Annotated in this window: 107 protein-coding genes, 3 tRNA genes, 3 pseudogenes and 1 other annotated feature (1 of these 114 running past the window's edge); of the genes and pseudogenes, 66 read left to right on the plus strand and 47 right to left on the minus strand. The window is 52.7% G+C overall.

Features of this window, described 5'->3' with window-relative positions; genetic code table 11:
- The first annotated feature begins 12 nt into the window (after positions 1-12).
- The 4 genes from FDW96_RS01250 (at position 13) to FDW96_RS01265 (ending at position 4,432) form a co-directional block, all read left to right on the plus strand.
- Complete coding sequence (locus FDW96_RS01250; protein ID WP_137365110.1) at positions 13-1,488, plus strand: fructuronate reductase; 1,476 nt, start codon at positions 13-15, stop codon at positions 1,486-1,488.
- 133 nt (positions 1,489-1,621) lie between these two features.
- Complete coding sequence (gene uxuR, locus FDW96_RS01255; RefSeq protein WP_061382826.1) at positions 1,622-2,395, plus strand: Uxu operon transcriptional regulator; 774 nt, start codon at positions 1,622-1,624, stop codon at positions 2,393-2,395.
- 637 nt (positions 2,396-3,032) lie between these two features.
- Positions 3,033-3,236: a hypothetical protein gene (locus FDW96_RS01260; RefSeq protein WP_042312608.1), complete on the plus strand. Its 204-nt coding sequence runs from the start codon at positions 3,033-3,035 to the stop codon at positions 3,234-3,236.
- Between the two features lie 188 nt (positions 3,237-3,424).
- The gene (locus FDW96_RS01265; protein ID WP_061382827.1) at positions 3,425-4,432 is read left to right on the plus strand and encodes a porin; all 1,008 of its coding nucleotides are present in this window, start codon (positions 3,425-3,427) and stop codon (positions 4,430-4,432) included.
- 243 nt (positions 4,433-4,675) lie between these two features.
- Here the strand turns inward: FDW96_RS01265 and FDW96_RS01270 are convergent.
- The 3 genes and pseudogenes from FDW96_RS01270 to FDW96_RS01280 form a co-directional block, all read right to left on the minus strand.
- Positions 4,676-4,864, minus strand: a pseudogene (locus FDW96_RS01270) (MFS transporter); the annotation flags it as partial.
- Entirely contained in the window at positions 4,860-6,140 is a 1,281-nt protein-coding gene (locus tag FDW96_RS01275; protein WP_212732843.1) for a DUF445 domain-containing protein, read from the minus strand. The pseudogene FDW96_RS01270 and the gene FDW96_RS01275, both read right to left, overlap by 5 nt.
- A gap of 75 nt (positions 6,141-6,215) precedes the next feature.
- Entirely contained in the window at positions 6,216-7,142 is a 927-nt protein-coding gene (locus tag FDW96_RS01280) for a LysR family transcriptional regulator (RefSeq protein ID WP_061382829.1), read from the minus strand.
- 219 nt (positions 7,143-7,361) lie between these two features.
- Between FDW96_RS01280 and FDW96_RS01285 the strand changes: the two genes are divergently transcribed.
- From FDW96_RS01285 to FDW96_RS01295, 3 genes are all read left to right on the plus strand, one after another.
- Positions 7,362-8,594 carry a dicarboxylate/amino acid:cation symporter gene (locus FDW96_RS01285; RefSeq protein WP_042312598.1) on the plus strand — a complete coding sequence of 411 codons (1,233 nt, stop codon included), beginning with the start codon at positions 7,362-7,364 and terminating at the stop codon, positions 8,592-8,594.
- A 31-nt stretch (positions 8,595-8,625) separates the two neighbouring features.
- Positions 8,626-9,816 (plus strand): cystathionine beta-lyase, encoded by a 1,191-nt coding sequence (metC, locus tag FDW96_RS01290; RefSeq protein WP_137365112.1) that lies wholly within the window; start codon positions 8,626-8,628, stop codon positions 9,814-9,816.
- A 238-nt stretch (positions 9,817-10,054) separates the two neighbouring features.
- Complete coding sequence (locus FDW96_RS01295) at positions 10,055-10,615, plus strand: DUF1440 domain-containing protein (RefSeq protein ID WP_079934429.1); 561 nt, start codon at positions 10,055-10,057, stop codon at positions 10,613-10,615.
- A gap of 84 nt (positions 10,616-10,699) precedes the next feature.
- On the opposite strand, the gene mdtM is transcribed toward FDW96_RS01295, so the two are convergent.
- The 3 genes from mdtM to FDW96_RS01310 form a co-directional block, all read right to left on the minus strand.
- Positions 10,700-11,941: a multidrug efflux MFS transporter MdtM gene (gene mdtM, locus FDW96_RS01300; protein WP_061382832.1), complete on the minus strand. Its 1,242-nt coding sequence runs from the start codon at positions 11,939-11,941 to the stop codon at positions 10,700-10,702.
- 325 nt (positions 11,942-12,266) lie between these two features.
- Complete coding sequence (locus FDW96_RS01305; protein ID WP_042312589.1) at positions 12,267-12,917, minus strand: LysE family translocator; 651 nt, start codon at positions 12,915-12,917, stop codon at positions 12,267-12,269.
- 48 nt (positions 12,918-12,965) lie between these two features.
- Positions 12,966-13,781 carry an AraC family transcriptional regulator gene (locus FDW96_RS01310; RefSeq protein WP_137365113.1) on the minus strand — a complete coding sequence of 272 codons (816 nt, stop codon included), beginning with the start codon at positions 13,779-13,781 and terminating at the stop codon, positions 12,966-12,968.
- 230 nt (positions 13,782-14,011) lie between these two features.
- On the opposite strand from FDW96_RS01310, the pseudogene FDW96_RS01315 reads away from it, so the two are divergent.
- Positions 14,012-14,962: pseudogene (locus FDW96_RS01315) on the plus strand (Rpn family recombination-promoting nuclease/putative transposase).
- A gap of 51 nt (positions 14,963-15,013) precedes the next feature.
- Here the strand turns inward: FDW96_RS01315 and FDW96_RS01320 are convergent.
- On the minus strand, positions 15,014-16,426 hold the full coding sequence (locus tag FDW96_RS01320; protein WP_137365114.1) for a PLP-dependent aminotransferase family protein: 1,413 nt from the start codon (positions 16,424-16,426) through the stop codon (positions 15,014-15,016).
- Between the two features lie 176 nt (positions 16,427-16,602).
- Between FDW96_RS01320 and FDW96_RS01325 the strand changes: the two genes are divergently transcribed.
- From FDW96_RS01325 to FDW96_RS01340, 4 genes are all read left to right on the plus strand, one after another.
- Positions 16,603-16,767 carry a DUF1127 domain-containing protein gene (locus tag FDW96_RS01325; RefSeq protein WP_064507040.1) on the plus strand — a complete coding sequence of 55 codons (165 nt, stop codon included), beginning with the start codon at positions 16,603-16,605 and terminating at the stop codon, positions 16,765-16,767.
- A 149-nt stretch (positions 16,768-16,916) separates the two neighbouring features.
- Entirely contained in the window at positions 16,917-17,381 is a 465-nt protein-coding gene (locus FDW96_RS01330; RefSeq protein WP_042312582.1) for a MarR family winged helix-turn-helix transcriptional regulator, read from the plus strand.
- Between the two features lie 6 nt (positions 17,382-17,387).
- On the plus strand, positions 17,388-18,455 hold the full coding sequence (locus tag FDW96_RS01335; protein WP_079225565.1) for an HlyD family secretion protein: 1,068 nt from the start codon (positions 17,388-17,390) through the stop codon (positions 18,453-18,455).
- The gene (locus FDW96_RS01340) at positions 18,445-19,509 is read left to right on the plus strand and encodes a DUF2955 domain-containing protein (RefSeq protein ID WP_137365115.1); all 1,065 of its coding nucleotides are present in this window, start codon (positions 18,445-18,447) and stop codon (positions 19,507-19,509) included. Before FDW96_RS01335 ends, FDW96_RS01340 begins: the two co-directional genes overlap by 11 nt.
- 51 nt (positions 19,510-19,560) lie before the next feature.
- Here FDW96_RS01340 and yjiA read toward each other — a convergent pair whose 3' ends face one another.
- The 3 genes from yjiA to btsT are packed head-to-tail and all read right to left on the minus strand — an operon-like array spanning position 19,561 to position 22,925.
- Positions 19,561-20,517: a GTPase gene (yjiA, locus tag FDW96_RS01345; protein WP_137365116.1), complete on the minus strand. Its 957-nt coding sequence runs from the start codon at positions 20,515-20,517 to the stop codon at positions 19,561-19,563.
- Positions 20,518-20,529: 12 nt separating this feature from the next.
- Entirely contained in the window at positions 20,530-20,724 is a 195-nt protein-coding gene (locus FDW96_RS01350) for a YbdD/YjiX family protein (RefSeq protein WP_003830038.1), read from the minus strand.
- 50 nt (positions 20,725-20,774) lie between these two features.
- Positions 20,775-22,925, minus strand: a complete 2,151-nt coding sequence (gene btsT / locus FDW96_RS01355; protein ID WP_003830033.1) for a pyruvate/proton symporter BtsT — start codon at positions 22,923-22,925, stop codon at positions 20,775-20,777.
- Between the two features lie 365 nt (positions 22,926-23,290).
- Here btsT and tsr point away from each other — a divergent pair, with 365 nt between their 5' ends.
- Positions 23,291-24,952, plus strand: a complete 1,662-nt coding sequence (gene tsr / locus FDW96_RS01360; RefSeq protein WP_042312566.1) for a methyl-accepting chemotaxis protein — start codon at positions 23,291-23,293, stop codon at positions 24,950-24,952.
- An 87-nt stretch (positions 24,953-25,039) separates the two neighbouring features.
- Here the strand turns inward: tsr and FDW96_RS01365 are convergent, their stop codons facing one another.
- The 3 genes from FDW96_RS01365 to FDW96_RS01375 form a co-directional block, all read right to left on the minus strand.
- The gene (locus tag FDW96_RS01365; RefSeq protein ID WP_042312563.1) at positions 25,040-25,555 is read right to left on the minus strand and encodes a GNAT family N-acetyltransferase; all 516 of its coding nucleotides are present in this window, start codon (positions 25,553-25,555) and stop codon (positions 25,040-25,042) included.
- A gap of 52 nt (positions 25,556-25,607) precedes the next feature.
- Positions 25,608-26,969 carry an MFS transporter gene (locus FDW96_RS01370; RefSeq protein ID WP_042312560.1) on the minus strand — a complete coding sequence of 454 codons (1,362 nt, stop codon included), beginning with the start codon at positions 26,967-26,969 and terminating at the stop codon, positions 25,608-25,610.
- A 214-nt stretch (positions 26,970-27,183) separates the two neighbouring features.
- Positions 27,184-28,098 carry a GntR family transcriptional regulator gene (locus FDW96_RS01375; protein WP_042312558.1) on the minus strand — a complete coding sequence of 305 codons (915 nt, stop codon included), beginning with the start codon at positions 28,096-28,098 and terminating at the stop codon, positions 27,184-27,186.
- Between the two features lie 136 nt (positions 28,099-28,234).
- On the opposite strand from FDW96_RS01375, the gene FDW96_RS01380 reads away from it, so the two are divergent.
- A complete protein-coding gene (locus FDW96_RS01380) occupies positions 28,235-29,257 on the plus strand; it encodes a zinc-binding alcohol dehydrogenase family protein (protein ID WP_137350426.1) in 1,023 nt (340 codons plus the stop codon).
- Between the two features lie 13 nt (positions 29,258-29,270).
- A complete protein-coding gene (locus FDW96_RS01385; protein ID WP_137365117.1) occupies positions 29,271-30,716 on the plus strand; it encodes a tagaturonate reductase in 1,446 nt (481 codons plus the stop codon).
- 43 nt (positions 30,717-30,759) lie between these two features.
- Here the strand turns inward: FDW96_RS01385 and opgB are convergent, their stop codons facing one another.
- The 6 genes from opgB to FDW96_RS01415 form a co-directional block, all read right to left on the minus strand.
- Positions 30,760-33,051, minus strand: coding sequence for a phosphatidylglycerol--membrane-oligosaccharide glycerophosphotransferase (opgB, locus tag FDW96_RS01390; protein WP_137365118.1), 2,292 nt, complete (start codon positions 33,049-33,051; stop codon positions 30,760-30,762).
- Between the two features lie 230 nt (positions 33,052-33,281).
- Entirely contained in the window at positions 33,282-33,773 is a 492-nt protein-coding gene (locus FDW96_RS01395) for a DUF2501 domain-containing protein (protein ID WP_042312547.1), read from the minus strand.
- Between the two features lie 71 nt (positions 33,774-33,844).
- Entirely contained in the window at positions 33,845-34,582 is a 738-nt protein-coding gene (gene dnaC / locus FDW96_RS01400; RefSeq protein WP_038636979.1) for a DNA replication protein DnaC, read from the minus strand.
- Between the two features lie 2 nt (positions 34,583-34,584).
- Positions 34,585-35,124, minus strand: coding sequence for a primosomal protein DnaT (dnaT, locus tag FDW96_RS01405; protein ID WP_006686572.1), 540 nt, complete (start codon positions 35,122-35,124; stop codon positions 34,585-34,587).
- 110 nt (positions 35,125-35,234) lie between these two features.
- The gene (locus FDW96_RS01410; protein WP_038636981.1) at positions 35,235-35,708 is read right to left on the minus strand and encodes a threonine/serine exporter; all 474 of its coding nucleotides are present in this window, start codon (positions 35,706-35,708) and stop codon (positions 35,235-35,237) included.
- Positions 35,699-36,475 (minus strand): threonine/serine exporter ThrE family protein, encoded by a 777-nt coding sequence (locus FDW96_RS01415; protein ID WP_079225555.1) that lies wholly within the window; start codon positions 36,473-36,475, stop codon positions 35,699-35,701. The genes FDW96_RS01410 and FDW96_RS01415 overlap by 10 nt, the downstream gene beginning before the upstream one ends.
- 451 nt (positions 36,476-36,926) lie before the next feature.
- Between FDW96_RS01415 and FDW96_RS01420 the strand changes: the two genes are divergently transcribed.
- A complete protein-coding gene (locus FDW96_RS01420; protein ID WP_137365119.1) occupies positions 36,927-37,652 on the plus strand; it encodes a response regulator transcription factor in 726 nt (241 codons plus the stop codon).
- Positions 37,613-38,290: a DNA-binding transcriptional activator BglJ gene (gene bglJ / locus FDW96_RS01425; RefSeq protein ID WP_042312540.1), complete on the plus strand. Its 678-nt coding sequence runs from the start codon at positions 37,613-37,615 to the stop codon at positions 38,288-38,290. The genes FDW96_RS01420 and bglJ overlap by 40 nt, the downstream gene beginning before the upstream one ends.
- A gap of 57 nt (positions 38,291-38,347) precedes the next feature.
- On the opposite strand, the gene FDW96_RS01430 is transcribed toward bglJ, so the two are convergent.
- Positions 38,348-38,806 carry a YbaK/EbsC family protein gene (locus tag FDW96_RS01430; protein ID WP_038636987.1) on the minus strand — a complete coding sequence of 153 codons (459 nt, stop codon included), beginning with the start codon at positions 38,804-38,806 and terminating at the stop codon, positions 38,348-38,350.
- Positions 38,807-39,171: 365 nt separating this feature from the next.
- Here FDW96_RS01430 and FDW96_RS01435 point away from each other — a divergent pair, with 365 nt between their 5' ends.
- On the plus strand, positions 39,172-40,515 hold the full coding sequence (locus tag FDW96_RS01435; RefSeq protein ID WP_137365120.1) for a PTS sugar transporter subunit IIC: 1,344 nt from the start codon (positions 39,172-39,174) through the stop codon (positions 40,513-40,515).
- A 29-nt stretch (positions 40,516-40,544) separates the two neighbouring features.
- Here the strand turns inward: FDW96_RS01435 and fhuF are convergent, their stop codons facing one another.
- Both fhuF and FDW96_RS01445 read right to left on the minus strand, forming a co-directional pair.
- Entirely contained in the window at positions 40,545-41,333 is a 789-nt protein-coding gene (gene fhuF / locus FDW96_RS01440) for a siderophore-iron reductase FhuF (protein ID WP_042312536.1), read from the minus strand.
- Between the two features lie 108 nt (positions 41,334-41,441).
- Positions 41,442-42,518 (minus strand): GGDEF domain-containing protein, encoded by a 1,077-nt coding sequence (locus tag FDW96_RS01445; protein WP_042312533.1) that lies wholly within the window; start codon positions 42,516-42,518, stop codon positions 41,442-41,444.
- A 252-nt stretch (positions 42,519-42,770) separates the two neighbouring features.
- On the opposite strand from FDW96_RS01445, the gene FDW96_RS01450 reads away from it, so the two are divergent.
- Complete coding sequence (locus FDW96_RS01450; protein WP_072277010.1) at positions 42,771-43,007, plus strand: DUF1435 domain-containing protein; 237 nt, start codon at positions 42,771-42,773, stop codon at positions 43,005-43,007.
- A gap of 38 nt (positions 43,008-43,045) precedes the next feature.
- On the opposite strand, the gene FDW96_RS01455 is transcribed toward FDW96_RS01450, so the two are convergent.
- The 4 genes from FDW96_RS01455 to rsmC all read right to left on the minus strand — a co-directional run bounded on the left by FDW96_RS01455 (position 43,046) and on the right by rsmC (position 44,536).
- Positions 43,046-43,131 (minus strand) — tRNA-Leu (locus FDW96_RS01455).
- 32 nt (positions 43,132-43,163) lie between these two features.
- Positions 43,164-43,250: transfer RNA gene (locus FDW96_RS01460), tRNA-Leu, on the minus strand.
- 28 nt (positions 43,251-43,278) lie between these two features.
- Positions 43,279-43,365 (minus strand) — tRNA-Leu (locus tag FDW96_RS01465).
- A gap of 139 nt (positions 43,366-43,504) precedes the next feature.
- Positions 43,505-44,536 carry a 16S rRNA (guanine(1207)-N(2))-methyltransferase RsmC gene (gene rsmC, locus FDW96_RS01470; protein WP_042312527.1) on the minus strand — a complete coding sequence of 344 codons (1,032 nt, stop codon included), beginning with the start codon at positions 44,534-44,536 and terminating at the stop codon, positions 43,505-43,507.
- A gap of 103 nt (positions 44,537-44,639) precedes the next feature.
- Between rsmC and holD the strand changes: the two genes are divergently transcribed.
- The 8 genes from holD (at position 44,640) to FDW96_RS01510 (ending at position 51,026) form a co-directional block, all read left to right on the plus strand.
- Positions 44,640-45,053 (plus strand): DNA polymerase III subunit psi, encoded by a 414-nt coding sequence (gene holD / locus FDW96_RS01475; protein WP_038636992.1) that lies wholly within the window; start codon positions 44,640-44,642, stop codon positions 45,051-45,053.
- Positions 45,022-45,468 (plus strand): ribosomal protein S18-alanine N-acetyltransferase, encoded by a 447-nt coding sequence (gene rimI / locus FDW96_RS01480; protein ID WP_038636994.1) that lies wholly within the window; start codon positions 45,022-45,024, stop codon positions 45,466-45,468. Before holD ends, rimI begins: the two co-directional genes overlap by 32 nt.
- Positions 45,469-45,482: 14 nt before the next feature.
- The gene (gene yjjG, locus FDW96_RS01485) at positions 45,483-46,163 is read left to right on the plus strand and encodes a pyrimidine 5'-nucleotidase (RefSeq protein WP_042312525.1); all 681 of its coding nucleotides are present in this window, start codon (positions 45,483-45,485) and stop codon (positions 46,161-46,163) included.
- A gap of 92 nt (positions 46,164-46,255) precedes the next feature.
- Positions 46,256-47,845, plus strand: a complete 1,590-nt coding sequence (prfC, locus tag FDW96_RS01490) for a peptide chain release factor 3 (RefSeq protein WP_006686587.1) — start codon at positions 46,256-46,258, stop codon at positions 47,843-47,845.
- A 306-nt stretch (positions 47,846-48,151) separates the two neighbouring features.
- Positions 48,152-48,769: a molecular chaperone OsmY gene (gene osmY, locus FDW96_RS01495; protein WP_038636996.1), complete on the plus strand. Its 618-nt coding sequence runs from the start codon at positions 48,152-48,154 to the stop codon at positions 48,767-48,769.
- A 127-nt stretch (positions 48,770-48,896) separates the two neighbouring features.
- Positions 48,897-49,058, plus strand: a complete 162-nt coding sequence (locus FDW96_RS01500; RefSeq protein WP_003019081.1) for a DUF1328 domain-containing protein — start codon at positions 48,897-48,899, stop codon at positions 49,056-49,058.
- Positions 49,059-49,179: 121 nt separating this feature from the next.
- Positions 49,180-50,253: a patatin family protein gene (locus tag FDW96_RS01505; RefSeq protein WP_137361768.1), complete on the plus strand. Its 1,074-nt coding sequence runs from the start codon at positions 49,180-49,182 to the stop codon at positions 50,251-50,253.
- Positions 50,250-51,026 (plus strand): metal-dependent hydrolase, encoded by a 777-nt coding sequence (locus tag FDW96_RS01510; RefSeq protein WP_061382869.1) that lies wholly within the window; start codon positions 50,250-50,252, stop codon positions 51,024-51,026. The genes FDW96_RS01505 and FDW96_RS01510 overlap by 4 nt, the downstream gene beginning before the upstream one ends.
- A gap of 32 nt (positions 51,027-51,058) precedes the next feature.
- Here FDW96_RS01510 and FDW96_RS01515 read toward each other — a convergent pair whose 3' ends face one another.
- Both FDW96_RS01515 and FDW96_RS01520 read right to left on the minus strand, forming a co-directional pair.
- Complete coding sequence (locus FDW96_RS01515) at positions 51,059-51,922, minus strand: YjjW family glycine radical enzyme activase (protein ID WP_137365121.1); 864 nt, start codon at positions 51,920-51,922, stop codon at positions 51,059-51,061.
- Positions 51,894-53,444, minus strand: coding sequence for a YjjI family glycine radical enzyme (locus FDW96_RS01520; RefSeq protein WP_137365122.1), 1,551 nt, complete (start codon positions 53,442-53,444; stop codon positions 51,894-51,896). Before FDW96_RS01520 ends, FDW96_RS01515 begins: the two co-directional genes overlap by 29 nt.
- A gap of 261 nt (positions 53,445-53,705) precedes the next feature.
- Between FDW96_RS01520 and deoC the strand changes: the two genes are divergently transcribed.
- From deoC to deoD, 4 genes are all read left to right on the plus strand, one after another.
- Positions 53,706-54,485, plus strand: coding sequence for a deoxyribose-phosphate aldolase (gene deoC / locus FDW96_RS01525; RefSeq protein ID WP_042312514.1), 780 nt, complete (start codon positions 53,706-53,708; stop codon positions 54,483-54,485).
- Between the two features lie 107 nt (positions 54,486-54,592).
- Positions 54,593-55,915: a thymidine phosphorylase gene (deoA, locus tag FDW96_RS01530; RefSeq protein WP_137365123.1), complete on the plus strand. Its 1,323-nt coding sequence runs from the start codon at positions 54,593-54,595 to the stop codon at positions 55,913-55,915.
- A 51-nt stretch (positions 55,916-55,966) separates the two neighbouring features.
- Complete coding sequence (gene deoB / locus FDW96_RS01535) at positions 55,967-57,190, plus strand: phosphopentomutase (RefSeq protein ID WP_042312511.1); 1,224 nt, start codon at positions 55,967-55,969, stop codon at positions 57,188-57,190.
- Between the two features lie 206 nt (positions 57,191-57,396).
- Positions 57,397-58,116, plus strand: coding sequence for a purine-nucleoside phosphorylase (gene deoD / locus FDW96_RS01540; RefSeq protein WP_000224864.1), 720 nt, complete (start codon positions 57,397-57,399; stop codon positions 58,114-58,116).
- An 87-nt stretch (positions 58,117-58,203) separates the two neighbouring features.
- Here deoD and lplA read toward each other — a convergent pair whose 3' ends face one another.
- Together lplA and FDW96_RS01550 are read right to left on the minus strand one after the other, a co-directional pair.
- On the minus strand, positions 58,204-59,220 hold the full coding sequence (gene lplA, locus FDW96_RS01545; protein WP_042312508.1) for a lipoate--protein ligase LplA: 1,017 nt from the start codon (positions 59,218-59,220) through the stop codon (positions 58,204-58,206).
- A gap of 15 nt (positions 59,221-59,235) precedes the next feature.
- Entirely contained in the window at positions 59,236-59,871 is a 636-nt protein-coding gene (locus FDW96_RS01550; RefSeq protein WP_038637011.1) for a YtjB family periplasmic protein, read from the minus strand.
- A 116-nt stretch (positions 59,872-59,987) separates the two neighbouring features.
- On the opposite strand from FDW96_RS01550, the gene serB reads away from it, so the two are divergent.
- The 3 genes from serB to nadR all read left to right on the plus strand — a co-directional run bounded on the left by serB (position 59,988) and on the right by nadR (position 63,772).
- Positions 59,988-60,956: a phosphoserine phosphatase gene (serB, locus tag FDW96_RS01555; protein WP_038637014.1), complete on the plus strand. Its 969-nt coding sequence runs from the start codon at positions 59,988-59,990 to the stop codon at positions 60,954-60,956.
- Between the two features lie 60 nt (positions 60,957-61,016).
- Positions 61,017-62,399, plus strand: coding sequence for a DNA repair protein RadA (gene radA, locus FDW96_RS01560; protein ID WP_137365124.1), 1,383 nt, complete (start codon positions 61,017-61,019; stop codon positions 62,397-62,399).
- A 140-nt stretch (positions 62,400-62,539) separates the two neighbouring features.
- Positions 62,540-63,772, plus strand: coding sequence for a multifunctional transcriptional regulator/nicotinamide-nucleotide adenylyltransferase/ribosylnicotinamide kinase NadR (gene nadR, locus FDW96_RS01565; protein ID WP_042312507.1), 1,233 nt, complete (start codon positions 62,540-62,542; stop codon positions 63,770-63,772).
- Positions 63,773-63,854: 82 nt separating this feature from the next.
- Here the strand turns inward: nadR and ettA are convergent, their stop codons facing one another.
- Entirely contained in the window at positions 63,855-65,522 is a 1,668-nt protein-coding gene (gene ettA / locus FDW96_RS01570) for an energy-dependent translational throttle protein EttA (RefSeq protein WP_042312506.1), read from the minus strand.
- Positions 65,523-65,729: 207 nt separating this feature from the next.
- Between ettA and sltY the strand changes: the two genes are divergently transcribed.
- A complete protein-coding gene (gene sltY / locus FDW96_RS01575; protein ID WP_137365125.1) occupies positions 65,730-67,667 on the plus strand; it encodes a murein transglycosylase in 1,938 nt (645 codons plus the stop codon).
- A gap of 89 nt (positions 67,668-67,756) precedes the next feature.
- Positions 67,757-68,083 carry a trp operon repressor gene (trpR, locus tag FDW96_RS01580; protein ID WP_032934222.1) on the plus strand — a complete coding sequence of 109 codons (327 nt, stop codon included), beginning with the start codon at positions 67,757-67,759 and terminating at the stop codon, positions 68,081-68,083.
- A 57-nt stretch (positions 68,084-68,140) separates the two neighbouring features.
- Here trpR and yjjX read toward each other — a convergent pair whose 3' ends face one another.
- Positions 68,141-68,656, minus strand: a complete 516-nt coding sequence (gene yjjX / locus FDW96_RS01585; protein ID WP_042312503.1) for an inosine/xanthosine triphosphatase — start codon at positions 68,654-68,656, stop codon at positions 68,141-68,143.
- Positions 68,657-68,709: 53 nt separating this feature from the next.
- On the opposite strand from yjjX, the gene gpmB reads away from it, so the two are divergent.
- Positions 68,710-69,357 carry a 2,3-diphosphoglycerate-dependent phosphoglycerate mutase GpmB gene (gpmB, locus tag FDW96_RS01590; RefSeq protein WP_006686609.1) on the plus strand — a complete coding sequence of 216 codons (648 nt, stop codon included), beginning with the start codon at positions 68,710-68,712 and terminating at the stop codon, positions 69,355-69,357.
- Here gpmB and robA read toward each other — a convergent pair.
- Positions 69,354-70,223, minus strand: a complete 870-nt coding sequence (robA, locus tag FDW96_RS01595) for an MDR efflux pump AcrAB transcriptional activator RobA (protein ID WP_061382877.1) — start codon at positions 70,221-70,223, stop codon at positions 69,354-69,356. The genes gpmB and robA overlap by 4 nt on opposite strands.
- Positions 70,224-70,434: 211 nt before the next feature.
- On the opposite strand from robA, the gene creA reads away from it, so the two are divergent.
- From creA to creD, 4 genes are read left to right on the plus strand one after another with little or no spacing between them, the layout of a single operon-like run.
- On the plus strand, positions 70,435-70,908 hold the full coding sequence (gene creA / locus FDW96_RS01600) for a protein CreA (protein ID WP_038637033.1): 474 nt from the start codon (positions 70,435-70,437) through the stop codon (positions 70,906-70,908).
- A 12-nt stretch (positions 70,909-70,920) separates the two neighbouring features.
- Positions 70,921-71,610, plus strand: a complete 690-nt coding sequence (gene creB / locus FDW96_RS01605) for a two-component system response regulator CreB (RefSeq protein WP_042312498.1) — start codon at positions 70,921-70,923, stop codon at positions 71,608-71,610.
- Positions 71,610-73,034 carry a two-component system sensor histidine kinase CreC gene (gene creC, locus FDW96_RS01610; protein WP_079225545.1) on the plus strand — a complete coding sequence of 475 codons (1,425 nt, stop codon included), beginning with the start codon at positions 71,610-71,612 and terminating at the stop codon, positions 73,032-73,034. The genes creB and creC overlap by 1 nt, the downstream gene beginning before the upstream one ends.
- 57 nt (positions 73,035-73,091) lie before the next feature.
- Positions 73,092-74,453, plus strand: coding sequence for a cell envelope integrity protein CreD (creD, locus tag FDW96_RS01615; RefSeq protein ID WP_137365126.1), 1,362 nt, complete (start codon positions 73,092-73,094; stop codon positions 74,451-74,453).
- A gap of 60 nt (positions 74,454-74,513) precedes the next feature.
- On the opposite strand, the gene arcA is transcribed toward creD, so the two are convergent.
- Positions 74,514-75,230 (minus strand): two-component system response regulator ArcA, encoded by a 717-nt coding sequence (gene arcA / locus FDW96_RS01620; protein ID WP_001194359.1) that lies wholly within the window; start codon positions 75,228-75,230, stop codon positions 74,514-74,516.
- A 95-nt stretch (positions 75,231-75,325) separates the two neighbouring features.
- Here arcA and yjjY point away from each other — a divergent pair, with 95 nt between their 5' ends.
- The 6 genes from yjjY (at position 75,326) to thrC (ending at position 81,591) form a co-directional block, all read left to right on the plus strand.
- Positions 75,326-75,466, plus strand: coding sequence for a protein YjjY (yjjY, locus tag FDW96_RS01625; RefSeq protein WP_042998021.1), 141 nt, complete (start codon positions 75,326-75,328; stop codon positions 75,464-75,466).
- Positions 75,467-75,864: 398 nt separating this feature from the next.
- Positions 75,865-76,551 (plus strand): tRNA/rRNA methyltransferase, encoded by a 687-nt coding sequence (locus tag FDW96_RS01630; RefSeq protein ID WP_042312489.1) that lies wholly within the window; start codon positions 75,865-75,867, stop codon positions 76,549-76,551.
- Positions 76,552-76,757: 206 nt separating this feature from the next.
- Positions 76,758-76,884, plus strand: a sequence feature (Thr leader region).
- Positions 76,763-76,828, plus strand: a complete 66-nt coding sequence (gene thrL / locus FDW96_RS01635; RefSeq protein ID WP_032337689.1) for a thr operon leader peptide — start codon at positions 76,763-76,765, stop codon at positions 76,826-76,828. Its footprint overlaps the feature before it by 66 nt.
- A gap of 23 nt (positions 76,885-76,907) precedes the next feature.
- Entirely contained in the window at positions 76,908-79,370 is a 2,463-nt protein-coding gene (gene thrA / locus FDW96_RS01640; protein WP_137365127.1) for a bifunctional aspartate kinase/homoserine dehydrogenase I, read from the plus strand.
- Between the two features lies 1 nt (position 79,371).
- The gene (gene thrB, locus FDW96_RS01645) at positions 79,372-80,301 is read left to right on the plus strand and encodes a homoserine kinase (RefSeq protein WP_038637046.1); all 930 of its coding nucleotides are present in this window, start codon (positions 79,372-79,374) and stop codon (positions 80,299-80,301) included.
- A gap of 3 nt (positions 80,302-80,304) precedes the next feature.
- Positions 80,305-81,591 (plus strand): threonine synthase, encoded by a 1,287-nt coding sequence (thrC, locus tag FDW96_RS01650; RefSeq protein WP_042312482.1) that lies wholly within the window; start codon positions 80,305-80,307, stop codon positions 81,589-81,591.
- 84 nt (positions 81,592-81,675) lie between these two features.
- Here thrC and yaaA read toward each other — a convergent pair whose 3' ends face one another.
- Both yaaA and FDW96_RS01660 read right to left on the minus strand, forming a co-directional pair.
- Positions 81,676-82,449, minus strand: a complete 774-nt coding sequence (gene yaaA / locus FDW96_RS01655; RefSeq protein WP_042312480.1) for a peroxide stress protein YaaA — start codon at positions 82,447-82,449, stop codon at positions 81,676-81,678.
- Positions 82,450-82,526: 77 nt separating this feature from the next.
- Positions 82,527-83,957, minus strand: coding sequence for a sodium:alanine symporter family protein (locus FDW96_RS01660; protein WP_061382884.1), 1,431 nt, complete (start codon positions 83,955-83,957; stop codon positions 82,527-82,529).
- Between the two features lie 274 nt (positions 83,958-84,231).
- Here FDW96_RS01660 and tal point away from each other — a divergent pair, with 274 nt between their 5' ends.
- From tal to FDW96_RS01675, 3 genes are all read left to right on the plus strand, one after another.
- Positions 84,232-85,185, plus strand: coding sequence for a transaldolase (gene tal / locus FDW96_RS01665; protein ID WP_005124064.1), 954 nt, complete (start codon positions 84,232-84,234; stop codon positions 85,183-85,185).
- Positions 85,186-85,295: 110 nt separating this feature from the next.
- Positions 85,296-85,883: a molybdopterin adenylyltransferase gene (gene mog / locus FDW96_RS01670; RefSeq protein ID WP_038637056.1), complete on the plus strand. Its 588-nt coding sequence runs from the start codon at positions 85,296-85,298 to the stop codon at positions 85,881-85,883.
- A 124-nt stretch (positions 85,884-86,007) separates the two neighbouring features.
- Complete coding sequence (locus FDW96_RS01675) at positions 86,008-87,315, plus strand: MFS transporter (RefSeq protein WP_137365128.1); 1,308 nt, start codon at positions 86,008-86,010, stop codon at positions 87,313-87,315.
- Positions 87,316-87,349: 34 nt separating this feature from the next.
- On the opposite strand, the gene satP is transcribed toward FDW96_RS01675, so the two are convergent.
- The 3 genes from satP to FDW96_RS01690 all read right to left on the minus strand — a co-directional run bounded on the left by satP (position 87,350) and on the right by FDW96_RS01690 (position 89,215).
- Positions 87,350-87,916: an acetate uptake transporter gene (satP, locus tag FDW96_RS01680; protein WP_042312473.1), complete on the minus strand. Its 567-nt coding sequence runs from the start codon at positions 87,914-87,916 to the stop codon at positions 87,350-87,352.
- A 148-nt stretch (positions 87,917-88,064) separates the two neighbouring features.
- Positions 88,065-88,778, minus strand: a complete 714-nt coding sequence (gene msyB / locus FDW96_RS01685; RefSeq protein WP_042312471.1) for an acidic protein MsyB — start codon at positions 88,776-88,778, stop codon at positions 88,065-88,067.
- Between the two features lie 32 nt (positions 88,779-88,810).
- Positions 88,811-89,215, minus strand: a complete 405-nt coding sequence (locus FDW96_RS01690; RefSeq protein WP_137365129.1) for a DUF2541 family protein — start codon at positions 89,213-89,215, stop codon at positions 88,811-88,813.
- Between the two features lie 384 nt (positions 89,216-89,599).
- Between FDW96_RS01690 and dnaK the strand changes: the two genes are divergently transcribed.
- The 4 genes from dnaK (at position 89,600) to nhaR (ending at position 95,049) form a co-directional block, all read left to right on the plus strand.
- A complete protein-coding gene (dnaK, locus tag FDW96_RS01695) occupies positions 89,600-91,522 on the plus strand; it encodes a molecular chaperone DnaK (RefSeq protein WP_042312465.1) in 1,923 nt (640 codons plus the stop codon).
- 85 nt (positions 91,523-91,607) lie between these two features.
- Positions 91,608-92,741, plus strand: a complete 1,134-nt coding sequence (gene dnaJ / locus FDW96_RS01700) for a molecular chaperone DnaJ (RefSeq protein ID WP_003018956.1) — start codon at positions 91,608-91,610, stop codon at positions 92,739-92,741.
- A gap of 209 nt (positions 92,742-92,950) precedes the next feature.
- The gene (gene nhaA / locus FDW96_RS01705; protein ID WP_042312462.1) at positions 92,951-94,117 is read left to right on the plus strand and encodes a Na+/H+ antiporter NhaA; all 1,167 of its coding nucleotides are present in this window, start codon (positions 92,951-92,953) and stop codon (positions 94,115-94,117) included.
- Positions 94,118-94,155: 38 nt separating this feature from the next.
- Positions 94,156-95,049 (plus strand): transcriptional activator NhaR, encoded by an 894-nt coding sequence (nhaR, locus tag FDW96_RS01710; RefSeq protein ID WP_137365130.1) that lies wholly within the window; start codon positions 94,156-94,158, stop codon positions 95,047-95,049.
- 54 nt (positions 95,050-95,103) lie between these two features.
- Here the strand turns inward: nhaR and FDW96_RS01715 are convergent, their stop codons facing one another.
- From FDW96_RS01715 to rpsT, 3 genes are all read right to left on the minus strand, one after another.
- Entirely contained in the window at positions 95,104-97,143 is a 2,040-nt protein-coding gene (locus FDW96_RS01715; RefSeq protein WP_137365131.1) for a TIM-barrel domain-containing protein, read from the minus strand.
- Between the two features lie 39 nt (positions 97,144-97,182).
- The gene (locus FDW96_RS01720; RefSeq protein WP_137365132.1) at positions 97,183-98,556 is read right to left on the minus strand and encodes an MFS transporter; all 1,374 of its coding nucleotides are present in this window, start codon (positions 98,554-98,556) and stop codon (positions 97,183-97,185) included.
- Between the two features lie 449 nt (positions 98,557-99,005).
- Positions 99,006-99,269, minus strand: coding sequence for a 30S ribosomal protein S20 (rpsT, locus tag FDW96_RS01725; protein ID WP_038637070.1), 264 nt, complete (start codon positions 99,267-99,269; stop codon positions 99,006-99,008).
- A gap of 105 nt (positions 99,270-99,374) precedes the next feature.
- Here rpsT and FDW96_RS25365 point away from each other — a divergent pair.
- The 9 genes and pseudogenes from FDW96_RS25365 (at position 99,375) to FDW96_RS01770 (ending at position 107,822) form a co-directional block, all read left to right on the plus strand.
- A pseudogene (locus tag FDW96_RS25365) lies at positions 99,375-99,590 on the plus strand (DUF2575 domain-containing protein).
- A 7-nt stretch (positions 99,591-99,597) separates the two neighbouring features.
- Complete coding sequence (gene ribF, locus FDW96_RS01735) at positions 99,598-100,536, plus strand: bifunctional riboflavin kinase/FAD synthetase (protein ID WP_038637072.1); 939 nt, start codon at positions 99,598-99,600, stop codon at positions 100,534-100,536.
- A 37-nt stretch (positions 100,537-100,573) separates the two neighbouring features.
- Positions 100,574-103,390, plus strand: a complete 2,817-nt coding sequence (gene ileS / locus FDW96_RS01740) for an isoleucine--tRNA ligase (RefSeq protein ID WP_042312449.1) — start codon at positions 100,574-100,576, stop codon at positions 103,388-103,390.
- Entirely contained in the window at positions 103,390-103,887 is a 498-nt protein-coding gene (lspA, locus tag FDW96_RS01745) for a signal peptidase II (protein ID WP_003018932.1), read from the plus strand. Before ileS ends, lspA begins: the two co-directional genes overlap by 1 nt.
- 117 nt (positions 103,888-104,004) lie before the next feature.
- Positions 104,005-104,454 (plus strand): FKBP-type peptidyl-prolyl cis-trans isomerase, encoded by a 450-nt coding sequence (gene fkpB / locus FDW96_RS01750; protein ID WP_137365133.1) that lies wholly within the window; start codon positions 104,005-104,007, stop codon positions 104,452-104,454.
- A 1-nt stretch (position 104,455) separates the two neighbouring features.
- A complete protein-coding gene (ispH, locus tag FDW96_RS01755; protein ID WP_032948486.1) occupies positions 104,456-105,406 on the plus strand; it encodes a 4-hydroxy-3-methylbut-2-enyl diphosphate reductase in 951 nt (316 codons plus the stop codon).
- 65 nt (positions 105,407-105,471) lie between these two features.
- Positions 105,472-106,386 (plus strand): ribonucleoside hydrolase RihC, encoded by a 915-nt coding sequence (gene rihC / locus FDW96_RS01760; RefSeq protein WP_137365134.1) that lies wholly within the window; start codon positions 105,472-105,474, stop codon positions 106,384-106,386.
- Positions 106,387-106,483: 97 nt separating this feature from the next.
- The gene (locus tag FDW96_RS01765; RefSeq protein WP_042312440.1) at positions 106,484-107,047 is read left to right on the plus strand and encodes a glucose-6-phosphate isomerase family protein; all 564 of its coding nucleotides are present in this window, start codon (positions 106,484-106,486) and stop codon (positions 107,045-107,047) included.
- Positions 107,040-107,822: a glucose-6-phosphate isomerase family protein gene (locus FDW96_RS01770; RefSeq protein ID WP_061382893.1), complete on the plus strand. Its 783-nt coding sequence runs from the start codon at positions 107,040-107,042 to the stop codon at positions 107,820-107,822. Before FDW96_RS01765 ends, FDW96_RS01770 begins: the two co-directional genes overlap by 8 nt.
- 111 nt (positions 107,823-107,933) lie before the next feature.
- On the opposite strand, the gene FDW96_RS01775 is transcribed toward FDW96_RS01770, so the two are convergent.
- The 5 genes from FDW96_RS01775 to FDW96_RS01795 are packed head-to-tail and all read right to left on the minus strand — an operon-like array spanning position 107,934 to position 112,244.
- Positions 107,934-108,752, minus strand: coding sequence for a PTS system mannose/fructose/sorbose family transporter subunit IID (locus FDW96_RS01775; protein WP_016151643.1), 819 nt, complete (start codon positions 108,750-108,752; stop codon positions 107,934-107,936).
- The gene (locus FDW96_RS01780) at positions 108,752-109,549 is read right to left on the minus strand and encodes a PTS sugar transporter subunit IIC (protein ID WP_137365135.1); all 798 of its coding nucleotides are present in this window, start codon (positions 109,547-109,549) and stop codon (positions 108,752-108,754) included. Before FDW96_RS01780 ends, FDW96_RS01775 begins: the two co-directional genes overlap by 1 nt.
- 10 nt (positions 109,550-109,559) lie before the next feature.
- Positions 109,560-110,054 (minus strand): PTS sugar transporter subunit IIB, encoded by a 495-nt coding sequence (locus tag FDW96_RS01785; protein ID WP_042312435.1) that lies wholly within the window; start codon positions 110,052-110,054, stop codon positions 109,560-109,562.
- A gap of 11 nt (positions 110,055-110,065) precedes the next feature.
- A complete protein-coding gene (locus tag FDW96_RS01790) occupies positions 110,066-110,494 on the minus strand; it encodes a PTS sugar transporter subunit IIA (protein WP_061382896.1) in 429 nt (142 codons plus the stop codon).
- Between the two features lie 4 nt (positions 110,495-110,498).
- A complete protein-coding gene (locus tag FDW96_RS01795) occupies positions 110,499-112,244 on the minus strand; it encodes a class I mannose-6-phosphate isomerase (RefSeq protein ID WP_137365136.1) in 1,746 nt (581 codons plus the stop codon).
- A gap of 189 nt (positions 112,245-112,433) precedes the next feature.
- On the opposite strand from FDW96_RS01795, the gene FDW96_RS01800 reads away from it, so the two are divergent.
- The 3 genes from FDW96_RS01800 to carA form a co-directional block, all read left to right on the plus strand.
- Entirely contained in the window at positions 112,434-113,441 is a 1,008-nt protein-coding gene (locus FDW96_RS01800; RefSeq protein ID WP_137365137.1) for a LacI family DNA-binding transcriptional regulator, read from the plus strand.
- Positions 113,442-113,574: 133 nt separating this feature from the next.
- Entirely contained in the window at positions 113,575-114,396 is an 822-nt protein-coding gene (gene dapB, locus FDW96_RS01805; RefSeq protein ID WP_137365138.1) for a 4-hydroxy-tetrahydrodipicolinate reductase, read from the plus strand.
- A 455-nt stretch (positions 114,397-114,851) separates the two neighbouring features.
- Positions 114,852-115,036, plus strand: partial view of a glutamine-hydrolyzing carbamoyl-phosphate synthase small subunit gene (gene carA / locus FDW96_RS01810; protein ID WP_137365139.1) — the 5' end (the start) only. It continues 964 nt past the right edge of the window; only the first 185 of its 1,149 coding nucleotides appear in the window; the start codon lies at positions 114,852-114,854; its stop codon lies off the right edge, out of view.

Raw genomic sequence — 115,036 nt, forward strand, 5'->3', positions numbered from 1 at the left:
CTGGAGTTCACGATGACAACGACAATTGCCAATAGCAACCTGCCGGTTGCGCGCCCCGTATGGGACAGTTCTCGCCTGCAATCCCGTATTGTTCACCTCGGATGCGGTGCTTTTCACCGCGCGCATCAGGCGCTGTACACCCACCATCTGCTGGAAACCACCGACAGCGACTGGGGTATCTGTGAAGTTAACCTGATGCCGGGTAACGACTGCGTACTGATTGAAAATCTGCGCAAGCAGCAACTGCTGTATACCGTGGCGGAAAAGGGTGCGGACAACACCGTGCTGAAAGTGATTGGCTCGATGAAAGAAGCGCTGCACCCGGATCTTGACGGTTGCGACGGTATTTTACAGGCCATGGCGCGCCCGCAGACGGCGATTGTCTCGCTGACGGTCACGGAAAAAGGGTACTGCACCGACGCTGCCAGCGGCCAGTTAGATCTCAATAACCCACTGATTAAGCACGATCTGGCGAACCCAACCGCGCCGAAATCGGCGATTGGGTACATCGTACAGGCGTTGCATCTGCGTCGTGAGCAGGGGCTGGCGGCCTTTACCGTGATGTCCTGCGATAACGTGCGTGAAAATGGTCATGTGGCGAAAGTCGCGGTGCTGGGCCTGGCGCAGGCGCGCGACCCGCAGTTAGCGGAGTGGATTGCAGCTAACGCCACCTTCCCATGCACCATGGTAGACCGCATTGTTCCGGCAGCGACGCCAGAAACGTTGCAGGAAATTGCCGACCAGTTGGGCGTTTACGATCCGTGTGCTATTGCCTGTGAGCCGTTCCGTCAGTGGGTGATTGAAGACAATTTCGTCAACGGTCGTCCGGACTGGGATAAAGTCGGCGCGCAATTCGTTGCCGATGTGGTGCCGTTTGAAATGATGAAATTGCGCATGCTTAACGGTAGCCACTCTTTCCTCGCGTATCTGGGCTATCTTGGCGGGTATGAAACTATCGCCGATACCATGACGAATCCCGCGTATCGCAAAGCGGCGTTTGCACTGATGATGCAGGAACAGGCGCCGACGCTGGCGATGCCGGAAGGCACCGATCTCAACGCCTACGCGACGCTGCTGATCGAACGTTTTAGCAACCCGTCTCTGCGCCACCGCACCTGGCAGATTGCGATGGATGGCAGCCAGAAACTGCCGCAGCGCCTGCTGGATCCGGTACGTATGCATTTGCAAAACGGCAGCGACTGGCGTCACCTGGCGCTTGGCGTCGCGGGCTGGATGCGTTATACCCACGGCGTGGATGAGCAGGGGCAGGCCATTGATGTTGTTGACCCAATGCTGGCTGAATTCCAGCGTATTAACCAACAATACCAGGGGGCTGAACGCGTGACGGCGCTGCTGGGGCTGAGCGGTATTTTTGGCCATGATTTAGCGGAAAACGCCGACTTTGTTGAGACGGTTGTCGCCATCTATCAACAACTGTGCGAGCTGGGCGCGCGTGAGTGTGTTGCCGCGCTAAGCGCTGACGCTTAATTCCCCGAACTATGACGGGTCAATCAAAATACTGATTTGGTTGACCCGTTTTCTGTTTTTGACTTGCCGCAAATGCTATAGTTCGATACCTATTCACCGTATCTGATTACACGCTTCTGACGGACATAACACGATGAAATCGAACACTTCTCAACAAAGACCCTACCAGGAAGTGGGTGCCATGATCCGCGATCTGATTGTCCAGACGCCGTACCAGCCCGGTGAGCGTTTGCCGCCGGAGCGTGAAATTGCTGAGATGCTCAATGTCACTCGCACGGTGGTACGCGAAGCATTAATCATGCTGGAAATTAAAGGACTGGTGGACGTACGTCGCGGTGCCGGAATCTACGTGCTCGACAGTGCGGATGCGCAGAGTATCGACAGTACCGATGCAAATCACTGCAACGATGCCGGTCCGTTTGAACTGCTGCAGGCACGCCAGTTGCTGGAAAGCAACATCGCTGAATTTGCCGCGCTGCAGGCCACTCGCGAAGATATCGTGAAAATGCGTCAGGCGTTGCAACTGGAAGAGCGTGAGCTGGCCTCCAGCGAACCGAATGGATCCGAAAGCGGTGACATGCAGTTTCATCTGGCGATTGCTGAAGCCACGCATAACAGCATGCTGGTGGAGCTATTTCGCCAGTCATGGCAGTGGCGTGAGAACAACCCGATGTGGATCCAGCTTCATAGCCACCTCGATGATACTCATTACCGTAAAGAGTGGATGGTCGACCACAAGCAGATCCTGGCGGCGTTAATTAAAAAGGACGCCCGCGCGGCCAAGCTGGCAATGTGGCAGCATCTGGAAAACGTCAAACAACGGCTGTTGGAATTTTCAAATGTCGATGATATCGACTTTGATGGCTATCTGTTCGAGTCCTGGCCGCTGGATAAAGTTAACGCCTGATTTTCTTTCTTCAGCCACACGGGCAGCTTCGATCCGTGTGGTACTTTCCCTCGTGATTATTCCCATTTTATCGTGCTGAATTGGACATAAAAAATTTTGTCTGACACCTCAGCCGAGATTTTTTCGTCGTCTTTCCACGACGTAAATTGATTTATATCAATTAAAAATAACTTAATTTTGCATGCGAAAAAATGGGTTATTTACCTTATTTTTACCTTTTCGTGCGTATTTTTAGACAAAACAGGTCAGCATTAAGTGAGAATCAAAGTGATTCCGGTAGTGGTTTGGATAGAACCGCTTTGCATAACAGTACATAAAAACAAGCAGTTCGCATAAAAGTAGACATTAATAACGGTATGTAACTTATTGGCTGTAATGATGTTTTGATTAAGTGCAATTGTTCTTGTCAATGCTTTAAGCGTTTTTAATCAAATGAATAAAAATGAATATATGTAAAGTTAAAATTACACATTATTCTATAAACAAGTTATCTTTCACTTGAAATATCGTTCCATTTTTCTGCTTTTTATTAACAGTTTTATTACGATTGTGAATGTTTTTTACCGTTGACATGTTTTTACACTGACTGCATATTTCATCGCCATAAGCGTCTTATTGCGTTCAGGAGATGATGACGATGCCTTCTCGAGATTATCCAGATATCCGAAAAGCCAGGGGTACCCGATCTAAAGATATGGTTCTTTTAAGTGCCCGTGTTGATAATTCTCTGTGGGAATATGTCCGAACGCTGGCATTTGAAACGCGAAAAAGTAAACAAGACATTATCGCTGAGGCGTTAATGCTACATCGCTCTATTAACCAGGGCGAGAATCAAGAGTAAACCTGGCTGACCTTATTCCGGATTTTGAATGAAATCTGAGTAGTGAATTATTTATTGCCACTTCATTATTGCCTTTATTGGTGTGTTATTGATTTCTCCCCTTGGTATTCAGGGGGCTTTTTTATGAGGACTTTCTGCCTTCATAACAAAGTTGATAGCAAAATTCACAATTAAAAGTGAGTAAAAATATGAAAAAGTCAGCAGTGGTATTAGCAGTGATGGCATTAGGCATCACTACCGCTCATGCAGCGGAAATTTATAATAAAGATGGCAACAAACTTGATTTGTACGGCAAAGTGAAAGCGGTCCACTCCTGGACTGACGGCACCGATGCTGACGGCACCTACGCACGTCTGGGTTTTCGCGGTGAGACTCAAATCAACGATCAACTGACTGGCTATGGTCAGTTTGAAAGTCAGTTTGATGCCGCTAAAGCAGAAGGTTCTCAGAATGGTGTTAATACACGTCTGGCGTTTGCTGGTCTGGATTATGGCCATGACGTTAGCTTTGACTACGGTCGTAACTACGGTATCGCTTACGACGTGGGAGCTTACACTGACACTCTTTCAGAGTTCGGCGGTGACTCCTATGAAAATACTGACCGCTTCCTTACTACACGCACTTCTGGCGTTGCAACACTCCGCACCAAAAATCTGTTTGGTGCCGTTGATGGCCTGAGCCTGGGCGCGCAATATCAGGGTCAGGATGATACCGATAAGGATCCGACGAAACAGCACGGCAATGGCTACGGCTTCTCCCTGGGCTACGACAATATCGCCGATTCCGGCGTGTCTGCGATTGCGGCCTACACCACCAGTTCCGTGACTGCTCAGCAGAAACAGAATGGTTGGGATGGCGAAAACGCAGAATTCTGGGGCGCTGGCCTGAAGTATGATGCTAACGCCATCTATGTAGCGACGATGTACGGTGAGTCCCACAACCTGATTCAGGATGCGGACAAAGCTAAGCACTTTGAAGCGATGGCTGCGTATGTGTTTGATTTTGGTCTGCGTCCGAATGTGGCCTACGTCCATACGCGTGACAACAACAATAATGACCTGACCGAATATGTGGCGCTGGGTACGGACTACTACTTCAACAAAAATATGGTTGCTGATGTAGGTTATAAAATTAACCTGCTTGATGGTGCTGACGGTGACAACCAGGTTGTTGCGGGTCTGACCTATCAGTTCTAATTTGTTGTGATAATATGTAAAAGGCGTCTTTTGTAAGACGCCTTTTTTACATCTACCTGCTTTTAAAGGAGCAAGTTAAACCGATCAGGATTAGTAACCCGCGTGATTTTTTTAAACCAGGATATATGTGTTATCTGAAGACGGTGGTGATGTTGAGTCAAAATGTCCATTTTTACGCATTTTAAAGTGCGTTTATAAATTAACGGTTGTGAATTGTAATTTTCCTGGCGGGTATTTTGTTCGTTATTTAGGTTTACCGAAACGCTGTTTATATAATTGCGTGAAGCTAATAATCATAGCAATAAACAACGCAACGGCACCACACAGCGTGGCGTTAATTATGGCCTGAGCACCGCTTCCCAGCAGATTAATATTGCGCGGCACGCTAAGTTGACGGGCGAGCGGCATCACCAGCGAGGTGGTCCCTTTAAAGATTCGCCAGCGTCAGCAGGGAAGGAATTTGCGACAGGAGATATAACAGCAAGCCAATAGAACCGCCGACCAGCGTGCCGTTGACGCGAATAAACTGCAAATCTTTGCCAATGTTTAGCTCAATTTGCTGTGACATATCGCATGCATCCCAGCTTTTCACTGTGTCGCTAATGTGGCGCGTCAGGAAGGTGGCGAACTCTGGCGCAATCTTATGCGCGGCCTGCTCCAGATGCCCATTCAATGAAGCGCGCAGGGCGCTGTCGGCAACCAGCGTTTCGCCGAACCACTGCCCGGCATTAGCAATGCGCTGCTTCACGCGAGAATCCTCGGCGTTGATGTCGGTTTTCAGCCACTGACGCAGGTCTGCCCACAGCTCGCCGAGATAACGGTTGAAGGCTTCGTCTTCTTTCAGATAGCTTTTGAGGCTTTCCGCTCGCACGGCCATTTCCGGATCGTGTTTGAGCTTATCGATGAGCTTAAACGTCGCGCGATCGAAGGCGTGGCGGATCTGATGGGCGCGATCGTGGCTGATGTCATCCAGCAAGGAGTTTACGGCGTCAGAAACCAGCTCGGCGCTGTGCTCGCCCAGCCATTCGGTCGGCAGGATCTTCGCTTTCAGCGGATGTTCGGTCTCCAGCCAGTGCACGATCTGCCGGGCGATAAACGCTCGCGAGCTGTCGCGTTGTAACAGAGAGATCAGTTGGGCGATCAGCGTGTCGAGCAGCACCTGATGGCGATTGTTTTTGGTCATGCTTTCCAGCATCAATGCGCTGGTTTCTGAGAGATCAACCTTATCGATGGCCTTGTGCACCGCCCGCTTGATCAGCCGCTGAATGCGCGCGTCGTCGGTCAGTTCGAGAAAACCGCTCATAATTTGCAGCAGGTGCTGGCCAATACGCCGGGCATTTTCCGGCTGGCTGAACCAGTTTCCGATCAATAGCGCCGGTTCATGGCGGCGGATCAGCGCAACCAGGGACTGAGTGTCGAGAAATTTTTCCTGCACAAACTGTCCGAGATTTTCCCCGATCCGATCCTTATTGCGTGGGATAATTGCAGTATGTTGCGAGATAAACGGGAGCGGCACCCGGCGAAAAAGTGCCACCACGGCAAACCAGTCCGCCAGTGCGCCGACCATCGCCGCTTCAGCGATCGCTTTGATTCCGAGCACCCAGAAGTTAGGCGGCAGAAACAGCGTGATAACGAAAGTGGCGGCGGCAATCAGCAGCAATGAGAGCGCCAGTCGCTTGGCGCGTTTGAGTTCAGTAATTTTATTCATAGGCTTAAGAATAGAGCCAGACGACAGGATCGCGCAAAAATTGTGGTGCGGCCCTCATTTTTAGGGGGCCAGATCTTACTCCGGGATCCAGTTGTCCCAGGCGGGTAAGGGACCGAGTTCCGCTACCAGAAAATCGATAAACGATCGTACCTTGGGATTGCTGTACTTACTGGGAAAATAGAGCGCATACAGGGCGTGAGTTTCACAGGTAATCGTGCCGTCGAGCATCAACGGCGTTATCTCTTCTTTTTGAATATGATCACCAATCAGGTAGGTCGGCAAGTACGCCACGCCCTGATCTTCCAGTACCGACTTCAGTAATACCAGACTGCTATTGGCCTGGATCGGCATATGGAGTTTGAGCTGATGCAGACGTTCCTGTTCATCAGCCACTTTCAACACTGGCGTGAGACCCGGATACACCAGGCAATCATGGTGGACCAGATCGCTGCGGCGCTGGGGCATGCCTTTTTTGGCAAGGTAGCCAGGTGAGGCGCAGTACGCCCAGCGAACAGGCACCAGCTTGCGCATGGCATAGTTCTGCGGCGGTGCGGTAGAAATGCGCAGAGCGATGTCGAAATCTGTTTCGTTCAGATTCACGAAGTTATCGTTGAGGTCGATATACAAATTCACATCCGGGAACTGAGAGCGATATTTATCCACCAGGTTCACCAGTCGGGAATAGCCAAACGCAATTGAGCAAGTTATACGTAATTCACCCTGTGGGCTGTGGTAATAACCGGAAGTGGTATTCAGCGTTTCATCGAATTCTTTCAAAAGCTTATTCGCGCGGTTGAAGAGATATTGCCCGGCGTCGGTCAGGGTAATACTGCGGGTGGTGCGTTTAATTAACGTCGTCCTCAGCGTGTCTTCCATCGCGGCCAGGCTTTTACTGACCGCAGACGGCGAGACGTTGAGCTGCGCCGCGGCTTCTGACAGCCCCCCGCAATCGACGATTTTCGTAAAAAATTCCAGATGCTTGAGTGAAATTGGCGTACTCATAATTTCCTTTAATTCACAAGTGATTTGCAAAAACGGTACGACCAGGCCGTTACATTCGGCTTTTAAACATGCAACTATTGAATCACAGGCAACAAGTTGCTGGCAAAATGAAAAAATAACAACTTAGGTGAGTTACGTCACAAAATAACAGGAGGCGCAACGGAAACTCATCACATTGTGAATTTAATCTCATTAATTATTATTCTAAAGGTACCGATTATGTGGTCACGACTCGAACCCTATAGATCGTCGATTATTTTATTAGTTGCTCTGGTGATTGGCGGCATATTAGGTATTTATGCCCCATCGTTGGCAAGTAAACTCCAGCCAATAGGTCAGATATTCTTAAACCTGTTATTTATGATTATTGTGCCGCTGGTGGGGATCAGCGTTATGTCTTCGATCGCCAGTATGACCGACCTGAAAAGGTTAGGGCGCATTATGGCGATAATCTTTATTGTTTCGATCGCCATGGCCTTTATTCCGGCTGCCGGGATCGTCGCGCTGGCGCTCTGGTATAACCCGGCGCAGGGCGTCACTATCGATCTCTCGCAGTCCGTGCAGGCGGGCAGCGGCAAGATGGATTTTGTAAGCATGATTACCACCAGCGACTTTATTGGACTGTTTTCTAAGTCCAATATCCTGGCGCTGATCGTGATGGCGATCATTGCGGGTGTGGCGATTGGCCAATCGGATCAGGCTGGGAAACGCATTGCCTCACTGCTGGAAGATGCCAACACGGTGATCATGAAGATCGTCTCAATCATCATGAAGGTTGCGCCGATTGGTCTGGGCTGCTACTTCGCCGCCACCATGGCCAGCCAGGACTCTGCTCTGTTGCTAACCTTTGCCCGCGCCATTGGCCTGTTTATGGTTGCTACGCTGGTCTACTTTGTTTTTGGCTCTATTCTCTATTCGTACATTGGCGGCGGTATTCCGGCGGTGAAAGCCTTTTGGCGTAATGCGATTGAACCCTCTGCGACCGCGCTGGGAACCTGTTCTTCGCTGGGCACGCTACCGGTGACGCTGCGCGCCGGTAAAGCGATGGGGATCAACCCGGAAATCGTTGATGTCTCCATTCCGCTGCTGGTAAACCTGAATAAAGGCGGTGTGGCGATGATAGCCGCACTGAAAATTGTCTTTATCTATTCCGTGCTGGGTATGGAGTTCACCACCGAAACCTTCTTCCTGACGATGCTGATTGCGGTGCTCTCCGCCATTATCGTCGGCGGCGTACCAGGTGGGGCGTTCCTTGGCGAGATCTTTATCGTCACCACGTTGGGTCTGCCGATGGAAGCGATTCCGATGCTGGTGGTACTGGGGACGATCACTGATGCACCGGCTACATTGATTAACGTGATCCATGATTTGAACGCGGCACAGATTGTCGAACGGTTCGCTGGAAAAAAGCAGACCAACACTGAAATAAACTCTACTGCTGCGGTGGTATAGGTTTTCACACGGATTAAGAACAGGAGAAGTTATGAAAGACGCTATGAAGCTTGAAACGCATCTGGTCGTTGCTGGTCGCGACAAACGCTATACCCAGGGAGCGGTGAATCCGGTGATCCAACGCGCCTCTTCACTGGTGTTCGATACCGTGAAGGATAAGAAATTTGCCACCGCCAACCGTGCGAACGGCGAACTGTTTTACGGTCGTCGCGGAACCTATACGCATTTTGCCTTCCAGAAAGCCATGAGTGAGCTGGAAGGCGGTGTCGGCTGCGCGCTGTATCCGTGTGGAGCAGCAGCGGTGACCAATGCGATTCTGGCGTTCGTCCAAAGCGGCGATCATATTTTGATGACGGGTGCGGCCTACGAGCCAACCCTGGATTTTTGCAATAAGATCCTGAGTAAATTTAATGTGGAAACAACGTATTACGATCCGTTAATTGGGGCTGGGATCGTTGATCTTCTGCGTCCGGAAACGAAGGTGGTGTTCCTCGAATCACCAAGTTCTATCACGATGGAAGTCCAGGATGTGCCGGGAATGGTGCAGGCTATCCGCGCGGTGAACCCGGAGATTGTCATTATGATCGACAATACCTGGGCGGCGGGCGTTCTCTTCAAGGCACTGGATTTCGGGGTGGATATTTCCATTCAGGCAGGAACCAAGTACACCATAGGTCATTCGGACGGCATGCTGGGAACGGCGGTGTCTAACGCCCGCTGCTGGGACCGTTTGCGTGAGAACTCCTATCTGATGGGGCAAACGCTGGATGCCGACACAGCCTACAACGGTAGCCGCGGATTACGTACGCTGGCGGTACGTCTGAAGCAGCATCATGAGAGCAGTATTCACATTGCCCGCTGGCTGTCGGCAAGGCCGGAAGTGGCGCGGGTAAATCATCCGGCATTAGCGGAATGTCCGGGACATGAGTATTTTCAACGTGATTTTGTCGGAAGTTCTGGCCTGTTCTCGTTTGTGCTGAAAAAGAGACTGACCGATGAGCAGATGGCGAATTTCCTCGATAACTTCTCGCTGTTCCATATGGCCTATTCGTGGGGCGGATTTGAGTCACTCATTCTGGCGAATCAACCGGAAGAGCTGAACAGCATTCGCCCGGCCGGAGAGGTTGATTTCAGCGGCACGCTGGTCAGGGTGCATATTGGTCTGGAAGATGTTGACGATCTGATTGCCGATCTGGAAGCGGGGTTTGCGCGCATCGCGTGAAGTAACACATTCGCTGCCGGATGGCGCTGATGCTTATCCGGCCTACGTAACCCAGTAGGCCGGATAAAACGCCTGTACGACATTTGTGATGACGCTATATTCACAATCAAATTAACTCATAATTAGTCATTTAAGATCATTTTTTATCAAAAGTAATCTTTATCACAATTTTTAGCATCCCTCCTGGGTAGCATAGCCACTGGTTTTAAGTGTTATGGCATATAAGGGATGATGAGTTATGAAGCTGAAAGATTTATTCTCACGGACACCGACGGAACGCCGGCATTATGGCGTTGCCGTGTTAGTCGGTATCGTTTCCGGCGTACTTTCTGCATTTGTTAAGTGGGGAGCCGAAGTTCCGCTTCCACCCAGGACATTTTCTCTGGGAAGAAATGAGTTTAATCCTCCGTACCTTTTTCTCCGAGACTATTTAGGGATTGACCCCACGCAAACGGTCTATACCTTTTCTGAACATGTGATTAATCCGGTTATGGTCACGCACATCATATTTTCATTAGTGTTTGCAGTCGGATATTGCGTTGCCGCTGAAATTTTTCCAAAAGTTAAACTTTGGCAGGGGGTACTGGCAGGTTTAATCGTGACGGTGGCGGTTCATGGCATCTTCATTCCCGCCCTTCATCTTTCGCCGCCCTTGTCTCAGCTACCATTTGATGAATATGTGTCGGAAATTATTGGACATATTTTCTGGTTTTGGGTCATTGAAATGATTCGTCGTGACCTGCGTAATCGGATCACGCATGAACCCGATGCGGAAGTTCCGTTATCTCTCGTCAGATGATTAAAAGTTGATGCACTATGATGGATTGCCCCCAACCGCTAAACACAAAACCAGTGTTCGCGAATGGGGGCGGTTCATAGAAGATTAACTCTCTGTGACTAACGCGGTTGCCTCATGCTGACGTACGCGCTTCAGTAAGCCTGCCAGCGTGAACACGACGGCAATACCTGCCACCACCGCCAGCAGGTGAAACGAAATCCTGCCGCCGTTGAACCATAACCAACGCCCAATTTCGACAGAAACCGCCATCACCGTCAGGATCACCATATTCAACGACGCCGAAACCGTACCCTTCGGTAAGTTGTTGGAAAATAGTGTAAAGCGGAATAACGTTGGGAAGATCATTCCAATGCCAAACGCATACAGGCTGGTCCCCAGCACTGACCACAACCACACGTGCGGCGACAGTAAATTGCCAGCAATCAATACCGCCAGCCCGCTCAACTGAATGGGAACCGCTCGCCAGATAAAGCGTGGCCGGGTCGGATCCTTCACGAAGCGCACGACCACCATATTGGCGACGATCACCGCGCCAAACACTGGTGCCTGCGCCCAGGCAAACTGGGATGTGGTCATGCCGCCAGCATCAATGAGGATCACCGGTGAGACTGCCACCCAACTCATCATCGGGATATAGCTCAACGACAGCGTGGCTGCGCCAAACAGGAATACCCGGTTGCGGAAAACGTCGCGAAAATCACGCACTACGCTGCGCGCACTGAACGGCACCGCGCCACGCTGGACGGTTTCTGGCATTGCTAATGTGAGTCCAATGAGTGCGATAAGCCCCATGACGGCGATAATGGCAAACAAGATCTTCCAGTGTACAAAGTGCATCAGCGCCGCTCCTGAGAGCGGGCCGATAACCGGTGCAACCAGCACAATAGAGGTGATTACCGCCATTAGCTTGATGGCCTTTGTTTGCCCAAATGCCTCCTGCACCGTGACATAGCCGACGGTGGCGATAAAACAGATGCTGGTGCCTTGCACAAAACGGGCGGCCAGAAATTGCGTCATCGAGGTGGTGAACAATGTGGCAGCGCAGGCGAGCGTAAAAATTAGCGCTCCCGCAATCAGTACCGGACGGCGGCCAATCCGGTCAGAAAGCGGTCCTAACAGCCATTGCAGCGCCATACCACCCGCCAGATAGAGGCTGACCGCCGCGGGTGCCAGGCTGACGTCGGCGTTGAAATCGCGGACGACATTAATGATGCCGGGCTGGATCAAGTCCGTCGACAGATAGGCGGCGAAATCATACAAAATCAACGCAATAGGAAAAAATAGCGTCGTAGCGCGTTGGGAGAAAAACGCGAGAATCCGTTGCATAAAACAGCTCCTTGTCGGGAGAAAACCCTCAACGGGAATAGCGAAATTCAATACCGTCTTTGAGACGTCAGACCGATAACAGAATAAAAGCAGACTGCAAATGTACTGAATTTCATGTAATCAAAAACGCTGTCTGCGTGAAGCGCAAACAGGAGAAACGCTCACTAACGCGGGGTCAGAAAGCGTAACGATTACAGGTAACAATCAGCACATCGCACCTCAGGAAGAGTAAGTTGAACGGGTAGTGACCATCCGCAGTGTAATGCGGATTGGATATTAATTAAACGAGTTTATCCGGTTTATTTGCAGAAAATCGCCACGTTAATCAGAGTACGATGCTCTGCAAAAAACGCAGCGCGATGGCACAACCGAAGATGACCAATACGCCGCCGGCGATACGTTCTACCCACACTATCCCGCTGGTTAACCGTCGCTGGATCTGCGGTAAACCGATGAACATCACGATCAGCAAATCCCAGAACAGCACCACGCTGGTCATCCATATCCCGCTCACGCTTTGTTGTAGCAACGTCACCGACGGGCCGAGCAGAGCGGTCATTAGCGCCAGATAAAACAACGCATTTTTCGGGTTGAGTAGTGACGATGCTAACCCCAGCAGCAGCTGTTTGCCAAACCCTGGACAGGTAGACTGGGCGTCTGCTCCGGTCAGCGTTTGTGGGCGGCTGCGTATCAACAGGCTGCCAATCCACAATAAATAGAGTGCGCCCAACAGCTCAATAACCGTAAACAGCAGAGGAAGCTGGCGCAGGATCCCCCAACCGATAATCGCCAGCATGATATACAGCCCGTTGCCGAGGGCGATCCCCACGCACAGCCCGGCGCTGCCGCGCATCCGGTAACGTACGGCATAGCCGACCAGTAAAAAGAAGTCCGGCCCCGGGCTGAGGAGTGCGACAAAATGCGCCAGCGCCAGCGCGGGAAAAGCAGAAGGGAAAAGTAAGGAAAGCAGCGACATAATGACCTCAGAGAAGGAATCCGAGTTCACCCTACGCCTGACGCCGCGCTAATTATTGTCTGATATTGATCGTCCTAATGCGTATTGACGCGGTGTGGCCGCGGTGTAGCGCACAAAGGTGCGATGGAAATGGCTCTGGTCGGCAAACCCGCTCTGGTAGCCGACATCCGCAATTTCGTCCCCCGCACGCAGCCGTTGGCGGGCATAGTCAACTCTCAGGATATTCAGATAACTCCCCGGCGTCAGGCCGGTGTCCTGCTTAAAGTTACGGATCAGCGTCTCTTTACGTATGCGGCATTCATACGCCAGCTCGTCCAGCGAGGGAGGCGCAAGCAAACTGGACTGCAGCCGTTCACGTAGATATGCGCTGGCTGGGCTAAGGTGTTCCGTTTTTACTGATTGCAACGGCAGCGAGCGCAGCAGTGCCTGCGCGGCATCGGTTATCTGTGTCGTTTGTTGCCGCTGCATGAGCGCCACGAGGCGTAAATAACGCTGGAATAATTGCGGATCGCGGATAACAGGATTGCGTGGGTAAAGTTGCTGATTGCTGCTCAGCGCAGGCAGATGGTTCAGGCACCACTGGGCATCAAGATAGAGCATATGGTAACTGCGAAACCGCCCATTAACGGGGTTACAGCTGTGAGGTGCCAGCGATGGGATCACAATGAGATCGCCTGAACTCAGGAGGTATTCTTTGCCATCACACTGGCAGCAAGTCTCACCCTCAAGAATCGCCCCAATCGAGAGCTGAGAATGATGATGACGTTTATAGGCCTGCTGGCTTTGCCAGGTGCTGCGTAGCTCCAGCCACGGCAACTGCTCATCACGCCAGAACGATTGTGGAATATCCCGGGTATGCGTCACATCGTGCTCTCCATGAAAGTGATGATTTGTTATAGCACAGGGCGTGCGGCGAAAAAGCGGGAATGTGCATTGAGGTTGTAATTCTGCGGGACGCGTTCCAGACCAATGCAGACATTACAAAGGGACCTTTTTATCTCTGAAATCGTCTCGCAAAGAGAGAAATTTGCAGATGAGGGTGTGGCTTGCCAGCGCTACAGTCACGGCATCTTATTGCCAGGTGATGGATCGCCATGAGTAAAGCAACGACTTCTACCCCGCATGATGCGGTCTTTAAAACGTTCTTACGTCACCCTGAGACCGCACGGGATTTTCTGCAAATACATCTTCCCGCTTCGCTACGCGAACTTTGCGATCTTCAGACGCTGAAACTCGAGTCAAACAGTTTCGTTGAAGAGAATTTACGTGCGTACTATTCCGACGTGCTTTGGTCGGTGAATACGATGGATGGAGCTGGATATATTTATGTGGTGATTGAACACCAAAGCACACCGGATGCACATATGGCATTCAGACTGATGCGCTATGCGGTAGCAGCCATGCAGAAACATTTAGATGCTGGGCATCAGCAGTTGCCGCTGGTGGTGCCGATGCTGTTCTATCACGGCGCTAAAAGCCCGTACCCTTATTCATTGTGCTGGCTGGATGAGTTTGCTAACCCGAAGCTGGCTCGTCAGCTGTATGCAGCGGCGTTTCCGCTGGTGGATATTACGGTCATACCGGATGACTAAATTGTGCAGCATCGACGTATGGCGCTGTTGGAGTTAATCCAAAAACATATCCGTCAACGCGATCTTATGGGATTGGTCGAGCAAATAGTTTCCCTGCTACTTACCGGACTAACTAATGACACTCAGATAAAGACGCTGTTTAATTATATTTTACGAACTGGCGATGCACCTCGATTCAGTGAGTTTATTCGCGGGGTTGCCGAACGTTCACCGCAGTACAAGGAGCATTTGATGACGATCGCAGACAGATTACATGAGGCAGGATTTCAAAAAGGATGGCTTGAAGGCAAGCTGGAAGGTAAACAAGAAGGTAAACAAGAAGGACTGATAAAGGGGCGACATGATGAGGCGCTACGTATTGCCCGCACCATGCTGGCAGATGGCATCGATATCAGCACAGTACAAAAAATTACCCGGCTTTCCGTTGAAGATATTCAGGGCGTAAGCCATTAGATATGACTTAAACCGCCTAATTGCCTGCACGGAAACACCGGGTGCTCCGGTTTACTCTATTGCCGTTTTTACCGCCTCGCCGAGCTTTTGCATGACTTCCCGATGCTTCTCGTTTGGCGGCAATGCACAATTGATGCGTACGCAGTTGCGGTATTTACCGGATGCAGAGAATAGTGAGCCAGGCGCGACCTGGATTTTCAGGCGACAGAGCTGTTTGGCAACGCAGACCATATCGACCTGCTGTGGTAATTCCACCCACAGCATAAAGCCGCCTTTTGGTCGGGTGACGCAGATCCCGCAGGGGAAATATTCCCGTACCCAGCAGGTATAGATCTCCATATTCCGCTGGTAGATCTGACGCATACGGCGAACATGACGATGATAATGCCCATCACGCACGAAGGTGGCGGCCGCCAGCTGCGTAGCAGGAACGTTAGTGCCGATGACGGCATATTTCATATGCAGAAATTTATCGTGATAACGACCGGGAATAACCCAACCAACGCGCAATCCCGGCGCCACGGATTTGGTAAATGAGCTGCACAGTAGCACCCGACCGTCGCTGTCCCAGGAATGGATTGTGCGCGGACGTGGATATTCTGTAGCCAGCTCTCCGTACACATCATCTTCAAAAATAACAATATCGTGCTGCTGGGCGAGGGCGAGCACAGCGCGTTTACGCGCATCCGGCATAATAAAGCCGAGCGGGTTGTTGCAGTTAGGAACCAGGATCACCCCTTTAATCGGCCACTGATCCAGCGCCAGTTCCAGTGCTTCAATGCTGATCCCGGCATCTGGATCGGTCGGAATCTCAATAACTTTGATCCCTAATCCGCGTAGCAGCTGCATGGTGCCGTAATAGGCGGGAGATTCAACGGCGACAATATCCCCTGGCTGGCAGACCGTTAGCAGCGCCAGCGACATTCCACTCTGGCTGCCATTAGTAATCACAATATCATCCGCAGTGACGACCGAACCGCCGTCCAGCATCAGCCGGGCAATCTGTTGACGCAATTCCCGGCAGCCAGGTAATTCATCGTAACCCAGCACCGCCTTGAGATTATGCTGCGCCACGCGGCTTAGCTCGCGCCACAGTGGCTTCAGGCTGGGTTGGTTGATATCGGGCACGCCACTGCTAAAAGGGATTATCGATTTGTCCGCATGACCTGCCAACATGTCCAGCACCTGATCCCACTGGGTTATCTCGACCGGACGCTGTACCGGGCGCGACATTGGCGGCACCGGCGGTTGTGCTTTTTGTGGCGCGACAAAATAACCGGAACGCGGCTGCGGCGTGATCAGCTGTAGTTGTTCCAGCGTCTGATAGGCCTGCTGGACGGTGCTGATACTGACCCTATGTTCCTGACTCAAGCTACGCACCGAAGGCAATTTTTCGCCGTGGCGATACAGCCCCTGCTCAATGCGTTCGGCCAGCAGATTGGCCAGATGTTGGTAACGCGTCATGCTGTATCCCTCATGGGTGCCATACAGATTAAAAAACCAGTACAGATTGGCGTGAAAAAAGCGATGCAGAACTCTTTTTAACCAATCTGTATGTTAAATAAAAGTACTTTGTGAGTCTGTATTGTTCAGACCCAAATTCGTGAATATAAAGCCTCTGGCAAGGTGGGAGGCAAGGTATGGAATTTCATGAGAATAGAGCAAAGCAGCCGTTTATTGGGTTTGTACTGATCTGGCGGGCATACAAAGCATGGCGGCTACGGGCGCAAACGCGGCGTCTGTTGCACCAGATGAGCGATGAGCGCCTACGTGACGTCGGGCTGCGACGCGATCAGGTGGAGTAATTATTTTCTATCGACCTAGGCCGGGTGTTAGCGCATCTGGCCTCTTTTATATTCACTGTGTTTATTAATTGATGCTTGTTGATAGTCTGTTTCTTGATGCTTACCATGATAAGTATTATTTTCTTCATCAGCGATGAGGAAAAAGATATATGACTGAAGATGAACTGTTTGCCCGCCGTCCGATGGGGATGCGCATGGCGATGGTGGTGCGTCAGTGGCGGGCCATTATTGATGCTGCCATCACCGATACTGGCCTGACGCAATCAAGCTGGACGGTATTGATGCAGCTGTATCAACTGGGAGACAACGTCTCGGTCAGTGAACTGGCGGAGGTGCAGGGCATTGAACTGCCGCCGCTGATGCGCACCCTCACACTACTGGAAAAGCAGGGCTACCTGCTGCGTTCCACATCGCCTTATGACAAACGCATCCGACTGTTAACGCTGACCGCGCAAGGCCGCTCAAGGCTTGAAGAACTTAACCGGGTGATTGAGACATACCAACATCGCGTCACCTGTACTATTTCTGAAGCGGAGCTTGCCGCCTTTAGCACGACGTTAAATCAACTCGCCTGCAATTTGCGGACAATCCGCGAAGAAGACAATCAACACTAAAAAACTATGATGACCCCAGAACAAAAATTTGCCCGTTGGGTAAGGGTGAGTATTGCCGCTTTCCTGGTAATATTCGCTTGGTTTATCGTTGCTGATATCTGGATCCCGCTGACGCCGGACTCCACGGTGATGCGCGTGGTAACGCCTGTTTCTTCACGCGTATCCGGCTACGTCTCGCAGGTGCATGTACATAACAATAGCCAGGTGAAAAAGGGCGATTTGCTGTACGAGCTGGATCCGACGCCGTTTATCAATAAGGTCGAAGCGGCGCAAATCGCCCTTGAGCAGGCGAAGCTGAGCAACCAACAGCTGGATGCGCAGATCGCCTCCGCGCGCGCTAATCTGCGCACCGCGCAATTCAACGCCCGCAACGATAAGACTACCTTTGACCGCTATCAACGCCTGAGTGCCATGCAGAATGTGTCGCAATCGGATCTCGATAAGGTGCGCACCGCCTGGCAGACCAGCGAACAGTCGGTGGCGGCGCTCAACGCCAGTATTCAGAACCTGCTGATCCAGCGCGGCGAGCGCGATGACAAGCGCAACGTGACGCTGCAAAAATACCGTAACGCGCTGGAAGAGGCGCAGCTGAACCTCAGCTGGAGCAAAGTGTATGCCCAGACCGACGGTATAGTGAGTAACCTCCAGCTTAGCCCCGGACTTTACGCCACCGCCGCCACGCCGCTGCTGGCGCTGGTCAGCCATCAGACCGATATCGTGGCCGACTTTCGCGAGAAAAGCCTGCGCCACACTCGCGTGGATACCGATGCCGCCGTGGTGTTCGACGCCATGCCGGGCAAGGTTTTCTCTGCCCGCGTCACCAGCAGTGATGCCGGTATTCTGGCGGGCCAGGAGCAGGTTAACGGCCAGCTGTCGCAGCCGGAACAGTCCACCCGCTGGGTGCGCGATGCCCAGCGTATGCGTATTCACGTAGCGCTGAACGAACCGCTCGACACGCCGTTACCGACCGGGGCGCGCGCCACGGTACAGCTGTATAACAGCGAGGGGATGTTCGCTCGCACTTTTGCCGGGGCGCAGATCCACCTCGTTAGCTGGCTGCATTATGTCTATTAACACACTGGCCCACGTCTTTACGCCGCACGGGAATATCGTCTACACCGCCAATGACTTTCGCCAGACCCTGCGGATTTCCGTCGCCGGGACAATCGCGCTGAGTATCTCGACCTTCTACAACGTGCAGTACGGCGTATTTTTTGTGGTTTATCCGCTAATGCTGTTATCGCTGGTGCCGGTGTTCAACCGCCATGTGGCAAAACAGTTTGTGTTCAGCGCGGCAGTGAACTGCGTTGAAATGGTGCTAATCGTCGGCTATCTCTCACAATGGCCGCTGATTATGACGCTGGTGGTGTTTGGTCTGTACGTGATGCGTTTTCGCTTTATGAGTAAAGGGCCGCTGTTTTTGCTCGGCTCGATGGGCGTAGTGTGTCAGAGCACGATGCTCAACTTTATGAGTTATCCCACCACCAACTGGCATACGCTGATGTTTTCCAATATGGAAGCCTGCGTCATGGCGGTGGCGCTGAGCGCGCTGCTGCATTATCTGATCCCGGACATGGAACCCCGCCAGCCGCCGCCGCGCATTGAAAAAGATGCCGCCCGGGTTCGTCACGAGTCGCTGCTTTCCGGTACGGTGGCGACGATGATTTTTGTGGTCTTCCAGATCTGCGATTTGAGTGATTCGCTGTCAGCGCTGATGGCAGGCATTTTGATTCTGTTTCCGATGCACTATCGCGGGGCGGTGATTAGCTCGATCTGGCGTGTGGTTGGCGTGGTGCTGGCCTGTCTGTATATTCTGCTGGTGCAGCTGCTTATCTATGATTTCAGCAACCATATGGTGCTGATGATGCCGCTGATTGGCCTTGGGCTGGCATTCAGCGCCCGCCTGCACGTAATGGAAAAAGTCGGCGCAGGCGTGGGGTTTGCCAGTATCACCACCATCGGCATTATGTTTGGCCAGAACCTGCACCCGGATCAGGACCTGGTATTCAGCGATCTGTACCGTATCACCTCCGTCACCGTCGCGCTGGTGGCAACGCTGACAATGGTCTTCCTGGTGCATCGGGTGTTGAACTGCTTTGCCGCGACACGGTTTGTGATTACTGAGTGAGTGGGGGGGGAATGCCGGATGGCGGCTGCGCCTTATCCGGCCTACAAAAATCTACTTCTTCAACCCCGCAAACGCGGCTCTGATCTCGTCTTCCGGCAGGTTAATGCCAATAAACACCAGCAGGCTGTGCGGCGTTTCGTCGCCCCATGGGCGGTCCCAGTCGGCGCTGTACAGGCGCTGGACACCCTGGAACAGCAGGCGGTTGGGCTCGCCGTCAATCCACAGCATGCCTTTGTAGCGCAGGAGTTTCTCGGCGGATTCCAGCAGCAGATTTTCCATTACCCGCGACACGTCGCTGATGTTCACCGGGTAATCCAGTTCAACGACGATCGAGGAAATATCGTTTTGCTTGTCGGCGATAAAGTGGAAGCGCGGTTTGGCGCTGACCACGTTCTCTTCCAGCATAAAACCGTTGGTGTCAAAAAGCAGAGAGAGGTCGATATCGCCATGCGTGACGGTGTAAATCGGCGCACGGGCGTTAATGCGCGCCAGGCGCTCACGCAGTTTTTCGCTTTCACCTGCGACGTCGGTTTTGGTCAGCAGGATGCGGTCAGCATAGCCGACCTGCGACTGGGCGATGGTAAACTGGTTCATCTGCTCGTCGGCATGCACCGCGTCAACCAGCGCAATTACGCCGTCCAGTAGGTAGCGTTCGCAAATCACTTCATGGGAGAAAAAGGTCTGGATAATCGGGCCGGGGTCGGCCATGCCGGTGCACTCGATCACCAGACGGTCAAAATTGATGGTGCCTTTGTCGAGGTTGTCGAGCAGGTCTAACAAGGCATCTTCCAGTTCATTAGAACGGGTACAGCAAATGCAGCCGTTGGTCAGGGTTTTGATCTGCGTGGCGCGGTCGCCAATCAGCTGATCGTCCACCGAGACTTCGCCGAATTCGTTTTCGATAACGGCAATCTTGTAACCGTGCTGCTCGTTGAGAATATGGCGTAGCAGGGTGGTTTTACCCGCGCCAAGAAAACCGGTGAGTAGGGTAACTGCAATCGGGGTCATTCACTTCTCCTTCTAACAGCAACTGCTTCCGCCGCTACCGTAGCGGGCTTCCTGGCGCTCGCGGAAGAATTCTTCGTAGGTCATGTACGGCTTATCGGGATGGTTGGTCTTCATGTGCTCGACGTAGTTGTCGTAGTCCGGAATGCCAATCAGCATCTTCGCCGCCTGACCGAGATATTTTTTAGCTTGCCCTAAAGTACCAAACATAAACAATCCTGATAAGCGAAAAGCCCCGCCGAAGCGGGGCTGAATACATCTTAGTGGTGTGAAGAGGTCTTCACGCCGCCTTCCGGCACCGGTACATACGGTGTCTCTTTATCAGAGCGACCGTTGATTGCGCGGGCTTTCTGCCAGGTACGGAACCCGTAGAAAATGATGCTGTACACCACCACCAGGAACAGAATACTCAGACCTGCGTTGGTGTAGTTGTTGACGACGATATGGTTCATATTGGCAATCTGCTGCGCGGTCAGTTCGCCGCCGTTAGCAATCTTCTCTTTGTACTGATTCGCCATAAAGAAGAAGCCTTCCATCTGCGGGTTGGTGCTGAACAGTTTCAGACCCAGCGCCCAGGTGGTGCAGATAAGCAGCCAGACTGCCGGAACCACGGTAACCCAGATGTATTTGGTGCGCTGCATTTTAACCAGTACCACGGTGCCGAGAACCAGCGCCACGGCAGCCAGCATCTGGTTAGAGATACCGAACAGCGGCCACAGGCTCTTAACGCCGCCCAGCGGGTCAACCACGCCTTGATACAGCAGATAACCCCACAGGCCTACGCAGCCCGCAGTACCGATGATGCCCGCAACCAGAGAGTCGGTTTTCTTCAGGAACGGCACGAAGTTACCCAGTAAATCCTGCAGCATAAAGCGGCCAGAACGGGTACCGGCATCCAGTGCGGTCAGGATGAACAGCGCTTCAAACAGAATACCGAAGTGATACCAGAAGCCCATATCAGCCATCGGCAGCACTTTGTGGAACACGTGAGCGATACCCACGGCCAGCGTCGGTGCGCCACCTGCGCGGTTCAGAACGGACGGTTCACCGATGTCTTTCGCGGTCTGCAGGATCTGCTCAGGCGAAATCACGAAGCCCCAGGAGCTGACGGTCGCTGCCGCATGTGCGGTAACATCTTTCAGCTGCGCCATAATCAGCGGTGCGTTTTCGCCGCTCATTTCATGCAGGTTCGGCATGGTGATGCCAAGGCCCGCAGGCGGGGTGTTCATCGCGAAGTACAGACCCGGTTCGATGATAGACGCAGCAACCAGCGCCATAATCGCCACGAAGGATTCCATCAGCATCGCGCCGTAACCGATAAAGCGCGCATCGGTTTCACAAGCCAGCAGCTTCGGCGTGGTACCGGAAGCAATCAACGCGTGGAAGCCAGATACCGCACCACAGGCGATGGTAATAAACAGGAACGGGAACAGAGCGCCTTTCCACAGCGGGCCAGTACCATCAACGTACTGCGTCATCGCCGGCATTTTCAGTTCCGGATTGAGGATAACAATCCCCACCGCCAGACCGACGATAACGCCGATTTTCAGGAAGGTCGCCAGATAGTCGCGCGGGGCGAGGATCAGCCATACCGGCAGCAGCGCAGAGATAAACGCGTAACCAATCAGGGTAAAGGTAATGGTGGTGTCTTTAAAGGTCAGCGCCGGACCCCAGTACGGGTCGTGCGCAATCACGCCGCCGAAGTAGATGGAAGCCACCAGCAGCACAATACCAATTACCGACACTTCACCCACACGTCCTGGGCGCAGGAATCGCATGTAGATCCCCATGAATAGCGCAATCGGTACGGTTGAGCAGACGGTGAACACACCCCATGGGCTTTCCGCCAGCGCTTTCACCACGATCAGCGCCAGTACCGCCAGGATGATGATCATGATTAAGAAGCAGCCGAACAGGGCAATGGTTCCTGGGATCGGGCCCATCTCTTCTTTGATCATCTCGCCGAGAGATGCGCCGTTACGGCGGGAAGAGATAAACAGCACCATGAAGTCCTGTACCGCACCGGCCAGTACCACGCCTGCCAGCAGCCATAACGTTCCGGGCAGGTAGCCCATCTGCGCGGCCAGTACCGGTCCAACCAGCGGACCTGCACCTGCGATAGCGGCAAAGTGGTGGCCAAACAATACGTTACGGTTAGTCGGAACGTAGTTCAGACCATCATTGTTGATGACCGCCGGCGTGGCGCGCGTCGGGTCAAGTTTCATCACTTTCTGGGCGATGTACAGACTGTAGTAACGATAGGCCACCAGATAAACAGAAACTGAGGCGACCACGATCCACAGGGCACTAATGTGCTCACCCCGACGTAATGCCACTACCGAGAGGCAGAATGCACCGATGATTCCGAGAATCACCCAGGGTATGTGCTTGAATATCTTTTTCGTATCCATAGTAAAACCTGGTATCTAATTAATAATTGGCCGAAGCCGCGTGGGTTTGATCTTGTGTTTGAGGAGGTAAATTGACTGCTATGTTGGAGGGATCTTGCCAGAGAATTACGCGCGTAAAGTAAGGTAAATAAGTGAGCGGTTGTATGTCAGCTTAAGCGGTCTCAAGTGTCAGTGAGCGGTTCACAGTACCGATGAGTGAAGATAATTATGTGATTGAGATCACTAATAATCCCATTGAGATCCTTAACGGGCTGCGTGGATCGACGAATCGTCGATGATGAGATCGATTCAGTTAGCACGAATTCCATAAAGTTTTCCCTTTCCAGGCCGAAAATTCTGACATCTGTCTAGCGGAAAGAGAAAACATGTTAAAACGAATGAAGATTGTTACCAGCTTACTGCTGGTATTGGCGCTATTTGGCCTTTTACAGCTCGCCTCAGGCGGCTTGTTTTTTAACTCACTGAAGAATGACAAAGAGAACTTTACCGTTCTGCAAACCATTCGCCAGCAGCAATCTGCGCTGAACGCTACCTGGGTTGAACTGCTGCAAACGCGTAATACTCTGAACCGGGCGGGTATTCGCTACATGATGGATCAGAGCAACATCGGCAGCGGCGCGACCGTTGCAGAACTGATGCAGGTGGCGAGCAATGCCCTGAAGCTGACCGAAAAAAACTGGGCGATTTACGAGTCGCTCCCGCGGGATCCGCGTCAAAGCGAAGCCGCGTTCCAGGAGATCAACCGCACCTATGACATCTATCACGGTGCGCTGGCGGAGCTGATCCAGTTACTGGGTGAAGGCAAGATCAACGCGTTTTTCGATCAACCGACGCAGAGCTATCAGGACGGTTTTGAGAAGCAGTACATGAGTTACATGCAGCAGAACGATCGCCTGTATGACATCGCGGTTGAGGACAATAACGCTTCCTATAGCCAGGCAATGTGGGTGCTGGCATGTGTACTGATTACCGTGCTGGCCGCTATCGTTGCGGTTTGGTTTGGTATCAAACTGACGCTGATCTCTCCGATGAACCGCCTGATTGAAAGCATTCGTCATATCGCCAGTGGTGATTTGGTGAAGCGTATTGAGGTGGAAGGATCCAACGAGATTGGACAGCTGGCGGAAAGTCTGCGCCACATGCAGGGTGAACTGATGAACACCGTGGGTGACGTGCGTAACGGTGCCAACGCGATTTACAGCGGCGCCAGCGAGATTGCGATGGGCAACAACGATCTCTCCTCGCGTACCGAGCAGCAGGCGGCTTCTCTGGAAGAAACGGCGGCCAGCATGGAACAGCTGACGGCGACCGTGAAGCAGAACGCCGAAAACGCGCGTCAGGCCAGCCATCTGGCGCTGAGCGCTTCGGAAACCGCGCAGAAAGGCGGTAAAGTGGTTGATAACGTGGTGCAAACCATGCGCGACATCGCTTCCAGTTCGCAGAAAATCGCCGATATTATCAGCGTTATCGACGGGATTGCCTTCCAGACCAACATTCTGGCGCTCAACGCCGCAGTAGAAGCCGCGCGTGCGGGCGAGCAGGGGCGTGGTTTTGCGGTGGTTGCGGGTGAGGTTCGTAACCTGGCCCAGCGAAGTGCGCAGGCCGCGCGCGAGATCAAGAGCCTGATTGAAGACTCGGTCAGCCGTGTGGATGTGGGTTCAACGCTGGTGGAAAGCGCCGGTGAAACCATGGATGAGATCGTCAATGCGGTAACCCGCGTGACCGATATCATGGGTGAAATTGCCTCCGCCTCTGATGAGCAGAGCCGTGGCATCGACCAGGTGGGTCTGGCCGTTGCAGAGATGGATCGCGTGACGCAGCAGAATGCCTCGCTGGTGGAAGAATCCGCCGCCGCCGCTGCGGCGCTGGAAGAGCAGGCCAGCCGCCTGACCCAGGCCGTTGCCGTGTTCCGTATTCAGCATGACCAACAGCGCGCGCGCGACGTTGCCGCCGCAAAACCGGTTTCAACGGTCCAACCGCGTAAAGCTGCGGTAACCGATGCCGGGGATAACTGGGAAACGTTCTAAGCCTGTGATGCCGGATGGCGCTGTCGCTTATCCGGCCTACGGGGACAAGTTACCCAGGGCCGATAAGGCGTAGCCGCCATCGGGCAATTAACGCAGCATCAGGCGCATGGCGCAGCGTCGTTCGTACGTCTGCCCGTGCGCCACCTCTTCAGCTCTTTTTTCGCGCAATTCCGGAGAAAGCGTCTCGTCAGCCAACATTTCAAAACCCAGTCGCGCATACAATGGCGCATTCCACGGCACATCGCGGAAGGTGGTCAGCGTCAGTGACGTATAACCTTTCTCGCGAGCCTGTTCGGCAACATAGCCAATCAATCTGCGGCCAATTCCTTTTCCCTGCCACTCCAGATGCAGCGACAGTTCAGCAATAAACAGCGATGACCCCAGCGTTTCGGCTACCAAAAAACCGACCGGACGCTCATCGACCTGCGCCAGCCAGCTCATGCCTGCGGCGGCAAATGCCCGATGCTGAGCAGCAGATATAATCTGGTCGTCAGCAATCCACGCCAGGTCGGGGATGAGTAAAAAACGTTGTCCCGCAGATCGTTCGATGGCGGGAAGAGCGGCAGTTTCTGCCAGAGTAGTCGCGCGCAAGATGATGTTCATACGGAGAGCATAACATGCCCGATAAGCACGGTGTTATCGGGCATCTGGAGGATTAATCTTTACGCGGATCGCTAATGGGCTGACGCACCAGGATGATGTAGGCGAGGGCACCTGCCATCGTGACGCAGCCGCAGATGATCAGCGCCAGGCGGAAAGAGTTGGTGGTATCCACAATAAAGCCGGTAACGATCGGCGCGAAGGACGCGCAGATAAAACTGGCAAAGTTCTGGATACTGCCTACGGAGGCGGTCATACGTGAGGCGACGGCGACGTGGATCAAGCCCCAGCAGGAGGTTCCGGCGAAGTGGATACAGAACAGCGCCATACCGATCAGTAACACCGCGGCCATTGATGTTGTCGCCTGCGGTACCACGAAGGTGAAGGCTGCAGAGCAGAACATCCCGGCGATAATACAAATCTTACGGCTCTTAATCGGTGCCATACCGCCTTTCACCAGCCAGTCGGTGACAAAACCGTTAATCAGCATGCCAGCTGCGCCGAACAGGAACGGAATGGCCGCCATTAAGCCAGTGCTTTTTAAATCCAGGTTGTAGGAGGTCTGCAGGTAGCCCGGTAGCCAGGCCAGGTATAACCATGCGGTGTAGTTGATGCCGCTGAAGCCCAGCATCATGCCCCACATGGTACGGTTGCGGAACAGGCTACGCCATTCGGCAAAGCTCAGCGGATCGCGGCGGGCATTGACGCTGCCGGCGTTCAGGTAAGCCTGTTCCGTGGCGCTCAACTCAATTTGCTCGCGGTTGCGATACAGCATGTACCAGCCGATGGCGAGAAAAATACCCAGCACGCCGATAGTAATAAACATCCAGCGCCAGCCCATTACCAGCATCATGGCGGCCAGAATCGGGGGGCTAATGGCAACCCCGATGGTCGAGGCGGCGTTAAACAACCCCATCGGGCGACCGCGCTCTTTGATGTTAAACCAGTCGTTGATGACCTTTACGCCGCACGGGTTCATGGGCGCTTCGCCGATCCCCATGCCAATACGCACCAGCACAAACTGTGTGAAGCTGTGTACCATCCCGGACAGCGCCTGAAACAGCGACCAGAAGAACATCCCGAGTCCTAACATAATGCGCGGACCCTTGCGATCCAGCAGCGGGCCGCAGGGCAGTTGTGCAATACCGTAAGCGAGAGAGAAGACCGACAGCAGGACGCCGATTTGCGTGGCGCTCAGCCCCAATTCTTCCCGAATCGTTAAGTTGGCGACCGATAATGAACTACGGTCGAGGTAATTAATCACCGCAGCAAAAAATAATAAAATCATTGCTGTGGTCTGAATGCGTTTTATTCGGCTACTGCGTTGTACCATGCCCTCAGGCGGAACATTAATATCCGCTGATGACGACGTGTCAAACGAAGAACTCGGGTCGAGGGTAATATTATTTTTTTCCACGCCGGACTCCTGAACCTCAATAATTTATTTTTACACAGCAGTGGGCTGTGCAGTATTGAAAAAATACCAGTGATGAATCAATTTACTCATCACCGCTCACAAAAGTTTTTAATGCAGTCGACTTAGCGTGAGCATAGGCAAGAGGTATTTTTCAGGGGTTTATATTTTTATAAAATCGTGCTCCCGGTAATGGTTTGCTGTTTTTTATCGGTACTTAATGCGCGGCAGCGCTACTTTGATTGATAGAGCGAATCATCGATTGTTTGGCTGTATTCAAATGGTTACACAGCGCCAGAGTGGCATCCAGATCGCTGCGGCAAATTAGCGCGCTGAGGATGGTCATATGCTCATCGATGGCAATGATGTTGCGCTGTTTAAGATCGCTTTCATCCCACTGATAGTGGAAGTGGAAAATCACCGAGATGATTTCAAGTGATTGATTAAAAAATATATTATCAGCAGCGGAGAGCAGTAAAGCATGAAACTCACGGTCTAACTGCGAGAACATACGAAAGCTGCTGCCGATGCTGTCGCGCAGGATGCGATGGCGCTCCAACAGCGTTTTTGCCTGCAGCCAGCGCGGGTCATCATCGGGCAGATTGAGGAAATGCTGCAAAGAATGGGTTTCCAGCATTTCTCTGAGTTCAAACAACTGTTCCGCATAGGCCTGATCGAACTGCTTCATGCTCCACTGACCGCGTTTTTCGTTTTTAATCAGGTTGTAACGTTCGAATTTTAAAAGATATTCCCGTACAACTACCGGACTAACGCCTGCGGCTCTGGCAAGCTGCAGTTCGGAGAAACTCTCGCCTGCGCGCAGTTGGCGCTGGTTGATCATGGTGAAAAAAGCCTGCTCGAAGATCCGGTTTTGCTCGGTCATGGAGGCGGTGGTGCAGGCAAAACCGTCGTCATGGTCAGGTTTACGCACGATGACATAGTGGCTGCCGACCTGCGTTAGTACGCCGCATTCGCCTAAGTGGCTCAGCATATGGCGCACGGTGGTGCGGCTGATGTTGTACATCTCCGCCAGCGCGCTTTGCGACGGAAGTGGGGAAGGGATATGACCCCGCGCCATATCATCGATTATTTGGTTAATCACATTGTGGCGTAAGTTCTGTGAACGGCTCATGGCGTCTCCTTTTTGGCTATTAAAACCCGATTTAAAACATTTTTATGCGCTGAGATTCACAGATTACGTTTCCGCTTTCTCCGGTTTTTTTATTTTCGTTGATATCTGAGGCAACAAAAAACAGGAGAGCAGAATCATGTCTACGATGAATACGTTGATTTGCCAGGAACCTAAAAAATTAGTCTGGAAAGAGCGTGAAATACCTATTCCTGGTGAGGGCGAGGCATTAATAAAAATTAAGTCGGTGGGTATTTGTGGCACCGATATTCATGCCTGGGGCGGCAATCAGCCTTTTTTCAGCTATCCACGTGTATTAGGCCATGAAATATGTGGGGAAATTGTCGGGTTGGGCAAAAATATACAAAATCTGAAAAATGGCCAGCAGGTGGCGGTTATTCCTTACGTGGCCTGTCAGCAGTGTCCGGCGTGCCTGAGCGGGCGCACCAACTGTTGTGAGAATATTTCAGTGATTGGCGTGCACCAGGATGGCGGCTTCAGCGAATACTTGTCCGTGCCGGTGACCAACCTGCTGGATGCGCAGGGCATTGACCCGCAGGCTGCGGCGTTGATTGAGCCTTATGCCATCAGCGCACATGCGGTACGTCGGGCGGCGGTAGCGCTGGGTGAGCAGGTGCTGGTGGTCGGTGCCGGTCCGATTGGTCTGGGCGCGGCGGCGATTGCCAAAGCCGATGGCGCACAGGTGGTGGTGGCGGATACCAGCCCCGCGCGCCGGGAGCATGTGCTTTCCCGACTGGATCTTCCGGTTATCGATCCCTCCGCTGAAGATTTTGAGGCGCAATTGCGCGCTCAGTTTGGCGGCTCGTTGGCGCAAAAGGTCATTGATGCCACGGGGAATCAGCATGCGATGAACAACACAGTGAATTTGATTCGCCATGGCGGCAGCATCGTTTTCGTTGGGCTGTTCAAAGGCGATTTACAGTTCTCCGATCCTGAGTTCCATAAAAAAGAAACCACCATGATGGGCAGTCGCAACGCGACCCCGGAAGATTTCGCCAAGGTGGGGCGCCTGATGTCGGCAGGCAAACTGACCGCCGACATGATGCTCACGCACCGTTACGCGTTTGCCCAGCTTGCAGAGATCTACGAGCGGGACGTGATTAACAACCGTGAGCTGATTAAAGGCGTGATCACGTTCTGAGAGGATAAGAGTGATGAAAACATTGAATCGACGTGATTTTCCGGGGGCCAGCTACCCAACGCGCGTGATCCAGTTTGGTGAAGGTAATTTTCTGCGGGCGTTTGTTGACTGGCAACTGGATATCCTTAATGAGAAAACGGATCTCAATGCTGGCGTGACCATTGTTCGCCCGATTAATACCGATTTTCCGCCGTCGCTGAACGCTCAGGATGGGCTATATACCACACTTATTCGTGGGTTGAACGAGCAGGGCGAGGCGGTAAGCGAGGCGCGGCTGATTCGTTCGGTGAATAACGAAATCAACCCGTACAAGGATTTCGCGGCGTATCTGGCGCTGGCGCACAATGCAGATATCCGTTTTGTGTTTTCGAACACCACTGAAGCCGGGATTAGCTATCACGCGGGGGACAGTGTGGATGATGCCCCGCCGGTGAGTTTTCCGGCCAAACTGACGCGACTGCTGCTGGAGCGCTTTAACCATTTTGCGGGGGCGGTGGATAAGGGCTGGGTGATTATCCCCTGCGAACTGATCGACTATAACGGTGAGTCGCTCAAAACGCTGGTGCTGCGGTATGCGCAGGAGTGGCACCTTCCTCCGGCGTTTGCCGACTGGGTGGAAACGGCGAACACCTTCTGTTCCACGCTGGTCGACCGCATTGTTACTGGCTACCCGCGTGAAGAAGCCGCCGCGCTGGAAGCTACGCTTGGCTATCACGATGCGTTTCTCGATACCGCGGAACACTTTTATCTGTTCGTGATCCAGGGACCGGCATGGTTGGCCGAAGAGTTAAAACTGGCGCAATGCCCGCTGAATATCCGAGTGGTGAGCGATATCAAGCCGTACAAGGAACGTAAGGTCGCGATTCTGAACGGCGCGCATACGGCGCTGGTGCCGGTTGCCTGGCTGTGCGGGCTGGAGACCGTTGGCGAAGCGATGCAGGATGCTGATGTCCGCCATTATGTTGAGCGAGCGATTGGTGAAGAAATCATTCCGGTATTGGATCTCAACGCCGATGAACTGCGTGAGTTTGCCGGGGCGGTGAGCGGACGTTTTCAGAACCCCTACATTCGCCACCAGTTGCTTTCCATCGCGCTTAACGGCATGACCAAATTCCGCACCCGTATATTGCCGCAGTTGCTGGCAGGTCAGCAAAATGGACGCTGGCCTGTGCGTTTAACCTTTGCTCTGGCCGCGCTGTTGGCGTTTTATCGCGGCGAACGGGCCGGGGAAAGCTATCCATTGCAGGACGACGAGCAGTGGATAAATCTGTATGCCAGCCTGTGGCCGCGAGTCGGCAATGACCTGACGCTGCGTGAATTGGTGGATACCGTGCTCGGCGATGCCGCGCACTGGGGGGAAGATCTGACGTTGCTGCCAGGCCTTGCAGAGCAGGTGACAGCCAACCTGGAAATGATTCTGGTGCAGGGAATGCGTCAGGCGGTGAACAGTCTGGAATAAGGTTGCCATGCAGCGCCCGGAGTTGTGTTGGGCGCTGTTTTTTTTACCCCTGAGCTGCCACCACTTTGATTTCAACCATCCCGATCCCCAGCTTACGCGGCGAGTGGCCGAGAATATTGCCCTCGTTGGTAGCGACCGGATCGGGTGGGATAATCACCAGCGTATCGGCATCCGCCGGATTATCAAAATGTAAGGTAGTGGTGCTGATATCATGGCTTAGCACCAGCGTCTGTTCCTCATTGCCAACGCGTACGGGGATTGGGCGATTGGCGTTATTGCCATAGGCTTTGGCGGTGATGACCAGATCGAATTTTTTCGGCAATGGCGCTTTGTATTCGATTTTTACCTCTTCACTGAGCTGCGCATTGGACCAGCGTCCCCATGATTCAGGGCGTGAAATACCGCTAAATTGTTTCACCTCTTCCGGCGCGCCCGCCACGTTAAAGACGAAGCTGTCTGCCTTGTAGCGAATATCGTTATCGACAATTTTCAGCGTATCGACGTTGCCTTTGTAGCGCTCCATGTCGATCACCGTGTCTTTAAAGACGGTTTTGCTTTTCCATTTGGCTTTGTCAACGTGCTGCACGATTTGTTGCCCGCCCAGTTGCCCCTGCGAGACGCACCAGTCGGTGGAAAGCGCCAACTCCGGTGCCCACAGCTGCGCCATTTTGTAGCAGCGATCGACCCAGACAAAGTTATCGCGCGGCGCGAAATCTGCCAACTGGAAGCGCAGCGGGGCCGAATATTCGCTTTCTGGTAGCGGCTCGACGCGTTTATCCGATACGCGCAGCAGCAGCGGCAGGCGGAAATGGCTGCCGGAGAAAGCGATCATATTTTTGTCCTGGTCGACGGTGAACTCTTTCATCTCTTTGGGGAAATTCCACAGGCGGATGATGTCGGGTTTCCACGCCAGCATTTTTTCTTTGATGTTGAGGAACACTTCCGACACGGATTCGCCCGACAAACTGCTGCGGCCAAGGCCGATAAAGTTATCACCGCCCAGGATATCCAGCACCGTTGCGCCGTTATCCATCGTGTTACGTTTCACCGCCAGCGTATCCTGTTGCGGCTGGTCGCCGCGCAGCACGAAGAACAGGTTGTTGCGATCCTGCTTGTTCAGATACTTCCATGCGGTGTTGTTCATCGCCAGATGATCGGAAGAAACCACAATCACGGTATCTTTAAACCACGGAGATGCTTTGATTTTATTGATAAATTCAGCGATGTTTTCCTGGCTGCAGCTCACCGCGCTGAAGGACTGATTGGCCTTACCGTCGATGTCATAACGTTTGCGGTTACAGCTACGTGAGATAAATCCATCCGGATGATGGGTATCCACGGTTAGGGTAAACAGCGAAAAACGTTGGCCTGAACGCGATAGTTCTTCAAATTTTTTCCATGCCTCGTCCAGCACGGTGTCATCGTAAAAGCCCCAGTCATTACGATATGCGGGATCCGCCACCACGCTTTTTAACTCTTCTGCGCCGTACAGATGATCAAACCCGTGAGATTTCAGGAACACATCCTTCCCGGCAAAGCGCAGGTTGGCCCCCTGCACAAAGTAGTTTTGGTAGCCGGAGTTTTTCAGGATGTCGCCGAGACAGATATTGTTGGGGAAAAAGCTGGAAACCGATGCCGAGGCATTGCCTTCAAATGGCGCAAACAGCGGGATGCCACATTGTGAAGCGACCATACCAGCGATGGTGTAATCCGTCCCCGGTAGCTGCATGGTGTTGCTGAAATCCATGCCTTCGTTTTTCAACGCGCCGAGTTCCGGGGTCAGATCCGGGAACGCATCGTTGTTAAAGTAGGTGCGTTCGAGGCTTTCGCCGTAGATATAAACCAGGTTCAGCTTCGGATGAGGGATGGTTTTCGACGGCTCTTTATAATAGGTCAGGAAATCCGGATCGCCATCGCGTGACTGAGATTTCACCAGTTCAGTTATCTGGTGAAACGCCGGGCTGGCGTCAACGGAGGCCAGCGCCAGCAGCAGGGCCAGCAGGCTGTAACCCACGTGATGCGGGTGATGGCGACGGCGGCGAAGGATCCAGCCGAGGGCGACGAAGACGGTCGTCAGCGCCAGCGCAATTCCGACGCCAGGCAGAATATATTTCCCGATACCCGCGCCGGTCAGGCTGTTGGTCAGAGTGTAAAGCACTGCGTCGTTGATTCCGTCGCCGGTGAAATAGTCACTGGCATACAGTGTGATATTCAAGACGATAAAAATCCCCAGCACCGTTAACGTGGCGGCAAACCACCAGGTATTGCGACCCGCTTTCCAGGCGTAAATCAGCACTGAAGCGAGAAACAGAGCGATGGAGATTAATTCTGACACGGTCGATCCTCAGTAAACCGGGCACATGCCTGGCAGGCTAATCATTTGGTGAGAGAACAATGTAATAGCGTTGTTATATTGCTGCAATTGTAGTGACATTAAATTACGTTGTTATTCAGAATTGGTTTAGATATGCGCGTTTTTTTGCGGGTAATTACGGCTTTCGTGATGGCGGTATGTATCGGCAGGAATGGGAGATGCCGCGCAGGGGACGCGCGGCATTTAATGCCTCAGGAAATGAAGTTCATGCCCTGTTTTAACACCAGATCGCAGGCCTTGGTTTTTACCTGCTTCGCCAGCGAGCTATTACCAATCGTGTTCAGGTCCAGCTGTTGGCCATCTTTGGCATTGAGCAGGCCCTGAATGCCGTCCATGTAGTTGGTATCTTGTTTCTGCTCTGGAGCACTGAGGCCGAGTTTATCCAGCACCTGGTTTTTGACGTTTTGCGTGTCGGTAACCGAGGCCAGTTTCTGTTTGGCGCAATATTCCAGGATCCCGGCGGCGTTATTCATGCTGCTTGAGGTCAGTGACTGATTGCTGCCATTCAGCAGGCTGGTCAGGGAAGAGAGCGACGAGCTGCCCTGCGAGCCGGAGCTTTGTTTACTCAGTTCGCTGGCCGCGCTGGAGAGCGAATCCTGCCAGGAGGCAGCAAAAACGCTGGTGGAGATGAGCGTGCTGGCGGCAAGCGCACAGCACAGCAGACGTTTGGTTGTTTTCATCATTATATGCAACTCGTGTTATGCCTTTTCAGCGCAGTATAGCGCTGGCAGCTTTAGGAGTGGTCCTAATACGTTTAATACTCTTTGCCTGTTACCCGGCTACGGTAGCTGTCCCAGTTAAAAATCACCCACAGGCTGTTGCCAAGGCGCATACGGTCCATCACGCGCTCTCCCAGCAGTTTGTTCATTTCATCCATATTGCTGTTGGTTAACATGCCGGTTGGGCGTTTTGAGGACGATCGGCGATCGACGATCTGATTGATGATCACTTTTTCATAGCGCGATTCGGTCTGCATGCCGATCTCATCGATCACCAGCAGATCCACATTGCTAAGATCGTTGAGCAACTGTTCTTCGCTGGTTTCACGGTTACTAAAGGTTTCTTTCATCGCCGACATGATATCAGCCACGGTGATGATCAGTACCGACTTACCGCGGAGCAGCAGTTCATTGCAGATCGCTGCCGCCAGATGATTTTTGCCGGTGCCGGGTTTGCCCGAGAAAATAAAGCTGGCGATGTTGCCGTCAAACTCATCAACGTACTGGCGGGCTTTGCTCAGGGCGTTCATCTGACCTTCGCATTCCACCCGATAGTTATCGAATGAACAGTTTTGGTGCAGCGGACGGATACCGGAGCGGTTAAATGTGCGCTGCATTTTCATGGCCCGGTTTTCGCGGGCCAGCGCTGCGGCACGAATTTCACCTTGCTCTTTTTGCCATGCCAGTAGCTCTTCGCCCGTTTTAAAGGCAGGCTCGACATTGGGCGGCATCATTTTTTGCAGACGTTTCATCAGATCGCCAACGTTTTTCATCGTTATCCTCTAAAACCTGGTGGAATATGGCTGTCAGGTTCGCTGACACTGTTCACATCGCGCTTTGGCATTCCGCCATTGCTGGCCCGGCCAATCTGGATGCTACGCGCCAGTTTTTGCTGCCACTGAATATGGTGAAAGACTTTACCTTCGGCCTGCCAGTAGGCGACGAATGAGGCCAGTTCCTCGGCGGTGACCGGTTCTCTTAACGCCACGCCCCACAGAGCGGCCTGGCGCTGAAAGTCGGCATCGGGCTGCCAGTCAGCGTACATCGCAAATTTCCCCATTGGCACGGCAACGGGCGCAGCTTGCGGCTCTTCATAAAATTGCGCATCCAATGTCACATCACTTCCTGGACGTGATAGCTTCTCTTCAAGCGCCAACAACTGAGCCAGTCGCGCAGGCGTCAGCGCGTAAAAGGCTGGCGCATTGTTGGCGAATACCGCTACGGCGCCACCCGCAGACTTTGCCAGTACCGCGTGATGATCGTGTAGTAAGGCGTCAATGCTGATGACGTCCGGCGTCAAAATTTTGCAGGGCATAATGTTTCTCAAAACTGAACAACAACTGAGAAGGGACTGCTTTTATAGTAACACAGAGAACCAGGAGAGCAGCAGATGACCCCTCTGCGATGTGCTTAGAAATTACCGCGCTAGACGCGCGGGCGTTTGCGATACAGCCATAAGCCTGGTACGGATAAGCCGATAGAGAGCGCACCGACAATTGATGAGGCTTTCAGGAAATTGGTTAACAGGGTGATCATCAGCGCTTCGCTATAGCCGAAATGGCCGATTTTTACCGCGGAGATCATGGCGGTGTAGGCGGAGATCCCAGGAAACATGGGGATCACAGCCGCGACGGTGAAGACCTTAGGATGCGCCAGATACCAGCGCGACCACTGGATCCCAATGCAGCCAATCAGCAGCGACGCCATAAAGGTTGACCATTCAATATTAAATCCTGCGCTCATCATCACCATTCGTGAACCATGGCCCAGCGCACCGAGTAACGCACACCAGGGAAGCGCGCGATGCGGGACGTTAAATACCATGGCAAAGCCCAGTGCCGGAATCGCCGACAGGATCATGTCCTGTATTAGCGCCAGAATGAAATCGATCACGCCCATCCGCGTAGCCCCCATAAGGTCATCGACATAACCACCCCAATGCAGGTCGCCAACGTTAGCAGACTGGCAATGGCCCAGCGAGCCAGCCCGGTATTAATGTGCCCCTTAAACATATCCGCGACAGAGTTGATCAATGGAAAACCCGGAACCAGCAGCAGCACGCTGGCCGCCATGGCGATGGTCGGGGTGTGATTAAAGGTCGGCAGCGTCAGCAACAGGCCGGATATCGTGGTTGCCACAAAGGCGGTGATACAAAAGTTGATTTGCGGGTGCAAATGCCGGGACGCCAGGACCTGGCGGATATACATTGCTACCATGCTGGCGAAAAAGGTGATCACTGCGCCATCCCATCCGCCGTTATTGAGTTTACAAAAGCAGGCGCAGGACAAACCAACCATGAATGCGACCAGCCATCTTGGATAGCGTAGCGGCTTAATCTGGCTAAAGCGCTTCTCAACGCCTTTTATATCCAGCAGCTTGTGTTCCGCTAAAATAACGATGTGCTGCACTTCCGTCACGACGTGCATGTTAATGCCGCGATCATGATTTTTTCGGGTCGACGTCAGGCATTGCCCATCTTTAATGGTGGTCAGGACAATCGCGTTGGAGGAGATGGCGCTTTCTACGCTATCCATGCCAAGCGCCAGGCCGAGGCGAGTGGATAGCTCGTCAACCAGCGCGCTTTCCGCACCATGCTGGAGTAAAAAAAGCCCACATTGTATACATAACCGTGTAACCGTTCGCTGTGACGACTGCTCTGTTTGCATGGCTCGCTCTGACTGAAAAGGATCTCATTGAAGGGTGAATGCTTTCTTTTTATCATGAAGCACGAGCCCGTTGGCTCTGGCAAGATCAATCTTTGCGTTGAAAAAAGACGCAGGTCGCAGCCGCTTACATGCCTTACCTGCTTATCAATAAAGATAGCGCTACATGAAAAGGTCGTGTTATTTATAAGGATGGCAAATACGTAAGCAATGCTAATGTTCTATTGTAGTTCTTTTAATTGTACATAGAATGTATTTGTGCGTAATTTTGTAATAACGGTTCAATAGTTTGACGCTATTGGGATTATAGCGCCATTACTTTAATATTTTAATAAAATCCAAGGATAAACAATTCACCTCGTCTATAGTTTAGGTTTTTCTGTTAATTAATATATTTAATTTATCAGGAAGCTTTTAATAAGTGCGAATACGGACTGGTGAATGTGGAGGGGATATGTTGCCAGGACGCTGCAAAAACGCAATTATTATTAGTAAATTACCGATCGTACAAACTGGGCTTAAAGGTGTAATGCAAGGACAGTTCGCTGATTGCGAATTAACTTACTGTCGTTCCGTTGAAGAACTGACATTGTTGCAGTTGCGGTGCGCTGATTTGGTGATTGCTGATTTACCCGCAGACTGTAATCATCCTCGCTCAGTCTGCGAACAATATTATTCTTTATTATCTCAATACCGTGATATTCATTGGGTATTTCTTGTATCTCGTATTTTTTACCCTCTCGCCATCGAACTGCTGATGTGCCCGATCAGTTCGCTGTTATCTGATGCAGAGCCGATTGAAAGTTTAGTGAATGTAATTCATGCGGGAAATACCCGAGCAGAGAGAATTAGCAAGTCGCTGCTCTCTCCGTCCGTAATGCCAGAGTTGGCTGACCATAGCGTCCGCTCAATTGTACTTACCCTCTCGGAGAGGAAAGTGCTGAGACTCCTGGGAAAAGGCTGGGGAATTAACCAGATTGCGTCGTTGCTTAAGAAAAGTAATAAAACAATCAGCGCCCAAAAGAACAGCGCCATGCGTCGCTTATCAATACACAGCAATGCAGAAATGTACGCATGGATAAACAGTTCTCAAGGATCGCGAGAACTGAATTTACCTTCAGTATATGGAGAGACCACGGAATGGAAAGCAGAAGCATTAAAAGAAACGTCGCACTTATAGAAAAATGTGCGATGAGTAGCGTGGGTATTGAGAGTTTATTTAATACCATGCCGGGTGACCAATACGCACTTCATCTCTTTTCGAATCAGCTTGCCTTTAGTCAGGCGATGTTAAAAATGTCATTTTCGGCAGTTATTTTTTCTCTTTCTGCTATCAGGACCGATCGCAGAGCAGGGCTCGCCTATCTGACGGAACTGGCGATAAATTTCCCTCGCATCAGGCGTATAGTTATTGCCGATGACGATGCTGAGGCGCGTTTAATTGGCTCTCTGTCACCATTGCCATTGGATGGGGTTGTTAGCAAAGCTTCTTCGTTAACTGTGTTGCAGGACGCGTTATTTACAGCATTGAATTGCCCTACCCAGGTAACCGAAAGCGCGAAAAACCATTGGTTTATCAATCAAAGCCGTGTGCTTAGCCCTACAGAACGAGAAATTCTGCGTTTTATGTCGAATGGCTATTCGATGCCGCAGATTGCCGTTCAGCTTGAGCGGAATATTAAAACCATTCGGGCGCATAAATTTAACGTAATGTCCAAGCTGGGCGTGAGCTCAGATGTTGGGTTACTGGATGCCGCCGATATCCTGCTGTATCTGCGCGCAGGTGAATCGACACCTTTTCTACAAGCGGCGTCGTAACGGTCAACGTAGACCTATTTTGTGTCGGTTTCAGTCACCGGGCTGGGGCGTGAAACATCACTGACACACATCAACCCAGGTGGCTGAAGTTAGCTCAGCCATTCGTTCCGGTGTGATGCGAACCGCGCTGTGAATGGCTCCTGCCGCAGGCAGCACTTCAGCATAGTGCTTCAGAGAGACATCGCAATAAACCGAGATCGGTGTTTCCAGCCCGAAAGGACAAACGCCGCCAACGGGATGACCCGTCGCGTTCACTACCTCATCACTACTCAGCATACGGGCTTTGGCACCGAACGTGCTCTTTAGCTTTTTATTATCCAGCCGGGCATCGCCTTTGGCGACAACCAGGATGATGTCGTTCTTCACCTTTAGCGAAAGTGTTTTCGCGATCTGACCGGGTTCGACATTATGGGCTTTAGCTGCCAGTTCAACAGTTGCCGTGCTCTGGTCTAATTCGATGATCTCAATATCTGGGGCATGCTGCGCCAAAAATTGGCGTACTGATTGCAAACTCATTCTTCTCTCCATGGTGCCTACAGGCAGCTCCGCACAGCAGAAAACCGCATGGCGTAATTTGTCATAGGGCTTACCTCACTGTAAATATTTTATTGTAACAACATGGCAACATTGGCATTTTTTCGATCGTCTTCACAATCAAAGAAACCGGTTACAGTAACCGGTTGCAGATTGTTGAAATGACGATTAATACTGAAGTTGTCACTTCCTCTGTATCACATAATAAGAGCCATCTATGAAACTTAACTCAAAATGCAGTTGCGCTGGTGCTCTTCCCGGCACGGTTGCGAAAAAGTGTAATGGGCTTTACATGGTGGTGTTGATGACTGCATGGCTGCAGGGTTTTGCGCAACGGGAGAGCGGCTATGTCTACTAACCATGCTGTGTTTACTGTGATTTTCCGCTTTGTTGAAAACTACGTCAGCCCTGTCGCCGGGCGTATCTCTTCGCAACGTCACGTGATGGCAATTCGTGATGGTTTTATTTCGGCTATGCCATTTATGATCGTAGGCTCATTTCTGTTGGTTTTTGCCTACCCGCCATTTTCTCCTGATACAACATGGGGATTTGCCCGCGCATGGCTGGACATGGCAAAACAGTTTGAAGGCCAAATCCTCACTCCGTTTGATATGACGATGGGGATCATGTCGGTCTACATATGTGCGGCTATCGCTTATAACCTGGGGAAGCACTATGTGAAGTCGTATCAATTAGATCCGTTTATGTGCGCGATGTTGTCCATTATGGCTTTTTTGCTGATTGCTGCGCCGAAAACCAAAGGCACGATGCCCGTTGATAGCCTGGGTGGGACGGGGATTTTCACCGCTATCCTGGTGGCGATTTACTGTGTTGAAATGATGCGTTTCCTGAAGGCGCACAACATCGGTATCCGTTTACCCGATCAGGTGCCGCCAATGATCAAAAACTCCTTCGATCTGCTGATCCCGGTGCTGGTGGTGGTGCTAACTCTGTACCCTCTGAGTCTGGTTATACAGTCGCAGTTTGACATGCTAATCCCGCAGGCCATTATGGCCATCTTTAAACCACTGGTATCCGCCGCTGATTCTCTCCCGGCGATACTACTGGCCGTGCTGATTGGTCATCTACTGTGGTTTGCTGGGATCCATGGTGCGGCGATTGTATCGGGGATGCTGCAAATGTTCTGGCTAACCAATCTCGGAATGAACCAGTCGGCGCTGGCACAGGGCGCGCCTTTGCCCCATATCTTTATGGAAGCATTCTGGACGTTTTTCATCGTGGTTGGTGGGTCCGGCGCGACGATGGGGCTGGTGATTTGCTATCTGCGCAGCCGTTCGGCTCATTTACGCTCGATTGGGCGTTTGAGCGTGGTCCCCAGCATTTTCAATATTAACGAACCGGTGATTTTCGGTACGCCGATTGTTATGAACCCGGTGTTCTTTATCCCGTTCCTGTTGGCCCCGATGGTGAATGCGGTGCTGGCATGGGCGGCGATGAAGCTGGATTTAATTGGTCGGGTGATTTCCGTCGTTCCCTGGACGGCCCCGGCTCCGGTTGGCGCGGCATGGGCGTTAGGCTGGGATTATCGTGCGGCCATCCTGGTTGTCCTGCTGGCATTGGTGTCGGCGATCATCTATTTCCCGTTCTTTAAGGTTTATGAAAAGCAGCTTCTGGCACAGGAAAAAGAAGAAGCACAGCGTATAGAAGAGGAAAATCAGCAGGTTGCATAATTTGTTGGCGAGGGGCTACGGTTCCTCGCTTATTTCAGCGTACAGTCACCGCATTGCTGAACGTCGGGCAGGCGATAGCGCTGGCAGCAGGTTCTGCGAACTAACAGTCCCTCGCGTGGAACAACGGTACGCCACAGGGGGTTATCCTGGCCGCAGGAGAGTTGTTTCTCAAAAAAGCAGGTCTGGCGCAGCGTGTTCAACAGTTCTTCACCTAACAACGGCTTCATTTCCGTTAAGTACCAGTGAATTAAGTATCCCGTATTACTCCAGATAAGCTTTGCGTTGATCTCGCCTGTCGCTTCCAGCGCCTGCACAACCGGCGTCAGCGCTGTGAGAATCAGCGTTTCCATACGTTGTTGAGGAGACAGGGCCGTGGTCTGGTGATCCTGATGCACATCGATCCAGAAGCAGGCTGCACGGCCCGTTTCGTGGAATTCTACGTGCATGTGTTCAGGAGAGACATCGATAGCCTCTTTTTGCGTCAGCAGAGCTACCATGAGCGGAGGCATCATCAGGCCGATATACCACTGGGCCCAGAGAGAAATCAGCGGTTTATTTTCGCGTGTCAGCGTAGGTTGGTTGCGATAGATATGGTCTGAATAAACGGCCAACAGCGAACTGAGCGTCGCCGGTTGCGTCCATTCATGTAGCGTCATCGCGCCCGGTACGGGGATTTCGTCAAGACGAATGAAGTCCAGTAGGTGCTCACGGGTCTTGGCTATCGTTTCGCGTACAGCAGCAGCCAGCGAGGGCATCTTTGCTGGGAGGTGGCTACGCCAGATGACATCTTCAACGATCGGTGCGGAACGATAAGCCATGGCAATATACGGATGTTAATCTAAATGATAATGATTGCTAATCCTATAGTTGACAATGAACGATGGCAAGATCTTTGTCACGATGCTGGGTGCCACCGCACATATAGCTCAGAGTGAAGGGCGGTTTACCCGTAGCTCATCGCTGACCAGCGTGTTGTTACGCCCGAGGTTTTTCGCCTCGTATAGGGCTTTATCCGCTCTGGCGATAGCGGCCTCAATATCCTGCTCTACCAGAGGCGCAATGCCAATACTGACGGTCACGTTGGTTGCCACGCTTTCGTTAAACATGTGGGGTATTTTAAGGTCGTACACTTTCTGACGAATACGCTCGGCGGCAGCCTGTGCCTGCTGCGGATCGATCGCGGTCAGCAAAACCATGAATTCTTCGCCGCCGAATCGCGCCACCACATCCCGGGAGCGTACGGAATCACGAATGGCCGCTGAGACGCGGATCAGCGCCTGGTCACCCATCATATGCCCGTAATGATCGTTATAGGCTTTGAAGTGGTCGATATCTAATAACAACACGTAGTGCTTCGAGTTGCTCAGCGCCAACAGTGTATCGAGTCTGTGTTGCAGCCCCCGGCGGTTATATAAACCAGTAAGCGGATCAAGCATGCTGAGTCCGCTGAGCGTTTCTCGTTCCTCCAGCAGTTTGTACATCAACTGCTGGGCGAAACCATCGTAGCGCTTTTGAATCACATGCTGGATGGCGATCCCGGCCATCGGTAACGCCATAAAATAGAAAATTCGTAAACCGTGCTCGTTGCCGCTAAGCCATAAACAGACGGCGACGGAAGGCAATGAGTGAAGCGTAAACGCGATGATATTATTGGCAAAAGCAATAGATCCAATAAACAGTACACTGAGCAGTGCGATTAACAGAAAATAATAGTCATTATGACCGAGCGTGGAATATTTCTGAAAAATATGAAATGCCCATAACAAGCCAAAAATTATTGAAATAAAAGGGAGATTAATTTTTTTATCCGTATATTTCCCATGCCATATAAGCAGCAGCGTGCTGGTGATCAGTATCAGCAGAGCCGGTACTGATACGGCTTTGACGGCAAAAAGTGGGAAAAAAAGCGTAAACAGCGCGGAGACTGCGTTGAGAAGCAGAAACAAACGCAACGAGAGTTGATATTTTTTAGTGCGCAGAGTTCGCCAGGATTGTACTGTCATAGGTAAATATTGTTAGTTATCTGTAATATACGAAGATGTGTTGGTAAATAAAACAAATAACGAACGGGGCATCATTCGCTGAGGTCTTTATTTTTAGTTGAAGCGTTAATCGGCGAGCAATTTATCACCTTAGGTTATTCATGTCATCAATCGTTAAGTAAAACTCATATAATTGATAGTGCCTTCCAGCTGACAAATGAGAAAATATATCATATGATATTGGTTATCATTATCAATGTCGTAGGTGGAACCATGTTGCAACGTACGCTGGGCAGTGGATGGGGAGTTCTGTTGCCGGGGATGCTCATTGCCGGAATGGCATTTACCGATCTGTCAGTCTATGTATGGAAGGTAATGATTGTATTAGGATTACTACTGACTTCGCTCATGCTATATCACAAGCGCTTACGGCATTTTGTTCTGTTACCTTCATGCGCGGCGTTGATCGGCGGCATTGTGCTGGTAATGATGAACTGGAATCAGGGATAAGCGAAACAGGGAAGAAAGCGAGAGGAAAATAAGATAATTGGTGCGAGGGGGGGGACTCGAACCCCCACATCCTAAGGACACTAACACCTGAAGCTAGCGCGTCTACCAATTCCGCCACCTTCGCACAGTCATCTTATTTTTTTGATATCGCCTCGTTGGTGCGAGGGGGGGGACTTGAACCCCCACGTCCGAAAGGACACTAACACCTGAAGCTAGCGCGTCTACCAATTCCGCCACCTTCGCCCAGTGCGAGCAATATCAATGTGGATTATGGTGCGAGGGGGGGGACTTGAACCCCCACGTCCGAAAGGACACTAACACCTGAAGCTAGCGCGTCTACCAATTCCGCCACCTTCGCATACCATCGACACTCAAAAAGTATCGTTACCACGGAGGCGCATTCTAGTTGTTTTCAACTTTTCGTCAATAGTTAATTGTACAGGCTGGGCCGATTGATGCAAAAACGGCCATGTGAATGGCCGTTCGCTGCGAGACAATTACGCTTTTTTCGCCTGACGCGTCATGATGGTGCGATAGACCTTGAAGCGTCCGGTCTGTGCGATAACTTCATGGAATCCGAATACCTCATCCAGCACCTTTGGATAGGGCAGGAAGGCGTTCGCCACGATACGCAGTTCACCGCCGCTGTTGAGATGACGCACCGCGCCGCGAATCAGCGTTTGCGCGGCATCGAGGCTGGTCTGCATCCCATCATGGAACGGTGGGTTGGAGATGATCATATCAAAGCGGCCCGTCACGTCAGAAAAAACGTTACTGGCGATCACATCACCTTCAATACCGTTGGCGGCAAGCGTGGCGCGGCTGGCTTCAACAGCGGCCGCACTTACATCACACAGGGTTAAGCGAACTTTTGGCGAGTGGCTGGCTAAAGCGACGGAAAGTACGCCAGCGCCACAACCGACATCCAGAATTTTACCTTTGGTATGCGGCGTCAGTGTGGAGAGTAGCAATTGGCTGCCAATATCCAGGCCGTCACGGCTGAATACGCCCGGCAGCGTTTTGATGGTCAGATTATCAACCTGATATTCATCCCAGTATTTTTCTGCATCAAAGACTGGCTGTTTTTCCAGACGGCCGTGGTACAGGCCACAGCGACGGGCGCTGTCGACTTTATTCAGCGGTGCGTATTCGGCCAGCATCTGCTCTGCACTACGTACGCCACTGCGGTTCTCACCGACAACAAAAACATCGCTGCCCACCGGTAACAGCGACAAAATATTCATCAGTTGGAACTGCGCTTCCGGCTTATTCTTCGGCCAGTAGTAGATTAGCGTATCGCTATCGGCAACGTCATCGGCCCTGGCAACGAGGCTGAAACGGACGTTGTCACCCATCTGGCGGTTCAGCACCTGCCAGTGATGAAGTTGTTGAGTGTGCGCACGGCTGGCGGCGCTTTCGAAGTGGGCAGGTAGGTCATCCTGCAAATCACCGGCAAACAGAATACGGCTTTGTTCGAAATCATCACTGTGGCGCAGCAAGACTTCACTTGCCGGGGTAAAAGCAGACATGGAGTGCTCCTTAAATTGTACAGCCGGGGATTATAGTTGTTTGATGGCACGGATTCGACAAATTTGCTATATTTGCGCCCCTGATAGACAGGAGTGTTTCGCTATGACATCCCGACGAGACTGGCAGTTACAGCAACTGGGCATTACGCAGTGGTCGCTGCGTCGTCCTGGCGCACTGCAGGGCGAAATCGCGATCTCCATTCCTGCGCATATCCGTTTAGTGATGGTTGCTGCACAACTACCCGCGCTAACCGAACCGTTAATGAGCGATATTTTACGCGCAATAACCGTCAGCCCGGATCAGGTTTTACAGTTGACGCCTGACCGTGTCGCCATGCTACCGCAGGGCAGTCGCTGTAATAGCTGGCGGCTGGGAACCGAAGAGCCGCTGCTGCTGGAAGGCGCTCAGGTCGAGAGTCCTGCGTTTAATGAATTACGGGAAAACCCAGCGGCCCGTGCCGCGTTATGGCAACAAATCTGCGCATATGAACACGATTTCTTCCCTCGAACCGACTGATTTACCTGCAGCATTTCAGATTGAAAAACGCGCCCACGCTTTTCCGTGGAGTGAAAAAACATTTGCCAGCAACCAGGGCGATCGCTACCTCAATTTTCAGTTGAGGGTTGACGACGTGATGGCCGCCTTTGCGATTACGCAGGTGGTGCTGGATGAAGCTACGCTGTTCAATATCGCTGTCGATCCTGACTTTCAGCGCCAGGGCCTGGGGCGCGAGCTGCTGGAGCACCTGATCGATGAGCTGGAAAAGCGTGGCATTTTGACGCTGTGGCTGGAAGTGCGCGCCTCAAATGCTGCCGCTATCGCACTGTATGAAAGCCTGGGCTTTAACGAGGCGACGATCCGGCGCAATTATTATCCGACGGCCGATGGTCATGAAGACGCCATTATCATGGCATTGCCAATCAGTATGTAAGACAAGGTGTAATGATGAAGAAGTGGGACTGGATTTTCTTTGATGCCGACGAAACGCTGTTTACATTTGACTCGTTTACCGGCTTACAGCGGATGTTTCTCGACTATAGCATTACCTTTACCGCTGAAGATTTTCAGGACTACCAGGCCGTGAATAAACCGCTATGGGTGGATTATCAAAACGGCGCGATTACTTCATTGCAACTGCAGCACGCCCGTTTCCAGAGCTGGGCTGAACGCCTGAAGGTCGAACCAGGCCAGCTTAATGACGCATTTATCAATGCGATGGCGGAGATCTGCTCGCCGTTGCCTGGGGCGGTTTCTCTGCTCAATGCGATTCGTGATAAAACGAAAATCGGTATCATTACTAACGGCTTTACGGCGTTGCAGCAAATCCGCCTTGAGCGGACGGGGCTGCGCGACTATTTCGATCTGCTGGTGATTTCTGAGCAGGTTGGAGTGGCAAAACCCGATCCCCGTATTTTTGACCACGCGCTGGAGCAGGCGGGCAATCCTGATCGTTCCCGCGTGCTGATGGTGGGCGATACCGCAGAGTCCGATATTCTGGGCGGCATTAACGCTGGGCTATCCACCTGCTGGCTAAATACGCACCATCGCGAGCTGCCAGCGGGCATTCAGCCGACATGGACGGTGGCGTCATTAAGCGAACTGGAGCAGCTCCTGTGTAAACACTGATTGCCTCCCCCCCGTTGATGGGTAAAATAGCCGCAATTTTTTCGTATTCAACATGCGCGGCGCATTGCCGCGTTTACTAAGAAGATTGAATTATGACGTTGTCTCCTTATTTGCAAGAGGTGGCCAAGCGCCGCACTTTTGCCATTATTTCTCACCCGGATGCCGGTAAAACGACCATTACTGAAAAGGTCCTGTTATTCGGACAGGCGATTCAGACCGCCGGTACGGTAAAAGGCCGTGGCTCCAGCCAGCATGCAAAATCTGACTGGATGGAGATGGAAAAGCAGCGTGGTATCTCCATTACCACCTCTGTGATGCAGTTTCCGTATCACGACTGCCTGGTGAACCTGCTGGACACCCCGGGGCACGAAGACTTCTCCGAAGATACTTACCGTACTCTGACGGCGGTAGACTGCTGTCTGATGGTTATCGACGCCGCGAAAGGCGTTGAGGATCGTACACGCAAGCTGATGGAAGTTACCCGTCTGCGCGATACGCCGATCCTGACCTTCATGAACAAACTCGACCGTGACATCCGTGACCCGATGGAGCTGCTGGATGAAGTCGAGAACGAGCTGAAAATCGGCTGTGCGCCGATCACCTGGCCGATTGGCTGCGGGAAGCTGTTCAAGGGCGTTTATCACCTTTATAAAGACGAAACTTACCTGTACCAGACGGGTAAAGGCCACACCATTCAGGAAGTGCGCATTGTTAAGGGGCTGAATAACCCGGAACTCGATGCCGCCGTGGGCGAAGATCTGGCGCAGCAGCTGCGCGACGAGCTGGAGCTGGTGCAGGGCGCGTCTAACGAGTTCGACCATGATCTGTTCCTCGCGGGCGAAATCACCCCGGTCTTCTTCGGTACCGCGCTGGGTAACTTCGGCGTTGACCATATGCTGGACGGCTTAGTGGAGTGGGCGCCTGCGCCGATGCCGCGTAAAACTGATACCCGCACCGTGGAAGCCTCAGAAGAGAAGTTCACCGGCTTCGTGTTTAAAATCCAGGCCAACATGGATCCGAAACACCGTGACCGCGTGGCGTTCATGCGTGTGGTTTCCGGTAAGTACGAGAAAGGCATGAAAATGCGCCAGGTGCGCATTGGTAAAGACGTGGTGATCTCTGATGCGCTGACCTTTATGGCCGGTGACCGCTCTCATGTGGAAGAAGCGTATCCGGGCGATATTCTTGGTCTGCACAACCACGGCACTATCCAGATCGGCGATACCTTCACCCAGGGCGAAATGATGAAGTTCACCGGTATTCCGAACTTCGCGCCGGAGCTGTTCCGTCGTATTCGCCTGAAAGATCCGTTGAAGCAGAAACAGCTGCTGAAAGGGCTGGTTCAGCTGTCGGAAGAGGGTGCGGTGCAGGTCTTCCGTCCAATTGCTAATAACGATCTGATCGTGGGCGCTGTCGGTGTGCTGCAGTTCGACGTGGTGGTTTCACGCCTGAAGAGCGAGTACAACGTTGAAGCGATTTATGAGTCGGTCAACGTGGCGACCGCGCGCTGGGTAGAATGTTCTGACGTGAAAAAATTCGAAGAATTTAAGCGTAAAAACGAAGTTCAGCTGGCGCTGGATGGTGGCGATAACCTCACCTATATCGCACCGACCATGGTTAACCTGAATCTCACCCAGGAACGTTACCCTGACGTTCAGTTCCGCAAAACGCGCGAACACTAATCGACTCCCAGGGCACGGAATCCGCCGTGCCCGGTAACTTTTCCTGTCTTTTAAATCCCTTGCGGAATGTTCTTAAAACCTCTCGTTTTTCTGTTGTTTGCCTGTTTTTTAGTCAATCCGGACTGCGATCACGAAATCCTGAACTATATTTAACAATGTGATGACATAAATATCGGCGTTAAATGCTTTTTAGGCTGCCTGTTGCAGCTTCTATTGCTGATATTTATTCCACTTACAAGATTAGTTGCTGGTTAACGCCGTTTACGGCAGACCATCGCTTTTAGCAAAACATACAGGAATACATCGATGACAATGACAGGACTTAAGATTTCTAAAACGCTGCTGGCCGTGATGCTGACCTCCGCTGTTGCAACGGGTTCTGCTTTTGCAGAAAACGCCACGACGGATAAAGCGCAATCTGGTGTCGAAAGTGCGGGGCAGAAAGTCGATAGCTCTATGAACAAAGTCGGTAATTTCATGGATGACAGCACTATCACAGCAAAAGTAAAAGCTGCGCTGGTGGATCACGAAAGCATCAAGAGCACCGATATTTCCGTGAAAACAGACCAGAAAGTGGTGACGTTAAGCGGGTTTGTTGAAAGCCAGGCGCAGGCTGAAGAAGCCGTGAAAGTGGCCAAAGGCGTTGAGGGCGTAACCTCAGTGAGCGACAAACTGCACGTACGCGACAGCAAAAGCACCTCAGTAAAAGGCTATGCGGGCGACACGGCAACCACCAGTGAAGTGAAAGCAAAACTGCTGGCTGATGACATTGTCCCTTCCCGTAAAGTGAAAGTAGAGACGACTGATGGAGTGGTTCAACTTTCCGGCACCGTTGACTCAAAAGCACAAAGCGATCGTGCTGAGAGCATCGCCAAAGCGGTTGATGGCGTGAAAAGCGTCAAAAACGACCTTAAAACTCAGTAATTCGACTTAATTCGTCCTCCTGACGTTTGTCGGGAGGCGTGTTGTGCACCACACTAAAAATATCGCCGATGAGCAGCCTGAGCGCTCATAACAAGCGGTGACATTAACTATGGTAAAGGAGAAGCGCATGTTTCGATGGGGCATCATATTTCTGGTTATCGCGTTAATTGCCGCCGCACTGGGTTTTGGTGGACTGGCAGGTACCGCTGCAGGCGCAGCGAAAATTGTTTTCGTGGTGGGGATCATTCTGTTTCTGGTCAGCCTGTTTACCGGTCGTAAACGACCCTAGTAAGTAAACCGTAAAGATAACTTGCTACCAAGCCAGTCCAGTGGACTGGCTTTTACGGTTTTAGCGTCAGGCAATTTGCGTTACTTTGTTGTTCTATTACAAAAACAACAGGAAGGCAGAGGTGGGGCAGAGAATACCCGTCACGCTCGGTAATATTGCGCCGTTATCGTTACGTCCGTTCCAACCAGGCAGTATGGCGCTGGTGTGTGAGGGCGGGGGACAAAGAGGCATTTTCACCGCTGGCGTACTGGATGAATTCATGCGTGCGCAGTTTAATCCCTTTGACCTTTACTACGGGACGTCCGCCGGTGCGCAAAACCTTTCAGCCTATCTGTGTAACCAGCCTGGTTATGGCCGTAAAGTCATTATGCGTTACACCACCCGTCGTGAGTTTTTTGACCCGGTACGCTTTGTGCGCGGGGGAAACTTAATCGATCTCGACTGGCTGGTGGATTCGACCGCATCCCAGATGCCGCTGGCGATGGATAACGCCGAGCGTTTGTTTGCCGCAGGGAAAGCGTTTTATATGTGCGCCTGTCGGGGTGATGATTATACGCCAGGTTATTTTTCGCCGAACCGACAAAACTGGCTCGATCTCATTCGCGCCTCCAGCGCTATTCCGGGATTCTACCGCACAGGTGTTGCGCTGGATGGTGTGAACTATCTGGACGGGGGAGTAAGCGATGCCATACCCGTGCAGGAGGCGGCGAAGCACGGCGCAAAAACGCTGGTGGTGATCCGCACTGTGCCTTCGCAAATGTACTACACCCCGCAGTGGTTTAAACGTATGGAGCGCTGGCTGGGTGAAAGCAGTCTGCAACCGTTGCTGAATTTGGTCCAGCACCATGAAACCAGCTATCGCGCGATCCAGAGCTTTATTGAAAAGCCGCCGGGTAAGCTGCGAATCTTTGAGATCTATCCGCCAAAACCGCTCCATAGCATGGCGCTGGGCAGCCGTATTCCGGCGCTGCGAGAAGACTATAAGACCGGGCGTTTGTGCGGTCGTTACTTCCTGGCCACCGTCGGCAAGTTGTTGGCGAAAAACGCGCCATTGCCTCGTCAGACGCCGAAGATTGTCGTGCCGGGACCGGTGGTGGTTCCTCCCGCACCGGTGGCCAACGATGCCCACGCGCCGGTGGTGACCAATGCGCCTCAGGCTAACGATACAACGTTTGATAACGAGGATCTGGCGTGAGTTTTCGCTTCATTGATACACATTGTCACTTTGATTTCCCGCCGTTTACTGACGATGAGCCCGCCAGCATTCAACGTGCTGCGGCGGTCGGTGTGAATTGCATCATTGTTCCGGCGACGCAGGCGGCAAACTTTTCCCGCGTACTGGCGTTAGCGGAAAAGTATCCGCCGTTGTTTGCTGCTTTGGGTCTGCATCCCATTGTTATTGAACAACACGGCGATGAAAGTCTGGACCAACTGCAGCAGGCGCTGGATACGCGCCCGCAAAAGCTGGTAGCCGTGGGCGAGATTGGACTGGATCTTTACCGGGACGATCCGCAATTTGATAAACAAGAACGGGTGCTGGAAGCGCAGCTTAAACTGGCGAAGCGTTACGAACTGCCGGTGATCCTGCATTCGCGACGGACTCATGACAAATTGGCGATGCTTCTGAAACGTCATGCTCTGCCACGAACCGGCGTGGTGCATGGTTTTTCCGGGAGTTTGCAGCAGGCGCAACGCTTTGTGCAACTGGGGTACAAAATTGGCGTTGGCGGCACTATTACCTATCCACGCGCCAGTAAAACCCGTGAGGTGATGGCGCAACTGCCGCTGGAATCACTCCTGCTGGAAACCGACGCGCCGGACATGCCGCTCAATGGCTTTCAGGGGCAGCCCAACCGCCCCGAGCAGGCGGTCAGAGTATTTGGGACATTATGCGAACTGCGTTCGGAGCCTGCGGACGTGATAGCAGATGCGCTGTATCGCAATACGACCGCGTTGTTTAATGTGTGATTGTTGAGTGTCGGATAAGACGCATCCGGCAATCACAGATACAGCGCCGGGAAGATCAGGTTATCCACCCCATGCTCACGCAATCCTGTCGCCAACTGCTCCACATCCTCTGGCGTTGCGCTCGGCCAGTCTTTTGCTTCGCCATACACCCCATGCGCATGAAAGGCGTTCAGCCGCACCGGTACGTCGCCTGACTGCTTAATGAACGCTGCCAGCGCATCAATATGTTGCAAATAATCCACATGGTCGGGGATCACTAACAGGCGTAGCTCAGCAAGCTTTCCCTGCCTTGACAGAAAGGTAATGCTTTGTTTAATCAGCGTATTATCTCTCCCGGTAAGCTGGCGATGGTACGTGCTATCCCACGCTTTTAAATCGAGCATTACGCCGTCGCACACCGGCAATAGTTTTTGCCAGCCGGTTTCGCTCAGCATGCCGTTACTGTCGACCATGCAGGTCAGATGTTGCAGCAGAGGATCGCTTTTGAGCGCGGTAAACAGCGCCACAATAAACGGTAACTGGGTAGTTGCTTCGCCACCGCTGACCGTAATTCCCTCAATAAACAGGGCTGCCTTGCGAATATGCTGCAGCACCTGATCAACACTCATGGTTTGCGCCATCGGCGTCGCCTGCTGCGGGCACAGGTGCAGGCAGGTGTCGCACTGCTGACACACATCGGACTGCCACCATACTTTCCCTGCACTCAGGCTTAGCGCTTCATGCGGGCAATGCAGCACACATTCTCCGCAGTCGTTGCAGCGCCCCATCGTCCATGGATTGTGGCAGTTCTTACAGCGCAGATTACACCCTTGCAGGAACAGAGCCAGGCGGCTGCCCGGCCCGTCGACGCAGGAGAAAGGGATCAGTTTACTGACTGAAGCGCATCTGCTGTTCATGGCTTATCACACGAGGTTGTCGTTCCAGAATACGCGTATTGCGTGCGGCCTCTTCACCAAGCCAGGTGGTGTTAGTGCGAGATCCTTCGGCACGATATTTTTCCAGATCCGACAGGCGCACCATATAGCCCGTGACGCGGACCAGATCGTTGCCGCTCACGTTGGCGGTGAATTCACGCATTCCGGCTTTAAACGCGCCGAGGCACAGTTGCACCAGCGCCTGTGGATTACGCTTGATGGTTTCATCCAGCGTCAGGATATCGCTGATCCCCGCGTGATAATATGCGTGATGCGGCGCGACGGTTTGCAGATGGGTGATCGGGTCAGGTTCATCACCATAAGGCAGACGCGCGCCGGGCGTGGTGCCGATGTCAGAACTGATCCCCGACTGCGCATGCAGCATTGCGCGCTGCTTCCAGCCATACTTCACCGGTGTGCGTTCGACAAACTCCGCCAGTTGGGCGCTAATGCGGTATCCGAGCTGATTGGCGAACGCCTCTTTCCCATAGCGGGCGCTTTGTCCTGCCTTTTCACATAGCAGGTTTACCGCTTCCGCCAGACCATACATCCCGAACATCGGCACAAAACGTTCGGGATCAATCAACCCTTCCTGCACGAGGAAGCTATTCTCAAAGAAATGTGATTTCTCATAGAGGAATTCACATCGTGAATCAATGATGGCGATTTGCTGCTGGCAGTAGTGCGGTAGGGTGCGCGTAAAGAAGTCATCGACAGAGGTGCTGCGCTCTGCGATGGCTTTCAGATTAAGCCTGACCAGCGTGCTACCGCCTCCGGAGAGCGGTAAAGAGTTGTAACAACTCACGACGCCATACTGACCTTTTGTGAAAATTTTATCATTTTCGGTGCCGTTGGATATATGTGGCTTACTGCACTCGCAGATATTTTGCGCCACGTTGAGCAGCAGATCGTCAGGGGTGATTTGCGGATCATAAATAAATGTCAGATTCGGTGAAACCTGCTTTAACTCTGCATCTGCGCGTAAAATTGCACGAGTAACTGGTGTATCGGCGGGGCCGATATTGGCATGCATAAACGCGTCTGGCAGGGTTCTGTCGAGATAACGCCAGAAACGTTTTATTCGAATATCGATCTCATTTTGTGTTAGAATTCTAACATATGGTTGCAACAGGGCGTCGAGCTGACCGAGGTAGACCGGCATTGAGGTCACTGATGGAACGTGGTGGTACAGGATGGTGAGCAAGGATAACGCATCATCAAGGTCGCTGGCTCCTTCAAGCTCCAGCCATGAGGAGCCGTTGGCCAGAAAACGCGCATAGTCGGGTAAGACATAGCGCGGTTTGAATGGGGCATGACCTTCGTACATATCGCAGATCACCCCGTCATCCAGCGCCTGGCGGGCTTCAGCGGGCAGTTGCGGATAAGGCAGCGCGTTTTCAGCCTCCAGCGCCAGAAAGTGGCGTTTCTGCTCAGGACTGAGCGTCGGGCTGGTCACGATTTGTTGGCACCGCTGTTGCAGCGCGAATTCGCTTGAAGTGGGCATCGTTGGTTCCTTTATGTGCCGAAGGTATCGCGCCATTGTAGAAAGCAACAGCGCCCCAACCTTTGATCCGGATGCGCCTGATGCCACCCCATCGTGTCTGGAAAGGTGAATTATTTGAAGTAGATCTCATTAGAGTAATGCAAATCTGTATGTGGTTTTCATTAACTGTGATGTATATCGAAGTGTAATGGCGAGCGGATGTTAGAATACTAACAAACTCGCAAGGTGAAATTTTATACGGCGAAGCCGTTGGAGAATGTTATGACCGATTTAACAGCAAGCAGCCTGCGTGCCCTGAAACTGATGGACCTGACCACCCTGAATGACGACGACACCAATGAAAAAGTGATCGCGCTGTGTCATCAGGCGAAGACCCCGGTTGGCAACACGGCAGCAATTTGCATCTATCCACGTTTCATTCCTGTTGCACGTAAGACTCTGAAAGAGCAGGGCACGCCGGACATCCGTATTGCCACCGTCACCAACTTCCCGCACGGCAATGACGACATCGAGATCGCGCTGGCTGAAACCCGCGCGGCGATTGCCTACGGTGCTGACGAAGTTGACGTGGTGTTCCCGTATCGTGCGCTGATCGCGGGTAACGAGCAGGTTGGTTTTGACCTGGTTAAAGCCTGTAAAGACGCCTGTGCAGCGGCAAACGTGCTGCTGAAAGTGATCATCGAAACTGGGGAGCTGAAAGAAGAAGCCCTGATTCGCAAAGCGTCTGAAATTTCTATCAAAGCGGGTGCTGATTTCATCAAAACGTCTACCGGTAAAGTACCGGTCAATGCGACGCCAGAAAGCGCACGCATCATGATGGAAGTGATCCGTGATATGGGCGTTTCTAAAACCGTTGGATTCAAACCCGCTGGCGGCGTACGTACTGCAGAAGATGCACAGCAGTTCCTGGCGATTGCTGACGAACTGTTTGGCGCCGACTGGGCGGATTCCCGTCATTACCGCTTTGGCGCATCCAGCCTGCTGGCGAGCCTGCTCAAAGCGCTGGGTCACGGCGACGGTAAGAGCGCAAGCAGCTACTAAGTTTGAATTGCCCATCGTAGGCCGGATAAGGCGCTAGCCGCCATCTGGCATCAATACGACTTGCCGGGGAGCGCACTGCTTACCCGGCCCATAATCGGGAGGTTAACGTGTTTCTCGCACAAGAAATTATTCGTAAAAAACGTGATGGTCATGCGCTGAGCGATGAAGAAATTCGTTTCTTTATCAATGGGATTCGTGACAACACCATCTCTGAAGGGCAAATCGCCGCCCTGGCGATGACCATTTTCTTCCACGATATGACAATGCCCGAGCGTGTGTCGCTAACCATGGCAATGCGTGATTCAGGAACCGTGCTGGACTGGAAAAGCCTGCAACTGAACGGCCCGATTGTGGATAAACACTCTACCGGCGGCGTGGGTGACGTAACGTCACTGATGTTAGGCCCGATGGTTGCTGCCTGCGGCGGCTATATTCCGATGATTTCCGGGCGCGGCCTGGGTCATACCGGCGGTACGCTCGATAAACTGGAAGCGATTCCTGGGTTTGACATCTTCCCGGACGACGCACGTTTCCGTGAAATTATTAAAGACGTGGGTGTGGCGATTATTGGGCAAACCAGCTCGCTCGCACCGGCGGATAAACGTTTTTATGCCACCCGCGATATTACCGCGACGGTGGATTCCATCCCGCTGATTACCGGCTCTATCCTGGCGAAAAAGCTGGCGGAAGGGCTGGATGCGCTGGTGATGGATGTGAAAGTAGGCAGCGGCGCGTTTATGCCGACCTATGAACTTTCTGAAGCCCTTGCCGAAGCGATTGTCGGCGTGGCGAACGGGGCGGGTGTCCGTACCACCGCACTGTTAACCGATATGAACCAGGTGCTGGCTTCCAGCGCAGGTAACGCGGTAGAAGTCCGCGAGGCCGTCCAGTTCCTGACCGGTGAATACCGTAATCCACGTCTGTTAGACGTCACCATGGCGCTGTGCGTGGAAATGCTGATCTCCGGCAATCTGGCGAAAGATGACGCCGAAGCCCGCGCGAAATTGCAGGCGGTGCTGGACAACGGTAAAGCGGCGGAAATTTTTGGCCGTATGGTTGCGGCGCAAAAAGGCCCGACCGACTTCGTCGAAAACTATGCGAAGTATCTGCCGACGGCGATGCTCAGTAAAGCCGTCTATGCTGATACCGAAGGTTTCGTCAGCTCGATGGATACCCGTGCGCTGGGTATGGCAGTCGTTTCTATGGGCGGCGGACGCCGTCAGGCATCGGATACCATTGATTACAGCGTCGGCTTTAGTGACATGGCCCGTTTGGGCGACAGCGTAGACGGACAGCGTCCGCTGGCAGTGATCCACGCGCAAGATGAAGCCAGCTGGCAGGAAGCGGCGAAAGCGGTCAAAGCGGCAATCAGCCTTGACGATAAAGCGCCAGAAATTACACCGACAGTCTATCGTCGTATAACCGAATAACTGTATACTGATCTGATCGCTTTTTTGCGGCGCAGATGTATGGAGAACAAGATGAAACGTGCATTTATTATGGTGCTGGACTCCTTTGGTATTGGTGCGACTGAAGATGCGGATCGCTTTGGCGACGTAGGCTCAGACACTATGGGACACATTGCAGAAGCCTGTGCGAAAGGTGAAGCTGATAATGGTCGCAAAGGCCCACTGAATCTGCCTAACCTGACCCGTCTGGGCCTGGTGAAAGCTCACGAAGGTTCTACCGGTAAAATTGCTGCTGGTATGGACGGTAACGCGGAAGTCATTGGCGCCTACGCATGGGCGCATGAACTCTCTTCTGGGAAAGACACGCCGTCTGGCCACTGGGAAATCGCCGGTGTTCCGGTTCTGTTTGACTGGGGTTATTTCTCCGATCATGAAAACAGCTTCCCGCAGGAGCTACTGGATAAACTGGTTAAGCGTGCCAACCTGCCGGGTTACCTCGGTAACTGCCACTCTTCCGGTACTGTGATTCTGGATCAACTGGGCGAAGAACATATGAAAACCGGGAAGCCGATTTTCTATACCTCCGCTGACTCCGTGTTCCAGATTGCCTGTCATGAAGAGACCTTTGGCCTGGATAAACTCTACGAGCTGTGCGAAATCGCCCGTGAAGAGCTGACCGAAGGCGGTTACAACATCGGTCGTGTTATCGCGCGTCCGTTTATCGGTGATAAAGCCGGTAACTTCCAGCGTACCGGTAACCGTCACGACCTGGCCGTTGAGCCGCCAGCGCCGACCGTGCTGCAGAAACTGGTTGACGAGAAAAAAGGTCATGTTGTCTCTGTCGGTAAGATCGCGGACATTTACGCCAACTGCGGTATCACTAAAAAAGTGAAAGCGACCGGTCTGGATGCGCTGTTCGACGCCACCATCAAAGAGATGAAAGAAGCGGGTGACGAGACCATTGTCTTCACTAACTTTGTGGACTTCGACTCTTCCTGGGGCCACCGCCGCGACATCGCGGGCTATGCCGCAGGTCTGGAACTGTTTGACCGCCGTCTGCCGGAGCTGATGGAGCTGGTGGGTGAAGATGATATTCTGATCCTCACCGCCGACCACGGCTGCGACCCGAGCTGGACCGGTACCGACCATACCCGTGAGCACATTCCGGTGCTGATCTACGGTCCGAAAGTGAAACCTGGCTCTTTAGGTCATCGTGAAACCTTCGCGGATATCGGCCAGACGCTGGCGAGCTACTTTGGCACATCGCCGATGGACTACGGTAAAAACATGCTGTAATACCCGTTGTCTTTCGCGTTGTAGATGCGTTGACTTCATTCGTTCACCCCGGTCACATAGTTTATCTATGCTCCCGGGGATTCACGAATTCGTCGCCTTCCTACAACGCGAAATCCTTAGGGTATTTCACTGTTTTTGCACACGTTTTGTAGGCCTGATAAGGCGTAGCCGCCATCAGGCGATAACAACGAGATAAGGATAAAAAAATGGCAACTCCACATATTAATGCAGAAATGGGTGATTTCGCTGACGTCGTATTGATGCCGGGCGACCCGCTGCGTGCAAAACATATTGCTGAAACTTTCCTCGAAGATGTTCGTGAAGTGAACAACGTTCGCGGCATGTTAGGTTTCACCGGTACTTACAAAGGCCGTAAGATCTCCGTGATGGGCCACGGTATGGGTATCCCATCCTGCTCCATCTACACCAAAGAGCTGATCACCGATTTCGGCGTGAAGAAAATCATTCGCGTTGGCTCCTGCGGCGCTGTGCGTATGGACGTCAAACTGCGCGACGTGGTGATCGGTATGGGCGCCTGCACCGACTCTAAAGTGAACCGTATCCGCTTTAAAGATCATGACTTTGCGGCTATCGCTGACTTTGACATGGTACGTAACGCAGTTGATGCGGCAAAAGCGCTGGGCGTTGACGCGCGCGTAGGCAACCTGTTCTCCGCTGACCTGTTCTACTCTCCGGACGGCGAAATGTTCGACGTGATGGAAAAATACGGCGTACTGGGCGTGGAAATGGAAGCGGCGGGCATCTATGGCGTTGCTGCTGAGTTTGGTGCGAAAGCGCTGACTATCTGCACCGTGTCCGACCATATCCGTACCCACGAGCAGACCACTGCCGCTGAGCGTCAGACGACCTTCAACGACATGATCAAAATCGCGCTGGAATCCGTTCTGCTGGGCGATAAAGAGTAAGACTGTGTTATGCCCGGTGGCGCCGCGCTTACCGGGCCTCGCGATCGTAGGCCGGATAAGGCGTAGCCGCCATCCGGCTTTTTTTTATTAACGTACGGCGAGTGCAATCCATGCCGACAGTTCCCGCAGTTCTTTTTCCTGCTCCGGGAAATCAACCAGCAGCGCCTCGCACTCCTGTTGTAGCATATCCGCGCGGTACAAACACCCTTGTAGTCGCCCCGCCAGCGCTTCCAGCGGCGCGGGATTGAGGCTGTCGGTAAAGACCTGTGCACGGGTGATATGACCTTTTTCGACGTCGAAATGTAGCTCGACGCCGCCCCAGGTGAAACGCTCGTCCAGCAAATGTGAGAATGCCGGCGCCTGGCCGAAATTCCACTCCCAACTGCTCTGGCGCGCAAAGGTTTCGGCAAAATTCGGCAGATCCGGCGTTTTATCCGGGGATATTACTTCTGCTTCGACGCGCTCGCCGTAATGGGCGAAAAAGGCGTCCGTGACCGCCTGGCAGACCTGTTCATGGGTGATGCCCGGTAATAGCTCGGTAAGATTGGCCACGCGAGAGCGAACGGAGGTAATCCCTTTCGCCGCGAGTTTCTTTTTATCCGGATTCAGATAGTTCGCCAGGCGACTGAGGTCAGCATTCAGCAGCAGCGTACCGTGATGGAAGCCGCGATCTTTGGTTTCGCGATAGGCTGAACCAGAGACTTTGCGATCGCCGTCCGGCGTTTTCACCACCAGATCGTTGCGTCCCGAAGCATCGGCCATAACGCCCAATGAATTCAATGCGTTGAGTACGATAGAGGTAGAGATAGTTTTGTCGTATTCCGGTTTGCCGGCCATAAAGGTAAAGCAGGTATTGCCTAAATCATGAAACACCGCGCCGCCGCCGCTGCTGCGACGAGCGAGCCGCACGTTATCCTCTTCCATACGGCGGGTATTGCACTCTTTCCATGGGTTTTGCGCCCGACCAATCACCACCGTATCGGCGTTACGCCATAAGAACAGAACGCGCTGTGTGGCGGGCATCTGGCGAAATATGCACTCTTCAACCGCCAGGTTAAACCACGGATCGTAAGAGTCTGAGATAAGCAGACGCAGGGTAGTCATAGCGATTTCCTTTTCTTAATCATCTTTATCTTCTTCCTGCACCGGTTTGTTGGCGGTAAGCAGGAACGGCGATTGTTGCCAGCGGGTGCGTTTACCTTGCAGTAAGGTCCGGGTCAGCACCACGCCAATCGCCAGTGACAGGAGCAGCATAAGGCGTAGAATGTTGGTGGTGTTATCCACCTGTTTGGCCTCGGTGGCGAGCGTGTGGGTATCCAGCGTCAGGCGCAGATAGCCCAGTGGACCATTTTTGCCTTGAATGGGTTCGACAATCTGCTGGTTGAAATATCCCCCGGCTTTTTTACCGTCCAGCGCTAGTCGGTCACGAACGTTAACGCTCTCACCGGTACGGGTAATCAGGTCACCCTGTTCATCGTACACGCCCGCATCCAGAATACGGCTACTTTCCGTCAACTGCGTGAGCACTGCTTTAATGCGTTTTTCATCCGGTGTTTCGGTATGCATCAGCGGTGCGACGTTTAATGCGACCTGACGTGCCAACGTACGGGCCAGCTCTTCCAGTTGCGGATTACGTTGTTGCTGGTGGCTTTGACTAAACCAGGATGCGCCCTGCATCAGGGCGACGAGTAGTGCCAGGCAGGACAATACAATCACTGCACGATGTAGTCGGAATTTCAGTTTTGTGCGAGCCATATTCCACCTGCTGAAAATTTGAGACTTAATGTTGCCAGAAGCGCTGGTTACAGGGTAGCCTCATGCGTTATTTTCCCCTGGATGATTCCGACCCGAACGATTTTACAGGAGCTTTAATGCCTAACATTACCTGGTGCGATCTACCTGAAGATGTCTCTCTGTGGCCAGGTCTGCCCCTCTCTTTAAGTGGCGATGAAGTCATGCCGCTGGATTACCACGCGGGCCGTAGTGGCTGGCTGCTGTATGGTCGCGGGCTGGATAAACAACGTCTCACGCAATACCAGAGCAAACTGGGCGCGGCGATGGTGATCGTGGCCGCCTGGTGCGTTGAGGATTATCAGGTGATTCGCCTGGCAGGTTCGTTAACGCCGCGTGCGGCAAAACTGGCGCATGATGCCAAACTGGATGTTGCGCCACTCGGCAAGATTCCACATCTGCGTACGCCGGGTTTGCTGGTGATGGATATGGATTCAACGGCGATCCAGATCGAGTGCATTGATGAAATCGCGAAGCTGGCCGGCACCGGTGAGATGGTTGCCGAAGTTACCGAACGTGCGATGCGCGGTGAGCTGGACTTTACCGCCAGCCTGCGCAGCCGTGTGGCAACGCTGAAAGGTGCGGATGCCAATATTCTGCATCAGGTACGCGAAAATTTACCGCTGATGCCTGGCCTGACTCAACTGGTGTTGAAGCTGGAAACGCTGGGTTGGAAAGTGGCCATCGCCTCCGGTGGGTTTACCTTCTTTGCGGATTATCTGCGTAATAAGTTACGTCTGACGGCGGCTGTAGCAAACGAGCTGGAGATCATGGACGGGAAATTTACCGGCAACGTGATTGGCGACATCGTCGATGCGCAGTACAAAGCCAATACGCTGACCCGTCTGGCGCAAGAGTATGAGATCCCGATGGCGCAGACGGTGGCGATCGGCGACGGCGCGAACGATCTGCCGATGATCAAAACCGCGGGGTTGGGCATTGCGTATCATGCCAAACCCAAAGTGAATGAAAAGACAGAGATTACTATCCGTCACGCCGATCTAATGGGGGTGTTCTGCATTCTCTCCGGCAGCATGAACCAGAAATAGTTTTGATGCCTGATAAGCGTCAGCGTCATCCGGCAACAGCGTTAACGAAAGAGGTAAAACGTGGCAAAAGCTCCAAAACGCGCCTTTGTTTGTAATGAATGCGGGGCCGATTACCCGCGCTGGCAGGGGCAATGCAGCGCCTGCCAGGCCTGGAACACCATTACCGAGGTGCGCCTTGCCGCGTCGCCGACGGTGGCGCGTAACGAGCGGCTCAGCGGCTATGCCGGGAATGCGGGTGTCGCAAAAGTGCAGAAGCTGTCTGACATCAGTCTTGAAGAATTGCCGCGTTTTTCCACCGGATTTAAAGAGTTTGACCGTGTGCTGGGCGGCGGTGTGGTGCCCGGCAGCGCTATTCTGATTGGCGGTAACCCCGGCGCGGGCAAATCGACCCTGTTGCTGCAAACTCTGTGCAGGCTGGCGGAGCAGATGAAAACGCTGTACGTCACTGGCGAAGAGTCGCTACAGCAGGTGGCGATGCGCGCGCATCGGCTTGGCCTGCCGATGGCGAATCTGAACATGCTGTCGGAAACCAGCATCGAACAAATTTGCCTGATTGCCGAAGAAGAACAGCCGAAACTGATGGTGATCGACTCCATTCAGGTGATGCACATGGCGGATATTCAGTCTTCGCCGGGCAGCGTGGCGCAGGTGCGCGAAACTGCCGCTTACCTGACGCGCTTTGCCAAAACGCGTGGCGTGGCGATTGTGATGGTAGGTCATGTGACTAAAGACGGATCGCTGGCGGGGCCAAAAGTGCTGGAGCACTGTATCGACTGCTCGGTGCTGCTCGACGGTGACGCTGATTCCCGCTTTCGTACCCTGCGTAGCCATAAAAACCGCTTTGGCGCGGTGAATGAGCTTGGGGTCTTTGCCATGACCGAGCAGGGCCTGCGTGAAGTCAGCAACCCTTCCGCTATCTTCTTAAGCCGTGGCGATGAAGTTACTTCCGGTAGTTCGGTGATGGTGGTCTGGGAAGGTACGCGTCCGCTGCTGGTAGAGATTCAGGCGCTGGTCGATCACTCAATGATGGCGAACCCGCGTCGCGTGGCGGTCGGTCTGGAACAGAACCGTCTGGCGATTCTGCTGGCGGTGCTGCATCGTCACGGCGGCTTACAGATGGCGGATCAGGACGTGTTCGTCAACGTGGTCGGCGGTGTCAAAGTTACGGAAACCAGCGCCGATCTGGCGCTGCTGCTGGCAATGGTCTCCAGCCTGCGTGACAGACCGCTGCCGCAGGATTTAGTGGTCTTTGGCGAAGTGGGACTGGCAGGCGAGATTCGCCCGGTGCCGAGTGGCCAGGAGCGTATTTCTGAAGCGGCGAAGCATGGTTTCCGTCGGGCGATTGTACCTGCCGCCAACGTCCCGAAAAAAGTGCCGGAAGGGATGCAGGTTTTCGGCGTTAAAAAGCTTGCAGATGCGTTAAGCGTGTTTGACGACTTATAATCCTCTGTATGCAGTGATGTTGTATAATTTGCCGGATGGCGACGCAATGCGTCTTATCCGGCCTACGGATTGATGTTGTAGGCCTGATAAGCGAAGCGCCATCAGGCAGTGTTACGCGATTTTTCCAGCAGGAGGCTCTTGTGTCATCGTTCGACTATCTCAAAACCGCCATAAAGCAAAAGGGCTGTACCCTGCAACAGGTGGCGGATGCCAGTGGCATGACCAAGGGATATTTAAGCCAACTGCTGAATGCCAAAATCAAAAGCCCCAGCGCGCAAAAGCTGGAGGCGTTGCACCGTTTTCTCGGGCTGGAGTTTCCGCGCCAGCAGAAAAATATCGGTGTGGTATTCGGTAAATTTTATCCGCTGCACACCGGCCACATCTATCTGATCCAGCGCGCCTGTAGTCAGGTCGATGAGCTGCATATCATCATGGGGTATGACGATACGCGCGATCGCAGCCTGTTTGAAGACAGCGCCATGTCGCAACAGCCGACGGTGCCCGATCGTTTACGTTGGCTGCTGCAAACATTTAAATATCAGAAAAATATCCGAATTCATGCCTTCAACGAAGAGGGTATGGAGCCGTATCCGCACGGTTGGGACGTGTGGAGCAACGGTATCAAAACGTTTATGCAGGAGAAGGGGATCCAGCCAAACTGGATCTACACCTCTGAAGAGTCAGATGCGCCGCAGTATCTGAAACATCTGGGGATCGAAACGGTGCTGGTGGATCCGAAACGAACGTTTATGAACATCAGTGGCGGGCAAATTCGCGAAAACCCGTTTCGCTATTGGGAGTATATTCCCACCGAAGTGAAACCGTTTTTCGTGCGCACCGTGGCGATCCTTGGCGGGGAGTCGAGCGGAAAATCCACGCTGGTGAACAAGCTCGCCAATATCTTTAACACCACCAGTGCGTGGGAATACGGGCGTGATTACGTCTTCTCCCATTTGGGCGGCGACGAGATGGCGTTGCAATATTCCGACTACGATAAGATTGCCCTCGGACAAGCGCAATACATTGATTTTGCTGTCAAGTATGCCAATAAAGTGGCGTTTATCGATACCGATTTCGTGACCACTCAGGCATTCTGTAAAAAGTACGAAGGGCGCGAACACCCGTTTGTGCAGGCGCTGATTGATGAGTACCGTTTTGACCTGGTGATCCTGCTGGAAAACAACACTCCATGGGTGGCGGATGGTTTGCGTAGCCTTGGCAGCTCGGTTGACCGAAAAGCGTTTCAGTCGCTGTTGGTCGAGATGCTGCAGGAAAACAATATCAATTTCGTGCACGTTCAGGAGCCTGACTACGATGGCCGATTCCTGCGCTGCGTGGAGTTGGTGAAAGAATTGATGGGTGAGCAGGGTTAGGTTTTAATGCCGGATGGCGCCGCGCTTATCCGGCCTACAAGTCGTACTAACCTCGTAGACCGGATACGGCACTTAACGGTAATTACTTAGAAATACGCTTGTACTTGATACGCTTCGGCTCCAGAGCATCGGCGCCCAGTGTGCGTTTCTTGTACTCTTCGTATTCGGTAAAGTTACCTTCGAAGAACTCCACTTTACCTTCATCCTGGTAGTCCAGAATATGGGTCGCGATGCGGTCGAGGAACCAACGGTCGTGCGAGATAACCATCGCGCAGCCCGGGAATTCCAGCAGGGCGTTTTCCAGCGCGCGCAGGGTTTCGATATCCAGGTCGTTGGTCGGTTCATCGAGCAGCAGCATGTTGCCGCCAACCTGCAGCAGCTTGGCCAGGTGCAGACGACCGCGCTCACCGCCGGACAGTTCGCCCACGCGTTTCCCCTGATCCACGCCTTTGAAGTTAAAACGGCCTACGTAAGCACGGCTTGGCATTTCGGTGTTGCCGATCTTCATGATATCCAGCCCGCCGGAAACTTCTTCCCACACGGTTTTGCTGTTATCCATTGCGTCACGGAACTGGTCAACAGAGGCCAGCTTCACGGTTTCGCCCAGCGTGATGGTGCCGCTGTCGGGCTGTTCCTGACCGGACATCATACGGAACAGGGTTGATTTACCCGCGCCGTTCGGACCGATGATGCCGACGATAGCGCCTTTCGGTACAGAGAAGCTCAGATCGTCGATCAGCACGCGATCGCCGTAGGATTTACGCAGATTGCTGACCTCAACGACTTTATCGCCCAGACGAGGTCCAGGTGGAATAAACAGTTCGTTGGTTTCGTTACGCTTCTGGTATTCGGTGTTATTCAGCTCTTCAAAGCGTGCCAGACGGGCTTTGCCCTTAGACTGACGGCCTTTCGCGCCCTGACGCACCCACTCCAGCTCTTTCTCGATAGATTTACGACGAGCGGCTTCCTGAGAAGCTTCCTGCGCCAGACGCTGATCTTTCTGCTCCAGCCAGGAGGAGTAGTTGCCTTCCCATGGAATACCTTCGCCGCGGTCCAGCTCCAGAATCCAACCCGCAACATTGTCGAGGAAGTAACGGTCGTGGGTAATCGCCACGACGGTCCCTTCGAAGTCGTGCAGGAAGCGTTCCAGCCAGGCGACGGATTCGGCGTCCAGGTGGTTGGTTGGTTCGTCGAGCAGCAGCATGTCTGGTTTTTCCAGCAGCAGGCGGCACAGCGCGACGCGGCGGCGTTCACCACCGGAAAGGTTCCCGATTTTGGCATCCCAGTCCGGCAGACGCAGGGCGTCAGCGGCACGCTCGAGCTGCACGTTCAGGTTATGGCCGTCGTGCGCCTGAATAATCTCTTCAAACTTGCCCTGCTGCGCGGCCAGTTTATCGAAGTCGGCGTCCGGTTCTGCGTACTTGGCATACACTTCATCCAGGCCTTTCAGGGCGTTAACCACTTCGGCCACCGCTTCTTCAACAGACTCACGGACGGTGTGTTCCGGGTTCAGTTTTGGTTCCTGCGGCAGGTAACCGATTTTAATGCCAGGCTGCGGGCGAGCTTCGCCTTCGATTTCGGTATCAATGCCGGCCATGATGCGCAGCAGGGTAGATTTACCCGCGCCGTTCAGACCGAGTACACCGATTTTGGCGCCAGGGAAGAAGCTCAGTGAGATGTTTTTAAGAATATGACGTTTCGGCGGAACGACTTTGCCGACACGATGCATGGTATAAACGAATTGAGCCACGTGGACTTCGCCTCTTTTATAGTGATGAATAGAGTTATCAAAAGCGAAGTGTAGCCTTTTTCATTGCCCAATCCCAGCCAGCAGATCTCACTCGCAACAAAAGTAAAAAAGTGTCCGTGACGTGGCGCATTCTGCAATGTCTGGTTAGCATGAATGAATTAAGCGGCATGATGCTGCACAGACGTAACATGACAAGAGGAAGAGCTTGTGGACAAAGCCAAACAATTTACCTGGCGCCTGCTGGCGGCCAGCGTATGTCTGCTGACGGTCAGTCAAGTGGCGCGAGCCGATTCCCTGGATGAGCAGCGCAATCGCTATGCGCAAATTAAGCAGGCCTGGGACAACCGACAGATGGATGTCGTAGAGCAGATGATGCCCGGCCTGAAGAACTATCCTCTGTATCCCTATCTGGAATATCGTCAGATTACTGACGATCTGATGAATCAGCCGACCATTACCGTCACCAATTTTGTGCGCGCCAACCCGACGCTGCCCCCGGCGCGTACTCTGCAATCGCGTTTTGTGAATGAACTGGCGCGACGGGAAGACTGGCGTGGACTGCTGGCATTCAGCCCGGAAAAACCGGGTACCACGGAAGCGCAATGTAACTATTACTTCGCGAAATGGAGTACCGGACAAACCGAAGAGGCCTGGCAGGGCGCGAAAGATCTGTGGCTGACCGGGAAAAGTCAGCCGAACGCCTGTGACAAATTATTCGGCGTGTGGCGCGCTTCAGGCACTCAGGATCCGCTGGCTTATCTGGAGCGTATTCGTCTGGCGATGAAAGCGGGTAATACCGGGCTGGTTACGGCATTGGCCGGGCAAATGCCTGGGGAGTACCAGACAATTGCGTCGGCGATCATCGCGCTGGCTAACGATCCAAACACCGTAATGACCTTTGCGCGCACCACTGGCGCAACGGATTTCACCCGGCAGATGGCGGCGGTGGCTTTTGCCAGCGTGGCGCGTCAGGATGTCGAAAACGCCCGCCTGATGATCCCCTCTTTGATGCAGGCGCAGCAGCTAAATGACGAGCAGACTCAGGAGCTGCGCGACATCGTCGCCTGGCGTCTGATGGGCAATGACGTTACCGACGAGCAGGCGAAATGGCGTGATGATGCGATTATGCGCTCAAATTCCACCTCGCTTGTGGAGCGTCGCGTGCGGATGGCGCTGGGAACTGGCGATCGTCGCGGCCTGAATACCTGGCTGGCGCGTCTGCCGATGGACGCTAAAGAAAAAGATGAGTGGCGCTACTGGCAAGCGGATCTGCTGCTGGAGCGCGGACGCGAGGCGGAAGCGAAAGAGATTCTGCATCAACTCATGCAGCAGCGCGGTTTCTACCCGATGGTGGCGGCGCAACGCCTCGGCGAAGAGTACGAGCTGAAGGTGGATAAAGCCCCAGCGAACGTTGACTCTGCGCTGACTCAGGGACCGGAAATGGCGCGCGTACGCGAGCTGATGTACTGGAATCTGGATAATACCGCGCGCAGTGAATGGGCAAATCTGGTCACCAGCCGCACCAAGTCCGAGCAGGCGCAGCTGGCGCGCTACGCGTTTAACAATCATTGGTGGGATCTGAGCGTACAGGCCACGATCGCCGGTAAACTGTGGGATCATCTGGAAGAGCGCTTCCCGCTGGCCTATAAAGATCTGTTTACCCGCTATACCAGTGGGAAAGATATTCCGCCAAGCTATGCGATGGCGATCGCGCGTCAGGAAAGCGCCTGGAATCCGAAAGTGAAATCGCCGGTTGGCGCCAGTGGGCTGATGCAGATTATGCCAGGCACCGCAACGCACACGGTGAAAATGTTCTCGATTCCGGGTTACAGCAGTCCGAGTCAACTGCTGGATCCTGATACCAACATCAACATTGGCACCAGCTATTTGCAGTATGTTTATCAGCAATTTGGCAATAACCGCATCTTTGCATCGGCGGCCTATAATGCCGGACCGGGGCGCGTGCGCACCTGGCTGGGTAATAGCGCAGGTCGTATTGATGCCGTGGCGTTTGTCGAAAGCATTCCGTTCTCAGAGACGCGAGGTTATGTGAAGAACGTGCTGGCTTACGATGCGTACTATCGTTATTTCCTTGGCGATAAACCGGAGCTGATGAGCGACGCAGAATGGCAACGTCGTTACTGATCGTATCGGTTGTGTTATGCTATCGTACTCGTTAAAGAGTACAAAAGGGGGAGGCAAGCACGCTTCCCCCACAACGATGGCGATATCTTATGACTCAGCAATCACCCTATTCAGCAGAGATGGCAGAACAGCGTCACCAGGAGTGGTTACGTTTTGTCGACTTACTTAAACACGCCTATGAACAAGATTTACATCTGCCGCTGCTCAATTTGATGCTGACGCCAGATGAGCGCGAAGCGTTGGGCACGCGCGTGCGTATCATTGAAGAGCTGTTGCGCGGCGAGATGAGCCAGCGCGAGCTGAAAAATGAGCTTGGGGCGGGTATCGCCACCATTACGCGCGGTTCGAACAGCCTGAAATCCGCGCCGGTGGATCTGCGCCAGTGGCTGGAGCAGGTACTGCTGAAAAGCGTCTGATTTGCTCGTAGGCCTGATAAGCACAGCGCCATCAGGCCTACAACATAGCGCAAATAATTATCGATACACCGCGTTATGAAACGGGCTTAACGCCAGAATCACCGCCTGATGGTAAACGCTTGAGCGCGTCAGCTTACCCGCGGTAAACACGCCAATCGCGCCCTCTTTACGACCAATCTCATCAATACCTGTGTACTGCGACATCACCGGGCCAAGCGCTTCCCCCTGGCGGACTCTGTCGAGAATGACGGCGGGCAGCGGCAGCGTGGCCGATCGCGCTTCACCGCGCTGAACGCCATTATCAATTACCACCCAACTGAAGGTGGCGTCATCGTCAATTCCGGCTTCAATGGCTACCCAGAAATCAGCTTGTGGATGCAGGCGTCGCGCATTATCCACGCGATTTCGTGCGCCAGTGCGCGTTTCCTGGCTTCCAAAAGGCTGTTCCGGTACGCCGCTCTCGACGGCGACGGGTTCGATATGGCAGGATCCTTCCCCGAAAATCTCTTCAAATGCCCGGAGAATTGCCTGAATTTTGGCAGGATTGGTGGTAGCAGAGATAACCTTGTGCATAATAAAGCTCAGTTTGAAAATTCATCGCATCGCAGTATAACGGAAAAAAAAGCATGTTACAGGTATACCTTGTTCGCCATGGTGAAACGCAGTGGAACGCCGAGCGACGTATTCAAGGCCAGTCAGACAGCCCACTGACCGCTAAAGGTGAGCAGCAGGCCATGCAGGTTGGTGAACGCGCCCGCTCGTTGGGTATTACGCATGTCATCAGTAGTGATTTAGGTCGTACACGACGCACAGCAGAAATCATCGCTCAGGCTTGTGGTTGTGATATCACTTATGACTCCCGGCTACGAGAACTGAATATGGGCGTGCTGGAAAAACGCCATATCGACACGCTGACGCCAGAAGAAGAGGGCTGGCGTCGCCAGTTGGTGAACGGTACGGTTGATGGGCGTATTCCGGAAGGGGAATCGATGCAGGAGCTGAGCGATCGCGTCAACGCGGCGCTAGCAGCCTGCCTGGACCTTCCGCAGGGGAGCCGCCCACTGTTGGTGAGCCACGGTATCGCGCTGGGCTGCCTGGTGAGTACGATTCTGGGATTGCCGGCATGGGCTGAACGTCGCTTGCGTCTGCGCAATTGCTCAATTTCCCGCGTTGATTACCAGGAAAGTTTATGGCTTGCGCCGGGATGGGTGGTTGAAACGGCAGGGGACATCTCACATCTGGACGCCCCTGCGTTGGATGAGCTGCAGCGTTAGCGGCGAATCGGTATCAGGAATTCGCAGCGCAGGTTGATCGGGCGATCTCCCGCTTTGGCATCTTCTGCCGGGTAGTATCGCTCGATATCCTGTCCTTTACGGCGGGTCAGGTTTAGCATCGGCATGCAGGTGCCATACACCGTCAGGATAAACTCCTGTACGCCGGTTCCCAGCCCTTCATAGGTAAACATCACGTACTCGCCGCCCTGTAGCAGGATAGGCTGCGCCGCCGGTACATAGCCATTGGCTTGTTCCGGCGTCAGTGCCGTGGTGTAAAACACTTCCTGTTCGTCATCCTTTTCAATGCTCGGACGCGTTTCATTCAGCCCGTACAGCACCGGCGGGATTGAAGGCGCATGGCCAAGGAAATCGCGCCAGAACTGAATACGCATTTCATGACGGAAATCTGAAATCTGTTCCAGCGAGCAGGAATAACTTTGCGTGGTGCCAAGCAGTTGCGTATCTTCCAGCGTCACAAACTCGTGCGCAGGCATGGCAAATTCACCGAGTCGCATTGGCGGGCGAATACCAAAAGCGCTCCATTCCGGCGAGCGGCGATACAGCGCAGGCGTCTGAGAAAACTGTTTCTTGAACGCGCGGGTAAAGGTTTGTTGAGAGTCGAAGCGGTATTGCAGGGCAATATCCAAAATAGGGCGCGCAGTCAGGCGAAGCGCCACTGCGGATTTCGATAAACGACGGGCGCGGATATAGGCGCCAATAGCATGGCCCGTCACGTCCTTAAACATTCTCTGCAGGTGCCACTTGGAATAGCCTGCTTTTGCCGCCACATTGTCAAGCGACAAAGGCTGATCCAGATGACCTTCCAGCCAGATTAATAGGTCGCGAATAATGCCAGCCTGATCCATAAAATATCCTCATCCTTTCAACAACGAGTACCTGACGTCAGGTATGAGGATAATAGCATTTTTTGTTGTTTTAGCATTCAGTGTTTTTTTTGCTCATAAATGCTTTTTTTGGACATTCGAAAGCGTGATTATTGTAATCCTGTGATCTGTATACGTTTTATCTTAGAATGTCGAATAATTACTCAGAGTAACTTTTAAGAATGGTAACAATATGAAATATAAGAGCTTAGCCATTTCCTCAATTTTGCTGATGTTGGCGCAGGTCGCCCATGCGGAGCAGATTGGATCTGTTGATACGGTGTTCAAAATGTTTGGGCCGGATCATAAAATTGTGGTCGAAGCGTTTGACGATCCGGATGTAACCAATGTGACCTGCTACGTGAGTCGTGCCAAGACCGGCGGCATCAAAGGTGGGTTGGGGCTGGCTGAGGATACCTCTGATGCCGCCATCTCCTGCCAGCAGGTAGGACCGGTGGAACTGAGCGACAGAATCAAGAACGGTAAAGCGCAAGGCGAAGTGGTGTTTAAAAAACGGACCTCGCTGGTGTTTAAATCCTTACAGGTCGTACGTTTTTATGACGCAAAACGTAATGCGCTGGCCTATCTGGCCTATTCAGATAAAGTGGTTGATGGATCGCCCAAAAATGCCATCAGCGCTGTGCCAATCATGCCGTGGCGGCAATAACAAGGAAGCAAAATGCAACAGCCGTTGATCTGGTTGGTTGAGGATGAGCAGGGAATCGCCGATACGCTTATCTATATGCTGCAGCAGGAAGGTTTTAGCGTAGAAGCGTTCGAGCGCGGGCTACCGGTGCTGGAAAATGCGCGCCAGAGATGCCCCGATGCGATAATTCTGGACGTCGGCCTACCGGATATCAGCGGTTTTGAACTGTGTCGACGTTTACTTGAACGCCATCCGGCATTGCCGATCCTCTTTCTCACCGCGCGCAGCGATGAAGTGGACCGTCTGCTGGGGCTGGAAATCGGCGCGGATGATTATGTTGCCAAACCCTTCTCGCCGCGTGAGGTGTGCGCCCGCGTACGTACCCTGCTGCGGCGGGTGCAAAAATTCGCCTCTCCTTCCTCAACGACGCGCTGCGGGGATTTTGAGCTTAATGAGCTGGCCGCGCAGATTACCTGGTTCGGTATACCGTTAACTCTGACGCGCTATGAATTCCTGTTGCTGAAAACACTGCTGATGTCGCCGGGGCGCATTTACTCTCGCCAGCAATTAATGGATTTAGTCTGGGCCGATGCGCAGGACACCTTCGACAGAACGGTCGATACCCACATCAAAACGCTGCGCGCCAAGCTGCGCGCCATCAACCCCGAGTTTTCCCCTATTAATACGCATCGCGGTATGGGATACAGCCTGAGGAGCGTCTGATGCGCATTGGTATGCGTTTGCTGCTCGGCTATTTCCTGATTGTCGCCGTTGCCGCCTGGTTTGTGTTGTCGATCTTTGTGCAGGAAATTAAGCCTGGCGTCCGCCGGGCGACGGAAGGCACATTGATTGATACCGCCACGTTGCTGGCTGCGCTGGCGCGTGATGACTTGCTGTCTGACGCTCCCGCCAGCGGTAAGTTGGCGCAGGCATTTTCCCAACTGCATAACCGCCCATTCAGTGCCAATATCAGCGGCATTAACAAAGTGCGTAATGAATACCATGTCTACATGACGGACGCGCAGGGCAAGGTGCTGTTTGATTCCGCTAACCAGGCGGTCGGCCAGGACTACTCCCGTTGGAATGATGTGTGGTTAACGTTGCGTGGGCAGTATGGCGCCCGCAGTACGTTGCAAAATCCGAACGATCCGGAAAGTTCGGTGATGTACGTTGCCGCGCCGATCGTTGACGGCGGGCGTATTATTGGCGTGCTTAGCGTCGGCAAACCCAATGCGGCGATGGCGCCGGTGATTAAACGCAGTGAACGGCGGATGCTTTGGGCCAGCGCGGTATTGCTGGGGATCGCCTTAGTGATTGGCGCCGGAATGGTATGGTGGATCAACCGTTCCATTGCCCGGCTGGCGCGCTATGCCGACTCTGTGACCGAGAACCGCCCCGTCGCACTGCCTGATTTAGGCAGCAGCGAGTTACGTAAACTGGCGCAGGCGCTGGAAAGTATGCGTCTGAAGCTGGAGGGCAAGAATTATATTGAGCAATACGTTTATGCATTAACGCACGAACTCAAAAGCCCGCTGGCGGCCATTCGCGGCGCGGCGGAAATTTTGCGCGAAGGCCCGCCGCCGAACGTGGTTGCGCGTTTTACTGATAATATTCTGACGCAAAATGCGCGCATGCAGGCGCTGGTTGAAACCTTGTTACGCCAGGCGCGACTGGAGAATCGACAGGACATTACGTTGACGCCGGTGGCGGTAGATGCGCTGTTTGCCCAGCTTAAAGAAGCCCGGAGCGTGCAGCTGGCGGCAAAAAACATCACGCTGACCATTATGCCTTCATCGCTTAGCGTTGATGCCGATCCCGCGCTGCTGGAGCAGGCATTGGGGAATTTGCTCGACAACGCTATCGACTTTACGCCACGGGACGGGACGATTGTGCTGAGTGCGCATCAGCACGAAGAGCAGATCATATTGCAGGTTACCGACAGCGGCAGCGGGATCCCTGATTTTGCGTTGCCGCGTATTTTTGAACGCTTCTACTCGCTGCCCCGTGAAAATGGGCTTAAGAGCAGCGGATTGGGACTGGCGTTTGTCAGTGAGGTTGCGCGACTGCATGCAGGCTCGGTGACCTTACGCAATCGACCGGAAGGCGGCGCACAGGCTTCGTTTACGCTTCACCGTCACTTCACATAACTTCAAATTCCCCGCACATAGCTGTTCTACCTTGCTGCTATTGCAAAGGAGAACGCTATGTTGAAATCGCCCCTGTTCTGGAAAATCGTCACCTTAGGCGGCGCTATGCTGCTGTTGTTAATTCCCCTGACAATGGTCAGGCAGATAATCGTTGAGCGATCGGACTATCGCAATGATGTTGAAGATGCAATCCGCCAGAGCACCAGCGGACCGCAAAAGATGGTCGGCCCGTTGATTGCCATTCCGGTGACGGAACTTTATACCGAGCTGGAGGAGGGTAAAGAGGTCCAGCGTAAGCGCAACTATATCCATTTCTGGTTACCGGAATCGTTGGTCGTTGAGGGAAGCCAAAACGTTGAAGCGCGTAAAATTGGTATTTATGAAGGCCAGGTCTGGCATAACGATTTGGCGGTGAAAGCTGAGTTTAACGCTGAACGTTTGAGTGATTTAAACCATCCCAATGTCAGCCTGGGCAAACCGTTTATTGTGGTGGGCGTGGGTGATGCGCGTGGGATCGGCGTGGTGAAAGCCCCCCTGGTTAACGGCATGTCGCTGGCCGTTGAGCCTGGAACGGGGCTGGCTGGTCGTGCTCAGGGGATCCATATTCCGCTGCCCGACGCGAGCTGGACGGCGCAAAATCTCAGCATGGCGCTGTCGCTTAATTTGAGCGGCACCGGCGACTTTTCCGTCGTTCCGGTTGGCCGAAACAGTGAAATGACCTTAACCAGCAATTGGCCGCATCCCAACTTTCTTGGAGATTTTCTTCCGGCTAAGCGCGAAATCAGTGAGTCTGGATTCAATGCCCAGTGGCAAAGCAGTTGGTTTGCCAATAACCTCGGCGAACGCTTTGATGGTGAAAAGATTGGCTGGGAGGGAATGCCTGCATTTAGCGTTGCTGTCGCCACGCCTGCGGATCAATATCAACTGACGGACAGGGCGACAAAATATGCCATTTTGCTGATTGTGCTGACCTTTATGTCTTTTTTTGTCCTTGAAAGCATGACCAGCCTTCGACTGCACCCGATGCAGTACCTGCTGGTGGGATTATCGCTGGTGATGTTTTATCTGTTGCTGCTGGCGTTGTCAGAACACATTGGTTTTACCGCCGCGTGGATTACGGCCAGTCTGGTGGGGGCGTTGATGAACGGTGTGTATCTGCAGGCGATATTACAGGGTTGGCGCAAGAGTATTTTGTTCACCGTGGCGCTACTGGCGCTGGATGGCGTGATGTGGGTGTTGCTCCGTTCACAGGACAGCTCTTTACTGCTTGGCACCAGCGTACTGTTATTCGCGCTGTGTGGCGTGATGTTCCTGACGCGTCATCTTGACTGGCACTCACTGGCGCAGCCAAAACCAACGTCGAAAGCGCTTCCTGAGCCGCAACCCGATGAGAGTGACAAGTTTCGTATATGGAAATAGGTGAGCGGTGAAATGAAAAACGGCGCATAAAGCGCCGTTTTTGTACGTGTGAGGATCGAATTAATCCTGCAGGTCGCCGCAGAAACGGTAGCCTTCACCGTGGATGGTAGCGATGATTTCTGGCGTATCCGGCGTTGATTCGAAATGTTTACGAATGCGGCGGATAGTCACGTCAACGGTACGGTCATGTGGCTTCAGTTCGCGACCGGTCATTTTTTTCAGCAGTTCTGCGCGAGACTGGATTTTGCCAGGATTCTCACAGAAGTGAAGCATGGCGCGGAATTCGCTGCGTGGCAGTTTATACTGCTCGCCATCAGGACCAATCAGAGAGCGGCTGTTGATGTCCAGCTCCCAGCCATTGAACTTGTAGCTCTCGACGCTACGGCGTTCTTCGCTGACGGTACCCAGGTTCATGGTACGTGACAGCAGGTTACGAGCACGGATAGTCAGTTCGCGCGGGTTAAACGGCTTGGTGATGTAATCGTCGGCGCCGATTTCGAGGCCGAGAATTTTATCGACTTCGTTATCACGGCCCGTCAGGAACATCAGCGCAACGTTAGCTTGTTCGCGGAGTTCGCGCGCTAACAGGAGGCCATTTTTCCCAGGCAGATTGATATCCATAATCACAAGGTTGATGTCATATTCAGAGAGAATCTGATGCATTTCCGCGCCATCTGTCGCTTCGAATACATCATAGCCTTCTGCTTCGAAAATGCTTTTCAACGTGTTGCGTGTTACTAACTCGTCTTCAACGATAAGAATGTGCGGGGTCTGCATGTTTGCTACCTAAATTGCCAACTAAATCGAAACAGGAAGTACAAAAGTCCCTGACCTGCCTGATGCATGCCGTAAATTAACATGATCGGCGTAACATGACTAAAGTACGTAATTGCGTTCTTGATGCACTTTCCATCAACGTCAACAACATCATTAGCTTGGTCGTGGGTAGTTTCCCTCTGGACCCGACAGTGTCAAAAACGGCTGTCATCCTAACCATTTTAACAGCAACATAACAGGCTAAGACGTACCGGACACCCAATAAAACTACGCTTCGTTGACATATATCAAGTTCAATTGTAGCACGTTAACAGTTTGATGAAATCAACGCATCCAAATGTTTGCTTTCATCACAAAATTGCAATATTACAACTAGTTGCACGAGCTAATTAATAAATGTAATGAATCCAACCAATGCTATCCATTTTAAATTAAATTATCATGGATAAACAGCAGGATATGCAACTTCTGTTAACATAAAAAGCAATAGTACAGGTTGGAAATAGTTTAGCATTTTTTATTGTATGCGAAATCCTTTTTCAGTGATTTCTGTTAAAAATATGTAAATTCGCGCTGCGTAATATGTTGATGTGGGTCACATTATTACCTGCCGACTGGCTAAAAGAGTATCGAAATGCGTTTAACAATTATTCTGGTTGCCCCTGCCAGAGCGGAAAATATTGGTGCGGCTGCCCGCGCGATGAAGACCATGGGATTCACCCAATTGCGGATCGTGGACAGCGAGGCCCATCTGGAACCTGCAACGCGATGGGTTGCTCATGGATCGGGCGACATTATTGATAATATTAGTGTTTTTCCAACGCTAGCCGAAGCGCTGCACGACGTTGATTTTACCGTTGCGACCACGGCGCGTAGCCGGGCGAAGTTCCATTATTACGCCACACCGGTCGAACTCGTTCCTCTGTTGCAGGAAAAATCCGCGTGGATGGATCACGCCGCGCTGGTGTTTGGGCGCGAAGATTCCGGGCTGACCAACGAAGAATTAGCGCTGGCGGATATCCTTACCGGGGTACCAATGGTGGCTGACTACCCTTCACTCAATCTGGGGCAGGCGGTGATGGTGTATTGCTATCAATTAGCAGGTTTAATACAACAACCGGCCAAAAATAGTGAGGTGACGGATGAACTTCAGTTGCAGGCATTGCGTGCGCGCGTTTTACGTTTATTAGCCACGCTGAACGTTTCTGACGACATCAAACTCACCGACTGGCTGCAACAGCGAATGGGCTTATTAGGGCAGCGAGACACGGCAATGCTGCACCGTTTTTTACATGATATAGAAAAAAATATAACAAAATAAAATGCTGGTTAATGTTTTATCATTGGTTTTTTGTTTTGGTTTCAAGTGGGGAAGGCATACTGTATTGGTTGAAAGTAAAAGGGCAAGCAGTGGCTCATGAACAAGTTTCGGAATGTGATCAATTTAAAAATTTATTGACTTAGGTCAGCAGATACTTTAACCCTAAAAGAATACAAGACAGACAGATAATAATTACAGAGCACACAACATCATGAAACGCATCAGCATCACCATTACCACAACCATCACCATTACCACAGGTAACGGTGCGGGCTGACGCGTACAGGAAACACAAGAAAAAGCCCGCACCTAAACAGTGCGGGCTTTTTTTTCGACCAAAGGCAATGAGGTAAACCATGCGAGTGTTGAAGTTCGGCGGTACATCAGTGGCAAATGCAGAGCGCTTTCTGCGGGTTGCCGACATTCTGGAAAGCAATGCCAGACAGGGGCAGGTCGCGACCGTTCTCTCTGCCCCCGCCAAAATTACCAACCATCTGGTGGCGATGATTGAAAAGACCATCGGTGGTCAGGATGCTTTAGCCAATATCAGCGACGCCGAACGCATTTTCTCAGAGCTTTTAGTTGGTCTTGCCGCCGCACAGCCGGGTTTCCCGCTGGCTCCGCTCAAAGCCCTGGTGGAACAAGAATTTGCCCAGATTAAGCACGTCCTGCACGGTATCAGCCTGTTGGGGCAGTGCCCGGACAGCATCAATGCCGCGCTTATCTGCCGTGGCGAAAAAATGTCGATCGCCATCATGGCTGGCCTGCTGGAAGCGCGCGGGCACAACGTGACGGTCATCGACCCGGTTGAGAAGCTGCTGGCGGTAGGCCATTACCTCGAATCTACTGTTGATATCGCCGAGTCTACACGCCGCATTGCCGCCAGCCGTATTCCTGCGGACCATATGATTCTGATGGCCGGATTTACCGCCGGGAATGAAAAAGGTGAGTTAGTGGTGCTGGGGCGTAATGGCTCTGACTACTCTGCCGCCGTACTGGCCGCCTGTTTGCGTGCGGACTGTTGCGAGATCTGGACCGATGTCGACGGCGTATATACCTGCGATCCGCGTCAGGTACCCGACGCCCGACTGCTGAAGTCGATGTCTTATCAGGAAGCGATGGAGCTTTCTTACTTCGGCGCTAAAGTGCTACATCCGCGCACCATTACCCCCATTGCCCAGTTCCAGATCCCGTGCCTGATTAAAAATACCGGCAATCCGCAAGCGCCCGGTACGCTGATCGGTGCCAGCAGCGATGACGACGACTTGCCGGTAAAAGGTATTTCTAACCTCAATAACATGGCAATGTTTAGCGTCTCCGGCCCTGGAATGAAAGGTATGGTGGGCATGGCGGCGCGCGTTTTCGCCGCGATGTCGCGTGCAGGCATCTCGGTGGTGCTGATTACCCAATCCTCTTCTGAATACAGCATCAGCTTCTGTGTCCCGCAGGGCGACTGCGCGCGTGCGCAACGCGCCATGCAGGATGAATTCTATCTCGAACTGAAAGAAGGTCTGCTGGAGCCGCTGGCGGTGACTGAGCGTCTGGCTATCATCTCGGTGGTTGGCGACGGTATGCGCACGTTGCGCGGTATCTCGGCGAAATTCTTTGCCGCGCTGGCTCGCGCGAACATCAACATCGTGGCGATCGCCCAGGGGTCTTCTGAGCGTTCTATTTCGGTGGTAGTGAACAACGACGACGCCACTACCGGCGTACGCGTGACCCATCAGATGCTGTTCAATACCGATCAGGTGATTGAAGTGTTTGTGATTGGCGTCGGTGGCGTGGGCGGTGCGCTGCTGGAGCAGCTTAAACGTCAGCAAACCTGGCTGAAAAACAAGCATATCGATCTGCGCGTGTGCGGCGTGGCGAACTCGAAGGCCCTGCTGACCAACGTTCATGGTCTGAATCTGGAAAACTGGCAGTCTGAGCTGGAGTGTGCGAAAGAACCTTTCAACCTTGGGCGCTTAATTCGTCTGGTGAAAGAATATCATCTGCTCAATCCGGTGATCGTCGACTGTACCTCAAGCCAGGCGGTGGCGGATCAGTACGCCGACTTCCTGCGTGAAGGCTTTCATGTAGTCACCCCGAACAAAAAGGCCAATACGTCGTCGATGGATTACTACCATCAACTGCGTTTTGCTGCGGCGAAGTCGCGACGTAAATTCCTGTATGACACCAACGTGGGTGCGGGCTTACCGGTTATTGAAAACCTGCAAAATCTGCTCAGTGCAGGCGATGAACTGCAACGATTCTCTGGCATTCTTTCCGGTTCTCTGTCGTTTATTTTTGGCAAGCTGGATGAAGGCATGAGCTTCTCCCAGGCGACCACCATGGCGCGTGAGCTGGGTTATACCGAGCCCGATCCGCGTGACGATCTTTCCGGTACGGACGTGGCGCGTAAGCTGCTGATTCTGGCTCGTGAAACCGGGCGTGAGCTGGAGCTGTCTGACATTGTCATTGAGCCGGTTCTGCCAACAGAATTTGATGATTCCGGCGATGTTTCCACCTTTATGACGAAGTTGTCGCAACTGGATGATGACTTTGCCGCGCGGGTGGCGAAAGCTCGTGATGAGGGGAAAGTATTGCGCTATGTTGGCAATATTGAAGAGGATGGCATCTGTCGCGTGAAAATTGATGCAGTAGACGGCAACGATCCGCTGTTCAAAGTGAAAAACGGTGAAAACGCGTTGGCGTTTTATAGCCATTACTATCAGCCGTTACCGTTAGTGCTGCGCGGATACGGCGCGGGGAATGACGTAACCGCGGCGGGCGTATTTGCCGACCTGCTACGTACCCTTTCATGGAAGTTAGGAGTCTGACATGGTGAGAGTTTATGCCCCGGCTTCCAGTGCCAATATGAGCGTCGGGTTTGATGTGCTTGGGGCGGCGGTAACCCCCGTAGACGGTTCGCTATTGGGTGATGTGGTCTCTGTTGAGCCAGCCGACCAGTTCAGTCTGAATAATCTTGGGCGCTTTGCTGACAAACTGCCTTCTGAGCCGCGAGAAAATATCGTCTATCAGTGCTGGGAGCGATTCTGTCAGGAGCTGGGTAAAACCGTTCCGGTGGCGATGACGCTGGAAAAAAATATGCCGATTGGCTCCGGGTTAGGTTCCAGCGCCTGTTCCGTTGTGGCGGCGTTGGTCGCCATGAACGAGCACTGTGGGAAACCGCTCAACGACACGCGCCTGTTGGCGATCATGGGTGAGCTGGAAGGACGTATCTCCGGCAGTATTCATTACGATAATGTTGCCCCGTGCTTTTTGGGCGGTATGCAGTTAATGATCGAAGAAAACGGCATTATCAGCCAGCAGGTGCCAGGCTTTGATGAGTGGTTGTGGGTACTGGCGTATCCGGGGATTAAAGTATCGACGGCGGAAGCGCGGGCCATTTTACCTGCGCAGTATCGCCGTCAGGACTGTATCGCCCACGGGCGGCATCTGGCTGGGTTTATCCATGCCTGCTATTCCCGTCAGCCTCTTCTGGCCGCGAAGCTGATGAAAGATGTCATTGCTGAGCCGTATCGTACCCGCTTGCTGCCAGGCTTCAGCCAGGCGCGTCAGGCGGTAGCGGAAATCGGCGCGCTGGCCAGCGGGATCTCCGGGTCAGGGCCGACGCTGTTCGCCTTGTGCGATAAGCCGGATACGGCGCAGCGTGTCGCAGACTGGCTGGCTAAACATTATCTGCAAAATCAGGAAGGCTTTGTTCATATTTGCCGGTTGGACACGGCAGGCGCACGGGTACTGGGATAATCAATGAAACTCTATAATCTGAAAGATCATAACGAACAGGTCAGCTTTGCGCAGGCCGTCACGCAAGGGCTTGGCAAGAATCAGGGGTTGTTTTTTCCGCACGATCTGCCGGAATTCAATCTGACAGAAGTGGATGAGATGCTGAACCAGGACTTCGTTAGCCGCAGCGCTAAGATCCTTTCCGCATTTATTGGTGACGAGATCTCGCAGGAGATTCTGGAAGAGCGCGTGCGCGCGGCGTTTGCGTTCCCGGCGCCGGTTGCTCAGGTTGCAGCGGACATTGGCTGTCTGGAGCTGTTCCACGGCCCTACGCTGGCATTTAAAGACTTTGGCGGGCGCTTTATGGCGCAGATGCTGACGCACATCAGCGGCGACAAACCGGTAACGATTCTGACGGCGACCTCCGGCGATACCGGTGCCGCAGTGGCGCATGCGTTTTATGGCCTGCCGAACGTTCGTGTGGTGATCCTCTACCCGAACGGCAAGATCAGCCCATTACAGGAAAAACTGTTCTGTACGCTGGGCGGTAACATTGAAACCGTCGCTATTGATGGTGATTTTGATGCTTGCCAGGCGTTGGTGAAACAGGCGTTTGATGACGAAGAACTGAAGGTAGCGCTGGGGCTGAACTCGGCTAACTCAATCAATATCAGCCGTCTGCTGGCGCAAATCTGTTACTACTTTGAAGCTGTGGCTCAACTGCCGCAAGAATCGCGCAACCAGCTGGTTATTTCCGTTCCCAGCGGCAACTTTGGCGATCTGACCGCCGGATTGTTGGCGAAATCGCTGGGCTTGCCGGTGAAGCGTTTTATCGCGGCGACCAACGTTAACGATACAGTTCCACGCTTCCTTGCAGAAGGCGAGTGGGCGCCGAAGGCGACGCAGGCGACGTTATCCAACGCGATGGATGTCAGCCAGCCGAACAACTGGCCGCGTGTGGAAGAACTGTTCCGCCGTAAAATCTGGCGTCTGAATGAGCTGGGTTATGCCGCCGTTGACGATGCTACCACTCAGGATACGATGCGCGAGCTGCATGAAATGGGGTACACCTCAGAACCGCATGCGGCGGTGGCTTACCGTGCGCTGCGTGACCAGTTGAATCCTGGCGAGTATGGCTTGTTCCTCGGCACCGCGCATCCGGCGAAGTTTAAGGAAAGCGTTGAAGAGATTCTTGAGCTTACGCTGGCTCTGCCAAAAGAGCTGGCGGAGCGCGCGGATCTGCCGCTGCTCTCTCATCACCTGCCAGCGGATTTTTCTGCACTACGTAAGCTGATGATGACCCGCGGTTAACGGTGGTGCCCGCTGGCGTTTTGCTTAGCGGGCCAACAAAACCTGTAGGCCGGATAAGGCGTTAGCCGCCATCCGGCATGTACACTACTGCTCGTGGCGTTTAAACACCAGTTCGCCATTCCCTGACGCTTCTTCATCAAAGAAATAGCCTTCACTGTTAAATGCCGTCAGTTGCTCTGGCTGCGTTAAGCGATTTTCAATGATGTAGCGGCTCATCAGGCCACGCGCTTTTTTGGCATAAAAGCTGATGACTTTGAACTTACCGTTCTTCTCATCGAGGAAGACCGGTTTGATAAGTTCGGCGTTCAGCTTTTTCGGCTTCACGGATTTAAAATACTCATCCGAGGCGAGGTTAATCACCACGCTGTCACCTTGCGCTTCCAGTGCTTCGTTAAGTTTGTCGGTGATGGTATCACCCCAGAACTGGTAAAGATCTTTACCCTTTGGATTAGCCAGACGAATGCCCATCTCCAAACGGTAAGGCTGCATCAAATCCAGCGGACGCAACACGCCGTACAGCCCGGACAACATGCGTAAATGCTGCTGAGCGAAGTCAAAATCCGCTTCGCTGAAGGTTTCAGCCTGCAGCCCGGTATAGACGTCGCCTTTAAACGCCAGAATAGCCTGACGCGCATTCTCCGGTGTGAAATCGGGTTGCCAGTCATGGAAACGGGTGGCGTTCAGATCAGCCAGCTTGTCGCTAATTCCCATCAACTTGCCAATCTGCGGTGCGGAGAGTTGGCGCGCCACGTGAATAAGCTGCTGCGAGTGATCCAGCAGTTCAGGCAGCGTGTGGCGTGTGGTTGCCAGCGGACTTTGGTAGTCGAGCGTTTTTGCAGGTGAAATCAGAATCAGCATATCCAGTCCTTGCAGGAAATTTACTGCGACTTTAGCAAAAAAATGGACAGAATTGATCGATGGTTGCGATTGCCGCGCTAATCACGCGGCGTTTCATCCCAGCTTTCAGGCGCAAGCTGCTGTCTGATATCAGGATAACGGCGCGGATCAAATTCCGGGCGCACTCCGAGTTTACGCTGGCGTAGATAGTCGCTGGCGAGGGTATGGACAACCGGCGAGAGCAGTAAAATCGCCGTCAGGTTAGTGATAGCCATACAGGCCATGATGATGTCGGCAAGTTGCCAGAGCAGCGGGAAGCTGAGTAATGTGCCGCCGACAACGGTGCTCACGGTCGCGATACGTAATAGCCAAATTACCCGGATATTGTCCAGCTTCAGGAAAACAAGGTTGTTTTCCGCATAGATGTAGTTGGCGACGATAGAGCTAAAGGCAAACAGGATCACAATAAAGGCGACGAATCCGGCGCCCCATTCACCCGTCAGCGAGACCATCGCTCTCTGCAGCAACTGGATGCCTTCAATGGGCATGGAACTGGTGCCATTACCCGCCAGCAGAACGATCATCGCGCTGGCCGTACAGAGAATCAGCGTATCGCCTAAAACACCAATCATTTGCACAATGCCTTGTGCCGCAGGATGCGGAGGCCAGGAGGCAGCCGAGGCGGCGGCGTTCGGGGTTGAGCCCATTCCGGCCTCATTCGAGAACATACCGCGTTGAAAGCCGCTGGCAATGGCCTGGCTTAGCGTGTATCCGGCGGCGCCGGCGGCGGCTTCCTGCCAGCCAAAGGCGCTTTTAACGATGGTCATGATAATGTCGGGAAGCTGAGCGAAATGCCAAAGACAGATGACGAGGCTACAACCGACCCACAACAGAGCCATTACCGGAACAAACCATTGCATCAAACGGGCAACGCCTTTAATACCGCCGACGATGACCAGTAATGATGCGATAGCCAGGACGATACCGGAGAAGAGGGGAGGGATATCGAAGGCAAAAGCAAGTGCGCGCGAGACCGAGTTTGCCTGCACGCTGTTAAAAATCAGCCCATATGCGATGAGTAAAAAGATGGCAAAAAGCACGCCCATCCAGCGCATACCCAGCCCACGCGCCATATACCACGCAGGACCGCCACGAAACTGTCCCTTGCTATCGCGTTCTTTATACAGTTGCGCAAGTGAGCATTCGGCAAACGAGGTCGCCATACCAATGACTGCCGAGACCCACATCCAGAAAACGGCTCCCGCGCCGCCTGCGGCGATTGCCAACGCCACGCCCGCCAGATTTCCACTGCCGATCCGCGCGGCAAGACTGGTGCATAAAGCCTGAAAGGAGGTTAAACCGCCCGGTTGCGGGTTGATGCTGTTTTTAAGACTTCTGCCAAACTGGCGAATGTAGCGAAACTGGATGAACCCCGTGCGCCAGGTGAACCAACATCCTGCGCCAAGCAGGAGGTAGATCATCACCGATCCCCAGAGTATTTCATTAATAAATGCGAAAAAATCAGGCATTAACATCCCTCTTGTTGATGCCGGTAAGCGCGAATAATCCCATGTAAGCGCTACCAATTATCGACCAGTATATACCTTATAAGCAGATTGATTGCGGGAGTTTATCATAACAATAGGTATCCCCCTTAATTGCGCATCTCAGGCTTTGGGATGCGTAATCAGGGCTGAGCGGCAGGTAGGACAATCCAGGCGGTTGCGCTGAGAGTGCGTCGTGCTATCATCAGGGAAGATCGGTTACATCCCCCTAACAAGCTGTTTAAAGAGAATCGCTATCATGACGGACAAATTGACCTCCCTTCGTCAGTTCACCACAGTAGTGGCCGACACCGGAGACATCGCGGCAATGAAGCTGTATCAGCCTCAGGATGCCACAACTAACCCTTCTCTCATTCTTAACGCAGCGCAGATCCCGGAATACCGCAAGCTGATTGATGACGCTGTAGCCTGGGCTAAGCAGCAGAGCAACGACCGCGCGCAGCAGGTCGTCGACGCGACCGACAAACTGGCGGTAAACATCGGTCTGGAGATCCTGAAACTGGTCCCGGGTCGCATTTCCACAGAAGTTGACGCTCGCCTGTCCTACGACACCGACGCATCCATCGCGAAAGCAAAACGTCTGATTAAACTGTACAACGATGCTGGCATCAGCAACGATCGCATTCTGATCAAACTGGCTTCAACCTGGCAGGGCATCCGTGCTGCTGAGCAGCTGGAAAAAGAAGGCATCAACTGTAACCTGACCCTGCTGTTCTCCTTCGCGCAGGCGCGTGCATGTGCAGAAGCTGGCGTATACCTGATTTCTCCGTTCGTTGGTCGTATTCTTGACTGGTACAAAGCCAATACCGATAAGAAAGAGTATGCACCGGCAGAAGATCCGGGTGTGGTTTCCGTAACGGAAATCTACGAGTACTACAAACAGCACGGTTACGAAACCGTAGTTATGGGCGCGAGCTTCCGTAACATCGGCGAAATCATCGAGCTGGCGGGCTGCGATCGTCTGACGATTGCACCGGCTCTGCTGAAAGAGCTGGCGGAAAGCGAAGGTGCTATCGAACGTAAACTGTCCTTCTCTGGCGAAGTGAAAGCGCGTCCGGCACGTATCACAGAAGCTGAGTTCCTGTGGCAGCACAACCAGGATCCAATGGCTGTAGACAAACTGGCGGACGGTATCCGTAAGTTTGCTGTAGACCAGGGTAAACTGGAAAAAATGATCGGCGATCTGCTGTAATCATTTCGGCGTGGCCCTGACAGGGGTCACGCTACCTCTTCTGAAACCTGTCTGTCCTTCCTTTCGCAGTGTATCATTCTGTTTAACGAGACTGTTTAAATGGAATAATCATGAATACTTTACGCATTGGCCTGGTGTCCATTTCTGACCGTGCTTCCAGCGGCGTTTACCAGGATAAAGGTATCCCGGCCCTTGAAGAGTGGCTGGCATCAGCCCTTACGACCCCTTTTGAGCTGCAAACGCGGTTGATCCCGGATGAACAGGCGATCATCGAACAGACCTTATGCGAGCTGGTTGATGAAATGAGCTGTCATCTGGTGCTGACGACCGGCGGAACGGGTCCGGCACGTCGCGACGTAACGCCAGACGCTACGCTGGCCGTAGCTGACCGCCAGATGCCAGGTTTTGGTGAGCAAATGCGCCAGATAAGTCTGCACTTTGTGCCAACCGCAATCCTTTCCCGTCAGGTTGGGGTGATTCGCAAACAGGCGCTGATCCTGAATCTGCCTGGGCAGCCGAAGTCGATCAAAGAAACGCTGGAAGGCGTGAAAGATGCCGAGGGTAAGGTAATTGTGCCAGGTATCTTTGCAAGTGTACCGTATTGTATACAGCTGTTAGATGGGCCTTATGTCGAAACTGCACCGGCAGTTGTAGCATCTTTTCGCCCTAAAAGCGCAATACGCGATACAAACGCCTGAAAGTAGACTATTCGTGATATAAGTAACAATGAAGGTGGAGTATTGAATTGTTTACGATATAGTAATTTTTGCTTTACATATATCGACAGACATAATCAATTACTCCACTGACTCATGGTTTGCTATGTCACAACACACTCGACCGCTAAATCGCCAGGATTATAAAACCCTTACGCTTGCTGCTCTCGGCGGGGCGCTTGAGTTTTATGATTTCATTATCTTCGTCTTCTTTGCCGCTGTTGTTGGCGAACTTTTCTTCCCGGCAGATATCCCTGAATGGCTACGTCAGGTACAAACCTTCGGCATTTTTGCCGCCGGATACCTGGCGCGCCCATTGGGCGGCATCATTATGGCGCATTTTGGCGACCTGGTCGGGCGCAAGAAAATGTTTACCCTGAGCATTTTGCTGATGGCGATACCGACGCTGGCGATTGGTTTGTTGCCTACCTTTGCCTCAATGGGGATCCTCGCGCCGTTACTGTTATTGCTGATGCGCATTTTGCAGGGGGCTGCCATTGGGGGAGAAGTGCCGGGGGCGTGGGTGTTCGTGGCGGAACACGTACCGGAGCGTCGCATCGGCATTGCCTGTGGAACGCTGACCGCCGGGCTGACGGTGGGGATTCTGCTGGGTTCGGTGGTTGCAACGCTGGTGAACACCAGCCTGACGCAGCAAGCGGTGCATGACTACGGCTGGCGTATTCCTTTCCTGCTGGGCGGCGTGTTTGGGCTGGTGGCGATGTATCTGCGCCGCTGGCTGCAGGAAACGCCTATCTTCCTCGAAATGCAGCAGCGTAAAGCGTTGGCACAAGAGCTACCGGTGAAGTCGGTGGTGAGCAAACATAAAAAAGCGGTGGTCATTTCCATGCTGCTGACCTGGCTTTTATCGGCCGGGATTGTGGTGGTGATCCTGATGTCGCCAGTCTGGTTGCAAAAGCAGTATGGCTTTGCGCCAGCATTGACGTTACAAGCCAACAGCGTCGCGACCATTATGCTGTGCGTCGGTTGTCTGCTGGCCGGGTTTATTGTCGACCGGGTTGGCGCCAGCAAAACCTTTATTGTCGGTAGCCTGCTGCTGGCCTGTTCGAGCTGGTTTTTCTATCATCTGACCGGTAGCCATCCCCAGTATTTGTTCCTGTTGTATGGGCTGGTGGGCTTGTGCGTTGGCGTGGTGGGGGCTGTGCCTTATGTCATGGTACGAGCGTTTCCAGCGGAAGTCCGCTTTACCGGTATCTCGTTTTCTTACAACGTTTCGTACGCCATTTTTGGTGGTCTGACACCAATTGCCGTGACGATGTTAATGAGCGTGTCGCCAATGGCTCCAGCCTGGTATGTACTGGCGTTATCGCTGGTGGGATTAGGACTGGGGATTTGGCTGCGACAGGATATTTATCATCGCGATACCAGCGTGCAGGGAGAGTTACAGCGCTTGTAAGGAATATCCCCCCGTTCGGGGGGATAGCGTCAGATTAGTGTGTTTCACCAATCGGCAGGATGGTACGGCCAAACTGTTCGTTCAGCACTTCGCCCATCGCCAGGTAAATGGCGCTTGCGCCACACACTAAGCCAACCCAGCCAGCAACGTGGATGATCGCTTCGTTACCTGCAATGTTGCCCACGGCCAGCAGTGCGAACAGCACCGTCAGGCTCAGGAAGACAAATTGCAGCGCACGAGCAGCTTTCAGCGTGCCGAAGAACATGAACAGTGTGAACACGCCCCACAGACCCAGGTATACGCCCAGGAACTGACCATTGGTCGCATCCGCCAGGCCCATTTTCGGCATGATCAGGATCGCAACCAGCGTCAGCCAGAACGAGCCGTAGGAGGTAAAGGCGGTTAAACCGAAGGTGTTGCCTTTTTTATATTCCAGCAGCCCGGCAAAAATTTGCGCGATACCGCCGTAGAAAATGCCCATCGCCAGAATAATAACGTCAAAGGCGAAGAAACCCGCGTTATGCAGGTTAAGCAGAATGGTGGTCATGCCAAAGCCCATCAGGCCCAGCGGTGCCGGATTAGCCAACTTAGTGTTGCCCATAATTCCTCAAAATCATCATTGATTGAATGGTGAAATAGTTTCCCCAAATAACGATCACTGTCTTCGGGGCGCGGCATAATAATCAGGGGAGAGGGCACTGTCTATGATCTAACGAAGGGAAAATGAATTATTTTCCCTGTGATGGGCATCACGCTTGTGCGCTGTTGATCATTCTGCGCAGACAGGCGATTTGTAGCACCGCCGGAATCGTCACGCGATAGGCGCTGCCGCTCACTGCTTTAACCCCGTTTAAAGCCGCGCCGACCGGGCCGCCAAGCCCAGCACCGCGTAGCAATCCATGCCCAATGACGCTCACTGCGGCATGGGTACGCAGGATCTGAGTGAGTTGGCTGGAGAGCAGGTGAGAAATGCCAGTCGCCAGATGGCGATCCTTCATCAATAGCGGCAGTAACTCTTCCAGTTCAGAGACTTTTGCATCGACCGCCTGCAGAAATTCCTGCTTATGCCCGGCATCCATTTTTTGCCAGGCATTCCGTAGAAAGTGTTCCAGCAAATATTGTTCAATTTCGTACGTGGACATCGCTTTGTCGGCTTTAAGCTTCAAGCGCTTCGAAACATCCAGCAAAATCGCCCGATACAGCTTTCCATGGCCACGAAGTTTATTGGCAATGCTGTCGCCACCATAATGCTGAAGTTCGCCAGCGATCAGTTGCCAGTTGCGGCGGTGCTGTTCCGGGTGTCCTTCCATCGATTTAAATAATTCGTTGTGGCTCAGAACGCTCGACAGACGGGCTTTCCCTTTTTCATTATGCGTTAACAGGCGAGTAATCGTGGCGAGTTGTTCCTCACTGCAATGCTGCAGAAAGTCGAGGTCGTCGTCATGCAAATACGTGACATTCATGTTTTCTATGGCTTCTGAATAAAAGGGCGGAATTAGTCGTCGCCGATGACTTTAAGCGTCGCCATGTCAGAGGAGTTTACCGACTGGCCTGAAAAAGTAATTTTGGATACGCAGCGTTTGTTGTCGTTGTCGCTATTAATGTTGATCCAATTGGTGGTTTGTCCCTCTTTAATGGAAGACGGGACATTCAGGCTTTGGCTGGAGGTGCGCGCAGCTTTGAAGTAAACGGATGCGCCGTTAAGGTTAATATCGCCTCGATCGGCGGTGAGTTGAATACGTTTCACCACCCGACAAACGGGAATTTTGAGCGTGAGATCGTTGGTTGCATTGTGGGGCATAGCAATCATCCCCAGAACTTTATGATCGTTAGCGTGCGCGGCGCTGCTCAGCAGCAGACCCATAAGCAGGCTGGCGGAAAGGGTTAAAACGGATTTCATGGAATTTCTCTTTGACGGCTGCAAAAGTGTGTGGCTTCGCGCTATTTTACCGCCGACATAAAAACGATTCATTCACGTAATCTTTTCTTTTTATTACAATTTTTGTGTGAATGACAGCGCCGTATTAATCGGTTTTATGAATTAATTTTGATTGGCGATTATTCATTTTTTGTAGTTTTGTGCCTTTTTTCGGCAAATTTATTGCTTCTGCGCTAAAAAAAATTTTCATGCCCCCCTTGATGAAGTGGGTTACGACCCCACTTAGTAGTCAACCGCAGTGGTGAGTCTGAAAAAAAACGATTCAGGGTAGTTGAAACCGCACGTTTCGCCCTTATTACAGATTCACAACCACATGATGACCGAATTTTTAGTGGAGACGTTTAGATGGGTAAAATTATTGGTATCGACCTGGGTACTACCAACTCTTGTGTAGCGATTATGGATGGCACTACTGCACGTGTGCTGGAGAACGCCGAGGGCGATCGCACCACGCCTTCTATCATTGCTTATACCCAGGATGGTGAAACTCTGGTTGGTCAGCCGGCTAAACGTCAGGCAGTGACAAACCCGCAAAACACCCTGTTTGCGATTAAACGCCTGATTGGCCGCCGCTTCCAGGACGAAGAAGTACAGCGTGATGAAGCGATCATGCCGTACAAAATCATCGGTGCTGACAACGGTGATGCATGGATTGACGTAAAAGGTCAGAAAATGGCACCGCCGCAGATCTCTGCAGAAGTGCTGAAAAAAATGAAGAAAACGGCTGAAGATTACCTGGGTGAACCGGTAACTGAAGCGGTTATCACCGTTCCTGCATACTTTAACGATGCTCAGCGTCAGGCAACCAAAGACGCCGGTCGTATCGCAGGTCTGGAAGTAAAACGTATCATCAACGAACCAACCGCAGCTGCGCTGGCTTACGGTCTGGATAAAGAAGTCGGCAACCGTACTATCGCGGTGTATGACCTTGGTGGTGGTACTTTCGATATCTCTATTATCGAAATCGACGAAGTTGACGGCGAAAAAACCTTCGAAGTTCTGGCAACCAACGGTGATACCCACCTGGGTGGTGAAGACTTCGACAGCCGTATGATCAACTACCTGGTTGACGAGTTTAAGAAAGATCAGGGTATCGACCTGCGTAATGACCCGCTGGCGATGCAGCGTCTGAAAGAAGCCGCTGAGAAAGCGAAGATCGAGCTGTCTTCCGCTCAGCAGACCGACGTGAACCTGCCGTACATCACTGCAGACGCGACTGGTCCGAAACACATGAACATCAAAGTGACCCGTGCGAAACTGGAAAGCCTGGTTGAAGACCTGGTTAACCGTTCTATCGAGCCGCTGAAAGTTGCTCTGCAGGACGCCGGCCTGTCTGTTTCTGATATCAACGACGTTATTCTCGTTGGTGGTCAGACGCGTATGCCGATGGTCCAGAAGAAAGTTGCTGAGTTCTTCGGCAAAGAACCGCGTAAAGACGTTAACCCGGACGAAGCTGTAGCAATCGGTGCTGCCGTTCAGGGTGGTGTATTGACTGGTGATGTGAAAGACGTACTGCTGCTGGACGTTACCCCGCTGTCTCTGGGTATCGAAACCATGGGCGGCGTGATGACGCCACTGATCGCGAAAAACACAACCATCCCGACCAAGCACAGCCAGGTGTTCTCTACCGCTGAAGACAACCAGTCTGCGGTAACCATCCACGTGCTGCAGGGTGAACGTAAACGTGCTGCCGATAACAAAGATCTGGGTCAGTTTAACCTGGATGGTATCAGCCCGGCTCCGCGCGGTATGCCGCAGATCGAAGTAACTTTTGACATCGATGCCGACGGTATCCTGCACGTTTCCGCGAAAGATAAAAACAGCGGTAAAGAGCAGAAGATCACCATCAAGGCTTCTTCTGGTCTGAACGAAGAAGAAATCCAGAAAATGGTTCGCGAAGCAGAAGCGAACGCAGAATCTGACCGTAAGTTTGAAGAGCTGGTTCAGACCCGTAACCAGGGTGACCATCTGCTGCACAGCACTCGTAAGCAGGTTGAAGAAGCAGGCGACCAACTGCCGGCTGACGACAAAACTGCCATCGAGTCTGCACTGACTGCGCTGGAAACTTCTCTGAAAGGTGAAGACAAAGCGGATATCGAAGCGAAAATGCAGGCGCTGGCACAGGTTTCCCAGAAACTGATGGAAATCGCTCAGCAGCAGCACGCACAGCAGCAGGCTGGTGCAGCAGGCGCTGATGCTTCTGCAAACAACGCGAAAGATGACGACGTTGTCGACGCTGAGTTTGAAGAAGTGAAAGACAAAAAATAATCGCCCTTTGAACGGGTAATTACTGGCACGGGCGAAGAGGTTTCCTCTCCGCCCGTGCACGCATGTTAGGGGCAGATAAAAAGAGATGGCTAAGCAAGACTATTACGAGATTTTAGGCGTTTCCAAATCAGCGGAAGAGCGTGAAATCAAAAAGGCCTACAAGCGCCTGGCCATGAAATATCACCCGGACCGTAACCAGGGTGATAAAGAGGCCGAAGCCAAGTTCAAAGAGATCAAAGAAGCCTACGAGATCCTGACCGATGCGCAAAAACGCGCGGCTTACGATCAGTACGGTCATGCCGCGTTTGAGCAAGGCGGTATGGGCGGCGGCGGCGGTTTTGGCGGCGGGGCTGACTTCAGCGATATCTTTGGTGACGTGTTTGGCGATATCTTTGGCGGCGGTCGTGGTCGTCAGCGTGCCTCACGTGGTGCTGATTTACGTTACAACATGGATCTCACTCTGGAAGAAGCCGTGCGTGGCGTCACCAAAGAGATCCGTATTCCGACGCTGGAAGAGTGTGACGTCTGCCATGGCAGCGGTGCGAAGGCAGGTACTCAACCGCAGACCTGTCCAACCTGTCACGGTTCCGGCCAGGTGCAGATGCGCCAGGGCTTTTTTGCCGTACAGCAGACCTGTCCACATTGTCAGGGGCGCGGTACGCTGATTAAAGATCCGTGCAATAAATGCCACGGTCATGGTCGCGTTGAGAAAAGCAAAACGCTGTCCGTTAAAATCCCGGCAGGCGTTGACACCGGCGATCGTATTCGTCTGTCTGGCGAAGGTGAAGCCGGTGAGCATGGCGCGCCAGCAGGCGATTTATACGTTCAGGTGCAGGTAAAACAGCACCCAATTTTTGAGCGTGAAGGCAACAACCTGTACTGTGAAGTGCCGATTAACTTTGCGATGGCAGCGCTGGGCGGCGAGATTGAAGTCCCAACGCTGGACGGTCGCGTGAAGTTAAAAATTCCGGGCGAAACGCAGACCGGCAAACTGTTCCGCATGCGCGGGAAAGGCGTGAAGTCGGTTCGCGGTGGCGCTCAGGGCGATCTGCTGTGTCGTGTAGTTGTTGAAACCCCGGTTGGTCTGAATGACAAGCAGAAGCAACTGCTGAAAGATCTGCAGGAAAGCTTCGGCGGTCCCACCGGAGAAAACAACAGCCCGCGTTCCAAAAGTTTCTTCGACGGTGTGAAGAAATTCTTTGACGATCTGACGCGCTAATTCTCGACTCAGAAATCTTCGATTAAAAGCCTGGGACTGAAATGTTTCAGGCTTTTTTATTTCTGTTTTCCGTTCGGAAAATCTTTGTCGACTTTACTTTATTAGATCGTAAAAACCGAATCATTCATCATAAATAATCTAATTTTAACGAGCTTTTTGAGGGTGTAAGATAGTATTTACGAAGTATTCACCTAATAGAGAGAATAAAAGTGAAACATCTGCATCGTTTTTTTAGTAGTGACGCCTCGGGGGGCATCATCCTGATCATCGCAGCCGTCGTCGCTATGTTGATGGCAAATATCGGGATCACCAGTGGATGGTACCACGCCTTTCTGGAAACGCCCGTTCAACTGCGGGTTGGCGCGCTTGAGATCAACAAAAATATGCTGCTGTGGATCAATGACGCGTTGATGGCGGTGTTCTTCCTGTTGATTGGTCTGGAGGTAAAGCGCGAGTTGATGCAGGGGTCGCTGGCCAGTCTGCGTCAGGCTGCATTTCCGATCATTGCCGCTATCGGGGGGATGATTGTCCCGGCGCTACTGTATCTGGCATTTAACTATGCTGACCCTATCACTCGTGAAGGGTGGGCGATCCCGGCTGCAACGGATATCGCTTTTGCATTAGGCGTGCTGGCACTGTTGGGCAGTCGTGTTCCGTTGGCGCTGAAAATCTTTCTCATGGCGCTGGCGATTATTGATGATCTTGGCGCTATCGTGATCATCGCGCTGTTCTACACCAGCGATCTCTCGCTGCTGTCGCTGGGCGTTGCTGCGTGCGCCATTCTCGTCCTGGCAGCCTTGAATCTGTGTGGTGTGAGACGTACCGGGATTTATATTCTGGTGGGCGTGGTGCTATGGACTGCGGTACTGAAGTCCGGCGTGCATGCGACGCTGGCTGGCGTGATCGTCGGTTTCTTCATTCCGTTAAAGGAAAAACACGGACGTTCACCGGCAAAGCGTCTGGAGCATGTTTTGCATCCGTGGGTGGCATACCTGATCCTGCCGCTGTTTGCCTTCGCCAACGCAGGCGTTTCACTGCAGGGCGTCACTATTGATGGACTGACCTCCGTATTACCGTTGGGGATTATTGCAGGTCTGTTGATTGGTAAACCTCTGGGTATCAGCCTGTTTTGCTGGCTGGCGTTACGCTTAAAGCTGGCGCAATTACCTGAAGGAACGAATTTCCAGCAGATCATGGCGGTCGGGATTCTGTGCGGTATTGGCTTTACGATGTCGATTTTCATCGCCAGCCTGGCGTTTGGTAATGTCGATCCTGAGCTGATTAACTGGGCGAAACTGGGGATCCTGATTGGCTCCTTGCTGTCGGCGGTAATTGGTTACTGCTGGTTACGCACCCGGTTAAACGCATCCGCCTGACAGGATAACCCTTTCGTGACAATTTTCAGGGAGAGAGTATGTCTCATATAAATTACAACCACCTGTATTACTTTTGGCATGTTTATAAAGAAGGTTCGGTGGTTGGTGCAGCAGAAGCGCTTTATCTGACACCGCAGACCATTACCGGGCAGATCAAAGCGCTTGAAGAACGTTTACAGGGAAAGTTGTTCAAGCGGAAGGGGCGTGGGCTGGAGCCAAGCGAGTTGGGCGAGTTAGTCTTTCGTTATGCGGATAAAATGTTCACGTTAAGCCAGGAAATGCTGGATATCGTGAACTACCGCAAAGAGTCTAACTTGTTGTTTGATGTCGGTGTGGCGGATGCACTATCCAAACAGCTGGTCAGCCGTGTGTTGGATGCCGCGGTGGTGGAAGATGAACAAATTCATCTGCGTTGTTTTGAATCAACGCACGAGATGCTGCTGGATCAACTCAGCCAGCATAAGCTGGATATGATTATCTCTGACTGTCCGATTGATTCTACGCAACAGGAAGGGTTGTTCTCGGTGCGCATAGGCGAATGCGGCGTGAGTTTTTGGTGCACCCAGCCTTTGCCTGAGAAGCCGTTTCCGGCCTGCCTGGAAGAGCGTCGATTGCTGATCCCAGGACGTCGCTCGATGCTCGGTCGTAAGCTGTTGAACTGGATTAACTCACAAGGCTTGAACGTTGAAATCCTCGGCGAGTTTGATGACGCAGCGCTGATGAAAGCTTTTGGTGCAACGCATAACGCTATTTTCGTTGCCCCGACGCTCTATTCGCACAACTTCTATGCCGATGATTCGATTGTTGAGATTGGGCGCGTGGAGAATGTGATGGAGGAGTACCACGCTATATTTGCGGAAAGGATGATCCAGCATCCGGCGGTGCAGCGTATTTGTAATGCGGACTACTCGGCGTTATTTAAGCTGCAGTAGACATCAACACGGTAAGACTTCCGGCTGCGGGCAATTACCGCAGCCGGAATCATTCTACAGCCTCAGTAGGCTACGGTACTGCCCACCTTCGCGGATAAATACCGGAATTCTGTTCAGTGGCGTAGCGTAATGCAGCGTCTGCCCTCCTGAATAGCTTTCCCCGGTCGCAAGATCTGTCCACTTTTCCCCTTCCGGTAGCCAGACATCACGCTCGCGCATGCCTTCATGCATCACCGGAGCAATCAGCAGATCGGGACCAAAACAGTATTGGTCGGCGATCTCCCAGCTTTTAGCCTGCTCAGGAAATTCAAAAAACAGGGTGCGCATCACCGGCGTATTGCGCTCATGCGTTTCTGCCATCAGTGCCTTGATGTAGGGCTTCAGCTTTTCACGCAAGGCCAGGCAACCCGTTAATAGATCGTAAACGTCTTCGCCATAGCTCCAGACTTCATTCGGCGCTCCGGTCGGGCATTGAGCAATGCCATCCCGATACGGTTGTTCAGGTAAAATTTGCGGATCGCGATTGCCGTGCAGGCGCATCACCGGGCTAAAGACGCCCCACTGAAACCAGCGGATCAGCAGTTCATGAAAGCGTGGATCGTGAATATTGCCGCCATGAAAACCGCCAATATCCGTGGTCCACCACGGGATACCCGCAATCCCCATATTGAGTCCGGCGGCAAACTGATTGCGCAGCGATCGAAACGAGGAGTGAATATCACCTGACCATACCAGCGCGCCGTATTTCTGACTCCCCGCCCAGGCACAGCGCAGCAGATTGATAACCTTGTCTTCGCCATCGGCTTTCATGCCGTCAAAAAAGGTTTTGGCATACATCCGCGGGTAGATATTGCCCACTTCCAGTACCGGACCGGCGTGGTAGCGATAGTTGTCGTAGTCGTAAACGCTGAATTCAGGCTCGGCCTCATCTAACCAGAACAGCTTCACGCCTTTATCGTAATAATTGCGCTTGGCTTTGCCCCAGACATAGTCGCGAGCGCCCGGATGGGTGGCATCAAAGAAAGTGGTATTCCCGAGGAAATCCATATTGATCGGCAAGCCACGCTCCGTTTGCACCAGCCAGCCGTTTTCACGCATCTCCCGATAGCTTTCGGTGCGGTTATCTACCGTTGGCCAGACGGACACCATCAGCTCGATACCCAGTGATTTCAGTTCGGCGATCATGGCGTCGGGATCGGGCCAGTCGCGCGGGTCGAACATCCAGTCACCTTGATTCGGCCAGTGGAAGAAGTCGATAACGATAACCGAAATGGGCAGATTGCGCTGTTTATACTCGCGGGCGACCGCCAGCAGTTCTTCCTGGGTACGATAACGGAGTTTGCACTGCCAGAAACCCATGGCGTAATCCGGCATCATCGGCGGCGTGCCGGTTGCGAGCGCGTAAGCCTGGCTGATTTCCGCTGGCGTATCACCTGCGGTGATCCAGTAGTCCAGTTGTTCGCTGACCTGAGCTTCCCATTCGGTAAGGTTGTGGGCGAAGGTTACGCGGCCTACGGCCGGGTTGTTCCATAAAAAACCGTAGCCCAGACTGGAGAGCATGAACGGTACTGAGGCCTGGGAATTACGCTGTGCCAGCTCAAGCACGCACCCTTTGAGATCCAGATTGGCTTGCTGATACTGGCCCATGCCATAAATTTTTTCGTCTTCGGCGGCTTCGAAACGGGCTTTAATCGCATATTTTCCACCCTGAATAGGGCGAAATTCGCGCCCCTCAAGGTTAAGTGCGCTGACGTACTGGCCGTGTGAAGATTCGTCCTCGCCGATTTCTCCCCGCAGACGCCAGAACTCCTGTAGTAAACATTTATGGGGATGGCGGTAAAAGCTGATTTGGCCCTTTTGATTGACGATAGCGATAATCTTTCCGTTAGTCAGTGTGGCCTGCTTTTGGTCGTAGACGATATGGCAGGCGCTCTCCGCCACCGGCTCCGTTAGCGCCCAGTCTTCATTTCTCATAACCGGCAGATGACGGCCGCTACGCACGCGTAGGCTGTTCTCGCCCCAGGGTTCAATCCATAAATAGCGATCGTTTTGCTGCCAGACCAGACGATGCGGGTCTTGTTGCAAAAATGGCATGGTGGTTTCTCCCATATTTGGCTGGTAAAGATAAGAACGTTAGTGATTGATCGTTTCCAGATCGCGGCGAACCTCGTCTTCCATGGCTTCATATTTACGGAAGAAAAGCAGGGGGATTGCTGCGAGCGTGAAGAGGAGGGCGGGCGCCCAGATAAAAGCCCAGGTTATCCCTTCCAGGCCTGTAGCGCTCTGCGCATGGTTAGGGACGTAGCCAAAACTGTTCATGATCCAGGCGGCAAAAGCGGTACCGAGACCACTGCCCATTTTGATGCAGAAGGTGCTGCCAAAGGCGATAAGAATGCCGGTAGCTTTGATACCCGTCTTCCATGCGCCAAAGTCGACGGCGAATCCGAGCATGGCGAAGGGCATTGAGCAGGCGATACCGCTACCGATATTGCCCAGAACCCAGGCGGCAATCAGCATTGGAATGTTATCCGCAGCCAGCCACATCATCACACCGCCAAACGTAGCGACTAGCAGACCACCGATCCAGATCCAGGTCTTAGAGAGATATTTGCTAAAGAAAGGGATGGCGATGATAAACAGGATCTGAATCGTCGCCAGGCTGTTGATTAGCGGGACCAGATCTTTGCGATCCAGGTTGTAGGTCAGATAGTAGACAATGGTCGTTGAGCGCTGCTGAAGTGCTATCCAAAAGATTAGATTAGCCAGCACCATCAGGATCCACGGCCAGTTGCCTTTCATAGCCGCGAAACTTTTTTTCATCGGCAATCTTGGCTCTTGCTGTATTTTATCCGCATCCATTTCACGAATGTTTTTAAACGCAAAGAGCGTTAGCGCGCAAGATATAATGGCAAATGTAATTGCCGTATAAATAAAACCCACATGGTCATCACCGTTACCTAAAAAAGCAACTAACGGTAAGGCGGTTGCGTTCATTAATAAAACCCCTATTTGCCCGCCGGTCATTCTCCAGGAATTTAAGACCAGCCGTTCCTTGGGGGATAGGGTCATTAAGGGCAATATTGCACTGAGCGGGGTGTTAAGTCCGGTAAATAAAATACTGGCTATCATGTAGGATATTGCTGCATATATGGCTTTTCCGGTCATACTGATATCAGGAGACCAAAATGAAAGCGCGCTGAATACGGCAAAAGGCAGCGGTAACCATAAAAACCAGGGACGGCATTTACCGTAGCGTGAACGGGTCTTGTCGATGATGATCCCCCAGATTGGAGCATCTACGCCATCAACAATACGCGCCAACAGCAGGATGACACCCGCTACGGCGAGGCTGATACCGGCAACGTCTGTGTAGAAATATAGAATGTATGTTGAACCGAAACAGTACAGCAGATTTCCCGCTACATCTAAAGAACCGTAGCTAATTCGCTGTAGTAAAGATAATGATGTTGACCCGCAAGACTGGGTATCCTCAATAACAGAACTCATAATGATAACTCCGATATTGGTGCGATACGCCCAGAAAAACAGCTTTTACTTTCTAAGCAGTAGGGTTGTCGTTATTTTTTATTGTCCGGGGAAAATTAACCTTTAGGTAAAATAGGGATAAAGACGTTTTATGAAAAGTAGTTAACCCCGGCGTGGCGATCAATTATCAAATCTCACATCAGGATTGCGTTTATTCGTTTTTTGTTGAGCAATGATACTATTTGCTATGGTGGTCACAATTTCGACAGTAATGAAATAAAAAAAAGTAAACAGTGAAAGAAAATAACTTTCATCTGCCTGATGGCGATGTGGGTGGACAGGGGATTAAACATGCCTAGTGCACGAACGGTGCGATAGCAGGCTGCTGTGGAGAAAGTGTGGACTTGAACGACAGACATAAAAAAACCCGCTTGCGCGGGTTTTTTCACAAAGCGACAACAAGCAGGCGATTAAGCCAGTTTGTTGATCTGTGCAGTCAGGTTTGCTTTATGACGTGCAGCTTTGTTTTTGTGGATCAGACCTTTAGCAGCCTGACGGTCCACGAGTGGTTGCATTTCGTTAAATGCTTTCAGTGCAGTAGCTTTGTCGCCAGCTTCGATAGCTGCGTATACTTTCTTGATGAAAGTACGCATCATAGAGCGACGGCTAGCGTTGTGCTTGCGGGCCTTTTCAGACTGAACGGCGCGCTTCTTAGCTGATTTGATATTAGCCAAGGTCCAACTCCCAAATGTGTTCTATATGGACAATTCAAAGGCCGAGGAATATGCCCTTTTAGCCTTCTTTTGTCAATGGATTTGTGCAAATAAGCGCCGTTTAAATTGCAGCACTCGTTGCGTAGTGATGGCGCAGGATTCTACCAGCTTGCGTGGCGTGAATACAGCTTTTCCACGAGAAAAATTGCATTGGATTGCCCGTAAAGGTCTGCAATTTGTTTCATAACAATGAAAACCATCCTCTTTCTGTTTCGGAGAAACAATCGCCGGTTAACCTTGACCGCGGTACAGGGTATACTTTCACGATTTTCACTGTTTTGAGCCAGACATGAAGCTGATACGAGGCATACATAATCTCAGTCAGGCCCCGCATGGGTGTGTGCTGACTATTGGTAATTTCGACGGCGTGCACCGTGGTCATCGTGCGTTGCTGCAGGGCTTACGGGAAGAAGGGCGCAAACGCAATTTGCCGGTGATGGTGATGATTTTCGAGCCACAGCCATTAGAGCTGTTTGCAACGGACAAGTCGCCTGCGCGCCTTACTCGCCTGCGAGAAAAACTGCGTTATCTGGCGGAGTGTGGCGTAGATTACGTACTGTGCGTGCGTTTTGACAGGCGCTTCGCGGCATTAACGGCGCAGACTTTTATCAGCGATCTGCTGGTTAAGCGCCTTGGTGTACAATTCCTTGCCGTGGGCGATGATTTCCGCTTTGGCGCTAGCCGTGCGGGCGATTTCTTGTTATTACAGGAAGCGGGCGCTGAGTATGGCTTTGATATCACCAGTACCCAGACCTTCTGTGAAGGCGGTGTGCGTATTAGTAGCACCGCGGTACGTCAGGCTCTGGCTGAAGATAACCTGCAGTTGGCCGAAAGCCTGCTTGGGCACCCTTTTACCATCTCAGGACGGGTGGTACATGGTGACGAGTTAGGACGCACCATTGGTTTTCCGACGGCAAACTTACCGCTTCGTCGCCAGGTTTCTCCGGTGAAAGGGGTTTATGCGGTTGAAGTGATGGGGCTGGGTGACAAACCTTTTCCCGGCGTTGCCAATATCGGCACCCGCCCGACGGTAGCCGGCGTACGTCAGCAGTTGGAAGTGCATCTACTGGACGTTGTAATGGACCTCTACGGTCGCCATATAGATGTAGTGCTGCGTAAAAAAATTCGCAGCGAGCAGCGATTTGCCTCGCTGGATGAACTAAAAGCGCAGATTGCGCGTGATGAGTTGACTGCCCGCGATTTTTTTGGGCTAACAAAACCGGCTTAATGCCTATACGAGTTTTAAATACGGAACCGAGAATCTGATGAGTGACTATAAATCAACCCTGAATTTGCCGGAAACAGGGTTCCCGATGCGCGGCGATCTCGCCAAGCGCGAACCGGGAATGCTGGCGCGTTGGACTGATGATGACCTGTACGGCATCATTCGTGCGGCCAAAAAAGGCAAAAAAACCTTCATTCTGCATGATGGCCCTCCTTATGCGAATGGCAGTATTCATATTGGTCACTCGGTTAACAAGATTCTGAAAGACATTATCGTGAAGTCCAAAGGACTCACGGGCTATGACTCGCCTTACGTTCCGGGCTGGGACTGCCACGGTCTGCCGATCGAGCTGAAAGTAGAGCAGGAATATGGCAAACCGGGCGAGAAGTTCACCGCCGCTGAGTTTCGCGCTAAATGCCGTGAATACGCTGCTACACAGGTTGACGGTCAGCGTAAAGACTTTATCCGTCTTGGCGTGCTGGGCGATTGGTCGCATCCGTACCTGACCATGGACTTCAAAACCGAAGCCAACATCATTCGCGCGCTGGGTAAAATCATCGGCAACGGTCACCTGCATAAAGGTGCGAAGCCGGTGCACTGGTGCGTTGACTGCCGTTCCGCGCTGGCGGAAGCGGAAGTTGAGTATTATGACAAAACCTCCCCGTCCATCGATGTGGCGTTCCACGCAGCCGATCAGGACGCGGTGAAAGCGAAATTTGCCGTTTCTGACGTTAACGGCCCGATCTCGCTGGTTATCTGGACCACCACCCCGTGGACGTTGCCGGCGAACCGCGCGATCTCCCTGGCGCCTGATTTTGACTATGCGCTGGTGCAGATCGATGGCCAGGCCGTGATTCTGGCGAAAGATCTGGTTGAAAGCGTCATGCAGCGTATTGGCGCGGCTGACTACACCATTCTGGGTACCGTTAAAGGCGCAGAGCTGGAACTGTTGCGCTTTACCCACCCGTTTATGGGTTTTGACGTGCCAGCGATTCTGGGCGATCACGTCACGCTGGATGCGGGTACCGGGGCGGTACATACCGCGCCTGGCCACGGCCCGGACGACTATGTCATCGGTCAAAAATATGGTCTGGAAGTGGCGAACCCGGTTGGTCCGGATGGCGCTTATCTGGCGGGCACCTACCCGACCCTGGACGGCGTAAACGTCTTTAAAGCCAACGATATTGTTGTCGCTCTGCTGAGCGAAAAAGGCGCGTTGCTGCATGTCGAGAAGATGCAGCATAGCTATCCGTGCTGCTGGCGCCATAAAACGCCGATCATCTTCCGTGCGACCCCGCAGTGGTTCGTCAGCATGGATCAGAAAGGCTTGCGCGCGCAGTCTCTGAAAGAGATCAAAGGCGTGCAGTGGATCCCTGACTGGGGCCAGGCACGTATTGAATCCATGGTTGCCAATCGTCCTGACTGGTGTATCTCCCGTCAACGTACGTGGGGTGTGCCGATGTCTCTGTTCGTTCACAAAGACACCGAAGAGCTGCATCCGCGCGCTATCGAACTGATGGAAGAAGTGGCTAAACGCGTTGAAATTGACGGTATCCAGGCGTGGTGGGATCTCGATCCGAAAGATATCCTCGGCGATGAAGCAGACCAGTATGTCAAAGTCCCGGATACGCTGGACGTATGGTTTGACTCTGGTTCCACCCACTCATCCGTTGTGGACGTGCGTCCTGAATTTGCTGGCCACGCAGCGGATATGTATCTGGAAGGCTCTGACCAACACCGCGGCTGGTTCATGTCTTCTCTGATGATCTCCACTGCCATGAAAGGCAAAGCACCTTATCGCCAGGTACTGACTCACGGTTTCACCGTGGATGGTCAGGGCCGTAAGATGTCCAAGTCTATCGGTAACACCGTTTCTCCGCAGGACGTGATGAACAAACTCGGCGCGGATATTCTGCGTCTGTGGGTCGCGTCTACCGATTACACCGGTGAAATGGCGGTTTCTGACGAAATCCTGAAACGTGCAGCCGACAGCTATCGTCGTATCCGTAACACCGCGCGCTTCCTGCTGGCGAACCTGAACGGGTTCGATCCAGTAAAAGACATGGTGAAACCGGAAGAGATGGTGGTGCTGGACAGGTGGGCGGTAGGTTGTGCGCAAGCGGCCCAGGAAGAGATCCTGAAAGCTTACGAAGCCTATGACTTCCACGAAGTGGTACAGCGCCTGATGCGTTTCTGCTCCGTCGAAATGGGTTCGTTCTACCTCGACATCATCAAAGACCGCCAGTACACCGCGAAAGCGGAAAGCCGGGCGCGTCGTAGCTGCCAGACTGCGCTGTTCCACATTGCAGAAGCGCTGGTTCGCTGGATGGCGCCGATCATGTCCTTCACCGCTGATGAAATCTGGGGCTACCTGCCGGGCGATCGTGAAAAATACGTCTTTACCGGTGAATGGTACGAAGGCCTGTTTGGCTTAGGCGAAACCGAGGCGATGAACGATACCTTCTGGGACGAGCTGCTGAAAGTACGCGGCGAAGTGAACAAGGTTATCGAGCAAGCGCGTGCGGATAAGAAAGTCGGCGGTTCTCTGGAAGCGGCAGTCACCCTGTACGCTGAACCCGAACTGGCGGCGAAACTGACCGCACTCGGCGAAGAGTTGCGCTTTGTGCTGCTGACCTCCGGCGCGAGCGTTGCGGACTATGCCGCGGCGCCAGCTGATGCTCAGCAGAGCGAACTGCTCAAAGGTCTGAAAATCGTACTGAGCAAAGCCGAAGGTGAGAAGTGCCCGCGCTGCTGGCATTACACTACCGACGTCGGCCAGGTGGCGGAACATGCAGATATCTGCGGACGCTGTGTCAGCAACATCGCCGGTGATGGCGAACAACGTAAGTTTGCCTGATGAGTAAGCCTCTTTGTTCAACAGGACTACGCTGGCTATGGCTGGTGGTAGTCGTGCTGATTATCGATTTAGGCAGCAAGTACCTGATCCTCCAGAACTTTGCTCTGGGGGATACGGTATCGCTGTTCCCGTCGCTTAATCTGCACTACGCGCGAAACTATGGCGCGGCGTTTAGCTTCTTAGCCGACAGCGGCGGCTGGCAACGTTGGTTTTTTGCCGGTATCGCTATTGGTATCTGCGTCATCCTGATGGTGATGATGTATCGCTCGAAGGCGACGCAGAAGCTGAACAACATCGCGTATGCGTTAATCATTGGCGGTGCGCTGGGCAATCTGTTCGATCGCCTGTGGCATGGCTTCGTGGTTGATATGATTGACTTTTACGTCGGTGACTGGCATTTCGCGACATTCAACCTGGCTGATACGGCAATCTGTATCGGCGCGGCATTGATTGTTCTCGAAGGCTTCTTACCGTCGAAAGAGAAAAAAGCCGCATAAAAAAATGCCGGATGGCGCTATGCTAATCCGGCTTACAATCTATCGCGAACCTTGTAGGCCCGGTAAGCGTAGCGCCACCGGGCAAACAGGCGGCAGCAATTTTAAAGAGCAACCTGCATGTCTAAATCAGTACAGAGTAACAGTGCGGTGCTGGTGCACTTCACCCTTAAGCTCGACGATGGCTCCACCGCAGAGTCAACCCGCAATAACGGCAAGCCTGCGCTGTTTCGCCTGGGCGATGGTTCTCTGTCTGAAGGACTGGAACAACACCTGCTGGGGCTAAAAGAGGGTGATAAAACCACTTTTTCCCTGGAGCCGGATGCCGCCTTTGGCGTGCCAAGCCCGGACTTAATTCAGTATTTCTCGCGTCGGGAATTTATGGACGCGGGCGAGCCAGAAATTGGCGCTATTATGCTCTTTACCGCAATGGACGGCAGTGAGATGCCAGGTGTGATTCGTGAAATCAACGGTGACTCGATCACGGTTGATTTCAACCATCCGCTGGCCGGGCATACCGTTCATTTTGATATTGAAGTGCTGGAAGTCGAACCGGCACTGGAGGCGTAAAATGCAGATCCTGTTGGCTAACCCGCGCGGTTTTTGCGCTGGCGTAGACCGCGCTATCAGCATTGTAGAAAACGCGCTGGCTATTTATGGCGCGCCAATTTATGTCCGTCATGAGGTGGTGCATAACCGCTATGTGGTGGATAGCCTGCGCGAGCGCGGCGCTATTTTCATTGAACAAATCAGTGAAGTGCCGGACGGCGCGATCCTAATTTTCTCCGCTCATGGCGTCTCTCAGGCTGTGCGTAACGAAGCCAAAGGCCGTGACCTCACGGTTTTCGATGCCACCTGTCCGTTAGTCACCAAAGTGCATATGGAAGTGGCGCGCGCCAGCCGTCGCGGTGAAGAGTCAATTCTGATTGGACACGCCGGGCACCCGGAAGTCGAAGGCACGATGGGGCAGTACAGCAACCCGCAAGGGGGAATGTATCTGGTTGAATCACCGGAAGATGTACTGAAACTGAATGTGAAAAATGAAGGAAAATTATCCTTCATGACGCAGACCACGCTCTCCGTTGACGACACCTCTGACGTTATTGACGCGCTGCGTCAACGCTTCCCGAAAATTGTCGGGCCACGCAAAGACGATATCTGTTATGCCACCACCAACCGTCAGGAAGCGGTTCGCGCGCTGGCGGAACAGGCTGATGTGGTGCTGGTGGTCGGCTCGAAAAACTCCTCTAACTCCAACCGTCTGGCTGAACTGGCCCAGCGCATGGGGAAAGCGGCGTATCTGATCGACGATGCGACCGATATCCAGGAAGCGTGGGTAAAAGAGGCGAAGTGTGTGGGCGTGACGGCCGGAGCCTCGGCACCGGATATCCTGGTGCAAAACGTGATCGCTCGCCTGCAGGAGCTTGGCGGTGGGGAAGCTATCCCGCTGGAAGGCCGTGAAGAAAATATTGTTTTCGAAGTGCCTAAAGAGCTGCGTGTGGATGTTCGTGAAGTAGAGTAAGTCTTTCACGATACGATTATGAGAAGATGCCAGACTTAACGTCTGGCATTTTTTATGGAGAAACCATGCGCTTACCGATCATTCTTGATACCGATCCCGGCATTGATGATGCCGCCGCTATTGCCGCCGCGCTGTTTGCCCCTGAGCTGGATCTGCAACTGATGACCACGGTAGCAGGCAACGTTTCGGTGGAAAAAACTACCCGTAATGCGTTGCAGTTGCTGCATTTCTGGAATGCGGATATTCCGCTGGCGCAAGGGGCATCAATGCCACTGGTACGGCCGCTGCGAGATGCCGCTTCCGTGCACGGCGAGTCCGGTATGGAAGGGTATGAATTTGTTGAACATGACCGCCAGGCGATGGCAAAACCCGCCTTCCAGGCTATTCGTGACGCGCTGATGCATGCCCCGCAGCCCGTGACGTTGGTGGCGATTGGCCCGCTGACCAACATCGCGCTACTGCTGACTCATTACCCTGAATGCGTATTCAATATTCACCGTTTGGTGATTATGGGCGGTTCTGCCGGGCGCGGGAACTTCACGCCAAACGCCGAGTTTAATATTGCTATCGATCCTGAGGCCGCCGCGAAAGTTTTCCACAGCGGGCTGGAGATTGTGATGTGTGGGCTGGATGTCACTAATCAGGCTATGCTCGCCCCGGACTATCTGGCGACCTTGCCTCAACTTAACCAGACGGGAAAAATGCTGCACGCGCTATTTAGCCATTACCGCAGCGGCAGTATGAATACAGGACTGCGGATGCACGACCTGTGCGCGATTGCCTGGCTGGTGCGCCCGGAACTGTTTACCCTGCAGCCGTGCTTCGTGGCGGTGGAAACTCAGGGGGAATATACCTCGGGTACCACGGTGGTGGATATTGAAGGGCATTTGGGTCATCCGGCAAATGCCCAGGTTGCACTGGATCTTGACGTTGAGGGGTTCCAGCAGTGGGTGGCAGAGGTGCTGGCGCTGGCACCTTGAGGCTGTGATCCGGCCCGCAATATGCAGACAGAATTAGCAGGTTAATCGATTAATCTGCTAATCTTATCCTGTTGTTCTCCTCGGGCCGGAGACACATATGAACCTTTCTTTTATCCAGCCACCGCAGGTGGCGTGGGCAAGCGGCGCATTAGCCGATGGCCCGTTATTGCGTAAATCCACTCGCATTCAGGATCTTACTGACGTTTTTGCCGATGAAAATGCCCGCCAGCAACTGTCAGGCGAGCAGGTCGTATATGACGTTGAGATGTTGCATACGTCCCCCGCAGAAGGCGAACTCTACACCGGTGTTACCCATCTTTATCCTGGCCGGATCGGCCGCGAGTATTTTATGACCCGTGGGCATTTCCATGCGCGTCGCGAACAGGGTGAGGTCTATTTTGGTCTGCGTGGCACGGGGTTGCTGCTGTTGCAAACTGAACAGGGTGAGGCGAGGCTGGAAAAGGTATTCGCCGGATCCGTCCACATCATCCCCGGTTTTACCGCACACCGGTTAATCAACACAGGGGAAGAGATTCTGTCGGCGCTCGCCGTATGGCCAGGGATTGCAGGCCATGATTATGCGGCGCTGACCAGGGGCTTCAGAATAAGAGTCTTTGAGGAAAATAAGACGATTCAGGCGAAGGAGGTACAGAATGGCTGACTTAGCGCATTCTTATGGCCTGGATATGAGGGTTCATCACCATCCGCTTGGCTTTAGCTATGGGGATGAAGTCACTGGACCGATGCCGGAGATTCGCCGACTCGATCACATTCGCGCCTCACTGCGCGATCCGCATTGTGAGGGGCCGGAAGAGGTGTATGCCATTGCGATGGATGTGGCACGAATGCAGGATCGCGAAGAGCTGAAAAAGCGGATGCTGTTGTTTGGCGTGGTGACTTATGCAGCGGGACGGCTGGGGGAAGAGCCGGTGCGTAGCCAGGGGCATATTCATCGTATCAGCCAGCACAGCGGCTGGTCCCCGCCAGAGCTTTACGAAATCTGGCAGGGAAAAGCGATAATCTATATGCAGGAGTATGTCGAGGACGACCCTGGGCGTTGTTTTGCTGTGATTGCCGGACCCGGTGAAAAAGTGCTGGTTCCGCCCGGTTGGGGGCATGCGACCATATCCGCAGATCCGAATATACCGTTAACTTTTGGTGCGTGGTGCGATCGTGAATATGGTTTTGAGTACGAGGCTGTGCGCGCGCATAAAGGGTTGGCGTGGTACCCGTTATTGCAGGGCAACCATGTCATCTGGCAGCATAATTCGCGATACATACCCGGGAGATTACACGCCGTTACGCCCCGACAATATACGGAATTCTCGATTACTTCCGCGCCTGTTTACCAGCAATTCATCGAGGACCCGGCGCGCTTTCAATTTATATCACGCCCGGACAGGCACCCCGAGCTGTGGCAAAATTTCCATCCATAAAATAACCGGGGCATAGCCCCGGTTCTGATTTTGCCTGGCCTACAAACTGAAAAACGCGGTACAGTAGAGTAGGCCGGATAAGCGTATGTGCCATCCGGCAAATGACAGGCACTACCCTGCAAACAGGCCTGTCGCAACGCCGAGCGCAGCCAGTATCAACAATAAAATCATCGCTTTTACTGGCGACACGCCACGCTTGGCCATCAGATACCACGTGCCCAATACAACAATCAGCGGCAATAGCTGCGGGAAAATTCCGTCCAGCATCTGTTGCACATGAATATTTACCCCATCCTTGGTGATAAATTCCAGCCCGGTGCCAAGTTTAACGTAGCTCGCCGCTACGCCCCCCATAACAAACACGCCCAATAGTGATAACGCTTCACGCAGGCGGGCAGATTTGCTGCTCACCAGCATTTCCACCGAGCCGGATCCCATTTTGTAGCCTTTGAGGAACAAAAACCATGAGCCGGGAATAATGATTGCCAGCCAGGCGACGGTATAAAACAGCGGTCCCAGAATGTTACCACCAGCCGCCAGGGCCATACCGATACTGAGCAGGATAGGGATCAGCATGCCCGGGATCATCGAATCGCCAATCCCGGCTATAGGGCCCATCAGTCCAACCTTCAGGGTATTAATCGTTTCCCCATCGATCGGCTCACCGTTCGCTTTTTTCTCTTCCAGCCCCAGTACCATGCCATTAACGATCGCGCCTATCTGCGGCTCCGTATTATAAAACGAGGCGTGACGGCGCAGCATTTCAGTACGTTGGGCGGCGTCGGGATAGAGCTTTTTCGCCACCGGGAGCATACTCAGGCAAAAGCCAAAAGATTCCAGACGTTCAAAGCTCATGGATGACAAGTTGTGCATCATCCATGCGCGCCAGCAGCGGCGAAGATCTTTACGCGTAAGTGTACGTTCTTCCATCAGAATTCATCCTCATCATCAACGACCGACTTTGCATGCGTAGTCTGTGGCGGTTCTGGTTTGTAGTTGTAATGGATCAACGCCAACAGCGAACCGACGATCACTAGCGCGACCATGTTGAGTTTTAAAAAGACGATGCAGACAAAACCGACGAGGAAGTAGATCAGCATGGTGTAATTTTTGATAATCTGCTTAAGCAAAATCGCGATCCCGACGGCGGGTAAAATGCCTCCCAGTACGTTCATCGTCGACAGAACAATTTTCGGCAAACTGTCCATAAAACCGCTGATGTATTGCGCCCCGAAGTAGACCGCAATAAAGGTCGGTACAAAACGCAGGACAAAGCTTGTCACCTGTGGCCAGATGGCGCTGTTCAGGTAAATACCGCGTTCGTCGCCCCGCTCCAGCGCCACATCTGCCCGGTGATTCCAGAAGGAGTTCAGTACCATCATTGCGTTAAACAAAATGGTGCCGGCGATACCGATGGTGGCTGCCAGCGCGACCGCGACCTCGGGGCCCTTTCCGGAAAGGATCCCTAAAGCAATAGCCGGGTAAGCAACAAAGTTGAGGTCGGCGGGCATCGAACCGCCAGGTGTAACCATCGCGATATACACTGCCTGAACCGCGACGCCAATCATGATCCCTGTTTTAATATCGCCAAGGATAATCCCGACCAACATTCCGGAAATCAGCGGACGGGTGATCAGATACCAGCCGCCAGTCAGTCCCAGCAGCCAGGGGCTGCTGAGCGCGCCGAGGTAGCAAAGTATGCCAATCAACGTAGCTTCGATAATCATCGTGCGCTCCTTATTTCAGCTTCTGACGTGCGTCCTGCCAGCTGTAGCAACTGGCGTCAGGGACCAGGCGAAACTCAACCAGGTGCCCATGTTGTGTCAGCCAGTCAAAGGCGGCGATTTCCTCGCCATTCACCGACTGGTTTGGGCCGATGGTGGTGGTATCGGCACGGGCGCTCATTGGGCCTACATTAATCTTGCCGTTGGCATTTTTTAGGCTAATACCTGCTTCTTCAATGCGCTTCAGCGTGACGGGTGATTTACCAATCACGAAATAACGCTTCTCGCTGGCAATGACTTTCGGCAGTTTTTCAATCGCGGTGGCCGTATCAAACAACCAGACTTTGGTGTCCTGCACGGCGCCTTTCATTACCGAAGAGAGCAGAGGGTCGGCCGCGACGGCGTCGTCTATCGCGACAATCCCGTCACAGGGCAGCTCTTTGGCCCAACGTGTCACGAGCTGCCCATGGATTACGCGGTCATCGATACGTACAAAAGAAATACTCATAGTGGTTTCCTTTAAAAATCGTCGGACTGAACGGATAAAACCGGGGCGGCTTTAATCAACGTGGGTACCGTCAACGCCAACAGCTCGACGGCTGCGGCGTGAACATCCGTTAATTGACAGATCTCCTCGCTTTGTAACAGCATCGGGAAATTGACCCCCGCGACGACGGCAACGGGGGGAACCGTTTGTGCAGAAAACGCATGATGGCAGGCGACATTCCACGGCGTACCGCTTTGCATGTCACAAAGTACCAGTACGCCGTCAGCATCTTTCCCGGCGCTCGCGAGAACCTGAGCAAACGTCTGTTTAAACCCTTCAATACCCGCCTGTTCACTCAGCGTGACGGGGTAAACATGCGGTAATTCTCCGTAAACCATACGACCGCTGGCGAGAAGCGCTTCCGCCAGGGGACCATGGGTGGCAACAATAACGTTAATCATGCGTTTATCCTCTAACCCAGGCTTTAATCGTAGCGAGCTGCTGGCCGATACCCTTGCCAAACGGCGAAATACGGTATTCTCCAACGGCGGCCGGGATAATAAAGGTCTCTGCATAGTTGACGACAAACGGGGCAAATGCGCCGCTCGGGCTTTCAACAACGGCCTGCGCACCTTCGACCAGGTTCAGGACGTTTACGCCGCCATGGGTATGGTGCGTGACCGGTGCCGTAAACCAATGGCGGCGCGTTTCAATAAACTCGCGTTCGTGCATTCCGGTTCTTTCTTCCCGCCAACCTTCTCCTTCAGCGATAGGCTCGATACGGTTGACCAGGTTGTCGTGTACCCATTGCGTGTCGCGCTGCCAGTCAATCACCTGCTGACCGTGATCCAGATGGACCGGGCGCGGTAAGCCGTCTAACCCTAAACGTCCCCAATCCCACAGTTTAAAGGTGAAGATATATGGCGTTGCGCTGATCTCCAGCACCATGGTTCCTGCACCCGAGCAGTGGACGGTTCCGGCGGGGATCAGGAAGTGATCGTGTTTATGCGCAGGGATCTGATTAACGAATCGCGCATCATCAAAGGCTTTTTCACCACGACCCGCGGCTCGGAGATCGTCGAGCATGTCCTGCGGCGCGATCCCGGTTTTGGTGCCGAGATACACCACGGCGTTCGGCTCGGCTTCGAGAATGTAATAGCTCTCATCCTGGGTATAGTGCATACCAAACTGCTGCTGAATGTACTCAGTGAGCGGATGAACCTGAAAGCTCAAATTCTGGCCGCCAATGGTGTCGAGGAAATCAAAACGAATCGGGAATTCTGCACCAAAACGTGCGTGAACTTTCTCGCCCAGCAGGGGGCGGGGACAGGTTAGCACCAGATCCTGAGAGGGGATCTCGATCCGCACGTTGCCAAAACGCAGTAACAGGCTGTTTTCCTCGGGCACGCAATCAAAACACCACGCGTAATTGGGGGCTGAGGGATCGAGATCGAAGTGTTTTTTCATCCATTGCCCGCCCCAAACGCCTGGGTCGAAGAACGGGGCAACGCGAAACGGTTGTTGAGTTGTTTGTTGCAGACCGGCGCGAAACGCATCGCCGCTGACCATCGCGGGATGATTTTCTACCGTGGTATCAAGCAAATAATCGACGCGTTTGAGTAACGGCGTTTTGTGTCGGTCGAATACCCGCCACTCAATGAAGAAGGCACGTTTGTACCGACGAAGAATATCTTCATCCTGGTTTTCCGCCCCCCAGTTCCCCAGCCCGTTATGGCGCATGCGTTGCTGAATTTCCCAGCGCGGAAGATCGGCATAAACCAGTACGTCACCCGGGTGCGCCAGCGTCGCGCCGGGTCCGTATACCACGACCAGACCTTCGGCAACGGCATCAATCTGTTGGCGGAGCTGACTGAGCTTGTCGCTATCAAAAAACTCATCCAGGTGATGGCAGGAAAGGACGCCGAATACGCGATCGTCGGTAAGGTTACGCGCCAGTAACTCATGCAGGGCCTGCTCATCTCGGCGGGCGGATTCAATATTCAGCACCAGCGCGGTATCTAACGTCGTGACAAGCTGTTGTTCCAGTTCTTCAAGCCGCACGCCCGGATAGCAATCCACGATCAATACGGTTTTGGCTGCAGCAGAAACCCTGGTGTTAAGCACAGAATGGATCTCCGCCCAACCCTGCCAGGCGTGATCGTCATATCCCTGAACGTTAACCTCAGGGAATTTATTATAGGTTGTCGTCATTTTCTTTCTCCGTGTTGGCTTATTTAAGATTAATCGATTAACCTTATTTTCATAGTGTGGTTAACGCGATTAACCCGCCATATTCAGAATCAAGAGCGGTGAAAAGCGCGTTAGCGTGATGTGAATCACACGTAAAAAAGCGATATTTCGGTTATTCGATTAACCTTCGATAAAAAATCAGGAGCAGGTATGACCACAGTCACTTTGGCGCAGGTAGCTGAGCGCGCGGGAGTCTCCACGGCGACCGTGTCGATGGTATTGCGTAACCGGGGGCGAATTTCTCAGGCTACACGCGACCGGGTGCTTAAAGCGCTGGATGATGCTGGCTATGTGTATAATCAAACCGCCGCTAACCTGCGTAACCGGAGCAGTAATCAGGTTGGATTGTTGCTCCACGATATCACTAACCCTTTTTACGGCGAGATGACTGCAGGGCTAAGCCATGAGATGGAACGACATGATCTGTTGTTGTTTCTGGCAAATAGCGAAGAGTCAGGGGAACGGCAGCAAAAATTTGTCGACTCTTTGATGCGCAATAATGCCTGCGGCATGGTGCTCTGCGCGGCGCGCGAGACGCCGACATCCTTCTTCGAGGCGCTGAAAAGGCGCAATATCCCCGCCATTATGGTCGTCCGTCCCCTTAGCGATCCTGATTTTGATTTTGTCGGAACCGATAACTTTCTCGGTACGCAAATGGCCACCACCCATTTAGTCAGAATGGGTCATAAGAATATTGCGTTTATTGGGGGGGGGCCTGGTTCTGGCAGTCGGACACAGCGTATCGGTGGCTTCACCAGCACATTGCTGGAACAAGGAATATCGCCGAATCCAGAATGGATCGTGGCTACGCAGGCCAGCCAAATTGACGGCGCAAAAGTAGCGGAGTCTCTTCTTCTGCGTTACCCGCAAATTACCGCCGCCGTTTGTTATCAGGATATTGTGGCGCTTGGGGTTATGCAGGCGCTACGTAAAATGGGGCGGGAACCTGGGCGGGATTTTGCGCTGGTGGGGTTTGATGACATCACCGAAGCGGCGCTGGTACAACCTGCGCTTACCACCGTGTCGGTGGCGGCAAAAGAGATAGGTCGTAAGGCTGGAGAGCTGCTTTATAGCCGTATTCAGGGAAATGACGAACCGCCGAAACGTATTATCCTGCCGCCGGCGCTGGTAGTCAGAGAATCATGTGGTTTTTGCTGATCGTCATGCCTTTTACTGATATCTCTGGCTGTTTATCATTAAATTCTAATTATCGACGTTTTCGGCTGGCGGCGCAGCGATGCGCTGGTTACTCTGAAAACGATTTACGCAAAATTAACAAAAGAGAATAGCTATGCATGATGCACAAATCCGCGTTGCCATCGCGGGAGCCGGAGGACGCATGGGGCGTCAGTTGATTCAGGCCACACTTGGCATGGATGGCGTACAGCTTGGCGCGGTGCTGGAGCGCGAAGGCTCTTCCTTACTGGGAAGCGATGCCGGAGAGTTAGCGGGAGCCGGGAAAACAGGCGTTACCGTACAAAGCAGCCTTGAGGCGGTGAAAGATGATTTCGATGTTTTCATCGATTTCACGCGCCCGGAAGGCACGCTGACACATCTGACGTTTTGCCGCCAGCACGGTAAAGGGATGGTGATTGGCACCACCGGGTTTGATGATGTTGGTAAGCAGGCTATTCGCGATGCTGCGCAGGAGATTGCTATCGTTTTCGCTGCGAACTTTAGCGTCGGCGTTAACGTCATGCTCAAGCTGCTGGAGAAAGCGGCAAAAGTGATGGGGGACTATACCGATATTGAGATTATCGAAGCGCATCACCGCCACAAAGTGGATGCCCCATCGGGGACGGCGCTGGCAATGGGCGAGGCGATCGCCGGGGCGTTGGATAAAGATCTGAAAGACTGCGCGGTCTACACGCGCGAAGGTTATACCGGCGAGCGTGTGCCGGGCACTATTGGTTTTGCGACCGTACGCGCCGGTGACATTGTCGGCGAACATACCGCAATGTTTGCTGATATTGGCGAGCGTATTGAAATCACCCATAAAGCATCCAGTCGCATGACGTTTGCCAATGGCGCAGTGAGATCGGCTGTTTGGCTGAAATCTAAGTCAAACGGTCTTTTTGATATGAAAGATGTGCTTGATTTACGCAGTTTATAGATTTTGTTACCCTTCGTGATGTGGTTATTGTAATCATAATTATTTGATTACATAGGGCAATATTTTATTGCCCTTTAATTTTTTGCATTTTGGCTTGGTTTTTTATTTAAGGACGTATTTGTTTATGTCTTTATGCTTTATTCTGTTATCTCAATGTAAATTTTGACCAAATGGTCCACTTTTTTCTATCACTCTTCCGGTTTTTACACTCTTTACCTACCGCAAGCGTTTTCCACCCTGAGTTAGATGATCTTTTTGCCTGTTAAATCGAATGATTTATTCCAGTGGCGTAAAATAATAATAAAAATTACCCTTTTGGGTAGACTTTTACGTGGGCTATCTCTAGAATGCCGCCGTTTGCCAGAAATCCATAGGTAAGCAAATTTGCATTGATTCATGAGGTGTTAATGAATTAATATGCAAATAAAGTGAGTGAATATTCTCTGGAGGGTGTTTTGATTAAGTCAGCGCTATTGGTTCTGGAAGACGGAACCCAGTTTCACGGTCGGGCCATAGGGGCAACAGGTTCGGCGGTTGGGGAAGTCGTTTTCAATACTTCAATGACCGGTTATCAAGAAATCCTCACTGATCCTTCCTATTCTCGCCAAATCGTCACTCTTACTTATCCCCATATTGGTAA

Source organism: Citrobacter sp. TBCS-15 (assembly GCF_005280815.1).
In the GTDB taxonomy this organism is placed as follows: Bacteria; Pseudomonadota; Gammaproteobacteria; order Enterobacterales; family Enterobacteriaceae; genus Citrobacter; species Citrobacter werkmanii.

What these genes read in the sequence shown, in the direction of transcription:
- FDW96_RS01250 (WP_137365110.1), top strand. Translation starts at nt 13, where the DNA reads ATGACAACGACAATTGCCAATAGCAACCTGCCGGTTGCGCGCCCCGTA.
- uxuR (WP_061382826.1), top strand. Translation starts at nt 1,622, where the DNA reads ATGAAATCGAACACTTCTCAACAAAGACCCTACCAGGAAGTGGGTGCC.
- FDW96_RS01260 (WP_042312608.1), top strand. Translation starts at nt 3,033, where the DNA reads ATGCCTTCTCGAGATTATCCAGATATCCGAAAAGCCAGGGGTACCCGA.
- FDW96_RS01265 (WP_061382827.1), top strand. Translation starts at nt 3,425, where the DNA reads ATGAAAAAGTCAGCAGTGGTATTAGCAGTGATGGCATTAGGCATCACT.
- FDW96_RS01275 (WP_212732843.1), bottom strand. Translation starts at nt 6,140, where the DNA reads ATGAATAAAATTACTGAACTCAAACGCGCCAAGCGACTGGCGCTCTCA.
- FDW96_RS01280 (WP_061382829.1), bottom strand. Translation starts at nt 7,142, where the DNA reads ATGAGTACGCCAATTTCACTCAAGCATCTGGAATTTTTTACGAAAATC.
- FDW96_RS01285 (WP_042312598.1), top strand. Translation starts at nt 7,362, where the DNA reads ATGTGGTCACGACTCGAACCCTATAGATCGTCGATTATTTTATTAGTT.
- metC (WP_137365112.1), top strand. Translation starts at nt 8,626, where the DNA reads ATGAAAGACGCTATGAAGCTTGAAACGCATCTGGTCGTTGCTGGTCGC.
- FDW96_RS01295 (WP_079934429.1), top strand. Translation starts at nt 10,055, where the DNA reads ATGAAGCTGAAAGATTTATTCTCACGGACACCGACGGAACGCCGGCAT.
- mdtM (WP_061382832.1), bottom strand. Translation starts at nt 11,941, where the DNA reads ATGCAACGGATTCTCGCGTTTTTCTCCCAACGCGCTACGACGCTATTT.
- FDW96_RS01305 (WP_042312589.1), bottom strand. Translation starts at nt 12,917, where the DNA reads ATGTCGCTGCTTTCCTTACTTTTCCCTTCTGCTTTTCCCGCGCTGGCG.
- FDW96_RS01320 (WP_137365114.1), bottom strand. Translation starts at nt 16,426, where the DNA reads ATGACGCGTTACCAACATCTGGCCAATCTGCTGGCCGAACGCATTGAG.
- FDW96_RS01325 (WP_064507040.1), top strand. Translation starts at nt 16,603, where the DNA reads ATGGAATTTCATGAGAATAGAGCAAAGCAGCCGTTTATTGGGTTTGTA.
- FDW96_RS01330 (WP_042312582.1), top strand. Translation starts at nt 16,917, where the DNA reads ATGACTGAAGATGAACTGTTTGCCCGCCGTCCGATGGGGATGCGCATG.
- FDW96_RS01335 (WP_079225565.1), top strand. Translation starts at nt 17,388, where the DNA reads ATGATGACCCCAGAACAAAAATTTGCCCGTTGGGTAAGGGTGAGTATT.
- FDW96_RS01340 (WP_137365115.1), top strand. Translation starts at nt 18,445, where the DNA reads ATGTCTATTAACACACTGGCCCACGTCTTTACGCCGCACGGGAATATC.
- yjiA (WP_137365116.1), bottom strand. Translation starts at nt 20,517, where the DNA reads ATGACCCCGATTGCAGTTACCCTACTCACCGGTTTTCTTGGCGCGGGT.
- FDW96_RS01350 (WP_003830038.1), bottom strand. Translation starts at nt 20,724, where the DNA reads ATGTTTGGTACTTTAGGGCAAGCTAAAAAATATCTCGGTCAGGCGGCG.
- btsT (WP_003830033.1), bottom strand. Translation starts at nt 22,925, where the DNA reads ATGGATACGAAAAAGATATTCAAGCACATACCCTGGGTGATTCTCGGA.
- tsr (WP_042312566.1), top strand. Translation starts at nt 23,291, where the DNA reads ATGTTAAAACGAATGAAGATTGTTACCAGCTTACTGCTGGTATTGGCG.
- FDW96_RS01365 (WP_042312563.1), bottom strand. Translation starts at nt 25,555, where the DNA reads ATGAACATCATCTTGCGCGCGACTACTCTGGCAGAAACTGCCGCTCTT.
- FDW96_RS01375 (WP_042312558.1), bottom strand. Translation starts at nt 28,098, where the DNA reads ATGAGCCGTTCACAGAACTTACGCCACAATGTGATTAACCAAATAATC.
- FDW96_RS01380 (WP_137350426.1), top strand. Translation starts at nt 28,235, where the DNA reads ATGTCTACGATGAATACGTTGATTTGCCAGGAACCTAAAAAATTAGTC.
- FDW96_RS01385 (WP_137365117.1), top strand. Translation starts at nt 29,271, where the DNA reads ATGAAAACATTGAATCGACGTGATTTTCCGGGGGCCAGCTACCCAACG.
- FDW96_RS01395 (WP_042312547.1), bottom strand. Translation starts at nt 33,773, where the DNA reads ATGATGAAAACAACCAAACGTCTGCTGTGCTGTGCGCTTGCCGCCAGC.
- dnaC (WP_038636979.1), bottom strand. Translation starts at nt 34,582, where the DNA reads ATGAAAAACGTTGGCGATCTGATGAAACGTCTGCAAAAAATGATGCCG.
- dnaT (WP_006686572.1), bottom strand. Translation starts at nt 35,124, where the DNA reads ATGCCCTGCAAAATTTTGACGCCGGACGTCATCAGCATTGACGCCTTA.
- FDW96_RS01410 (WP_038636981.1), bottom strand. Translation starts at nt 35,708, where the DNA reads ATGGGCGTGATCGATTTCATTCTGGCGCTAATACAGGACATGATCCTG.
- FDW96_RS01415 (WP_079225555.1), bottom strand. Translation starts at nt 36,475, where the DNA reads ATGCAAACAGAGCAGTCGTCACAGCGAACGGTTACACGGTTATGTATA.
- FDW96_RS01420 (WP_137365119.1), top strand. Translation starts at nt 36,927, where the DNA reads ATGTTGCCAGGACGCTGCAAAAACGCAATTATTATTAGTAAATTACCG.
- bglJ (WP_042312540.1), top strand. Translation starts at nt 37,613, where the DNA reads ATGGAAAGCAGAAGCATTAAAAGAAACGTCGCACTTATAGAAAAATGT.
- FDW96_RS01430 (WP_038636987.1), bottom strand. Translation starts at nt 38,806, where the DNA reads ATGAGTTTGCAATCAGTACGCCAATTTTTGGCGCAGCATGCCCCAGAT.
- FDW96_RS01435 (WP_137365120.1), top strand. Translation starts at nt 39,172, where the DNA reads ATGTCTACTAACCATGCTGTGTTTACTGTGATTTTCCGCTTTGTTGAA.
- fhuF (WP_042312536.1), bottom strand. Translation starts at nt 41,333, where the DNA reads ATGGCTTATCGTTCCGCACCGATCGTTGAAGATGTCATCTGGCGTAGC.
- FDW96_RS01445 (WP_042312533.1), bottom strand. Translation starts at nt 42,518, where the DNA reads ATGACAGTACAATCCTGGCGAACTCTGCGCACTAAAAAATATCAACTC.
- FDW96_RS01450 (WP_072277010.1), top strand. Translation starts at nt 42,771, where the DNA reads ATGTTGCAACGTACGCTGGGCAGTGGATGGGGAGTTCTGTTGCCGGGG.
- rsmC (WP_042312527.1), bottom strand. Translation starts at nt 44,536, where the DNA reads ATGTCTGCTTTTACCCCGGCAAGTGAAGTCTTGCTGCGCCACAGTGAT.
- holD (WP_038636992.1), top strand. Translation starts at nt 44,640, where the DNA reads ATGACATCCCGACGAGACTGGCAGTTACAGCAACTGGGCATTACGCAG.
- rimI (WP_038636994.1), top strand. Translation starts at nt 45,022, where the DNA reads ATGAACACGATTTCTTCCCTCGAACCGACTGATTTACCTGCAGCATTT.
- yjjG (WP_042312525.1), top strand. Translation starts at nt 45,483, where the DNA reads ATGAAGAAGTGGGACTGGATTTTCTTTGATGCCGACGAAACGCTGTTT.
- prfC (WP_006686587.1), top strand. Translation starts at nt 46,256, where the DNA reads ATGACGTTGTCTCCTTATTTGCAAGAGGTGGCCAAGCGCCGCACTTTT.
- osmY (WP_038636996.1), top strand. Translation starts at nt 48,152, where the DNA reads ATGACAATGACAGGACTTAAGATTTCTAAAACGCTGCTGGCCGTGATG.
- FDW96_RS01500 (WP_003019081.1), top strand. Translation starts at nt 48,897, where the DNA reads ATGTTTCGATGGGGCATCATATTTCTGGTTATCGCGTTAATTGCCGCC.
- FDW96_RS01515 (WP_137365121.1), bottom strand. Translation starts at nt 51,922, where the DNA reads ATGAACAGCAGATGCGCTTCAGTCAGTAAACTGATCCCTTTCTCCTGC.
- FDW96_RS01520 (WP_137365122.1), bottom strand. Translation starts at nt 53,444, where the DNA reads ATGCCCACTTCAAGCGAATTCGCGCTGCAACAGCGGTGCCAACAAATC.
- deoC (WP_042312514.1), top strand. Translation starts at nt 53,706, where the DNA reads ATGACCGATTTAACAGCAAGCAGCCTGCGTGCCCTGAAACTGATGGAC.
- deoB (WP_042312511.1), top strand. Translation starts at nt 55,967, where the DNA reads ATGAAACGTGCATTTATTATGGTGCTGGACTCCTTTGGTATTGGTGCG.
- deoD (WP_000224864.1), top strand. Translation starts at nt 57,397, where the DNA reads ATGGCAACTCCACATATTAATGCAGAAATGGGTGATTTCGCTGACGTC.
- lplA (WP_042312508.1), bottom strand. Translation starts at nt 59,220, where the DNA reads ATGACTACCCTGCGTCTGCTTATCTCAGACTCTTACGATCCGTGGTTT.
- FDW96_RS01550 (WP_038637011.1), bottom strand. Translation starts at nt 59,871, where the DNA reads ATGGCTCGCACAAAACTGAAATTCCGACTACATCGTGCAGTGATTGTA.
- serB (WP_038637014.1), top strand. Translation starts at nt 59,988, where the DNA reads ATGCCTAACATTACCTGGTGCGATCTACCTGAAGATGTCTCTCTGTGG.
- trpR (WP_032934222.1), top strand. Translation starts at nt 67,757, where the DNA reads ATGACTCAGCAATCACCCTATTCAGCAGAGATGGCAGAACAGCGTCAC.
- yjjX (WP_042312503.1), bottom strand. Translation starts at nt 68,656, where the DNA reads ATGCACAAGGTTATCTCTGCTACCACCAATCCTGCCAAAATTCAGGCA.
- gpmB (WP_006686609.1), top strand. Translation starts at nt 68,710, where the DNA reads ATGTTACAGGTATACCTTGTTCGCCATGGTGAAACGCAGTGGAACGCC.
- robA (WP_061382877.1), bottom strand. Translation starts at nt 70,223, where the DNA reads ATGGATCAGGCTGGCATTATTCGCGACCTATTAATCTGGCTGGAAGGT.
- creA (WP_038637033.1), top strand. Translation starts at nt 70,435, where the DNA reads ATGAAATATAAGAGCTTAGCCATTTCCTCAATTTTGCTGATGTTGGCG.
- creB (WP_042312498.1), top strand. Translation starts at nt 70,921, where the DNA reads ATGCAACAGCCGTTGATCTGGTTGGTTGAGGATGAGCAGGGAATCGCC.
- creC (WP_079225545.1), top strand. Translation starts at nt 71,610, where the DNA reads ATGCGCATTGGTATGCGTTTGCTGCTCGGCTATTTCCTGATTGTCGCC.
- creD (WP_137365126.1), top strand. Translation starts at nt 73,092, where the DNA reads ATGTTGAAATCGCCCCTGTTCTGGAAAATCGTCACCTTAGGCGGCGCT.
- arcA (WP_001194359.1), bottom strand. Translation starts at nt 75,230, where the DNA reads ATGCAGACCCCGCACATTCTTATCGTTGAAGACGAGTTAGTAACACGC.
- yjjY (WP_042998021.1), top strand. Translation starts at nt 75,326, where the DNA reads ATGACTAAAGTACGTAATTGCGTTCTTGATGCACTTTCCATCAACGTC.
- FDW96_RS01630 (WP_042312489.1), top strand. Translation starts at nt 75,865, where the DNA reads ATGCGTTTAACAATTATTCTGGTTGCCCCTGCCAGAGCGGAAAATATT.
- thrA (WP_137365127.1), top strand. Translation starts at nt 76,908, where the DNA reads ATGCGAGTGTTGAAGTTCGGCGGTACATCAGTGGCAAATGCAGAGCGC.
- thrB (WP_038637046.1), top strand. Translation starts at nt 79,372, where the DNA reads ATGGTGAGAGTTTATGCCCCGGCTTCCAGTGCCAATATGAGCGTCGGG.
- thrC (WP_042312482.1), top strand. Translation starts at nt 80,305, where the DNA reads ATGAAACTCTATAATCTGAAAGATCATAACGAACAGGTCAGCTTTGCG.
- yaaA (WP_042312480.1), bottom strand. Translation starts at nt 82,449, where the DNA reads ATGCTGATTCTGATTTCACCTGCAAAAACGCTCGACTACCAAAGTCCG.
- FDW96_RS01660 (WP_061382884.1), bottom strand. Translation starts at nt 83,957, where the DNA reads ATGCCTGATTTTTTCGCATTTATTAATGAAATACTCTGGGGATCGGTG.
- tal (WP_005124064.1), top strand. Translation starts at nt 84,232, where the DNA reads ATGACGGACAAATTGACCTCCCTTCGTCAGTTCACCACAGTAGTGGCC.
- mog (WP_038637056.1), top strand. Translation starts at nt 85,296, where the DNA reads ATGAATACTTTACGCATTGGCCTGGTGTCCATTTCTGACCGTGCTTCC.
- FDW96_RS01675 (WP_137365128.1), top strand. Translation starts at nt 86,008, where the DNA reads ATGTCACAACACACTCGACCGCTAAATCGCCAGGATTATAAAACCCTT.
- satP (WP_042312473.1), bottom strand. Translation starts at nt 87,916, where the DNA reads ATGGGCAACACTAAGTTGGCTAATCCGGCACCGCTGGGCCTGATGGGC.
- msyB (WP_042312471.1), bottom strand. Translation starts at nt 88,778, where the DNA reads ATGAATGTCACGTATTTGCATGACGACGACCTCGACTTTCTGCAGCAT.
- FDW96_RS01690 (WP_137365129.1), bottom strand. Translation starts at nt 89,215, where the DNA reads ATGAAATCCGTTTTAACCCTTTCCGCCAGCCTGCTTATGGGTCTGCTG.
- dnaK (WP_042312465.1), top strand. Translation starts at nt 89,600, where the DNA reads ATGGGTAAAATTATTGGTATCGACCTGGGTACTACCAACTCTTGTGTA.
- dnaJ (WP_003018956.1), top strand. Translation starts at nt 91,608, where the DNA reads ATGGCTAAGCAAGACTATTACGAGATTTTAGGCGTTTCCAAATCAGCG.
- nhaR (WP_137365130.1), top strand. Translation starts at nt 94,156, where the DNA reads ATGTCTCATATAAATTACAACCACCTGTATTACTTTTGGCATGTTTAT.
- FDW96_RS01715 (WP_137365131.1), bottom strand. Translation starts at nt 97,143, where the DNA reads ATGCCATTTTTGCAACAAGACCCGCATCGTCTGGTCTGGCAGCAAAAC.
- FDW96_RS01720 (WP_137365132.1), bottom strand. Translation starts at nt 98,556, where the DNA reads ATGAGTTCTGTTATTGAGGATACCCAGTCTTGCGGGTCAACATCATTA.
- ribF (WP_038637072.1), top strand. Translation starts at nt 99,598, where the DNA reads ATGAAGCTGATACGAGGCATACATAATCTCAGTCAGGCCCCGCATGGG.
- ileS (WP_042312449.1), top strand. Translation starts at nt 100,574, where the DNA reads ATGAGTGACTATAAATCAACCCTGAATTTGCCGGAAACAGGGTTCCCG.
- lspA (WP_003018932.1), top strand. Translation starts at nt 103,390, where the DNA reads ATGAGTAAGCCTCTTTGTTCAACAGGACTACGCTGGCTATGGCTGGTG.
- fkpB (WP_137365133.1), top strand. Translation starts at nt 104,005, where the DNA reads ATGTCTAAATCAGTACAGAGTAACAGTGCGGTGCTGGTGCACTTCACC.
- ispH (WP_032948486.1), top strand. Translation starts at nt 104,456, where the DNA reads ATGCAGATCCTGTTGGCTAACCCGCGCGGTTTTTGCGCTGGCGTAGAC.
- rihC (WP_137365134.1), top strand. Translation starts at nt 105,472, where the DNA reads ATGCGCTTACCGATCATTCTTGATACCGATCCCGGCATTGATGATGCC.
- FDW96_RS01765 (WP_042312440.1), top strand. Translation starts at nt 106,484, where the DNA reads ATGAACCTTTCTTTTATCCAGCCACCGCAGGTGGCGTGGGCAAGCGGC.
- FDW96_RS01770 (WP_061382893.1), top strand. Translation starts at nt 107,040, where the DNA reads ATGGCTGACTTAGCGCATTCTTATGGCCTGGATATGAGGGTTCATCAC.
- FDW96_RS01775 (WP_016151643.1), bottom strand. Translation starts at nt 108,752, where the DNA reads ATGGAAGAACGTACACTTACGCGTAAAGATCTTCGCCGCTGCTGGCGC.
- FDW96_RS01780 (WP_137365135.1), bottom strand. Translation starts at nt 109,549, where the DNA reads ATGATTATCGAAGCTACGTTGATTGGCATACTTTGCTACCTCGGCGCG.
- FDW96_RS01785 (WP_042312435.1), bottom strand. Translation starts at nt 110,054, where the DNA reads ATGAGTATTTCTTTTGTACGTATCGATGACCGCGTAATCCATGGGCAG.
- FDW96_RS01790 (WP_061382896.1), bottom strand. Translation starts at nt 110,494, where the DNA reads ATGATTAACGTTATTGTTGCCACCCATGGTCCCCTGGCGGAAGCGCTT.
- FDW96_RS01795 (WP_137365136.1), bottom strand. Translation starts at nt 112,244, where the DNA reads ATGACGACAACCTATAATAAATTCCCTGAGGTTAACGTTCAGGGATAT.
- FDW96_RS01800 (WP_137365137.1), top strand. Translation starts at nt 112,434, where the DNA reads ATGACCACAGTCACTTTGGCGCAGGTAGCTGAGCGCGCGGGAGTCTCC.
- dapB (WP_137365138.1), top strand. Translation starts at nt 113,575, where the DNA reads ATGCATGATGCACAAATCCGCGTTGCCATCGCGGGAGCCGGAGGACGC.